We start from the raw sequence: 115,343 nt of genomic DNA, 5'->3' as shown, positions 1-115,343 counted from the left end.
GCGAGTAGTTCTGCCTGGCCTGTCAGGACGCCGGAGAGGATGGTGCGGGCCACCGTGAGGAGTTCGGCGATGTGGGGGCTGGTCAGGGAGTAGTAGACGGTCGAGCCCTCTTTGCGGGTCACGACCAGGTTGGCCCGGCGCAGCACCGCCAGTTGCTGGGAGAGGTGCGCGGGCTCGATGCCGACCTCGGGGAGCATCTCGGAGACCGCGTGCTCGCGCTCGCTCAGCAGCTCCAGGACCCGGATGCGCGCCGGGTGGCCGAGCGTCTTGAAGAACTCGGCCTTCAGTTGGTACAGCGGCGTACTCATCGTGCCGTCGCCTCACTCGTCACAGACATGGGGACCATCCTCCCCGCCCCGCAGCGCGGGCAGGAGACCGGCTCCCTCCAGGTGGCCGCGCGCGGCCAGGATCGCCTCGGGCGTGGTGGCGTACTCCCGGCCCTCGTGCCGCAGCAGCTCCAGCGCTCCCACGGAGTCCAGAACCTGGCGCTGGCCCGGCCGGATCCCGGAGGCGAGGACGAGGACGCCCCGCCGCGTCAGCTTCTCCACGGCGTCCTTGAGGACGAGCGCCCCCGTGGCGTCCATCGTCGACACCCGGGACATGCGCAGAATGATCACCCGTACGTCGGCGACCTCGGTCAGGTCCAGCAGGAAGCGGTGGGCGGCGGCGAAGAACAGCGGGCCGTCGATGCGGTACGCCACGATGTGCTCGGCCAGCAGCGCGTGCTCCTCGTCGCCGTGGTTGCCGCGGTCGAGCGGCACCTGGTCGAAGCGGACCTGCCCGGCGACGTCCCGCAGCGCGAGCGCGCCCGCCACGGCCAGTCCGATGATCACCGCGTAGACCAGGTCCAGGGCCAGGGTGGCCACGGCGGTCAGTACGAGGATCAGCGCGTCCGAGCGGGTGGCCTTCACCAGTGCCCTGAGCGAGCCGACCTCGACCATGCGGACCGCGGTGGCCAGCAGCACTCCGGCGAGCGCGGCCAGCGGGATCCTCGAGACGAGCGGCGCCGCCGCGAACACGATCACGGCGAGGACGGCGGCGTGCGCGAGGGCGGCGAGCCGCGAGCTCGCGCCGGTGCGGACGTTGACGGCGGTACGGGCGATGGCGCCGGTCGCCGGCACACCGCCGAACAGCGGCGAGGCGATGTTGGCGAGTCCTTGTCCGAACAGCTCCCGGTCCGGGTCGTGCTTCTGGCCGACCGTCATGCCGTCGGCGACGGACGCGGACAGCAGGGACTCCAGCGCGGCCAGGGCGGCGACCGCCACGGCGGGCGCGAGCAGGGAGCCCAGCGCGCCGGGTTCGAGGAAGGAGAGGGAAGGGGCGGGCAGCCCGGAGGGCAGGTCGCCGATCGGCTTCGCCCCGTCGAGCCCGGCGACCTGGACCACGACGGTCGCGGCGATCACCGCGACGATGGAGAACGGCACTGTGGGCCGCAGCCGGGCACCCACCAGCATGACCACGGCCACCGCGACCGCGAGACCGACCGCCGTCCAGTTCGGGGCCCCGGCGAACTCCGCGACCGCCCGCCAGGCGACCACGAGCACCCGTTCGCCCTCCGGCGCGGGCACACCGAGGGCGTTCGGCACCTGCTGCAGACCGATCACACAGGCGATGCCGAGCGTGAACCCCTCGACGACCGGCGCGGGCACGTACCGCATGTACTTCCCCGCCCGCAGCGCGGCGAGGGCGATCAGCATCAGGCCGGCCAGCAGACCGACCATGAGGACTCCGCCCGGCCCGTGCTGGGCGACGATTGGGACGAGTACGACGGTCATGGCGCCGGTCGGCCCGGACACCTGGAGGTTCGAGCCGCCGAAGAGCGCGGCGAGCGCGCCCGCGACCACGGCGGTCGCGAGCCCGGCCGCCGCCCCCAGCCCGGAGGACACCCCGAAGCCGAGCGCGAGCGGGAGGGCCACGATCGCCACGGTCAGCCCGGCGAGCAGGTCCCGCCGGGGAGCGCGGCCCATCTCCGCCAGGTCGGCGCGGGTGGGCAGCAGTGCCACGATCCGGGCCCCGGCCCGGCTGATCCGCGAACTCATCCCGCGACACAACCTCCGCTCGACATGACGGCTCCACCGACAGCCCGCCCCGGCGGGGGCGGGCACGCATGGCTGTGCCCGCGGCTACCGGACGGCAGGCACAGTCACTTCAGCATCTGCTCAATTGCGAAGTTTTGCAAGTCCGCAGCCGAGGGGTGTCCATGGGGTGTGCGGCGGCGCTCCGCTCCACGAACGCTCGTCGTCCGGCACGGAGTCGGCACGGTTTTGAACCCACTTGGTGGACACTTTCGAGCCCGCGACACTACGCTACGCTTCCGAGTCATAACTGGCGGCAATCCATTTCAAGTCTGGATCTCAGGTTGGCGTGTTGGCGGACTTCTCCTTGCGCATCGCCGGAAATCGATCACCGGATCGAGCAGGGGATTTCGAGTAGGTCGCGACGACAGTCCGGAACGTGCTCGCCGTGTGATGACGGGCCGCTTCCTTTACCGTCCTCGCGGCGTGCACCAGCGGGCCCTTGGCGACGTATTCCCATGGAGGCGGACGGTGCGGACGAGGGCGGCTGTTCTGACGGGATCCCACCGGGACTGGGACGTTGTCGATCTGGAGTTGGACGGCCCCGGGGAAGGTGAGGTCCTCCTTCGGCTGGAGGCGGCCGGCCTGTGCCACTCCGACGAGCACCTCAAGCACAGCGAGGACGCGCGCTTTCCCGTCGTGGGCGGTCACGAGGGCGCAGGGGTCGTCGAGCAGGTGGGGCCGGGGGTGTCCCACGTGGGCCCGGGCGATCACGTGGTGTGTTCGTTCATCCCGGTCTGCGGGCACTGCCGCTGGTGTTCGACCGGGCGCACTTTCCTCTGCGACCAGTCCCCGGACCTCGTGGGGGCGATGCGGGACGGGACCTTCCGATTCCATGGTGACGGGCTGGACTTCGGCGCGATGGACAGCCTGGGGACGTTCTCCCGGCATGCGGTGATGTCCGCGAACGGCTGTGTGCCCGTCGACAAGGATGTGCCGTTCGGCGTCGCCGCCCTGCTCGGGTGCTGTGTGCCGACGGGCTGGGGGGCGGCGGTCCGGGTTGCGGAGGTGCGTCCGGGTGATGTCGTCGTCGTCCTCGGCTGCGGGGGAGTGGGCAGCAACGCCGTTCAGGGCGCCGTCGGCGCGGGCGCCGGCCAAGTGGTGGTGATCGACCCGGTGCGGGCCAAGCGGGACTTCGCGTTGCGCATGGGGGCGACCGCCGTCCACGCCGATGTGGAGTCGGCGGCTGACGACATCGCCCTGGGCACCCGCGGAGCCGGGGCCGACGTCGCGATCGTCACGGCGGGCGTGGTCGACGCCCGGATCGTCGCTTCGGCGTTCGACGTCACCCGGAAAGGAGGCACGATCGTCTTGATCGGTGCCCACGACCGGTCCGACGAAGTGACGGTGCAACTGCCGGGAACCCTGCTCACGGTCGAGAGCAAACGAGTCGTCGGATCGCTCTACGGCGGCTGCAATCCCCGAAGCGACATTCCCCTGCTGGCGCGTATGTACAAGGAGGGAAAAATTCTGCTGGACGAACTCATATCGGCCGAGTACCGGCTTGACGACATTCGTCAGGGATATGCCGACATGCATGCGGGGAAGAACATACGCGGTGTCATAGTGCACAGCGGATAGAAATGCCCGCCGAAAAGGCCCCGGAAAAGCTTCGGCCGGCTATAGGTGAGCCATTGGCGAGCCATCGGCGATCCACCGACAAGGTGTGGCATTCCTTTTCCATTCTGCCCGCCCGGCGATTTCTGCGTCAATGATCGATTTCGGAGTGTGTTGTATGGCGTCGCGTGATCTGCTGCTCGTCTCCCTGAACCTCGGTGCGGTGAGCGAATTCGTCGGGGGTGACCCGGCGGGCAAGAGGCTGGCCTTCGTGCCCGACGCGGGGGTCCCGTACGAGGACCGCTCGTTCGTCGACCGGGACCGGTCGCTGCTGAGCCGCATGGGGTTCGACCTGCTGGACGTGACCCTCGATGGGAAGACGGCAGAGCAGCTGCGCACCGAACTGGCTGACGTGGACGTGGTGTTCGTCGCCGGAGGGAACTCGTTCTACCTACTGGAGAAGGCCCAAGCGAGCGGCTTCGGAGATGTGCTCGGCGAACTGCTTGACCACGGTGTCAAGTACATCGGGGCCAGCGCCGGCGCCATCCTGGTCGGCCCCGACCTGCGGCCTGTGTCCACCCTCGACGATCCCGCGGCGGCGCCCGGTCTGGAAAGTCTGCGCGGGCTCGGTCTGGTCGACTTCGTGGTCCTGCCGCACTACGGCAACGAGAAGTACCTGCCGGAGTACGAGGCCGTCATCCGCCGTTACGAGGGCGAACTGACTCTCGTACCGCTGCGGAACGACCAGGCGGTGTGGGTGCGGGGGGAGAAGTACGAGGTCACGGATTCCGCGGAATAGTCCCTCTCGACGGCGGCGGGCCCCCGGCCGCGGTCGCGGACGGTGTGGTCGAAGGAGTGCGCAGGTGCCGGATGCCAGTGAGACAGTGACAGTCCCCGTCCAGTCAGGGATACAGTCCCGCCTCCCCCTGCGGCGCTACCGCGCTCTGGTGGGACGGGAAGAAGTGGTCCAGCATGTGGTCGGCCTCCTGACCGAGGAGGCCCCCGCCGAGAACGTCCTGGTTTACGGGCCGGCAGGCGCGGGCAAGACGTCCGTCGCCATCGAGGCCGTCCACCGTGTTGCCGCCGCGGAGCGCCGGGGCCGGGCCCCGCACTTCGAGGAACTGGTCTGGCTCTCGGCCCGGCCGGCGATCCTGACCGTGGACGGCGTGCTGCGCTCCCCGCTGGTCTGCGGGACGCTGAGCGACTTCGTCACCAATATCTGCGCGACCCTGGGGCGGACCGATGTGATGCGGGCGCTGCCCGACGAACAGCCCGCGCTGCTGCGTGACGCACTGTCCCGGAAGCCGGTCCTGATCGTCGCCGACGACCTCGACGAGGTCGAGGACGAACGGGTGCTCTCGTTCCTGGGGTCGCTCCCCGGTTTCTGCCGCGTGCTCGCGACCGCCCGGTCGCAGCTCGACTTCGGGAGGTCCGTCCGGCTCGGCCCTCTCTCGTTCCCGGAAGTCCAGGACCTGCTGCGGCAGATCCATGAGAGAGAGGAAGTCCGGCTGTCGCACGCCGAGGCGATACGGCTGCACACGCTCTGCGGAGGCATACCCCTGGCGATCGTCTGGGCCGTGAACCTGGTGCGGCTGGGCTACGACGTCTCACACATACTCGACGACTTCGGCGGGACGACCGCGGATCTCCTCGAGTTCTGCTTCTTCAAGGCGTGGGATTCCGTTCAGGGCACACCGGCCGGCGAACTCCTCGTCGCTATCGCCCTGTTCTCCGGCGGAGCCTCGCACGAACTCGCCCGCCGGACGTCCGGCCTGACCGACCGGCCATGGGAATTCGAGCGCGCCCTGGTGAGACTGCGGCGGCTCGGAGTGCTGGAGGCCACCACCGCCCGGCTGAACCTTCTCCCTATGACAAGGACGTACATCATGGGAAGCACCCTGCCCCAGCCGTCCGGCTCCGACGAGGACGATGTCCGTACCCGCTGGGTGGACGCGCTCGCCCACCACATCGCGCGCAGCCTCGCCCAGCCGCGGTGGCAGGACTGTTTCGACTTACTCGAGGAAGAACGCGCCAACATCGAGAGCCTGTTTGAGTGGGCGCGTACGCGTCAGAACGAGACGGTGTACGCACGGGCCTCGGTGCTCTACTCGGACGTGAGCTACTTCCTCTTCTGCCGCGGCTACTGGAGCCAGTTGGTGGACCACGGCGGCTGGGCACTTCCGGCGCTCCGTGCGCAGGGCCTGGGCGAGGAGTACATGACCGTACTGCTGACCTGGGTGTCCCGGGTTCATCTGCTGCGGGGGGACGAGGCGAAGCTGCGGGCATGCTTCGACGAGGCGACGGACTTCCTCGCGGCGGCGCCGCCGGGCGCCCGGCCGCTCTACGAGGCCGTCATCGACTACAACCGGGTGACCCACCTCGGCCCGCGGGCCGTGGAGCACGACGGAGCCTCGAGTGTGTTGACGCTCCGCAGGGTTGCCGGCGTGTTCAGCGAACTCGGCCGGGACGAGTGGTTCGCACGCGTCGTCAACCGCCTGGGCAACATGCTCTCCGCGTCCCAGGACCCCGATGCCGCCATCGAGGCGTTCGACCAGGTCATCGAGGCTTCCCAGCCGTATCTGGCCACGGCCTGGGGGAAGGACATGACCGGTATCGGCAAGGGGAACCTCGGGATTCTCGCCAATCGGCAGGGCAGGTACGAGGAGGCGATCCCCCTTTTGCGTGAATCGCGGGACCTCGTGGCCCAGGCCATGGACGGCGCCGTCGCACTCATGGAACTGGCGATCGCGCACTACCACCTCGGGGACCGTGCGCAGGCTCTCGACCTGGCCGTCCGGGCGCGCTCCGCGGCCGCGGCGCTCGACCTGGCCGTCAGCATCGCGGAGTCCGACACCTCCTGGGAGAAGGAGGTGCTTCCGCGACTGCTCGCGGAGTCGGCCACAGCACCCGTCACCACAGCACCCGTCACCACAGCACCCGTCACCACCGCACCCGTTACCGGCGGCGCGGCCGCCCGCGGCCCGGCAGAGGTCGCCCCGGTCGGCGTCGACCCGGAGACGGCCGGACAGATCGAGTCACTGCTTCGGCAGGCCACCGAGGGCGGCGTGGCGGACCTGAACGCCGTGGACCTCGAGGAGCACCTGGGAATCCAGCTGGAGGAACTTGTGCTGGAGACCGCCGCGACGGCGGCGCCGCTCCCCGCATGGGCCGGTGGTGACTACGGACCGCTCAACCTGGGCCGACGCTTCATCGAGTACCACAAGGAATCCATCCGGGCCCAGGTGTGCCTGCCCGGCTGCCAGGGACTCAAGCCGGAGTACGCCCAGTCCCTGTCGTTCCGCAACGGTGAGACGGGCGGCATGATCCCGCTCGTGGTGAGCCTCCTCGCCACCTTGAACTCGGTCGAACCGGTGGTGGCGGTTCCGGTGGTGGCGGTGTTCGTCGCCCTGTGGCTGGGTCGCGTGGATCTCGACAGGTTCTGCCGGCAGTCGTGACGGAGCGGGGGGCCGTGGTGGCCGGGGTGACTGCGGATGGCTGACCATCTCGTCGACCTCGCGCGCATCGCCGCACCGGCGGTGGCCGAGTTGGCACAGCGGGCACGTCGGCTGCGCCTCGTCCCCGGCACCGGCGGCAGCCTGGGGTTCGCCCCCGCGCAAGCCCGGGCCGAACTCGCCGAGTTCGGCCGTGGGGTCTTCCGGGCGCTGTCGGAGGGTGCCGGGGGAGAACTGCCCGGGCGCGGTCGCCTCGCCGGCCTGCTGCTGCCCGCCGCGCTGCTTCCCCGGGACCGGTTGTGGCTTCCCGCGGACGGCCCCGCGAGCCGGGTACCGTGGGAGGCCGCCCGCGACGACGACGGGGACTGGCTGGGTCAGGAGCCCGCCATGTCCCTCGTCCACCGCACCCGTTGGGGCGCGCACGCGCCGGCCGAGCGCGTGGCGCCCGCCCGTCCTTCGGTGCTGGTCGTCACCGCGATGCCTCGGGGCCTGCCCAGCGCGAACGTCGAACTGCAACGGCAGCGGCTCACGGCACTGGCCGCCCGGTTCGAGTCCGCGGAGGGCATGTTCCACTGGTCGGAGAACCGGGATCTCGCCCTCGTACGGCAGGAGATGGCGGAACGCCGCTGCGACGTCCTGCACGTGATCGCACACGGCAGACCGGGCAGGATCCTCTGGGAGGACCGGCACCACGCCGTTCTCCCGTACGAGGCCGAGGAGTTCTGCGAGCGGCTGGCCGGCCCGGAACCGAGCCTGGTGGTGCTGAGCGTGTGCGACTCGGCCAGTCCGCCGCCGCGCGGACGCTCACTGGCGGCGGTGATCGCGGACCGGCTCGCGCCCGCCGCCGTCGGTATGCGGGCGACCCTCGACGAATCGGCGGCGGCGCTGTTCGTGGGCGCCTTGTACGAGGGACTGCTCGCGTCCCCCGGCACGAGCCTCGACCAGATGGTCCACCGCGGCCGTCAGGTCCTGTACCGGGCGGCGGCGGAGGGAAGCACCGACGCGATCCAATGGCTGCTGCCGACGGTGGTGTGCCGCGACGGGGCGCTGAGGTTCGACGCCGGCCGGACACGCCGGCCGCGGCCGGCGCCTCCCCGCCCGGCGGCGCTCCGCGGCGCCGCCGAACTGCGTCTGCCGGACGGATCCCGGATACCGCTGGTCCGGACCCGGACGGTGATCGGCCGCAGCAACAAGGCGGACATCACGTTCCCGTCCCCCTCGCTCAGACCGTTCCACGCGATGGTCAGGGCGACCCCGAGCGGTTACGAACTGTGGGATCTCAGCTTCGGCGGTTCATCGGTCAACGGGATCCGGGCCGACCGGATCGTCCTGTCGAACGACGACTCACTCGCCATCGGCCCGTTGCTCTGCCGGTTCGTCATGAAGGAGAACACCGACGGAGAACGCTGACGAAAAGCGCTGAAGGAGAACGCTGAAGAAGAGCGGTGAAGGAGAGCGATGAACGTCATGGTCATGAAGGAGAGCGATGACTGACCGCGGTGGCGGCCTCCTCCACGGGGACTGGTCCGGCACCTGGCCCGTCGCGCGCGGCGGCGAGGGCGTGTACCTGTACGACCGCGACGGGCGGCGGTTCCTCGACGCGGTAGGAGGCGCGCACGTCGTCACGATCGGACACGGCGTGGGCGAGATCGCCGACGCGATGGCCGCACAGGCCCGGAAACTGGCCTACGCCAGTTCACGGACCTGGGTGAACGATCCGCAGATGGAACTCGCGGAACTGATCAGGTCACGCACCCCTGAGGGGCTGGGATGGGTCTACTTCACCAGCAGCGGCTCGGAAGCGGCGGAGATGGCGATGCAACTGGCCCGCCAGTACCACCTGGAGCGGAAGGAGCCGGAGCGCCACAAGGTCATCGGCCGGTGGCACAGCTACCACGGTGGCACCCTCGGGGCGGTCGGCATGGGCGGTCACGCCGTCCACAGGGAGCGCCTCGCTCCGTACCTGCCGCCCGTTCGGCACGTGGTGGCGCCGCAGTGCGCCCACTGTGCGTTCGGGCTGAGCCGCCCCTCGTGCGCCACCAGGTGCGCGACGGATCTCGCCGACACGATCGAGCGGGCGGGCCCGGAGACGGTGGCCGCGTTCATCGCCGAACCGATCGGCGGCACGACGAGCGGCGCCGTCGAACCGCCGCCCGGCTACTACGAGACGGTCCGGTCGATCTGCGACGCGTACGGCATCCTGTTCATCGCGGACGAGGTCGTCACCGGGTTCGGGCGGACGGGAAAGGACTTCGCGATCCAGCACTGGGACGCGGCACCCGACATGATTCTCTGCTCGAAGGGGCTGACGAGCGGATACGCCCCCCTGGGCGCGGTCGTGGTACACGAGCGCGTCGCCGACGCCATCAGGGCCGGCACCGGAAACGTTTCCCTGCGGATGACGTACTCCGGACATCCGGTCAGCTGTGCGGCCGGCCTCGCGGTGCAGCGCCACATAGCGGACCACGGCCTCGTCGAGCGGTGCGCGTCGGCGGGCGAGCGCCTCAAGGAGCGACTGACCGCTATGGGCGAGGCGTCCGCGTTCGTCTCAGAGGTGCGGGGCCGCGGACTCCTGCTGGCCGTGGAGCTGGCCGCCGAACCGGACAGGGGCGTGGCCTTCCCCAGGGCCGAACGGGTCCAGGAACGGGTCGTCGCGGAGGCGTTCCGCCGCGGCATGCTGCTGATGGGCGGCAGCGGCACTGCCGATTCCCCGGACGGCGACCATCTGCTGGTCTCGCCGCCGTTCGTCCTCACCGAAGCGGAGGGCGAACTCCTGGTGGAACTGCTCGAACAGAGCATCACGGCGGCCCTGGCCGGATGAGTCCGGCGGCCGGGACCGGACTTCCCGGAGCGGGAACGCGGGCACATGTCCAAGGGGGGTGGGGATGAGCTACACGGTGGCGGGCCTCGCGATCGGTCACGACTGCGGCTGCGCCCTGATGCGCGACGGCCGGCCGGTGGTCGCGATATCCGAGGAACGACTCGACCGGCACCGCCATTCCGGCCTGTGGACCGCCTCGCTCGCCTACTGTCTCCAGTACGCGGGCATCGCACTGCGGGACGTCGACCTGTTCGTCTTCAGCAGCGGCGGCCCCGACCTCCCCGCGGGATTCGACGGGGGACTGGCGTCGCTCGGGGTCGACAAGAGCCGCGTCATGACGGTGGACCACCATCTGTCCCACGCGTTCGGGGCCTTCTGCCTGTCCGGATTCGAGGATGCCGCGGTGCTCGTCCTCGACGCGGTGGGAAACGCGGAGGACACGGAGAGCGCCTACACGGCCTCCCGGCACGGCGTGCACCGTGTCTCCGGCCGCGACCCGGCGCGCCCGCGGTACAAGGGCGTCGGCTCGACCTACGAGGCGTTCACGAACTTCCTGGGCTTCAACGACGAGGAGTCCGGCAAGACGATGGCGCTGGCCGCCTACGGCGATCCCGAACGCTTCGGCGTGCCGCTGTTCGACTTCACCGGCGGGAGGATCATGGGCCGGCTCGGCCGGACCCACCACTGGGGGGTCATGGAGTTCGCCCGCGAGAGCGGACTTGCGTTCGGTGAGCCGTTCGACGCCGGCCGGTCACAGGACAGCCGCGACGTGGCGGCGTACGTGCAGCGGGAGACCGAGGGTGCGCTGCTCGAGCTGATCGGCGATCTGCTGGCGCGCGCCGGGGCGAGTCGTCTGTGCCTCTCCGGCGGTGTGGCGCTCAATTGCGTCGCCAACGACCGGGTCCGCCGTGCGTTCCCCCAGGTCGACCTGTTCGTGCCTCCTCCGGCCTCCGACACGGGGCAGCCGCTCGGCAACGCGCTCTACGGCCACTGGTACGGCTCGGGGGAGATGCCGTCCGTGCACACGGTGTCGGCCTCGTTCGGCCGGGAGTACGACGAACGGAGCATCCGGCGCGCGCTGGCCAAGTTCCCGGACACGCTCACTTACGGCCGCCTCTACCGCCATGACTTCGAGTACTCGACGGAATCCGACCCGGCTCGCGCCGCGGCCCAGCTTCTCGCCGATGGGGCGGTCGTCGGCTGGTTCCAGGGCGGCAGTGAGCTCGGACCGCGGGCCCTGGGCCACCGCAGCATCCTGGCGGACCCGCGGGACGCCGGGATGCGCGCCCACGTGAACTCCGCCGTCAAGCACCGGGAGTGGTTCCGCCCGTTCGCGCCCAGCATTCTCGCGGAGGAGAGCCACCGCTACACGGGGGACGACGTCAGCCGGCCGTTCATGCTGGAGAGCCCGGAGATCCTTGAGTCCGCCCGAGCGGACATCGCGGGGGCGATCCACGTGGACGGCACCGCACGCGTGCAGTGCGTCATGCCTGAACAGCGGCGTTTCCACCGGCTCATCAGCGAGTTCGCCGCGCGCACCGGGGTGCCCGCGCTCCTCAACACCTCGTTCAACGTGCGGGAGCCCATCGTCGAGACCCCGGGGCAGGCCCTCGGGACCTTCCTGTCCAGCGAGCTGGACCATCTGGTGATGGAGAACTTCGTGGTGTCCAAGAAGGGTCGGCCGATGAGAGGTCGGGGCGGTCGCGATGGCGCTTGACAGGTCCCTGTCGTTATGGCGGGGGTTCCCGGACGAGTCCGCCGAGCAGGTGCGGAGCCGAGCCGTCCGCGTGCTGGCCGAGGCGGTGAGGGACGACCGCAGCACCGGACCGGGCGGCGACGTCTCCCTGCACAGGCTCCGGTCCGACAGGGAGGGGTGCGGCACCTGGCTGTATCTCCCGCCCGGTCCACGGCACGCGCTCACGAACGCCGTCGACCGGCTGCGTACGGGACGGGGGTGCCCTTACGAGATCCTCGAGGGCGCGGGGGTGCTCGTCATGGGTTCGGCCGGAGCCCGTGCGGACGCGGTCGTCCTGTCCGGCGGTTCGCACTGCGACGTCCTGCTCCGGACCCGCGGGAAGCACTCCGTGATTACCAAGGCCGTCTCCAAGAGCGGGGCGTCGCGCGGCGCCGACGGACTGCATCGCCACCGGAACGAGGCCGAGTGGCTCGCTCTGGTGGGGAGGGAGAGCGACCTGTTCCCGAGGGCACGCGTCGTGGAGGACAGCGCCGAGTCGTACGCGTTCGACACGGACTTCTTTCCCGGGTACTCGGCTGCCGAACTGGTCTTCCAGCGGCGGATGTCCGGGGAGCGGCTCGCCGGGATCCTGGTGCGGGTCTACGAGGAACTGCGCACCGGCTTCTACTGCCGTCCGCCGGTGCCGGTCGGCCGGCCGGACCCGGACGCGGGGTACGTGGCGAAGATCCGGCGGCGCTGCCGCCTGACCCGTGCCGCGCTGAAGGAGGCGGGCACACCGCTCGGCGCCCTCCTTGGGGCCCGCCGGGTCCGGGTGAACGGCAGACCGTGCCCCTCGATCCCCGATCTGCTGGCGAGGATCGAGACGGACCCCTTCTGGCAGCCGGTCGTCCGGCCCAGAGGGGCGCACGCCTGCCACGGGGACCTCATCCTCGAGGACATTCTCGTGGGCCGGGGGCCGGCGCACGAGGTCATGCTCATCGATCCGAACCCCTACAACCGGCACGGTCTCCTGGATCTGGCGAAGACGATGCTCTCGCTGTGGGTCGGGTACGAGTTCGTCTACTTCGACTTTTTCGAGGTCACCGTCAGGACCGGCCAACCGGAAGGCTGTGTCTCGGTCGACGTCGTCGTCGACGCGGACGAGTTCCGCAAGGAGTACGCCGACGCCGCAGAGCGGTTCATGGGCTATGCGAGGACCGAGCTGCCTGACGTCCTGGGCCTCCCCCGGAACGCCTTCGACCGGATGGTGCGCATGGCGGCGGCCCTGACCGCTCTCGCCCTGCCCGCGTTTCACCTCATACGGCACAACCGGCCGGACCGCGCGCTGGCGTTCGCCGCACTGGGAATCCTGCACGCCTCGTACGCCCTGGCCGACGAGACGCCCGGGTGACCGACCTCGACGGGTTCACCCCCGCGCGAGGAGCCCGGGCAGGAGCCGCATGTCGTCGAACATCTCCGCTCCGGATCTGGCGAGCCAGGACGCGGGCGTGACACCGCCCACGTAGCCGAACGCCGTCATTCCCGCGGCCCGCGCCGCTCGCACCCCCGCGGGGCTGTCCTCCACGACGGCGCAGTCGGCGGGGGCGGCCCCGAGGCGCCGGGCGACGTGCAGGAACAGATCGGGGGCCGGCTTCCCGCGCGGAACCTCGGTGGAGCTGAAGACGCGCCCCTCGAACCGGTGGTACAGGCCCGCCATGCCGAGTGTCCTGCGCAGCCGTTCGTGGGTGCTGCTGGACGCCACACACGTCGGCGTCCCGATCAGGCCAAGGGCCTGTTCGACGCCGTCCACCGCCGTCAGACGTTCCTCGAACGCCTGATTGATCGCGGCGTGGTACGCGTCCTCCCAGCCGGCGGGCAGCGGCCGGCCGAGATGCCGCTCGATCTCGTGCACCATGTGCGCGTGCGAGCGGCCCAGGAAGCGCTCGAGGATGTCCGACTCGGTGAGCAGCCAGCCCACTTGGGCCAGCATGGTCCGATCCACCTCGATCGAGATCCGCTCACTGTCGACCAGAACGCCGTCGCAGTCGAAGATCACGAGCTTGAACCGCGTCATGCCCGCAACAGTACCCGCGGGGCGGCGGAGGCGTCCCGGCCCGAGGTGACCGTATCGTCAGAGGTGGCGGCCGATGTGGGCGATGCGGATCGCCTTCTCCTCGTGGACCAGGCGGAAGTAGACGCGGCCGGCGTCACGGTTGAGGTTGCCGTGGAGTTCGAAGCAGCGGGACTCGCCGTCCAGGTCGTCCCAGTAGCGGTCCCTGCGGGCCGTCTCGTGCTCCGGACGGATACGGGGCGCCTCCCAGTGGGGGCCCGTGGGGGAGGAGACGGGGTCCCAGGCCGCCGCCGTCTCCTGGAGCTGCCGCAGCAGCCTGCGCGCGCCCTTGAACCACTTCGGGTCCAGGTTCTCCAGGTCGTCCCGCACGTGCGGCAGAAACTGCAGATCAGGGAAGAAGTCCGCCCGGCCCGCCCACAGTTCCGCGCCGCACGACACCGCGTCCAGGCCCTCCGCCCGGCCCCACTCCTCGTGCTCGCCGAGGTGCGCCACCCGGGACGCGTGGCGGACCCGTTCCGTGTACTCGTCCGCGCGGACGTCCCCGGTGTCCGGGTCCTCCGTCAGCTCCTCGATCGCCAGGTCGAGCCAGCACGCGTCCCAGACGGGGTCGAGGGGCAGGCTCACCGCCAGCCCGTCCGCCATCCGCGCCGCCCCGAGCCCCTGCACGTCCGCGCCCCCGTGCCGGTGCCATACGTCGCCCCGGTCGGCCGCGGCGGAGGCGTGCAGCGCGGCCTGGAAGGTCGTACGACGGTTGCGCATCGCCTGGATGAAGAGGAACTCCTCCTTGTTGCGGGCGTCGTTGCGCCACTGCGCGAAGTAGTAGCCGCGCGCCAGTTCCGACTCCGGCAGCGGGCTCTGGGTGGCGAGGCTGATGTCGCGCCAGCGCCGTAACTCCTTCAGCACGGCCACGAACTCCCGCATGCCCGCAGCGACTTCGTCCGCCCCGCACTCCGACGCGCACGACCGTTCATTGAGGAACACCAGCAGCGGCACGTCCCCCCACCCCCTTGTCAGTCCAGCAACTGGTCCAGCGAGTTCTCCCACTCGTCGAAGAACCCCTGGGGCCACTCGGAGAGCGTCCCGTCCGGGCCGACGACCGGGCTGACGACCTCCGTCGTCTGTCCCTTGCGGCGGAAGTAGTGCACGGCCGTCTGCCCGCCGGCCAGCCGTCCGTTCTTCACCTGGAGCCGCAGGCCGTTGAGCACATGGTCGCTGTGCGTCTCCATGACGATCTGCGCCCCGCTCGCCGCCGCCGCGCATGCCAGGTACGCCATCCAGGTCTGCCCCTGCGGATGCAGGTGCGCCTCGGGGTTCTCCAGCAGGATCAGGGCCCCGGGCCGCACCGAGAGGCACGCCACGACGACCGGCAGTACATAGGTCAGCCCGAACCCGACGTTCGTGGGCCGGTACCGGTTGGACTCCGAGAAGCCGCTGCCGAAGTGGTAGCCGAGCCGTACGGCGTCCGTGCCGTCGATGTCCTCCGCGACCAGCCGCACCCCCGGGCACAGCCGCTGCATCCACGCCTCGGTCTGGGCGAGGAGGGTGGGGGAAGCGGCGTCGGGGAGGCGCAGGGCCTTGCCGGACACCGGCTCGTCCTGGTGGGTGCGCAGGTAGTTCACGGTGTGCTCGCCGTGCGCCCCGAGGAAACCGCGGGTGGTCACCGCGTGGTGGGAGCGGGGGTAACTGACCTGGGGGGAGACGCGGTCGGCCTTCAGGTATTGGAAGCCCGGGGCGAACAGGGTGGGTACTTTCGCCTGGGGCGCCACGTGGAAGGTCCGTCCGTGGCTTCTGATCAGCTTGAGGTGGTCGGCCTCGCGTTCGTAGGCGGCGGTCCACTCCGCCTCCAGACCGTCTTCCCGCACGGCGAGCGAGATGTGGGGGCCTGTGGCGTCGTCGTATGCCTCGTGGCGGACGTCCTGGCCCGTGCCGAGCTGTACCAACTCGTCGTTGAGCAGCAGTCCGCCCGTCGGGGTGAGGTCGCCGGCGTTGTCCGACTGCCGCAGCAGGGCCAGGGCCTGTAACACGGTGCTCTTGCCCGAGGAGTTCAGGCCCGTGAGCAGGGTGAAGGGGGCCAGTCTGATCTCCTGGCGGGCGAACGCCTTGAAGTTGGTCAGGGTCAGTGACTCAAGCATGCAGCACCTCGCGGAACAGGTCCTTCATGGACTGGAAGCGGTAGTTGACCTTGTCGGCGTCGCCGGTGCTGGAGGAGATCGCGTCGAAGAAGGGCGGATCGTCCATCAGTTCCTTGAACATCGCCTCGAGGGTCCCCGTCCTGTCCAGCAGCGTCTGGAGGTCGTCGGGCGCGCACCTGGCCACGGTCACCGCCTGGACCTCGAAGAGTGCCTTGTTGATCGGGTAGCGGCGGGTGACCCCCCGGAACTGCTTGCGGAACGCCTGGTCTCCGAAGAGGAGGTCGCTGCCCACCATCGCAACGCGGAAGTGCCGTGCCAGTGTGTCCAGTTCGGGCTCGGAGAGGGCGTTGACCGCGTGCATCGTCCGGCGCAGGAAACCGTCGAAGTCCTGAGTGACGTAGCGTTCCGGCGGGGTCATCCAGAACGCCAGGAAACGCAGGCAGAGTTCGCGTTCCGCCATGCGCGAGGGGGAGACGCTGTACGCCGTCGCCTCCAGGAACTCCTCGCTCTCCGCCAGTTCGGCCAGGAACGTGCGGGCCCGCCCGGGGATCAGGGCGTGCCGTAGTTCCTGCTGGGAGAGGGGGAGTCCGCCCGTGTTGATGCGGGCGAAGATGTTGAACCTCGCCTCTTCCGGAGTCCCCTTGCGGATCAGCAGCACCGACAGTTCGGTCTCCAGGATGCGGGTCTGCATCCTGCCGGGCAGGTCCTCGAAACCCGCGTCGTCGTACTGGGTCAGGTACTCCAGGTTCTGAAGCCGCAGCGGCTTCAGGCCCGCCGCCTCCGGTTTCACGAACCGCACGATGCTGGTGAGCCGCTGCACGCCGTCGACCACCGACCAGGACTCGTCCGGCTCCTCCGCCACGTAGAGCGTGGGCAGCGCGATGCGCAGTAGCAGTGACTCGATCAGCCTGCTCTGCGCCGTGTCGTTCCAGATGCCCGAGCGCCGCTGGAAGTCCGGTTGCAGGTCGATCAGTCCGCGCTTCAGCCGTTGCAGCACGAGGTCGATCGTGGGGCTGCGCGGGGTCACGTCGATGAGTTCCGGGTCGAACGGCATCCGGCCGGCCTCGCCGATGTCCTCCGCCTCGATGCCCGTGCTGGCACCCGTGTCCGTGAACTCGACGGCCGGTTCCGGGGGCCCCTGCGGTTCCGGTGGTGGCGCGGACGCGCTGTCGACCATGACGTACCCCCTCACGAAGACGGCCGATCACGGGCCGAACGCCCTCGTACAGTAGTCGATTCGTGACACATCGCACGTGCGCCCGTGCGCCCGTCGTGTGCGTCGTGCACGCTTGGGCGGGGGACGGCCCGGCGTCGTACGCTGCCTGCGGGGGGGGCCGGGCTTGCGTAGCAGGCGCGGACGCGAGCCGCACAGGGGTGCGTGGTGCAGTGGACCGACACAACGGAGGCGCTGGCCGCGGTGGTCGCGAGTGGGGCCGCGGTCGTGGGGCTGGCCGTGGTGATCGTGAAATTGCGGCACCTCGCGGAGGGGATGAAGTCGGCCGCCCGACGCGCGACCTACGACATCGGCGTTCAGATCAAACTGGTCCTCATCGAGCATCCGCAGCTCCGGCCGTTCTTCTTCGACGACGTCCCGGCTCCGCATGATCACCCCGACCGCAGCCGGATCGCCTCCCTCACCGAGCTCTACTGCATCTACTTCCAGGAGCTCGTGGAGCAGTCCCACCATCTGACTCCCGGGAACCGGGCCGCCTGGCGGGCGCTGGTGCGGTCCATGTACCGGTCGAGTCCTTCTATTCGCGGCCAGTTGGAACCTGCACTCTTCCTGGTATTCGGAAGAGTTGCAGGACATCGTCCGGACTCTCCGGAGCGAATGAGTCAGGCGGGCCCTTACTCGATCAGGTGAACTGTCGTCGTTCACCGGTTCCCTTGTGTGTCGGCTTCTAGCGTTGGTCGTGGGTGACCGACCGGGGGCTTTGTACGCGTACCGGCGGCGCGTGTACACGCGGCGAGCCGTTCCCTCCGGTGAGGCGGGGGAGTTGAGCGGATCGGCCGGAGCTGGGCGGCGGAGGTGAGCGGACGATGAGCGAGGCAGTGGCGGAGGCGGCCGGGGAGGCGGGTTCCCCGGAGCCGGGAGCGGGGTCGGGGATCCTGCGGGTGTTCGGCAGGCAGATGAAGTTGTGCCGGATCCGGGCGGGGATGGAACGGGCGGAGGTCGGAGCGCGGACGGGGTACTCGCCGTCCACCATCACCTCGTACGAGCTGGGGCGGCGGATTCCTCCGTCGAGGTTCATCGACGCGGTGGATGATCTGCTCGACGCGGGCGGCTTGTTGAAGGAGATGAAGGGGGAGGTCGCGCGGGCGCAGTATCCGCCCTTCTTCCGGGATGCGGCACAACTGGAAGCGGAGGCCGTTGAGCTGCATGTGTACGACACCCACGTCGTGAACGGACTGTTGCAGACGGAGGAGTACGCCCGCGCGGTGTTCACGATGCGGCGCCCTCTGCTGGACGAGGAAACCATCGAGCAGCGCGTGAGCGCCCGGATGCTGAGGCAGGAGATCCTTGCTCGCTGGCCTGCGCCCCTCGTGAGCTTCGTGATCGAGGAGGCGGTGCTTCGGCGGCCAGTCGGTGGAGCCGAAGTTCACCGAGGGCAGTTGAAACAGATCTTGCTCGTCGGGCAGAAGCGCAACGTGGAAATCCAGGTCATGCCCTTGCGGCGAGAGGACCACGCGGGCCTCGCAGGACCGTTCACCTTGATCGAGACCAAGGCGGGGGGACGCATCGCCTACGCGGAGGTGCAGAAGAGCAGCCATCTCTACACGGATCGGCCGCCTGTTCGGGAGCTTGAGGCGCAGTATGGAATCATCCGAGCCCAGGCTCTCACTCCGCGAGAGTCGATGAGCTTCATCGAGGGGTTGCTGGGAGAGTCATGAAGAACGCGGCTGAACTGGCATGGTTCAAGAGCACTTACAGCAGCGGGGAGGGCGGTCAGTGCGTGGAGGTGGCGATCTGCTCGCACGCCGTGCACGTGCGGGACTCGAAGAACACTGAGCGTCCTGGCTTGGCCGTTGGTTCGGAGGCGTGGGCCACGTTCGTCGGGCTTGCCGCTGGTCAGATCGACTGAGCCGTCGCTGTACGCCTGTGCCCTGTGGCTCCGAGGAGGTCACAGGGCACAGGCACGTCCGGGGCGGTCACGAGTCCAGCCGTGCCTTGAAGTGTGCGTGGGCCGCACGCATTTCGGCCTCGCGGTCCGCCTTGTAGAAGGGGCCCTGGTAGCCGTCCGGGGGCGGGGTGCGCTCCGGGTCTTCCAGGTGGGCGAGGAGGTCGAGGTAGTCCTGCTTGGTCTGGCCGTGGCCGTACGTGTTGAAGTCGGCTGCGATCTTACGGCCGTTGACGTCGAAGTACGTCTCCGACTCGTAGGCGTAGAGCTGCGGATAGCGGGACTTGAAGATCGCGGCGAGCTGGTCTGCGGTGATGCCCAGCCATACGGCGACCAGGGCATCGAGTTCGACCTGGGCAGCGCGTCGTTCGTGCTCTGTGCGGAGGGGAGTGGCGTATTCCCACGTCGGCTTGAGTCCGGCGGCGAGGGGCTTGAGATACGGCCAGTCGGCGTTCGCCCAGTCCTCGTATCCGGCCCACTGGGGGCTGAACAGTTCCTCCCAGAGGGGGGCGTAGTGGGAGGTGAGGCTGTTCAGGCGGAGGGCACGGAGGAGAAGTGGAGCGGCAAGGGGGTGCTTAGGGTCGGGAGCGGGCATTTTGCGTGCTTCGACGACCTGGAGATCGGAGCGGCCAGTGATGCGGAGCAGATAGTCCATGGGCAGGGCTGCCCAGAAGCCGGCGTTGAGTGTGGTGAGCCGGTTGTCGGGCAAGGCCATGGATTGCACGGCGTGAATGTGAGCCGGCCCAGGCGGGATGAGAGCAGCATGCAGGCAGCGGCTGCTGTCGAAGGGAATCATTCTTCGCCAGGCCAACCGAAAATGAGCGGTGTACGGCTTTCCGCTCCAGGAGTCCTGCGCCGAGAGGTAAGTGCCCTCATCGGTCGCCCGCACGTAGTTGGACACCGGGGTGAACGCTTCGGGCAACTGTGATGTAGCGATCAGGTCCCAGTCGCGATTGCTCCGGCAGGGAATCCTCGGCTGCTTCGAGAAGGGAAGCGCAGATGCGAAGTGGGGTCCTTGGAGGATGAGATCCCTGATCTCGGAAACTGCCTGATTGCCCCAGCGGATCAGTCCGTCCCGTCTTGCACCGGCTTCGTCGTATCCCCTTGTGATCGCCGGGTGATAGTCAGCAAGACTGTGGCCGTAGGTAGCCAGCGCCTCGATTGCCCCCTGCTCACTGACCAGAACCGGATACAGCAGAGGAGCCTCAGCGGCTCCACCCGCCGAGCCCGTCAGGGCGTGCCAGCTGGCCAGCAAGGCTTCGTCCACATGCACCACGCGCTCCCTGTGCGGACGTACGTCCCAGGAGCCGTTGTGCTTGATGCCGGGTGTTTCACCTCGCCCGTCATGGGCCAGGGATTCGGGCAACACCTCGATGCCGCGCAGCTCACTGAGGTGCAGAAAATCGGGCTCCTGCGAGGTTCCGTAAATGTGCATGCCGAATTCCTGAGACCAGTTCAGGTCGTCGAATGCCCATCTGGACGAGTTCACGAAGTGCGCGTGCACCCGCAGATGCCGATACGCGGCCGCGCGAATCGCCCCCTCGCGCACACCCCCGAAGTGTGTGTCCGGATGAATGAGCCCCGCGCTGCCCCCAGGCCCCGTGTGCTCCCACACCCGGGACATGAAGCCCCGGTACAGGTCGCCCTGTGTGCCGACCAGCAGCGGATATCCCACCGGACTGCCCAGCGTCGCGACGGCCCCCGCGTGGCTGGACAACTCGCCGAGGAGGAAACTCGCGCCGTCCGCGCGAGCGGCCAGCACCTCCTCCCGCCGCAGGCGCCATTCCTCCGCGCTCGGCTTCTCCGCCAGCATGAACCACGGTTCCAGCTCCGCCAACAGCGGACCTTCCTGCCATCGTGGCCGTACCCACGGCGGATTCCCCACCTGTAGATCAAACCCACCCCGCACAAACACCTGCGCGAAGTCCAACTCCCAGTGGAAGAACCCCTGTTCCCGAGCCACATCCCGCGCCACCGAAGCCCAGGGGAACCGGGACTCCAGCTCGTAGAAGTGCTCCATGCCCATCAGCCCGGGCAGCGCGTCCTCGTACGGCTCCAGTTCCGCCAGTGACCCGAACTCCGCCACCAGCGAGTCCGCCGGCACATCCTCCGTGCCGATCAGCGCCTCCGCGAACTCCAGCCAGTCGTCCAGCCCCGCCAGCGGTACCGCAGCGCGCCGCCGCTGGGCCACGGCCTCCTTGCGACGGCCGGCCCGCTTCCGCTCGACCGCCCCAGCCGTCAGCTCGCCCGCGCCCGTGACCTCGCCGAACAGATCCTCCGTCTCCCAGGCCAGCAGCACCTGCGAGGCCTCCGCCCCGACGTCCGGCAGTGTCTCCGCCCGTGCGTACACCTCGTCGGACCCGTCCAGCAGCGCAGCGCTCCGCACCGGCCAGAACCACAGCGCGCACCACGCGTCCATCAGCGTCTTCAGCCGCCAGTACGGAGTGTCCGGCGCCGTGAGGTCGGCGACGACCTTCTCCCTGCGCACCGCCTCCTCCGGCGACCGCAGCCAGCCGTCCTCCGCCCCCCACACCGCGATCCGCCGCGAGATGTCCCGCTCGGAGATCTCCAGCCGGCGGACGACGAGGTCCCACAGGAACTCCACGCGCCGGGCGAGCGCCTGCAAGCGCTCCGACTGCTTCGCGGTGGGCGTGCGGGTGATCATCTTGCGCCAGGCGGCCAGGGTGCGGGCGGCCTCGGGGGCGAGGGCCTTCGCCTCCTTCTCGGCGGCGACCGCGCCCCACTCCTTCGCGGGCAGCAGGAAGTGGTGCACGGCGTTCTCGGTGACCCGCTGGACCGTGCCGCTGCGGGTGGTGCGCTCGGTCACCGTGACCGGGAGGCCGCCACCCGCCTCCGTCAGCGGGAACCGCTCCGGGGTGGTGCCGAGCCAGGCCCCCTTCTTCAGCCGCTCCGGCGGGTACACCTCACGCCGGCCGCCGATCAGGGAGTTGCCGCGCCGCAGGTGCAGCCCGAACCACGGTGCCTCCATGCCGGGGTGCATGGTGTTGAGCCAGAGGGACACCTCCGCCAGTTCCACGGCGGTGTCGTTGAGGTCGACGCCGTAGGAGTTGTGCAGGGCGACGTACGCCTTCGCCTTCTGGAGTTCGACGGCGTACTGCTCGGTGTCGATGGCGAGGCCCAACTCGTCCTGCCGCCGCCGCAGATACTCGGCGGCGACCTGGTTGATCGCCTCGTTGAGGAACGCGCCGGAGCCGAGCGCCGGTTCGCAGATCCTCCAGTCCAGCAGCTCACGGGCCTGAGTCACCGTGTCGTCCTGGTCGAGCCGGTGCCGCAGCGCGAGCTGGACGGTCACCCGGGTCAGCGACTCGGGCGTGTAGTACGAGGCCGAGGTCTGCCGGTCACGCCCGGACAGCCGGTACACGAAGGAGCCCGGTACATGCCGCACCCGCCGCTGCTCGCCCGTATCGGCGTCCGTGTGCCGTACGAAGACGGCGTCGGGATACTCGTCGGCCTTCGCCGCCGGTACGAGCCATGAACCGTCCGCCGGATCCCCGTGCTTGGCGACCTCGTACAGCTCCTCGCCCGCCACGAAACCGGAGTACGACATCAGCCCCTCGTACACGGCCCCGAGCTGGTTGATCCCGAGCTGCGCGTACGAGATGAAGCCCCCGCGCTCCCGCTTCCTGCCGCGCGTGAGCATGAGCCGCCGCAGCACCTGGTACAGGGTCTCGTTGCGCAGCCGGGTGTCCAGGTGGCGGGGGCCGCCCTCCCGGTCGGGGTCGACGCGGGGGTCCGGTACCGCGTGCCGCCCGATCAGCTCGATCGACTCGGGCTCGAACAGCTTGGAGTGCAGCGGTTCGAAGCGCAGGCCCGTGTCCTCGGACGTCTTCGCGTCCACCACCCCGTGGGTGCGGCGGGGGCGGTGGCCCTCCTGGACCTTGCGGAACAGCAGGTCCAGGGACTCGTACAGGTAAAAGCCCCGGCGGGACTTCTCGTCGACGAGATCGCGCTCGGCGACCAGTTCGCCCAGGCGGCCGAGGCCATAACCCTGCTGATACTCGGGATAGTCGGCGGGCAGGATGCCCAGCTCCGGGCGGGCCTCCGCGTACAACAGGAACAGGATCCGGTACAGATAGCGCAGTGACTCGCGGGTCAACTGGCGACCCAGCTCGGGCAGTTCACCGACGTCCTCGGGGCGGACGCCCTGTTCGCGCAGCCGTTCCAGGACCTCGTTGGCGATGAGTTCGACGCTCACGCGCAGGCCGTCGCGGAGTTCGCCGGAGACGCCCACCGCGTGTTTGGCGGACGTGGCGACCAGTTCGGCGAGCGGGTTGCCGCCGCCCTCCTCGGGGGTGCGCAGCGAGTCCGCGCCGAACAGGGCGGCGATCGTGTCGAGTTCGCCGCCGGCCTTGGTGTCGTTGCGCTGGAGGGCGGTGTCGAGAGAGACGGCGAGATAGCGGCCCTCGCCCCAGGCCGCCCGGTCGGCGAGGACGACGACCCCGCCGACGAGCAGCAGGACGTAGCGCGGGGCGTCGTCGCAGGCGAAGAGGAAGCTCGCGAGCTTGGAGCCGGTCGGGAGCGTGTCGCGGCCGTCGAGCGGGACGGGATCGAGGAGACGGCCGGGGCCCCTCGGGTCGAGGGCGGCGTCGGGTTCGGCGGCCCAGCCGCAGTCCACCGCGACCAGGTCCTTCTCCGCGTGCGCGACCCGGACGTCGTACTGCCGGTCGGCGCGGGTGACCGTCAGCGTGCGGGGCTTGGCGTCGTAGCCGAGGGCGCGCAGGACGTCCCCGTTGAGCGCGCGGACCCGGTCCCGCCAGGCGGGCGAGGCGTAGGTCGCGGTGTCGTCCTCGGTGTCCGGGTCGGCGGCGGTGCCGTCCTCGTCCTCGGGGAGGGCGAAGGAGGAGCGGGCGCGGAAGTAGCGGCGGCGCAGGTCCCGCAGGCCGGCGCGGGGGGTGACGGGCAGCGGCTCCGGACCGGTGTCGCCCCCGGCCTCGTCCTCGCGCTGTTTCCAGGTGTGCAGCAGCCCCGCCTTGAGATCCTTGGGCAGCACCTCGGCGAGGTAGTGCGCCGAGAAGTAGTCTCCGCGGTTGACCAGGGAGTCGTACGTCATGGTCCCGTCTCTTCTCAGGGCCGGCAGGGCTTTCAGGCGGGAGGCGACCGGAGCCGAGGACGGCCGCTCCCGTCGGCCCGCCGACCGTCGTGCGCGCCGCCGCTGTGTGTACCGCTCCACTTTGCCTTACGGGCAGCCCACGCGTGCGAGCCCCTTCACCGGCACATGCACACCAGGTACCCCGTCTCGGGGGCGGTGATCGGGGCGAAACTGGTGGACAGGTCCCGGCGTACAGCCCGGCTCGTCCGCCGCTGTCACATGGCGGCGTCGCCGTCGTCGGATCCGGACTCCAGGCGTTTGAGCCAGGTGTCGAGGTGCGGGCATGCGGCGCGCAAGGCGTCCAGGCCGAGAAATTCGATCGCGTCCGGGCCGTCGACGACCTTGCGGTAGGCAGGGTGAGCCTTCAGGAGCCGTTTCGACGGCGCCGTATCGGGTCCGTCGTTGACGAGTTCGGGTCCGCCCGCATCGGCCACATGGGAACGCAGCACTTCGGCCAGCCTGGGTACGGCGGTCAGCTCGGCGAGTTCGTCCGCGGCGGCCAGCACCCAAGCCTCCGTCTCATGCAGAACGAGGAAGGGCAGAAACCGCTGGTCACTGATGGCCTGTGCCATCGCCTGCTCCACATGCCCGACCCGCGCGTACGCGTCGTTGGCCGGGGCATCGGAAAGCCCGGGAGTGTCGGAGGGCAGTCCGTACAGGTCGAGCATCGTGGTCACCGTGTCGACGGCGGAATTGCGCAACAGCGCCCGGATGTCATGCTCGATCTTGGACCACTTGCTGACACCACCTTTGTCGTGCGGCCGTCCAGCGGCTCGCCGGGTCTTGAGCGTGACCGGCGTGAGCCAGATACCGCGCGGCACGAGTTCCTGCTGGAGGACCTGCTGGACCAAGCGTTCCTCGGTTACGCCCTCCACCAGCACATGAACCTGACGCATGGTCTCGTTCTCACCGCTTCCGCTCGGGCCGGGGGCGACCACCCAGCAAGTTCTTCAGCCACAGGTCACCGAGCGAGTAGTCGCCGAGCCAGGCTCCGAGAGCCTCGCGGTCGGGCCGGTCCAGCCGAGTGGAGCCGTTGACGCGTTCTGCGACGACGAGTTCATCGAGCTCGAACTGGTCGACCAGGGTGACGGACTGAGTGGCCGCGAGGATCTGGCTGTGGGCGGACGCCGACCGGAACAGCTCCGCCAGAACGGTGATGGCGAAGGGGTGCAGGCCCAATTCCGGCTCGTCGAGCACGAGCAGCGCCGGTGGGCGCGGCTGAAGCAGGAGGACAGCCAGGCAAATGAAGCGCAGGGAGCCGTCGGACAACGCGTCAGCGGGAAACACGGTGTCGCTCCCCGACTGCTTCCACCGCAACAGCACACGACCTGCCGCATCCTCGGTGAGGACGAAGTCACGGAAGAAGGGCGCTACGGAGCGCACCGTACGCACGATCTGCTGATAGTCCGCCGGATGTTCCTCGCGCAGGCGCATCAGGAACGCTGCCAGATTGCGGGCGTCCGGGTGCAAGTTCTCCGTATCCGTGGCGTAGCCCGGCTGCTTCACCGGGGCGCCCGGTGTGGTGTCGTGGAAGTGGTAGACGCGGCAGCCCCGCAGTATTTCCAGCGTGTGACGGGCAACCCCGACGATGCTCTCGAACGGGGTCCTTTCCGCGGTCTCGGCGAGCCGCGACTCGCGGTGCCCCCGGCCGATCTCCTCCCTCATCGGTTTCTCAAAGCGTCCGGTGTCGTGAAACTCGACCACCTCGCGGCTGAAGACCAGCTCACCCCGATGCGAGGGCACCAACTTGGCCTCGTAGGCGTTCACGAGGGCGCCGTCGTCGGCCTCGACCCGCAGCCCGATCCCCGCGGCCCCTTTGGCCACGTCATGCAGGAGCGCCGCAGCCCCCCCGAGCCTGCCGACCGCCTCACCCAGATCACCGTCGGCGATGAACCCGAGCAGTTCCACGGCCCCGATGAAGTTGCTCTTGCCCGCGCCGTTGGGGCCGACGAGCATGGTGACCGGGCCCAGAGCCAGCTCGACCTGATCGATCGACTTGTAGCCGCTGACAGTGATGCGTCGAAGCCTGCGTGACATGGGCATCAATGTATCGAGATGCCGGTGGCCGGCCATCGTCGGCGTCACCGGAGTGGCGCGGCGGGTCCCGGCAGGGGCTCAGCCGCGCGACCGGTCCCGGGGCGTTCACCGTGCGTACTCCACTCCCCCCGGACCGCCCCCGGTGCTGCGGAGCGGCCAGGGGTACGGGAGGGGCCGGGTGACACGGGTTCGAAGAGGCGAGCGCGGAAAATCCGCGCGACGGGCCCGGTGCGGTGTCGATAAGGTCCTGGTGTTCGAAGGGGGGCCTGACATGGCGAAGTTGAACCAGATCATCGCGGTCGAGAAGGGTGTCAAGAGCAAGTCGCTCCAGGACATCACCGCCGCGCACCACAAGGTGCAGAAGCCGGCGCTGCTGGCCGGGATCTCGCGCACGTACCAGCCGAAGGACGAGGAGGGCGAGCAGCTGCCGCCCGAGTCCACGCGGGTGCAGGTGCAGGGCGAGGACGTGCTGCGGGAGATGGGCGCGTCGCTGACCCGGCTGTTCGACGTGACCGCGACGAAGGACTGGGCGAACTGCCGGGCCCGCGCGGACGTCACCGTCGACGGGCGGACGATCGTCGCCGACGTGCCGGTCAGCTATCTGCTCTTCCTGGAGAAGCAGCTCACCGACCTGCACACCTTCGTCAAGAAGCTGCCCACCCTCGACGCCGCCGAGTCCTGGTCCCACGACCCGTCCACGGACTGGTGGAAGACCGACCCGGTGCGCACGATCCGTACGAAGAAGGTCCCCCGCAACCACGTCAAGGCGGAGGCGACCGAGAAGCACCCGGCGCAGGTCGAGGTGTACTACGAGGACGTACCGATCGGATACTGGACGACCGTGAAGTTCTCCGGCGCGCTGCCCGCGCGACGGGTGAACGAGCTGGTGGAGCGGGTGGAGAAGCTCCAGCAGGCCGTGAAGTTCGCCCGTGAGGAGGCCAACGGGGCCGAGGTCACCGACCAGCGGGTCGGCGACGCGGTCTTCGGCTACCTGCTCGGCTGACGCCGGGTACGGTGACCCCATGATCGCCCCCGCGTGCGAGCGCGGGGGTGCGCGACCAGCGCGGGCCGGGTGAGGACCGGTCGCGCGTCAGGAGCGCAAGCTGACACTGAAGTTCAGCCTGAAGAAGCGGTGACAGTGAAGGTTCGAGTCCTTCCCCCGGCACAACAGCCCGACAGCGGGCCGGGGTAGCCCAACATGGCAGAGGCAGCCGCGAACCGCGGTCAATCTCAGACTCTCGCTCCAGTCTCAGCATTCGCCGCCGATCGCCGGATCGACCGGGGACGGACACACGCCATCGGATGCGAGTTCGAATCTCGTCTGCACCTCTCACCTGGTGCGGTAGTTCAAAGGAAGAACACGACGGCTTCATGACTGATCCGTCCTCTTAAACGCCACCGGCGTGCGCAAATGGGTGGCATCCCCAGGGGCCCGGGAGCTGGATACGACTCCCGGGCTCCGCCACGTCCGGAGCCGTGTCGCGGCACGACCGCGGCATCGCCGCCGGATCGCCGCCGCACGCGCGCCGGTAACCCGTACAGCCCAGGGTGCGGGAAACCGTATTCCTTCGAAGTTAACCCGCATACCGTCCCTGAGCTGTGGTTTCTAGCGTGGTGGGCAGATCGCGGCGCCCTGTGCGCGGCGAGCGCTTCGTATCCCCTTCCCACCGGGAGACCCCGACATGGACCACCTCACCCTGGCCCTGCCCCAGGAACCCGCGGACGGAATCGCGGGGTGGGCGGCCGACCTCGTGGACGCCATGGGCGCACCCGGCGCCGGGCTCGCCGTCGCCCTGGAAAACCTCTTCCCGCCGCTGCCCAGCGAGATCATCCTGCCGCTGACCGGGTTCGCCGCCGGGCAGGGCGTCATCAGCCTCTTCTCCGCCCTGTTCTGGACCACGCTCGGCTCCGTGGCCGGCGCCACCGCCCTGTACGGGATCGGCGCGCTGTTCGGCCGCGAGCGCATGCACGCCCTCTGGGCGCGACTGCCGCTGGTCAAGGCGTCCGACCTGGTGCGGACGGAGGAATGGTTCGCCCGGCACGGGACGAAGGCCGTCCTCCTCGGCCGTATGGTGCCGATCTTCCGCAGTCTGATCTCCGTACCGGCCGGTCTCGAGCGCATGCCGCTGCCGGTCTTCCTCACCCTGACCGCCGCGGGCAGCCTGATGTGGAACTCCGTGCTCGTGCTGTCCGGCTACTGGCTGGGGGAGCGGTGGGACATGGTCGAGGGCTATGTGGGGGTGCTCAGCAAGGGCGTCCTGGTCGCGGTGGCCGCCGCGCTGGCCTGCTACGTCGTCGTACGGCTGCGTTCCCGCGGCGACGCCCGCCACCGCCGTACGTCATGAACGGCCTCCCGGCCGCCCAGGCGGAACGATCTTGCCCCGGCTGCGCCGCCCGGCTAGGGTCGGCGACCGTGCACGGGGAGCAGCCGGAGACGACCGCCCAGCCCCTCCCCACGCTGCCCCGGCGGGCCGCCGGCGTGCTCCTCGGCTGCCTCACCGCGCCGCTCGGACTGCTGTACTTCGCCGTCGTCGGCGCCCTCCTCGGACCGCTGCTGCTGTGGCCGCGCACCCGGCGCCGCGCCCTCGCCGTCCTGACCGCCGGCGCCCGCCGGCTCACGGAGGTCGAACGCCGGCGCCGGTCCGTCTTCTTCCACGACCGCTTCCCCGGCCCGCCCGAGCCCCCGTCCGGCCGGCGCGTGCTGCGCTACCTCGCCGCCCGTACGTACGCCGGACTGCTCACCGCGTTCGTGGTCGGGCTGCTCGCCTTCGGCGCGGTCCTCGCGGGACTGCTCGTCGCGAGCCTGGTGCGGGGCACCCTCCACTGGGAGGAACTGCCCGCGCAGATCGTGCTCGGCGGGGTGCTGCTCTTCCTCGACGTACAGGGGCTGTTCTCGCTGGAGGCGCTCGACGCGCGGCTGGCCCGCGCGTGCTTCGGCCCCTCGGAGCACGAGCTGATGCGGCGGCGCATCGCCGAACTAGCCAGCAGCCGGGCGGCGGTGCTCCAGGCCGTCGACGCCGAGCGCCGGCGCATCGAACGGGACCTGCACGACGGCGTGCAGCAGCGGCTGGTGGCGCTGGCCATGCTCCTCGGACGGGTCCGGCGCGGCGGCCGGACGCCCGAACAGGCGCGCAGCCTGCTGGAACAGGCCCACAAGGAGTCGCAGGACGTCCTGACCGAACTGCGTGAGGTGGCCTGGCGGGTGTATCCCGCGGCGCTGGACAACCTGGGCCTCGAGGAGGCGCTGGCCGGGGTGTCCGAGCGCAGCTCCCTCCCCGTACGGACCGACGTCGCGCTCACCGGGCCGCTGCCCCCCTCCGTGGAGACCGCCGCGTACTTCGTGGTGTCGGAGGCGGTGACCAACGCCGTCAAGCACGCGTCCGCCACGGAGATCCGGGTCAGCGTCCGGTCGTACGGGCCCGTCCTGGTTGTCCGCGTCGAGGACGACGGCGTCGGCGGCGCGCGGCCGGAGGGCGGCGGGCTGACCGGGCTGCTCGGCCGCGTCGGCGCCCTGGACGGCAGACTGCACGTCCACAGCCCCTCCGGGGGGCCCACCACGATCACCGCGGAGCTGCCGTGCGCGTAATGCTGGCCGAGGACTCGACCCTGCTGCGGGAGGGGCTGGTGCGGCTGCTCGTCGAGGAGGGACACGACGTCGTCGCCGCGGTGGGGGACGGCGCCGCCCTGCTGCGGGAGGTCGAGGCGCGGCCGCCGGACCTGGTCGTGGCCGACATCCGGATGCCGCCCACCCACACGGACGAGGGGCTGCGGGCCGCGCTGGAGATCCGTGAACGATGGCCCGGCGTAGGGGTGTTGGTTCTCTCCCAGCATATGGAACGCAACTACGCGGCCCAGCTGCTGACGTCGAACGCGGAACGGGTCGGCTATCTCCTCAAGGACCGGGTAGCCCAGGTGGAGGAGTTCCTCGACGCGCTGGAACGCATCCACGCGGGCGGCGCGGCCATCGACCCCGAGGTCGTACGGCAGTTGGTGATCCGTACGACGCACAGCGACCCGCTGGCCCGGCTGACCCCGCGCGAGCGCAGCGTGCTGGAGACGCTGGCGCAGGGGTACACCAACGCGGCGATCTCGGAGAAGCTGCACATCTCGCTGAGCACGGTGGAGAAGAACCTCAACGCGATCTTCGAGAAGTTCCGGCTGCCGCACACCACCGGCTACAACCGGCGGATCCTGGCGGTGCTGCGGTATCTGGAGTCCTGACGCGCGGGCGGCGGGGCGGTGGGGGCGTCCCGTCGGAGCCCCGCCCCCACCGCCCGGCCGGTGCGGGTCAGGGGGTGCCGGGGAGCGCCTCGGCCGGTGCTTGCGGCAGCGCCTCGGTCAGTGCTTCGCTCAGGCAGTCCACCGGGTTCTCCTCCTCCGTCACGCAGGTGACGAGGGGTTCCAGCACTGCCGTGATCATGGCGACGGGGATCTCCTGGAGGAAGTCGGCGCCCTCCAGGAGCCGGGGAGCCTGGTTCAGCAACCCGGGTGCCTGCTCGAGGAGTTGAGGGGCCTGATCCAGCAGGCTCATGACGCAGGCGCCGAGGTCTTCGGGGGCCCGTAGGCCGGGGCAGAACGCCGTCGTGCCCGCGCGTAGTCGCGGGTGCCGGGTCAGGACATGGTCGAGGGCCTCGCGGAAGGACTTCTCATGGGCCTCCACCATCTCCGGTGCGGGGACCGCCAGTTCCTCACCGGGGTAGATCCAGTGGCCGAGGTCGCTGCCCTTGAGCCCGTGGGCCCGCGCGGACTTCTCGATCGCCTTGGCGTTGGCCGCGAAGACGGCCCACCACTTCATGCCGTCGCCGTACCGCTCGTCGGCGATCTCCCACAAGGTGGTGCCGCGCACCACGGTGCGGGTCTCGTGGCTCGGCGCTTCCTCGGCGACGTGATGCGGCCGGTCCGTGCTCTCCGCGGCCGCTGCCGGACCCGTTCCCATGAACATCGAGCCGGCTGCCAGGCCGCTGACCATGGCCAGAGCCAGGCCCCGGCGGCGTATGTGCCCCATGTCCCACCTCCTGCGATTGCGTACGGTGATTGACCCTTACGCTAAGTCGCGGCATGTCGGGGGGCGCGGCCACTGGGCCGATCAGCTCATCGGGCGCACCGTGAGGATCTGTTCGGCCCGGCCGACGGGGCCGTCCACGTCATGGAGGACCGTGCTGGTGAGGCCCTGGCCCGTGGGGCCGAAGACGACCGTGGTGTCCAGGCCGGTCCAGGTGCCGCGCGGCCGGCGGTGGAGGTGGACGGTCAGGTCGACGTTGGGGAACATCCACTCCGTGGGCGGCTGCCGTACGGCGATGCCGTTCGCGGTGTCGACGAGGGCCAGGTACGAGGCGAGCGGGCCGGCGGTCTCACCGGCGACCAGGGCGAGCGGCGTCGAGATCCAGGCCGTCGTACGGCCGGGCCGCGGAGCGCCGACCGGGCGGACGTCCAGGTCGGCGATGTAGCCGCCGGGCCACAGGTCGTCCATCGGCCACGGGTCGAGCGACTCGGGGCGGGGGAGGCGGTCCCCGGCCCCGCCCGCGACCCCGGTGGTGTCCAGGGCGGCGAGGAGCCAGGCGCGGGCCCGTACGACCGGGCGGCCCGCGATCCGTACGACCGCTTCCACGAGCTCGATGGTGCGGCCGGGGCGGACCGTCTCGACCTGTATCTCGCACTCGTCGAGGGCGAGCCGGCCGAGGATGTCGTAGCTGATCCGGGAGAGGAGCAGGCCGCTCTCGTCCGGCGCGGCGGGCCGGTGGCGGTCGATGGCGTGCGCGATCAGGCCGCCCAGCGGGCTGAAGTGCTGCTCGTCCGGGTCCCAGGCGCCGCCCGCGTGAGGGGTCGGCTTGTAGCGGTGGTCGTCGATACGCTCGAAGTAGCTGCCCCGGGGGGTGGCGGTGGACATGGGGACGTCACTCCTTCGGCGTCGCGGCAATCACGTGCACACTACATTCAGGGCCGCGGCGTGGTGCCGGCACGGCGGCCGACCTTCGCCAGGTGCTCGGCGAAGACCTCGCGGGCGTCGGGGGTGAGGGTGCGCAGCGCCATCAGCGCGGTGACCGCCACGTCGCACAGCTCCGACCGGACGTCGTCCCAGGTGTGCGTGGTGCCCTTGCGCGGGTTCTGGCCGGTCACCCCGATCACGGCCTCGGCGACCTCGCCGACCTCCTCGGACAGCTTGAGGATCCGCAGCAGCAGGCCCTCCCGGCCGTCGACCGGACGGTTCGCGTCCAGCCACTCGTACAGGCCCTCGATGGAGTCCCACGGATCGGTGGACGGGTGCTCGTCGCTCATGACGTACGACCCTGGCACACGGCACTGACAGTCGCGGCGGCCCGTGTCGGTGCGGCAGCCGTTCCACCCACCGGTGTGTACCCGCGGTCCCGCGCGGGTCCACCCCCACCCGGTGTGGTGGAACGGCTGCCGCCTCCCCCCTGGAGATGGCCTGCGGAAGCCGCCCGCTCCAACTGTGAAGCTTTGGTGTGGAAGATTTGAGCATAGGCCTACTACCGGCCGCAATGGTGCGGACGTTCACATTCCGTTTGTGCAGGCTCGGATGGTGGTCCTGCTCAGCCCCGGCCGATGTACGGCATCGCGGTCGCCAGTACGGTCGCGAACTGCATGTTCGCCTCCAGCGGCAGCTCCGCCATGTGCCGGACGGTGCGGGCCACGTCCGCGACGTCCATCACCGGTTCCGGGGCGGTCTCCCCGTTCGCCTGGAGGGCGCCCGTGCCCATCCGCCGCGTCATGTCGGTCGCCGCGTTGCCGATGTCGATCTGGCCCACCGCGATCCGGTACGGGCGTCCGTCCAGGGAGAGCGACTTGGTGAGGCCGGTCAGCGCGTGCTTGGTCGCCGTGTAGGCGACCGAGAGGGGACGCGGGGTGTGCGCGGAGACCGAGCCGTTGTTGATGATCCGGCCGCCTTGAGGGTCCTGCTCCTTCATCAGCCGGTACGCCGCCTGCGCGCAGAGGAACGCCCCGTTGAGGTTGGTGTCCACCACGTGCCGCCAGGCCTCGTAGGGCAGTTCCTCCACCGGCACCCCGCCGGGGCCGAACGTCCCCGCGTTGTTGAACAGCAGGTCGACCCGCCCGAAGCGGCCGACGGTGGCGGCGAACAGCGCGTCGACGTCGCGGGGTCGTGACACGTCCGTCGGCACGACGAGCGCCTCACCGCGGGGCGCGCCCGCGTTCACCCCGCCGGCCTCCCGCGCGGCCGTCCCTTCCGCCTCCCACGCGGCCGGCGCCGCCGTCTCCTCCAGCGTCTCCGCGCGCCGCCCCGCCAGCGCCACCGACCAGCCCGCGCGCAGCAGTTCCCGCGTCACCGCGCGTCCTACACCGGAGCCCGCCCCGGTGATCACCGCGATCCTCGTCCGTCCGTCCGTTCGCTCGGCATTCATGGGCCCGCAGCGTACGGGAGGGGACGGCACCCGGATCTCATGTGGGCGTCGCTTCGATGCTGTGTACGCGTCAATGGTTGGTCGTTCCCGGGCACTGCAATTCCTCCCGTGTCCATACGTCAGGGGAGGATCGGATGACTTCCGAGTTCCGTCAGTCAGAGCACGCCCCCGAACTGCGCGCGGCCGCCCGGCACATCGGGCGCCGCCGCTTCGTGACCGTCACCGGTGCCGCCGCCGCGCTCGCCTTCGCCGTCGACCTGCCCGGCACGGGCACCGCGGCCGCCGCCGAACTCGACGCCGCGCGGATCGCCGACGACCCCTTCACCCTCGGCGTCGCCTCCGGCGACCCGCACGCCGACTCCGTCCTGCTGTGGACGCGCCTGGCCCCCGTCCCGTACCAGGCCGACAGCGGGCTGCCCGCGAAACGCGTCACCGTCGCATGGGAACTCGCCCTCGACGAACGGTTCCGCCGGATCGTCAAACGGGGCAAGGCCACCGCCCACCCCGAGTTCCACCACACCGTGCACGTCGAGGTCCCCCACCTCGCGCCCGGCCACGTCTACTACTACCGGTTCCGCGCCGGCCGCTTCGTCAGCCCCGTCGGCCGTACCCGTACCGCGCCCGCCGACCGCGACAGGGCCGCCGCACTCACCTTCGGTGTCGTCTCCTGCCAGCGCTACGACCAGGGCTACTACACCGCGTACCGGCACCTCGCCGACGAGGACCTGGACGTCGTCTTCCACCTCGGCGACTACCTCTACGAGTACGCCGTCAACGACGTCGCGGGCTCCCGCGCCTACCCCGCCGGCACCCTGCCCGACCTGTTCAAGCGGGAGACGGTGACGCTCGAGGACTACCGCCTGCGGTACGCCCTCTACAAGTCCGACCCCGACCTGCTGGCCGCGCACGCCGCGCACCCCTTCGTCGTCACCTGGGACGACCACGAGACCGAGAACAACTACTCCGACGACACCCCGGAGAACAGCGTCCCGCCGGAGGAGTTCCTGCTGCGCCGGGCCGCCGCCTACCGTGCCTACTGGGAGAACATGCCGCTGCGCCGGCCCCAGCTCCCCGACGGCCCCGACCTCAGGCTTTACCGCCGCCTGCACTGGGGCCGGCTCGCCCAGTTCGACGTGCTCGACACCCGCCAGTACCGCTCCGACCAGGCCTACGGCGACGGCTGGCAGTACCCCGGCCCGCAGTCCGAGGACCCGTCGCGCACCCTCACCGGCGACGCCCAGGAACGCTGGCTGATCAACGGCTGGCACCGGTCGGACGCCGTGTGGAACGTCGTACCCCAGCAGGTCACCTTCTCGCAGCGGCACGACACGACCACCCCGCCGTCCAAGGTCTCCATGGACTCCTGGGACGGCTACCCGGCCTCCCGCGAGCGGGTACTGGCCGGCGCGCAGGCCGCCGGTGTCGACAACCTGATGATCCTCACCGGCGACGTGCACGTGCACTACGGCTTCGACGTCAAGCGCGACTTCTCCGACCCGGACTCCCGGACCGTGGGCACGGAGATCGTCACGTCCTCCATCACCAGCGGCGGCAACGGCTCCGCCAAGCCCGCCAACTGGAACACCCTCACGGCCGCCAACCCGCACATGCGGTTCTACAACGGGCTGCGCGGCTACGCGACGGTGTCGCTCGGCCGTGAGCTGGCGCGCACCGACTTCAAGACGGTGTCCCACGTGACCACGCAGGGCGCGCCGCTCACGACCGCCGCCTCCTTCGTCACGGAGGCGGGGGAGCCGGGGCTCAAGCCGGCGTGACCTCCGGGGCGACCTCCGGGGTGCCGGGGGTGTCCGCCCGCTCGCCCGGGTAGCGGACGCCGACGCGGTCCCGGATCGCGTCGAGCGTCCGCATCACGGCGAGGGTGCCGTCGAGGGGGACCAGCGGGGACTCCGTCTCACCGGCGCGCAGGGCCCGCATCACCTCGGCGGCCTCGTGCTTGAGGCTGGCGCGGGGGCCGTGCGCGGGGTCGGCCGTGAACTCCTCGGGGTCGCGGCCGGTCCGGTGCAGGACGAAGCGGTCGGGGAAGAAGAAGCCGTCCGGGACGTCGATACGGCCCCGCGAGCCGGTGATCGAGGCGGCGGTCGCCGTACCGCCCACGATGGAGCAGTGCACCGAAGCGAGAGCACCGCTCTCCCAGGAGAGCACCGCACCCGTCTGGAGATCGACGCTCTCCTCCGAGAGCACTGCTCGCGCCGCGATGTCCGACGGCTCCCCGAGCAGCAGCTGTGTGAACGACACCGGATACACGCCCAGGTCCAGCAGCGCGCCCCCGCCCAGCGCCGGGTCCCGCAGCCGGTGCGACGCCGGGAACGGACCCTCCAGCCCGAAGTCCGCCCGCACATGCCGCACCTCGCCGATCGCGCCGTCGTCGACCAGCGCCTTCAGCCGCCGCACCATGGGGTGGCAGTACATCCACATGGCCTCCATCAGGAAGCGCCCATTGCCCCGCGCCAGCGCGACCAGCTCCGCCGCCTCCCGCGCGTTCAGCGTGAAGGGCTTCTCGCACAGCACGTGCCGCCCGCCCTCCAGCATCAGCCCGGCCGCCGCCCGGTGCGCCGAGTGCGGGGTGGCGACGTAGACGACGTCGATCCCGTCGTCGTACGCCAGCGACTCCCAGTCGCCGTACGCGCGCGGTATCCCGAACCGTTCGGCGAACGCCTTCGCCGGCTCCGCGGACCGCGACGCCACCGCGACGACCTCCGCGTCCGGCATGTCCACCAGATCCGCGGTGAACGTCGCGGCGATCCCGCCGGTCGCCAGGACGCCCCAGCGCACCTTCTGCTCCGTCATGCGTGTCCCACCTGCTCGTGTCGTTCGTCACATCGTGAAGGGATGTCGTTGGAAGCGCTCCCATGACATCGCCGTTGACGCCGAGCACTCCGTACGAGCTGAGAGCATAGGGAGCCGATGGCGTGAAAAGGGAGGGGTCACATGCCCGAGGGTGGGGCGTCCATATCGAACTCCGTATCGAATACGGCGGCGAACCCGACGGACGGCAGGGCGGCACGGGGTCCGGCCGCGCTCGATCTGAAGGCGGCCGAGGCGGCGATCCGCGCGACGTCGGCCCGCCGCACGAGCCTGCTGGTCACACTCGTCCTCGGCGGACTGACCGCCACGCCACCCCTGGCGATGGACATGTACCTCCCCGCGCTCCCGGAGGTCACCCAGGCGCTGCACGCGCCCGCCGCCACCGTCCAGCTCACCCTCACCGCCTGCATGGCCGGTATGGCTCTCGGACAGCTGGTGGTCGGCCCGATGAGCGACCGCTGGGGCCGCCGGCGCCCGCTCCTCGCCGGCCTCGCGGTCTACATCGTCGCCACCGCGCTGTGCGCGATCGCCCCCACCGTCGAACTCCTCATCGCCTTCCGGCTGTTGCAGGGTCTCGCGGGCGCGGCCGGGATCGTCATCGCGCGGGCGGTCGCCCGTGACCTGTACGACGGCGTGGCCATGGCCCGCTTCTTCTCCACCCTCATGCTGATCTCCGGCGTCGCGCCGATCATCGCTCCGCTCATCGGCGGGCAGATCCTGCGGATCACGGACTGGCGGGGCGTGTTCGTCGTCCTCACCGGCGTCGGGCTGCTGCTGACGGCCGTCGTCTGGGCGAAGCTCCCGGAGACCCTGGCGCCCGCCGACCGGCACGGCGGGGGCGTCGGCGAGACGCTCACCTCGATGCGCCGGCTGCTCGCCGACCGCGCCTTCACCGGGTACACGCTCACCGGAGGCTTCGCCTTCGCGGCCCTCTTCGCCTACGTCGCCGCCTCCCCGTTCGTCGTCCAGGAGATCTACGGCGCCTCGCCGCAGACGTTCAGCCTGCTGTTCGGGCTCAACTCCATCGGCCTCGTGATCATGGGACAGATCAACGGCAAGGTGCTGGTCGGGAGGGTCCGGCTGGACAAGGTGCTCGGACTCGGGCTCACCGTCGTGGTCGCCGCGGCGGTCGCGCTGCTGCTGATGTCGCTCGGCGTCTTCGGCGAGGTCGGGCTCGTCCCCATGGCGGCCGCGCTGTTCGTGCTGATGTCCGCGATGGGCATCACCCTGCCCAACACCCAGACCCTCGCCCTGATGCGCACCCGGCACGCCGCCGGTTCCGCGTCCGCCCTGCTCGGTACGACGTCCTTCCTCATCGGCGCGATCGCCTCCCCGCTGGTCGGGATCGCCGGCGAGGACACCGCCGTCCCGATGGCCGTCGTCCAACTGGCCGCCGCCCTGGTGGCACTCGTCTGCTTCCTGGGCATGTGCCGACCGTGGAACGGACGGACGGGCCTGAAGGGCGGGGGCATCTGAGCGCCCCGCGACTGCGCGACGGCACCCCGGAACGGGCGGGGCTCGACGCGGGCGAACTCCGGCTCCTGGTACGGGAGATCCACGCCCGGGTGAGCGGCGAGCGGCCATGGGCGGCGGGGGCCGTCGTGGTCGTCGGGCGCGGGCCCGTCGTCGCCGTGGAGGAGGCGGCAGGGTGGGCGGTGCGGTACGCCCGGTACGACGAGAAGGCGGACGCGCCGGTCGAACTGCCGGCGCGTGAACGGGTCCCGATGACCGTGGACACGCCGTTCGACCTGGCGTCGCTGACGAAGCTGTTCACCTCGGTGGCGGCGGTGCAGCAGATCGAGCGGCGCACGCTGGGGATCGACGCGCGCGTGGGGGCGTATCTGCCGGAGTTCACGGGGGTGGTGCGGCACGGGGTCACCGTGCGGCAACTGCTCACCCATACATCCGGGCTGCGGCCCGAACTCCCGCTGTACGACTGCGCGGACGACGCGGAGCGGCTCGCGCTGCTGCGGGCGGAGCGGCCGGTGGGGGCGCCGGGTGCCTACTGCTACTCCGACCTCAACATGCTGCTGCTCCAGCACGTCCTGGAGCGCGTCACCGGGCGGGGGCTCGATGTGCTGGTGCGGGACGGGATCACCCGGCCGCTGGGGATGACGGCGACGTCCTTCGGGCCGTGCGCGGCGGCGGCGGCGACCGAGGACCAGCGGCGGCCGTGGGGGAAGGCGGAGCGGGGGATGCTGCGGGGGGTCGTGCACGACGAGAACGCGTGGGCGCTGGGGGGTGTGGCGGGGCACGCGGGGCTGTTCTCGACGGGGCGGGATCTGGCGGTGTTCTGCCGGACGTTACTGGCGGGCGGGGCGTACGGGCCCGCGCGGATTCTGGGGCCGGACTTCGTGGATCTGCTCTTCACCCCGCCGGGGCTGGGGTTCGCGCTGGACCAGCCGTGGTTCATGGGCGGGCTGGCGGAGGGCGGTGCGGGCCACACGGGCTTCACGGGAACGTCGCTGGTGCTGAACCGGCGGTCGGACACGTACGTGGTCCTCCTGGCGAACACGGTCCACCCCCGCCGCCCGCCCCGCCCGGACAGCACACCTCGGGCGTCCGCGGGGACCCGGGTGGCCCGGTCGGTCCGGGGCAAGTAAAACGCCCCCCGCTCCCGCGGTCGACGGCGCCGCACCCCACTGCTCCCGCGGTGGACCGCGCCGCACCCCTCCGCCCTCCGCGGGCAGTCGTGCCGCTGGGGCGGCACGGGTGGGCGCGACGGCACCCCGCGAGCGCCGGGCTGCGCAACCCGCCCCCGCCGAGCCCCCAGCACCGGGCGACTGCCCAATCCCGCCGCACGGGTGGGCGCGACGGCACCCCGCAGGCGCCGGGCCGCGCAACCCACCCCCGCCCAGCCCCCAGCCCCCAGCACCGGGCCACCGCCCAACCCCACCGCACGGTGAGACGGCACCGGGGCCTCGTAGAATTGCCGGGTGAATGGTGTTGCTTCGCTGCACAGCGCGCTCGCTGGATTGCTCGACGGGATTCCGGCCCGGCAGGTCGGGTCGGCCGTGGAGCGGCTGATCGCCAACTACCGGGGGACCACCCCCACCGAGGCGCCGATCCTCCGCGACCGCGCCGATGTCGCCGCCTACGCCGCCTACCGGATGCCCGCCACCTTCGAGGCCGTACGCTCCGCGCTCGAGGCGTTCGCGGATGCCGTGCCCGGCTGGGCGCCCCGTGATCACACCGATGTCGGCGGGGGAACCGGCGCCGCCGCCTGGGCGGTCGGTGACGTGTGGGGCGGGGAGCGCCCCGTGACCGTGCTGGACTGGGCCGAGCCCGCGCTCGCCCTCGGCCGGGAGCTCGCCGCCGCCAACCCCGCGCTGCGCGACACCCGCTGGCAGCGCTCTCGTATCGGAGCGGCGCTCACCATCGAGAGCACTGATCTCGTCACCGTCTCCTACGTCCTCAACGAGCTCACCGCCCCCGACCGCACCGCCCTCGTCGACGCCGCCGCCGGCGCCGCGCAGTCCGTCGTGATCGTCGAACCCGGCACCCCCGACGGCTACACCCGCCTCATCGAGGCACGCGACCGCCTGATCTCCGCCGGCTTCCACATCGCCGCCCCCTGCCCGCACAGCGACGCCTGCCCCATCGCGCCCGGCACGGACTGGTGCCACTTCTCCGCACGGGTCAGCCGTTCCTCACTGCACCGGCAGATCAAGGGCGGCTCCCTCGCCTACGAGGACGAGAAGTTCGCCTACGTCGCCGCCACCCGCCTGCCCGTCGCCCCGGCCCCCGCCCGCGTCGTCCGCAGACCGCAGATCCGCAAGGGCCAGGTCCTCCTCGACCTGTGCGAGAAGGACTCGGCCCTGCACCGCGCCACGGTCACCAAACGCCACGGCGACCTCTACCGCGCGGCCCGCGACACCGACTGGGGCGACCCCTGGCCGCCGCCCTCCGCCGAAGGCTGATCCGCCTCCCGCCGCTCCCGCAGCGTGCGCAGCAGCTCCCGCTTCCGCGCCCGCGCGTCGGGGCCGCCCCCGACGCGCGGCCCTCCGCGGCCGCCGCCGCGCAGGGCCTCGCGCCCCATGTGCTGCCGGGCGCCGCCGACCCCCAGCATGTTTCCGGCTCCACCTCGGGTCATGGTCATCATCCCTTCGTCCCGAGCTCTCAATACGAGACGTTCCGTCTCGCCTCCGACCTCCACCACTCTCCGGCGAGACGCACCGTCTTGTCAACTGCTAAATTCGACCCATGTCCACGAACCAGTCAGCAGCCCCGGACGTCACCCGCCGCAGCGAGCGCTCCCGACGGGCCATCTACGAAGCCGCCCTCGCCCTCGTCGTCGAGGTCGGTTACCCGAGGACCACCATCGAGGGCATCGCCTCCCGCGCCGGCGTCGGCAAGCAGACGATCTACCGCTGGTGGCCGTCGAAGGCGGACGTCCTCCTCGAGGCGTTCCTCGACATGGGCGAGCAGGCCGCGCAGGCCGCCGGCCAGGTCCCGTACACCATCCCGGACACCGGCGACCTCGCCGCCGACCTCAGGCTCGTCCTGCGTGCCACGGTCGACGAACTGCGCGACCCCGCCTTCGAGGCCCCGTCCCGCGCCCTGGCCGCCGAGGGCGTCGTCAACGAGGAGCTCGGCCGCAGGTTCGTCGCCCGGCTCCTGGAACCCCAGCTCCAGCTCTACGTCGACCGTCTGCGCGCCGCCCAGGACACCGGCGACATCCGCCCCGAGGTCGACCCCCGTATCGCCCTGGAACTCTTCGTCTCCCCCCTCGCCCAGCGCTGGCTCCAGTACACGGGCCCGATCACCTACGACTACACCGACACCCTCGTCGACTACGCCCTCAACGGCCTCGCACCCCGCTGACCCGCCCCGGCGCGTCCGTGATGACGCCGTTGCAGCCCAGGGCCAGGGCCCGGTCGCGCTGGGCCGGGGTGACGATCGTGTGGGCCCAGACGCGCGGGATGCCGGAGCGGACCGCGCGGCGCAGATCGGCGTCCCGGGCCCTGATGTCCACGTCGAGCAGGTCGACGTAGGGGCGCCAGCGCTCCGGGCGGTCGGTGCGGAGCTGGCGGGCCGAGCGCCAGAGCTGGGTCAGCAGGCCCAGGGCGTGGACGCGGCGGGCCACCTCCGGGTCGTTGGTGTTCACGAACACCGAGCGGGTCAGGCCCCGCCCGCGGATCAGCGCCGCCAGCCGGCCGAGCCCGCGCGGGTCCTTCGCCTCCAGCATCAGCACGGTCCGCCCGCCGAACCGGTCCAGCACCTCCGCCACCGTCGGCGGCCGCTCCGCACGCCAGCTCCCCGGCAGCGCGTCGCGCGGCCGCAGCCGTACGCCCCGCCACTCCCCGGCGTTCAGACCGCTCACCGCGCCGCCCAGGAACGTGGTGCGGTTCAGCGTCGCGTCGTGGAAGACGACCGGCGTGCCGTCCCGCAGCACCCGTGTGTCGAAGTCCAGCACCTGCGCCGTACCGCGCCGGTACGCCGCCGCCAGCCCCGACATGCTGTTCTCCGGGACCTCCCGCGCCCCGCCGCGATGGGCGACGTACGGGACACGGGGCAGCGCGTCCACCGTCAGCGGCCCGGAACCCCACTCCAGCGGGCGGGCGGCGCCGTGGCCGGTGAGGGACAGTGAGATCACGGAGGCCACGACCGCGAGGCCCGTCGACGCGATTCTTGTGACCATATGATCACGGTAGGTGCGCATATGCGGGCAAAGTGTGCAATGACACCCCATCCGTCTCGCGACGCGCACGAACGTGGGACGATAGGGCATGTTGAGGCGTACGACGGCGAGGCGAGGGGATAGATGAGCGCGGAGTTCGGCGGCCGAAGCGGCCGGCAGGGCAGGCTCTCCCAGTGGCTGCGCGGACGCCGCCCGAAACCGCCCGCCGACGAGGGCGGCCGTGAGGCCCTGCTGCTCGCCGCCGCCGACGCGGGACTGCCGCTCGCGCCCGCCGCCCACCCCGCCGCCCGGTACGGCTGTTCCTGTGACCGCGTGGGCTGTCCGACCCCCGCCCGGCACCCGGTGTCGTTCGCCTGGCAGACGCAGTCCACCACCGACCACGGCCAGATCGAGCGCTGGGCCCGCCACCAGCCGCAGGCCAACTTCATCACCGCCACCGGCATGGTGCACGACGTCCTCGACGTCCCCCTCGACGCCGGCCGCCAGGCACTCACCCGCCTGCTCGCCACCGGCATCGAGGTCGGCCCGGTCGCCGAGAGCGACGACGACCGCATGCTGTTCTTCACCCTCACCCGCGGCACCCCCGAGGACGAGGACGAGTGGTGGCCCTGCGAGCTGGACTGCCACCCGGAGACCATGGACGAGCACCCCGGCCTGCGCTGGCACTGCCGCGGCTCCTACGTCCTGGTACCGCCCGCCCGCCTCCCCGGCGACGACGGCCGCTCGGTGCGCTGGGTGCGCGGACCGGAGCATCCGCTCCCGGACCCGCTGAGCCTGCTGGAGCTCCTCACCGACTCCTGCGCCCGCTACGCCGAAGAGCGCCCCGACCACGCGAGCGCGGCCTGGCCCTCACGGCACTGACGCCCGCGCCGGCCTACTCGCCCTGTGCCGACGTCAGCCCCTGGATCCGCCCCAGGATCTCCACCGGGCCGTCGGCCGGGTCCAGCGCCACCTCGTTGGAGACGAACTCCATCGTCAGCGACTGCCGTATCTCCCCGTCCGTCAGCGCCAGCACGTCCTTGTTCGGCGCCGGCACCGACGCCCCCGCCGCCGCCGTCTGCTTCTCGAAGTGGCGCGTCGTGAAGAACACCAGCGCCCCGCCGTCCTTCGTACGCAGCGCCAGCGGCGCGTAGTCGCCGTTCGTCAGCGGCTCGTCGATGTACTGCGTGGCCAGCCCCGGCCGCGACGACTTCTTCTCCCGCTGCGCCCGCCACCCGCTGGTGTGCGGACCCTGCGCGAACGCGGTCCCGCCGTCCTTCAGATAGGCGGCGAAGTCCTTGCTCAACTCGCCCGGCGCGACGGCCGGTTCGGTCGAGTTCGCGGGCACGGCCTCGGCCCACCCGTCCGCGTCCGTCTTGAACTCCGGTACGTCGCCCGGGGCGACGAGCGTCAGATACGCCGCCTCCCACGTCTCGTCGACACCGTCGCGCGTGAACACCAGCAGCCAGCGCGAGCCGGCGCCCTTGCTGCCGGCCGCGTCGGCGAGGAACCAGCGCGGCCAGCCGGCCTTCTTTGGGATGGTGAACTTCGCGTCCGTCAGCTTCAGCGGCGTGTGCCGGGTGTTGCCCTCCGGGCTGTTGACCCGCCCCGCCTCCAGCCGCGCCCCGTCGATGTCGGCGAGGGCACCGGTGGTGTGATCGGCGTCCAGGGAACCGTCGTACGCCTTGTCGGCGGCGTTGTACGCGGCCGTGAACTCCTCCAGCGCCTTCGCCGCCTCGGCGCGGGTCGTGGCCGGGAGCACCTCGCGCTCACCGTGCACCACCACACAGCCGCTCGCCGTCACCGACAGAGCGGCCATGAGCACGCCCACGTCAGTCCTGCGGCGCCTGCGGAGCCCTCGAAGGCCGTGATCCCTGCTCATCCGGTTCCTTCACCTTCCCCTTCCCGGAGGCGAACCCTACCGGGGCGAGGAACAGCGCGAGTGCCGGGACCAGGTACAGCAGCCACACCGTGACCTGGAGGACGGTCGGATCGGGCTGGAAGTTGAACACGCCCTTCAGCAGCGTGCCGTACCAACTGTCCGGCGGGATCGCGCCGCTGACGTCGAAGGCCAGATCCGTCAGCCCCGGCAGCCAGTCGGCCTCCTGGAGATCGTGGAAGCCGTACGCCAGCACCCCCGCCGCCACGACGACCAGCATGCCGCCGGTCCAGGTGAAGAACCTGGCCAGGTTGATCCTGAGCGCGCCCCGGTAGAACAGCCAGCCGAGCAGCACCGCCGTGGCCAGCCCCAGCGCCACCCCGATCAGCGGGCGCGGACTGCCGTCACCGGCCGCGTGCACCGACGCCCACACGAACAGGGCCGTCTCCAGCCCCTCCCGGCCCACCGCGAGGAACGCGGTCACGACCAGCGCGCCCGTGCCCATCGCGAGCGCCGCGTCCAGCTTGCCGTGCAGCTCCGCCTTCAGGTGCCGGGCGGTGCGCCGCATCCAGAACACCATCCACGTCACCAGGCACACCGCGAGCAGCGACAGTGAACCGCCGAGCGCCTCCTGCGCCTCGAACGTCAGCTCCTGCGAACCGAATTCGAGCGCGCAGCCGAAGCCCAGCGCCAGGACGACCGCGACCCCGACGCCCGTCCACACCGGCTTCAGCGCGTCCCGCCGCCCGGTCTTCACCAGGTAGGCGATCAGGATGCAGACGACGAGACTGGCCTCCAGGCCCTCCCGCAGACCGATCAGATAGTTGGAGAACACGCCTTACGCCTCCTCGGAGAACAGCGCCCGGCCCCACCAGTCGTCCTGGTCGCGGACGCCCGGCGGGACGGCGAAGACGGCCGAACCCACATGCTGGATGTATTCGTTGAGCGCGTCCTTCGCCAGGTTCCGCTGGACGCGGATGAACCCGGTGCGCGGATCGCGCTGATAGGCGAGGAAGAACAGGCCCGCGTCCAGCCGGCCGAGTCCGTCGGTGCCGTCGGTGAAGGAGTAGCCCCGGCGCAGAAGGGTCGCCCCCGCGTTGGCGTCGGGGTGCGCCAGCCGGACGTGCGCGTCGGGCTTCATCGCCTTCAGGAACGGCTCGTCCCGCTCCTTCGCCCTGCCGACCGGCGCTCCCTCGCCCTTGTCCCGGCCGAAGATGTCCTCCTGCTCCCGCAGCGGGGTCCGGTCCCAGGTCTCGATGTGCATCCGGATGCGCCGGGCGACGAGATAGGACCCGCCCGCCATCCACCGCGGCCCGTCCTTCTCCCCGACCCAGACGAACTTCTCCAGCCGGTCCTTCTCGGTCCCCGAGATGTTGCGGGTGCCGTCCTTGAAACCGAAGAGATTGCGGGGCGTCTGCGCGTCGGGTGTCGTGGACGACGTCTTGCCGAAGCCGAGCTGCGACCAGCGCACCACGACCCGGCCGAACCCGATCCGGGCGAGATTGCGGATCGCGTGCACCGCGACCTGCGGATCGTCCGCGCACGCCTGCACACACAGATCCCCGCCGCTGCGGTCGCGGTCCAGATTGTCCCCGGCGAACCTCGGCAGCTCCACCAGCGCCTCGGGACGCCGCCCCGCCAGGTCCAGCTTTCCGAACAGGGACGGCCCGAAGCCGATCGTCAGCGTCAGCCGGGACGGTTTCAGGCCCAGCGCCTCACCGGTGTCGTCCGGCGGGGCCTCGTCCGGACCGCCGTACGCGCCCTCCCCGACCGCCCGCCCCGCCGTCATACGGCGTGCGGCCCTGGTCCACTCCTTCAACAGCTCCTCGAACTCGGCGCGGTCGTCGGTCGTCACGTCGAACGCGGCGAAGTGCAGCCGGTCCTGCACGGGCGTCGCGATGCCCGCCTGATGCGCCCCGTGGAACTCCACGGCCGCGCCCGTGTCCGCGTCGGGTCCGTCATCGCTCCGGGCCACCGCCACGGCCCCGCCGGCCGCGGCGGCACCGAGCGCGAGCCCGGCACCGCCCCAGCCGAGCAGCGAACGCCGCGACGGCGTGGGTGTGTTGCCGCTGTCCGTCATCGCCGGGCTCCTACTTGACCACGGCCGCGGCGAGCCGCGACAGCGGCTCCGCGAGCGCGTTGACCGCGTCCGACAGTTCCTTGCGATCGGCCTTGCCGACCTTGTCGTACGAGGTGAAGTCGTACGACGTCGCGTCGGGCCGGTACTGGTCGAGCAGCGTGTTCAGCGCCGTGAACCGCTTGTCGAGGTCCTTCACCAGCGCCGGGTCGTTCTGCCCGGCGACCGGCTTCAGCAGCGCGTACGACTTCTCGGCGCCCTCGACGTTGGCCTTGAAGTCGACCAGGTCCGTGTGCGAGTAGCGCTCCTCCTCGCCGGTGACCTTGCCGGTGGCGACCTCGTCGAGGAGTTCCTTGGCACCGTTGGCCATGGAGGTCGGGGTGATCTCGGCCGAGCCGACCCGCTTGCGCCAGTCCTCCAGGTCGGTGATCAGCCGGCCGGCGAGTTCCTTCTCCCGCCCGCCGATCTTCCCGTCCTGCCAGAGGGCCTTCTCCAGGCGGTGCCAGCCCGTCCAGTCGGTGGCCGGGTCCTGGCCGTCCTCCAGACCGTCCTCGCGGACGTCGACCTTCGGGTCGATGTCGCCGAACGACTCGGCGACCGGCTCGGTGCGCTCCCAGCCGATACGGGAGGGCGCGTACGCCTTCTTGGCGGCCTCGACGTCCCCGGCCTCGACGGCCTTCGCGAACGCCTTTGCCTTCGGCAGCGTCTCGTCGGCCTGTGCCTGTACGTACGCGCGGTAGGCGGCCACGGCCCCGTCCAGCTTCGGGTCGCGCGCGACGGTCTTTCCGCCGGTGGCCTTGACGTCCTGGCGTATGCCCTTGCCGTGCATGCCCGGCTTGCAGGCGATCCGGTAGTCGCCGGCCTTCACCTCGGCGGTGACGCGCTGCTTGGTGCCGGGGCCGATGTTCTCCCGCTCGGTGACCACTCGGTCGTCGGGGAAGAGGAGGTAGACCTCGGTGACCTTGGAGCCCTTGTTCTCGATGGCGAGCTCGACGTGCCCGGCCGGGAACTCCTTCTTCGACACCTCGCACCTGTCGTCCGTGGCCGTCACGTCGACGACCCGGTCGCCGTCCGAGCCGCCGCCCTTCTCCGTGCAGCCGGTGACGGCGGCGAGGGCCGCCACGGTGGCGACGGCGGTGGCGAGGGAGAGTCTGGCGGGTCGCATGAGGACTCCAGGATGGCCGGAATGATGCGTGATCGGCCTCACTCCAGGTAGGTGAGGCTGGCCTAACTTACCGCTGGATTTCCTGTGGGAAACCTGTGCATCCGGTGATTCAGCTCTCATGGACGGTGTATGAGCACGGCCCGATCACGATGGCTAAAAACAAACGCCATGGTCAGGTCAAGAAGGTGTCAGGGCGGGTCAAGCGGAGGTCAATCGAAGGGTGCTGCTTCGCGCTCCGGAAGCACCAGGACAGCCCCCGTCCGCGGGTGCGGGAACACCTCGACGGGCTGCTCGTACACCTCCGACAGCAGGGCCCGCGAGAAGACCTCCTGCGGCGGCCCGTCGGCCGCGACCCGGCCGGCGCGCAGGACCGCCACCCGGTGCGCGTAGGCGGCCGCGAGCCCCAGGTCGTGCAGGACGACGACCACCGCGTCACCGGCGTGCGCCCGCGCCCGGCACAGCCGCAGCACGAGTTCCTGATGGCGCAGGTCGAGGGCGGCCGTCGGCTCGTCCAGCAGGAGCAGGGAAGTGCTCTGGGCCAGCACCCGGGCGAGCGCGACCCGGGCCCGCTCCCCGCCGCTCAGCGCGGAGAAGGGTCGGGCGGCGAAGCGGGTGACCTCGGTGGCGGCCATCGCCCCGGCCACGGCCGCCTCGTCGTCCTCGGGCCGGGCGGCGGCCCAGGGCGCCCTGCCCATACGGACCACCTCCTCCACCGTGAACGGGAAGGACAGCGACGCCGACTGGGGCAGGACGGCCCGGCGCAGGGCGAGTTCGGGCGCGGACCAGGCGGACGCGGGGCGCCCGTGGATCCGTACGGCCCCGGCGGTGGGCGGCAGATCGGCGGCCAGCGCGCTCAACAGGGTGGACTTACCCGCCCCGTTGGGTCCGACGAGCGCCAGCACCTCACCGGCACGGACCCGTACGTCGACACCGGCGAGCACCTCGCGGGCACCGAGCCGTACGGTGAGCTCCTCGGCCTCGGCGAGCACGTCGCCGAGCTCGGGGGCGGCCGGGGGAACAGGACGGTTGCGCAGCCGCAGCACACGCGGGGTCGTACGCGGGCTTGTACGAGGGTTCACGCCCAGCCTCCCTGCCTGCGCCGGGTGCGGCGCAGCAGCCAGAAGAAGAACGGGCTGCCGAGCAGCGCCGTGAGGACACCGAGGGGAAGTTCGGCGGGCTCGGCGACCGTACGCGCGGTCAGGTCCGCCGCCAGCAGCACCAGCGCCCCGAGCAGCGCGCTGCCCGGCAGCAGGAACCGGTGCCCGGGACCGGCGGCCATCCGCAGCAGATGCGGTACGACCAGCCCGACGAACCCGATGATCCCCGACACGCTCACGGCCGCCGCCGTCAGCAGCGCGATCACCAGCACCAGCACGATCCGCAGCCGCTCCACGTCCACGCCCAGATGCCGCGCCGGCCGCTCACCGAGCGACAGCAGGTCGAGCCGGCGGGCGTACAGCGGCGCCACGGCCAGCCCGAGCACCGCGCACGGCAGTACGGCCAGCACCTTCGGCCAGGTGGCCTGGGCGAGTGAGCCCAGTTGCCAGAAGGTGATCTGGTTGACGGCGGCGGCGTCCGCGAAGAACAGGAACAGCCCGATGAGGGCGCCCGCGAACGCGTTCACGGCGATCCCGGTGAGGATCAGCGTCACCACTTCCGTACGGCCGCCCGAGCGGGACATCGCGTACACCAGCAGGACGGTGACGAGACCGGCGGCGAACGCCAGCACGGACACGGTCCAGTTGCCCAGGAAGTCCAGCCCGAGCGCGATCGAGGCCACCGCCCCGACCGCCGCGCCGGACGAGACGCCGATGACGCCGGGTTCGGCGAGCGGATTGCCGAACACGCCCTGCATCAGCGCGCCCGCGCACCCCAGCGAGGCCCCGACCAGCAGCGCGAGCACGATCCGCGGAAACCGCACGTTCCACAGCACCGACTCGGCGACCCGGTCCAGCTCGGCGCCCCCGACCCCGATCCGGTGCTGCACGGAGGCGAGCACGTCCCCCACGGGCACGGGATAGGCCCCGACACCGGCGGCCACGGGGACGAGGACGAGGAGCGCGACGACGAGCGAGGCGGTCAACAGCCAAGCCGTGGTGCGCCGTTGCCCGGTGGCGGGAGGCGCAGACTCCCGCACGTCCTTCTCCATCACGGTCACGCGCCACCGCCGTACGCGGCCGTGTTCCTCGCGGCCGGCGGTGCTCCCGCCGGTCGAATGAGCGAGCGTCGCACGGTCCCGTCCGTTCCTTCCGTCCGTGATGATTGCCGAGGTGATTACCGAGGTGAAGCTTAGGTTAGCCTTACCTATATTCGCTACCGGTACTGATCCCTCGCCCGTGCAACCCACCTCCGCGTCCCGGCGTCCAACTTCACGACGGACGACCGCAGATCACCCGGGAGAGCGCGTGGCGAAGAAGGACGAGACGTCGGACGCGGCGCAGGAGAAGGACCGAGAGAAGTGGATGGCGCGTTTCCAGGTGCGCCTGGCCATGCAGCCGGGCGTGGACCGGGCGGTCGTGCTCCAGGCGGTCAAGGAGGTCACCGCGCACTGCGCGGAGACGGGAGAACACCCGCGGACCGCCTTCGGCGCCCCGGACGCCTACGCCGTGCAGGCCGCCGAGCGGCTGGTGCCGGCGGACCGGGCGGCGCGTGCGAGGCGACGCGACGCCGTGGGGGACAGGATCACCTCCGTGCTCAAGAGGGTCGGGGACGTCGCCGGTCCGTGACCGGCCGAGGCGGCGCCCGGTGCCGATCGTCACCGCTGGTCGCGCGGTGCTTGAATGCCCCCGTGACTGATTACGACGTGGTGCGCGTCTTCTGCGGGCCCCGTGGCGGGTACGGCAACGAACTGGGTGTCGTGCGCAACGGTGCCGTGATGCCCGAGCGGGAGGAGCGGCAGGAGTTCGCCGCGAAGCTGGGGTTCAGCGAGACCGTGTTCGTCGACGACCCCGAGCGCGGGGTGATCGACATCTACACGCCCACCCTGCGCCTGCCCTTCGCCGGGCACCCCTGTGTCGGCACGGCCTGGCTGCTCGACGTACCCGAACTGGTCGTGCCGGCCGGCGTGGTGGGCGCCCGGCAGGACGGGGAGTTCTGCTGGATCGAGGCGCGGGCGGAGTGGGTCCCGCCGCGCACCCTGCGCCAGTACGCGAGCCCCGCCGAGGTCGACGCGCTGCCCGTGCCGCCGAAGGGGGAATGGATCTACGCCTGGGCCTGGCTGGACGAGGCGGCCGGCCGCATCCGCGCCCGCGCCTTCCCCGGCCGCGACGACGGCATCGACGAGGACGAGGCGACCGGCGCCGCGGCCCTCCTCCTCACCGACCACCTGGGCCGAGCCCTGAACATCACCCAGGGCACGGGCTCCCAGCTCCTCACGGCCCCCCAGCCGGAGGGCTGGACGGAGGTCGGCGGCCGGGTCTACCTGGAGCGCTGACCGTTCCACTGCGCGAGGGGGACGCCTCCCCCCAAAGAGGACGACCAGGTCGGCGGGATCTTTGCTGCCCAGGCCGAAACGTGATCTCGAGAGGGCCGCACGCGAGCTCCCGATATACGGAACGGTGCACCTCACCTTTTGGACAGTGCACGCTGAGCTCACCACTACTGTCGGCCAACTCCTCCCCCCACTCTGCGATTTGACTTGTGCGCTCCGCTACACAGTTTGATCACAGCTGCTTCAGATGTGACCGGCGGGGTGGGAGTTCAGTATGCGTGTGCGGTGGCTCAGCGCTGCCTTGGTGTCGGTACTGGTCGCTGGTTCCGGGCTGACCGGCTCGGTTGCTCCAGCGGCCGCGGCGGCGGCGTGCCCGTCGGGGGTGGAGTCGGATTTCAATGGCGACGGCGTTAGGGACACGGCGATCGCCGACCCGGAGGCGACAGCGGGCGGCCATGAGCGGGCCGGGGAGGTCCACATCGGCTACGGCGGTGACAAGGGTGTCCTGAGTCTCAGTCAGGAGTCACCCGGTGCTCCCGGTGCCGCCGAGCGGGGGGACCAGTTCGGTTCCGCGTTGGCGGTCTACGACGCGAACCTTGACGGGTGCAGTGACCTGGTGGTCGGTATTCCGTATGAGGATCTGTCGGTGACTGCGACGTCGGGTGAAGCGGTGAACTACCGCGACGCCGGACTGGTGCAGATCTACTACGGCGCTCCCGCCGGCCTGGGAACCGGCCCTGCCGTGAAGCAGATCAGCCAGGGCGAGGGCAATCACCTGAGCGGGGCTGTCGAGCACGAGGACTGGATCGGCTACTCGCTTGCGGCGGGCAAATCTTTAAGCGGGGTCCCGTTCCTGGCCGTAGGCGCTCCTGGCGAGGATATCGGCACGATCGTGGACGCCGGCGCGGTCTACTACATGTCGGGTACCGCCTTGACGGAGGTGGCGGTGCACCAGGACACCGAGACGGCTGGGGCAGTGCCAGGAGTAGCGGAGCAGGACGACCGCTTCGGATTGTCGCTCGCGGCGACACCGACACATCTTGCGGTGGGGGTCCCGGGGGAGGCACTGGGCGCGGTGACCTTCGCAGGCGCTGTGACGGTGTTCAGCCACACGCTGGTGTCCAACTCACCCAAACCGATTGCCGGTCTGGCGCAGGACCAAGAAGCGATTGGTGGCGAGGGCGAAACGGCCGACCGTTTCGGTACTGCCCTGGCGATGGTTCCCTATCGACCGTCCGGTGCCACCAGCACTACGGAATCTCTGTTGGCAGTAGGGGTGCCGGGTGAGGACCTGCTGACCACCGTCGATGCCGGGGCGGTGCACTTCTTCCGGCTTACTTCGACTACGGCGACGCAGACGGCGTGGGTCGACCAGAACGCCGACGGCATGGAGGGGGAAGCCGAGGTCGGCGACTTCTTCGGCCAGCAGCTCGCAGCTGTCAACTCCTCTCCGAACACGACGAGTACAGCGACCACTACGCGGGTGGCGATCGGCGCTCCAGGAGAGGAGTGGCAGCAAGAGGATCTGGAGAAGGGCGGGGTGCAGATCACCCCGTTCGTCGGTCCACCCGGGGCGGATGACCACTGGGTCGACCCCGGGTACGGCGTGGGTGATGTCGCGGGTCCGCACATGTACACCGGATTGAGCCTGGGATCCACAGCGAGCCTGCTCTATGTCGGAGTGCCTTATGGCGAGCCGGGTGCTCGCGCGGTCCACGGATTTTCGTGGCATGTTGCCAACGGTGGTGCTCCTGAGGTCAGTTACAAGCCCGGCACTGGTGGCATCCCTGCTGGCGGCAAGGCGTTCGGCGCGGTGGTGAAGTGATGGCGAACCAGCGCGTACCCATTGAACCCTTCGAAGCCGCCCAGCAGTCCAGAGAGAGTGAAATGATGCCCAGGCATGCAGGCCGTGCAGTGACACTGCGTGCTGTTATGGCAGCCACACTGGTCGGAGCTGTGGTGGCCACCGGTCTGGCTTTCAACGCCGTGCCGGACGTTGAGAAGGACGAGCAGGCTCCGGTGGCGGCCTCGGGACCAGCCCAGACCGAGCCGGTGGCGCTCGCTGCGGCTGACAAGAGTGGCGAGCCGGTCGAGGTGGTGGGACTGCGCTCGGAGCGCCGGGAGATCTTCGCCCAGCCGGACGGAACGTTCGAGGCGAGGGAGTACACCGAACCGGTCCGCACCATCCATGCCGGTAAGTGGGTGGACATCGACGAGACACTGGTGAAGCGGGAGGACGGGCGGTGGGAGCCCAAGGCCGCGACTGTAGATCTGTCCTTCGCGGGTGGGGCGAAGAGCGAGCCGTTCGTCACGCTGCGCAGGGCCGGCCGGGAAATGTCGTTGATCTGGCCAGAGGGTGTGCTTCCCGCGCCGGAGGTACAGGGGAACACCGCGACGTACGCGGAAGTCCATCCCGGGGTCGACCTGGTGGTGCGAGCCGAGGCCGATGGTTTCGGGCACTTGTTGGTGATCAAGACGCCAGAGGCGGCGGCCAGTCCCGAGATCGCGGCGATCGACCTTGGGCTGAAGACGTCCGGGCTGGAGGTCGTAGAGGACGCCTCGGGTGCGATTGTGGCGAAGGACGTGGCAGTGGACGGCACGGTCTTCGAGGCGGGTCGCCCCAAGATGTGGGACTCGGCTGCGACCATTGAGAGTGGTGCGCGCGCGATCGGTCCATCGGCCGTGAGACGGTCGCTGGAGGAGGCCGCGCAGGACGGTGAATTGCAGGCCGATCCGGCCTTGGACGGACCCGGCGGGGGCGGGCGTACCGCACCGCTGGAGGTCGAGCTCAGCAACGACAAGCTGACCCTCACACCGGACCAGGCGCTGTTCAAGAACACGAACACGGTCTGGCCGGTGGTGATCGATCCGATCCAGCGGACCACCCCGCGTACATCGTGGACGGGTGTGATGTCGGGGATGCCGTCAGAGCAGGATTGGAAGTACTCGGGCAGCGCAGGGGTGGGCAAGTGCCCCACCGACTACAACCCGGTGTCCTGCAACGGCGTAGGGGTGCGCCGGGTGCTGTTCACGATGCCGATGTCGTTCTACAAGGGCAAGCAGATCCTGGGCACGAAGTTTTCCGCGCGAGTCGCCCACATCTACAGCGCGGACCCGACAGCCGAGCCGATCCGGCTCTATCGGATCGGTGGCAAGAATCGCGCCTTGTCGTCCTCCAGCGACTGGAACAACACCAAGGACGAGTGGGTCGACCACCTCGAAACGGTCGACAAGGCCATCTCGCCGACTTCGTGCGGCAGTCAGGCGAATCTGCACTTCGAGAGCGGCGCGTCGGGGGAGCTGACCGGTGCGGTCAAGGCTGCTGCTGCGGGCGGCTGGTCGTCGATGACGTTGGGGCTGCGGGCTGCGGGCGGCGGACGAGTCGCGGTTCGCGGAATGGAAGCGGATCTGCGGAAACGCCTACCTCTCGATCAGCTACAACAACCTGCCTCGACAGATGTCCACCTCCAAGATGTCGTCCGACTCGGGTGGTTCCTGCAAATGGGGCGCGGCTCGCCCGTATGCGGAGGAGCCTCCGAAGCTGACCGCCTACGCCTCGGACCCCGACCACGGCGGCGGTAAGACGGACAAGGTGAAGGTGCAGTTCAAGGTGGCCTGGACACCCAAGGGCGCCACCACCGAAACCTCGTACACCTACGACACCCTGTACCTTTCCCCGACCTCCACCACGAAGTATCAGCACCATGTGAAGACGTCCATCCCGGAAGGCGTGGTCATCTATTGGAGCGCGCGGGCTTACGACGGTGACGGCTGGGGTCCGTGGAGCACGGAGGGTGATCCGCAGCGTTGTGAATTCATCCTGGACACGACCAAACCGGGCAAGCCACTGGTGAACTCGCTGGAATACCCCTCGGATTCGGTCGAGCACGACGGAGTGGGTACGGCGGGCACCTTCACCTTCGCGCCCAACCCGAACGACTCCATCCCGGACAGCGACGTGGTGTCCTACCGGTACGGCTTCAACAGCGACGCCGACCCGACGACGTCAGCCACGCCGTCCAAGGCCGGAGGTTCGGTCTCGGTGCCGTGGGCGCCGCCGCGGTGGGGCCGAAACTGGGTGGAGGTGATCTCCATGGACAAGGCGGGCAACTCCAGCACCAAGGCCCGCTACGAATTCTTGGTGACCGAGGGCAAGCCGGCCGCCGCACAGTGGAACCTCGCGGATGCGGCGGGCAGTGCGTCGGCGCACGACGAGCGTGGTGAGTTCGCGGCCGACAAGGGTTCCGGAGTCACCTTCGGTGCCATCGGCCCGGGAGGTAACGCGGATGCCGCAGCGTCGTTCGACGGTACGGAGGATGCCTATCTCGACTCAATCAACACCGTGCTGGACACCGCCAGGAGTTTCAGCGTCAGCGCCTGGGTGCGGCCTACCGATCTGAGCCGTGACATGACTGTGGTCAGCCAGGACGGCACCGGGGTACCCGGCTTCACGCTCGGCTACGACAACTCGGTCGGCACGTGGGCGTTCGGTACGTCGGTGACGGACGTGGACACACTGGGCGAGTGGAAGGCCGTCGCCAAGGGAGCGGACGGCAAGGCGATCGTTCCGGTCAAGGACGCGTGGGTGTTGCTGACCGGTGTGTATGACGCACATGCTTCCGGCGTTCCGGAGCTGCGCCTTTATGTGAACAAGACGTCCGTGGGCGCAGCGCAGCGCCGCTCAGCCTGGAAGACCTACGGTTCCCTCCAGATCGGCCGTTCCATGGCAAAGAGCGGCTACCGGGACCATTTCAAGGGGGATCTCGCCGAGGTACGGGTGTTCGACAGGGTTCTCCCGGCCGACCAGATCGCGGAACTGATGACGATCAAGCCGACACGTAAGGGCTATTGGCAGCTCGATGCCGCCGGCGGTTCCACGTCGGCGGAGACCGGTGGCGGGCAGGCACTGACGCTGGCAGGCGACGCGCGAATCTACCGACCTACGCCGCCCGACCCTGACGACCCGTTCGCCTCGCCCGATCCGCCGGCCCTGGTCGGCGATGGTCACCTGCTTCTGGACGGTTCGGGGGACTATGCGGCCACCGCGACTGCTCCCTCCACTGGAGCGAGCAGTTTCACCGTCACCGCCCGTGCCCAGCTGACCGCCATCGACGGTACGGTCTCGCAGACGGTGCTCTCTTTGCCGGGCCTGGCGGCCAATCGTGTCCAGGTGCGCTTCCGTCCCGATCCTGAAGGCGGCCTCGATTCGCGCTGGGAGCTGGCGGTCGCCGATACGGACTCCGCGTCATCGACGGTCAAGGTGTTTCAGGACGACCGTGAACTGCCTGACACCGGAGGCTCGGGCCAGCACCTGGCGGTGGCCTACGACGCCTTCGCCAACGAGATCCGTCTCTATGTGGAAGGTCAACTGGCCAGTACCGCATACGGCATGGACGACACACTGTGGTCCACCACCAAGGGACTGCAGGTTGGCCGTTCGGCGCTCGGCCCGGCGGAGTATTTCGCCGGGGCGATCGACGAAGTCCGCGCGTACGACGGTGCCGTCGACCCCGAGGTGGTCAAGCAGATGTCGCTGCTGACCGCCGTCCCGGACATGTAGCCCGAAGTGAGGGGCGGGCGGACCGTCCTGCCCCTCACCTCTCCCGCGTCTCCTTCCTCTTGCTTGGGGCATGCGCTCGGCCGACGGGCCCGCGAGCCCATTGCGCCGCTATCGATGTGTGGAGTTCTGATGCTGTTCCGTGGCCGGTTGGTCGACCAGCTCATACCCAGACGGGTGATGGGCTCGCTTGTGCTCACCTTGACCCTCGCGCTCGGCGGTGGGCTCATACAGCCGGTGGCGTTCGCCGCCGATACATCGACGGAACTGGAACGGGCGGAGGACCCGGTTCCTGTCGTCCAGGGAAAGACAGCCGATGCGGCTAAGCGGCCGTCGGGCGCGATGGAGAAGACCGCCGACCCGCGCTTGGACAAGCCGTCCTGGCCCGGCAAGGCCACCGCGGAGATCACGGTCGGTGACACAGGAACGAAGACACTTCGTGAGGTGAAGGTCGGCTCCCTGCCAGTCGCGGCCTTTGCAGCCAGGGGCAGTAAGACGACGGCTGCTCCGGACAAGATTACCGTGGACGTCCTCGGGGCGGCCGACGCCAAGAGACTGGGCGCGAGTGCCGTCCTCAAGGTAGAGCGCGCTGACAACACGAAGCGCCCCGCACCTGTGCGCCTCAACGTCGACTATTCCTCCTTCGCCGAGGGGTACGGCGGTTCCTACGGTTCACGTCTGCGCCTGATCGAGCTGCCCTCGTGTGCGGTCGTAGCCACCCCGGGCAGCAAGGCATGCCCGGCTCAGCCCAAGGCTCTGCCGACCACCAACGACCCGCGGACCCGGACTATCTCCGCCGAGGTGACCGCCGCACCACAAGCCACCGACACTACGGGCACACCCGCCAGTGCACCGAGTCTGTTCGCGGTCGCGGCAGGCCCGTCCTCGGCGCAGGGCACCTACAAGGCGACCGCGCTCGCGCCGGCGTCGAGCTGGAGCGTGGCGGCCTCCTCGGGAGGCTTCTCCTGGAATTATCCGCTGAAGGCCGTTCCCACGCCCGGTGGTCTGGTGCCGACGGTAGGGCTCGGCTACTCCTCACAGGCCGCCGACGGTCGAACCTCGGTCACCAACAACCAGGGCTCGTGGGTCGGCGACGGCTTCTCGTACGACCCCGGCTACATCGAGCGCCGCTACAAGCCGTGTTCGGAGGACGGGCACTCTGGTTCCGGTGAGCAGTGCTGGGCGTTCGAGAACGCCACCATTTTGCTGGACGGGCAGTCCAGCGAGCTGGTGCAGGACGACACCACCAAGAAGTGGCACTTGTCCAGCGACGACGGTGCCAAGGTCGAGAAGCGCACCGGCGCGACGAACGGCGACAACGACGGAGAGTACTGGGTCGTCACCACCAGCGAGGGCACCGAGTACTACTTCGGCCTCAACCGTCTGCCCGGCTGGGCCTCCGGCAATGAGGAGACCAAGTCCGCCTGGACCACCCCGGTCTTCGGTGACGACAGTGGCGAGCCCTGTTACAACGCGACGTTCTCCTCCGCCCACTGCAAGCAGGCCTGGCGCTGGAGTCTGGACCACGTCAAGGACACCCACGGCAACGTGATGTCCTACTTCTACGAGCCGGAGACCAACTACTACGCCCTGAACGGCAAGACGGACGTCGACGGCACGGCCTCCACCGCGGCGGCTACCTCAAGCGGATCGACTACGGCCAGCGCGACGGTCAGTCCTACGCCGCCAAGGCCCCGGCCCGCATCAACTTCATGGTGGCCGAGCGCTGCCTGCCCACCGACACCTTTGACTGCGCGACGTCCAAGCGGACCAAGGTCAACGCCGCGAACTGGCCCGACGTTCCTGTCGACCAGGAGTGCGCAGCGGGCACCAAGTGCACGGTGGGCCAGACCTTCTTCACCACCAAGCGGCTGACCGGTATCACCTCTCAGATCCGCGAGGACGCCACCACCTACCGGGACGTGGACCACTGGGCGTTCACTCATCAGTTTCACGACAACGGCGACGACTCCAAGGCCCTGTGGCTGCACAAGATCCAGCACGAGGGACGGGACGGCGCGGCCGTCAAGATGCCGGCCATCGAGCTGTTCGGCGAGCAGCTGGCCAACCGGGTGGACGCGGACGGCGACAACATCGCCCCCTTCCACCGCTACCGACTGTCCATGGTCCTGAGCGAGACCGGGTCCCAACTGGACGTCAACTACGCGGCCACTGAATGCACCAAGTCCGCCCTGCCGAAGCCGGGCGAGTCGACCAAGCGCTGCTACCCGGTGAAGTGGGCACCCCCGGGCCATGTGGAGCCCATCACCGACTGGTTCCACAAGTATGTCGTCGCCGAGATCATCGAGACCGACCGCACCGGCGGCAGCGAATCCGTCGTCACCCGCTACGACTACCGGGGTGACGCGGCCTGGCGGAAGGCGAAGCCCGACGGCATCACCGAGGACAACTTCCTGACCTGGGGCAGCTGGCAGGGATACGGCAAGGTGTCGGTTACCAGCGGGACCGCGGACAAGCAGTCCACCCGCGTCGACTACACCTATCTGCAGGGCATGGACGGCGACAAGGACGCCGACGGTGGCACCCGCAGCGTCAAGGTGAAGGACTCCCAGGGCACCGAGCACACGGACGCCGAGGAGTACATCGGCCACGAGCTGGAAGCGGTTACGTACGACGGCAGCAAGATCGTCTCCCGGACGGTCAGCGAGCCGTGGAAGCACAACACCGCGACTCAGACGCGTAGCTGGGGCATCCGGCACGCGGTGATCTCCAAGCCGCGTGTTCAGCGGGGCTTCACCCCGCTGTCGGCCGGTGGCTGGCGTGAGACGAAGAGCGTCACCACCTACGACACCGCCACCCGCACCGGCCGGGTCACCCAGCTCGAGGACCTCGGGGACGTCTCGACGGCCACCGACGACACCTGCACCCGCACGGAATACGCCGACAACGTCGACATGAACATCCTCTCGTTGCCCTCCCGCAGCGAGGTCGTGACCGTCAAGTGCGCCACTACGCCCGACCGTTCCAGGCAGGTCCTGGCCGACGAGCGCACTTCGTACGACAACGGCGCGTTCGGCGCGGCCCCCACCATGGGCGACGCGACCAGGACCGAGCGGATGACCGCCCACAACGGTGCCACCGCCACGTACCAGACCACCGGCACCACCGGGTATGACGCATTCGGACGTCCGGTGTGGCAGAAGGACGCCAAGAACAACGAGACCAAGAGCCGGTACACCCAGACCAACGGCCTGCTGACGCAGACCACCCTCACCAACGCGGCCGGTCACGTCACCACCACCGACTACAACCCCGCCCGTGGCGCGTCCACTGGTCAGACCGATCCCAACGGCAAGCGCACCGACCTCGCCCACGACGCGATCGGCCGTCTCACCTCCGTGTGGCTGCCCGACCAGATCAAGGCGCAGACACCCAGCATCAAGTACTCCTACGTGGTCCGCACCGACAAGCCCACGGTCATCAAGACCGAGAAGATCGAGATCGACGGCTCGTACGGCACCGAGTACGAACTCTTCGACAGCTTCCTGCGCGGCCGTCAGAAGCAGACCGAAGGCCCCGACGGCACCCGTATGGTCGCCGACGTCTGGTACGACGGCACGGGCAAGGTCACCAAGACCAACGCCACGTACCGGGCCTCGGGACCCCCCAGTGACGAACTGCTGACCGTCGGCAACGGCGCAGTCGGCGCGCAGACCCGCACCGAGCACGACGGTCTCGGCCGGCCCACGGCCGCGATCACTCTTCACGCCGGTACCGAGCAGTGGCGCAGCACCACCCGCTACGACGGCGAGCTCGTGCACTTCGACCCGCCCACCGGCGGTGTCGCCACCACCGCCGTCACCGACGCCGAGGGCCGCACCACGTCCCTGCGTCATTACCACGGCGACCGCCCCGATCCGCTGCTCGGCTACGACGAGACCAGGTACACCTACACCCCCAACGGTCAGCTCAAGACGGTCACCGACGACAAGAACAACGTCTGGACCTATGAGTACGACCAGCTCGGCCGTAAGACCAAGTCGACCGACCCCGACGCCGGCACCTCCGAGACGCACTACGACGAACTCGACCGCGTGGATTGGACGATCGACGGCAACGGCAAAAGGGTCTCCACCCAGTACGACTCCCTGTCACGGCCCACGTTCACGTGGGAAGGCGAGCCGACGACCGGCACCAAGCTCACCGAGACCCGGTACGACAAAGCCGGCTGGCTCGGCCACGCCTGGGCCTCCATGCGCTATGTGAACGCGACCAAGTACATCGGCTCCATGGTCACCTCGATGGACGATTTCTACCGTCCGTTGAAGACCACCTACGCCGTGCCGACCACCGAGGAGGCGCTGGCCGGGACGTACGAGTTCACCACTTCCTACAACCGCGACGGCACCGTCCGCGGCACCGGACTGCCCGCCGTCGGGGGCCTGCCCGCCGAAGCCCTCTCCTACGGCTACGACGAACTCCAGCGCCCCACAACTCTCAAGGGAACCACCCCTTACGTCACCGGCACCACCTACTCCGGCATCAGCCAGGTCATGGGCATGGAGCTCTACACCGGCAGCGGGAAGAAGGTCGGCCAGACCTTCGACTACGAGGCTGGCACCGGCCGACTGCGCACCGCGACGGTCGACATAGCCGGTGCCACTGCTCCCGCCAAGCAGTCCTCCTACTCCTACGACCAGGCCGGCAACGTTCTGTCGATCTCCGACACTGCCGACACCGGCTCCACGGCGACCACCGATGTCCAGTGCTTCGCCTACGACACCGGCGCCCGCCTCAAGGACGCCTGGACCCCCGCCGCCACCGCCACCACGGCCCAAGGTGCGGGCACCGTCGGTAGCAACGGCCTCGACGCCTCCAGGCCCTCCGCCTGCGACGCCGCACCCGGCACGCACGCGTTGGGTGGACCCGCCCCGTATTGGAAGACTTACACCGTTGACTCGATCGGCAACCGCACCCAGGAAGTCATCCACGACGTCGGCAGGGATGCGACCAAGGACATCACCCGCACCTACACTTACGGCGGCGCGAGCGCCGCGGGCGACGGTCCGCACCAGGTCACCAAGGTCGCGGAGAAGACTCCGACCGGCGAAAGCCAGGCCACCTATACCTACGACGACGCCGGCAACACCACGACCCGTGTAATCGGCGGCAACACCCAGACCCTCGACTGGAACGCCACCGGCCAGCCCGCCAAGGTCAAGACCTCGGAGGGCGACACCACCTTCATCTACGGTCCTGATGGCTCACGCATGATCCGTAAGGATCCCAAGGCCACGACTGTCTACCTGCCCGGCATGGAGCTCTCCCTCGCCGCCGGCTCCAGCACCGTCAAGGCCACCCGCTACTACAGCCACGCGGGCCAGACCATCGCCATCCGCACCGACGACAACAAGCTGTCCTTCAGCGCCGCTCCGACCCGTACGGCGTCGACCGGGGCAAGGCGAGCGGGACATGGCCGGGCGAGAAGGGCTTCGTCGGCGGCACCATCGACGCCTCCACCGGCCTCACCCACATCGGCGCCCGCTCCTACGACGCCCAACTCGGCAAATTCATCTCCGTCGACCCGGTCATCGACTACACCCGCCCACAGCAGATCAACGGCTACGCCTACGCCGACAACACCCCCGTCACCCTTTCCGATCCCACCGGCTTGGAGCCCTGCGCCACCACCCGTTCAGCCAAGGGCATCTGTGGCGGCGGCACTTACCACGATCCAGGCAAAGTCCGCAAGGCTCAGAGGGCCAGTGACCAAGCCGGGGCCCAGAAGAAAGCAGCCGAACGGGAATTCTCCTCCGCTCAAAAGCGCACCGTCCAGGCGACCAGGGTCCTTGTCAAGATTCTCAAGGACGAGCTCGGCATCAACGCTGCCCTCGACTGCTTCTCCAGCGGAGACATTGCCGCCTGCGGCGAAACCCTCCTCAACATCGCCGGAAGCTTTGCCGGAGGCATCGCCGGGAAACTCCTCGCGAAATACGGCGCACGCTGGGAGTGGGCCAAGGGAGCCAAGCTCGTCAAACGGGTCGTCGGCCTTGTCGACGACATCGTGGGCGGCGCGATGGACATGCTCAGCGCCTCCAAGAAGATTACCAAAGCGAAGGAGGCGATGGCCCGAGCGAAATCAGCTCTTGCCGCAGCGAAGAAACGCGCAGCGGAAGCCGACTCCGGATCCGGAATAACGTGCGACAAGCACAGCTTCCTACCCAAGACGAAGGTCTTGGCCGCGAACGGCAAGACCAAATCGATCAAGGACGTCAAGCTCGGCGACAAGATCATCGCCACTGACCCCAAAACCGGCAAGACCACCGTCCGCCAAGTCGTCCGTACCATCACCACTGAGGACGACAAGCACTTCGTCGACCTCACCATCACGGCAAAGCAGGAAAGTCCGGGCGGCAAGGCGGGAGAGAAGGCCGCAGGCGAGGCGGACGGCAACTCCTCGACGGCCACCCTCACCTCAACCGTCAACCATCCCTTCTGGTCCCCTTCGGCGAATCGCTGGATCGAAGCCGGCGATCTCAAGCCCGGCATGACCCTCCGCACCGCCGACGGAGGCACAGCCACCCTCAGCGACACCCGTGCCTTCGAGCAGCGCCAGCGCACACACGACCTCACCATCCGTGATGTCCACACGTACTATGTGCTGGCGGGGGCCACGCCGGTACTCGTCCACAACTGCAACGGAAAGCTCGCTGACCTCCCGGTCCATGAAAGGCCGACGCGTTTTTATGCAAAGGCGAGTGAGATGTTGGACCGCATCCAGGGGAACCCTGCGACTCGCGAGCAGATGTACGGCAGCGCCGATGCAGGGCATGGCGGTGTGACTTCGCTGAGTAATGACGACCTCATCCGATTCGGCGGGCCGAATGGGCGTGAACCCATTACCGGGTTCAGGGATTTCGCTCCTGGGGATGATATAAATCTTCCCGGATCCCGGCTGCATATCGCTGACGGGAATAACAGAACTGAGGAAATAAGGAACCGCGTTCTGGATGGGCGGATGCACCCGGATACACTCATTGAAATGATGATTGGAGGGAACTAGTGGAGGCATGGGCTGTCCGACTGGAGTCCTCCGTACACTTCACGGCGTACGTGCTGCGTGGGGATGGTGAGCTTCCCGAGAGGATCTGGGTATGCCTGCGGTCCCCTGAATCACTGCCGCCGGTGTCCTGGCTCGGCTGTTGGAGCACTCAGGAGAGGGTCGATGCTGGCCAGGTGGGACAAGTGCTGGATGCCATCCAGCAATCGATTGAGGAGCCCGTGACTGTTGGTCCTTATGGGCCAATAGTCAGAGCTTCGATCTACTTCGATTCTTGGGATTCTTGGGGAGGTGGATCTCCGCGTCCGATTGTTGGGTTCCGGCCGTGGGAATCCAATCCGAGAGGGATCAAAGAAATAGGAATTAAATCTCTCGACTTCTCGCACGGAGGCGTGCGGGTCGAGGTTTGAGATGCCTTGCTGGGACGATTCCCTGTAGGGATGTCTGAGGAATTAAACTGCTGCCCCCACCGGAGAATCCGGTGGGGGCAGCAGTGGTCTGGGAGGGGGTTTGACGCTGAGGTTGAAAGGGTGGGGTGACGGCGGGCGTTGGCGGTGCTACATCCTGGTCATGAGGTACGCGGATGGCGGCGGTCTGACCGCTGCGGGGCGGGCGAAGCGCGAAGCGGTGCGCTTTGAGGCCGCGGAGATGTTCGGGCAGGGGCTGCGGCCGCCGGAGGTTGCTCGCAGGTTACGGGTGTCGAGGAAGGCGGCGTACGCCTGGCACGCCGCCTGGCGTGGTGGCGGCAAGTCGGCCCTGGCCTCCAAGGGGGCCGACGGCTTTCCGTGCCGACTGGACCATGTCCAGGCCGAGCGGCTGCAGGCCGAGCTGGAGGCCGGCCCGGCGGCGCACGGCTGGACGGAGGACCAGCGGTGGACCCTGGCGAGGGTCGCGGAGCTGATCCACCGCCTGTTCCGGCACCGGTACACCCCACGTGGGGTGTCGTATCTGCTGCACCGACTGGGCTGGTCGCCGCAGGTCCCCGCACATCGGGCCGTCGAACGGGACGAGCAGGCCGTCGCCGCGTGGCGGACGGAGCAGTGGTCACGGGTAAGAGGTCGGCCCAGCTCCTGGGCGCGTGGATAGTTTTCGAGGACGAGGCCGGGCAGGACCTGAAGCCCGGCAAGGGTCGGACATGGTCGCGACGGGGCAGGACGCCGCTGATCGAGGTGACGGGCAAGGGATCCGGCCGGGTTCTGATAGCCGGGATGATCTGCGTCAGACCGGGCCGCGAGACCCGTCTGATCTACCGGACGCAGACCTACCGGGGCCGTACGGGCGAGAAGAAGGGCTTCCGGGCACGCGAGTTCGTGGACCTGCTTACCTCCGCCCGTCGGCAGCTTGGCGATGCCCCGCTGATCGTGGTGTGGGACAACGCCAGCACCCATCACGCCAAGCCCTTACGGGAGTTCTGCGGCCGCAACAGCGACTGGCTCACCATCGTCAAGCTCCCGCCCTACACACCCGACCTCAACCCTGTCGAAGGCGTCTGGGCCCATCTGAAGAAGTCGCTGGCCAACCTCGCACCCCACACGATCGACGACCTCACCCCACTCGTGAAGAACCGCCTACGCGACATCCAACGCCGATCCGAGATCCTCGACGGCTTCATAGCCGAGATCGGGCTGGGGCTGGAGCCCCCGTAGCCCTGTCACCCCACCTTTTCAACCTCAGCGGACGAAGGCCGCGGACGGCTGCCGTGGCAGACGAGGCGTCGGGGGTTGCCCATCGGGCTGAGGACGTTGGCGAGGACGTCGAGATATCAAGGGCGGAGCGGCCTGGCGTGTTGGCGAATGACGCCCGATAAGCGTCAACTCAGGTGCGCGACGAAGACACCCCAGGCGTCCCGGCCGAAGGGGAGCACCGGGCCGGCCGGGTCCTTGCTGTCGCGTACTGGGGCGAGGGCGGGGATGTTGTGGGCGAGTTCCAGGCAGTCGCCCTGTCCGCCGCTGTGACTGCTCTTGCGCCATATCGCCGTGTCGGTGGCCGCGTGGTTGAGGGCTTCATGGCTCATGACCTGTACTCCTTGGCGACGCGCTGGATCAGCGCGAGTGATTCGGGCGGGGGCAATGCTGCCATTCGGGCGTGGTCGAAGAGCGCTCGGTAACACGCCACTTCGGTCTCCCGCTCCATCCAGATGTTGCCTGCGGGCGTCTCCGTGAGGACCAGGTCGAGTGAGGCCAGCTGGGGAAAGGTGAGCAGCAGGTACGGGCCGTACATGCTGGAGTGCGCACCGCGCGAGAACGGGAGTACCTGGATCGTGACGTTGGGCCGCTGCGCCATGGCCAAGAGGTGGTGCAGCTGTGCCCTCATCACGTCGGCACCGCCCACCTGCTGGTGCAGTGCGCCTTCCGCCAACACCGCCCAGTACTCGATGGGGCTCTCACCAGCGAGCCGTTCTTGACGGGTGAGGCGCACCCGTACGAACTGGTCGATCTCCTCAGGGGTCTGCCAGGCCCGTGAGGCGACAGTCACCGCCCGTCCGTACTCCTCCGTCTGCAAGAGTCCGGGAACCAGCTGCACCTGGTACGTCCGGATACCGGCGCAGATGGCCTCCATCTCGATCTGATCGACGTAGGTGTCGCTGAGTACAGACGCGTACGGGTGCCACCAGCCTTCCCTGCGCCGTCGGTTGGCTCTGCGGGCGAGCGCCATGAGGCGGTCCCGCGATTCGGGCTCTTCCACCTGGTACGCCTGCATGAGTGCGATCAGGTCGGGGCTGCGCACGGGGACATGCCCGTTCTCGATGCGGCTGATCTTCCCCTTCGTGCAGTCGAGTGCCTCGGCGGCCTGAGCCATGGAGACGCCTGCTGCTTCGCGGAACCTCTTCAGCTCGTCACCGAGTTGACGGCCCAGCACGGTGGACGGTTTGACAGTGGGCATGGGCAACTCCCTATCAGAGGAGTACTCCTCTGCGGTCTGCTTCTTACTCGAAAGAGTGAGGCGAGCTTCATCTCGTCATGCAACGTTGCGCCAGTTCATATGCTGCGGATCGCCTTGCTGGTAACAACCCCATGGGGGTGCCATGGCACACCGTGCCGCTACGAACGACATCACCTTCCGACTGCCCCGCAGTCACCGCAGCGTCCCCCGCGCCCGGGCGCTGCTGCACGCCGTGCTCGGCGACTGGGGCGTAGGTCAGGAGACGCTGGACAACGCCGAGTTGGTGCTCTCGGAACTCGTCACCAACGCGCTGCGTGCCCCGGCGCCGGGGGATCGGCAGGTGGGCGTGCGGATCAGCCGGTCCCTCGCGGACGGGCTGCTGCGGCTGGAGGTGAGCGACGCCGGGGGCGGTCGGCCTGAGGTGCGGGAGCCCGGGGTGGACGAGACCGGCGGGCGGGGGCTGCTGCTCGTCGCGGCGCTCGCCCATCGGTGGGGCTACGAGACGCGCCCCGCCGGGATCGGGAAGACGGTGTTCGCCGAGCTGAAGGCTCCGGACATCGTGGCCGAACCCGAGGCGCGCGAGGTGGCGGCGGTCATGGTCAGGGAGGGGCAGAAGGTGCGGGTGTGGGGGGAGTGGCGCACCGTGCGGTCCGTGCGTGGTGGTCAGCACGCGGCCGGTGGTCCCGCCGTGGTGCTGGAGTTCGGCGACGGCACCGCGCTGCTGGTGCAGGCGGCGGAACCGTTGACCGTACGGGTGGGAGATCCCTGCGGATAATGTGGCGCAGTGCACATGCGGCCGTGTGGAGAGGAGGTGGGCAGGGTGATCACGCGGATCGAGATCGACGGGTACAAGTCGTTCGACGACTTCGCCCTCGACCTGTCGCCGTTCACCGTCCTGGTGGGAGCCAACGCCTCGGGCAAGTCCAACCTGCTGGAGGCCGTCGACCTGCTGGGCCGGCTGATCCGGGAGCCGACCGGCCAGACCTTGGTCGACCACGCCCGCCGGGACGGCCCAAAGGAACTGTTCCGGCGCGGGCCGGACGGCACGCCGGTCGGGGTCATGCGGATCGCCGCCCATGTGCTGGTGCACGGTGACCTCGGGTACTGCCACCTCCGGGTCGAGGCCCGGGTGACGTACGTGGATCCGCCGGACCCTCTGCGCGTCGACACCGAGGTGCTCAACGTCCATGACCACTACGTGGGCGATCCGGACTGGACCTCGCCCGCCCTGCCGTACTTGAACCTCGACGAAACCGGCCAGCTGCACTGCACGGAGGTCCCCGTACGGGACGCCGCGTACAGCAGGGAGCTGGCCGGGGCCACCAGCAACTGGCGGATCCTCGAACCCTCGCCGAAGGCGATGCGCGTCGTCTCCTCCACCTACGACGCCGCGCCCCTCGCGGAGGACGGCAAGAACCTCGGGGCCGTCCTGGGCCGGATCGCCCGGGACCCGGAGCGCTGGTACGACTTCCGCGCCGACACCGTGGCGCTGCTCCCCGACCTCGTGGACATCACGGTGGAGGCGAACGCCGAGTGGGGACAGTGGGACGTCTGGCTCCAGCACCGGTACGAGCACCGCGTGACCCCTGGCGCGGCGTCGGCGGGCACTCTGCGCGTTCTGGCGCTGCTCGCCGCGGCCCACGATCCCGCACATGAAGGCGTCCTCCTGATCGAGGAACCCGAGAACGGCCTCCACCCCACCCGCGTCCCGCAGTTGCTGTTCCGGCTCAAGGGCAGAACCAGTGACCCGACGACGCTCACCGCCGGTGACGGAAGGCAGATTCTGATCACCACCCACTCACCGGTCGCGCTCGCCGCCGCGCTGGAGGACGCCCCGGACTCGGTGGTGTTCCTGGACACCGTGACCCGGTTCGGCGACGGTCATCCGCCCCGTCGGCTGAGCCGGGCGCGGACGGTGGCGGAGAGCGGCGAGCGCGGGACGTTCGTCACCCCCCCCTCGAAGTGCGGAAGTACCTCGATCCCCTGGGGCGGTACGCGCGTGGGGCGTAGGTATCTCAGTCTCGCCCTCCTGACGGAGGGGGCCGGCGATCAGTGGTTCCTCGTTCCCCTTGTCGACCGGCTGATCGCCGAACTCGCCCTTGAGGCGCCGGTCGGTTTCGACTACTCGGGAGTGGTCGTCGGCGAGTGCTTCACCGTGGCGCACCGGGACCTGGTGGCGCGTGAAGTGACCGACCTGCTCCGCTACTTCGACATCGTGATGGTCCACCACGACCACAACGAGCGGGGCAAGGTCGATGCCGTCCGTGAGCGGTTCCCCGACGACGCGCACCGCATCGTGGCCCTGGTGCCCGTGCGGGAGACCGAGGCGTGGATGCTGGCGGACCCCGAAGCGGTCAGAGAGGCAGCTCCCACCCGTGACGCCGCGTGGGAGCTGCCGTACGACGTGGAGAAGGTGGCGGACCCGAAGTCCCTGCTGAAGGCGGCACTGGGCGGGCGACGTGACGCGGAACGGGACTTCGGCCGGCTGGGGCAGACGGTCGCGCTCGACGCGCTGGGCAAGGTGCCCGCGTACCGGCGTTGGACCACTGAGCTGCGCGGGGCCATGGAGCGACTGCGGTTGCTGTGACCCCGGCCGCCGACGTCACGCCGACAGCGGGAACTCCTCGCCCAGTGCCCGGAAGACCGCCGTGTTCAGGGTGAACGCGTGCTTGCACTCGCCGACCACGCGCTGCTTCTCCAGGTCGTCCGCCGGGACCGCGTCCAGGAGTTGGCGGTAACTCCGCTTGAAGGCCGCCGGGTTGGTGATGTCCTCGAAGACGTAGAAGCGGACTCCGTCGCCCTTGCGGGCGAAGCCCCAGGTCTGTTCCGCCTTGCCGCGGATGATCTGGCCGCCGGAGAGGTCGCCCAGGTAGCGGGTGTAGTGGTGGGCGACATAGCCGGACGGCCAGGTGCGGGCGCACTCCGTCACACGGGCCGCGTACGCCCGCGTGGCGGGAAGGGCGGTCAGCGAGGAGCGCCAGCCGGGGCCGCGCAGATGGGCCAGGTCGCGCTCCAGGGACGGGAGGCGGAAGAGCTCCGGCTGGATGAACGGGCCCGCCACCGGGTCCGGCGCGAGGCTTCGTGCCTCGGACTCCAGGGCCTCGTACACGAACCACAGCTGCTCCGTGTAGCGCGCGTACGCTTCCACGCCCAGCCGGCCGCCCAGCAGATCGCTCATGAACGTCGACGTCTCCGCCTCCATGTGCTGCTCGTGGGAGGCGGTGCGGATGAGGGTCGCGAAGGAGTCCATGAGTCCAGATCTTCTATGGTTAGGCTTACCTAAGTCAAGAGCTTGCCGACGGGTTGTCGGTAAGTCTCCCCCCAGCCTGCCACGGCATGCCGAAGCCCGCCCTCCAAGGAAGGAAGGGCGGGCTTCACGGGTCATCTCTACGGCAGCGTCAGGATGTCCGCTCCCGTGTCCGTCACCACCAGCGTGTGCTCGAACTGGGCCGTGCGCCTGCGGTCCTTCGTCACGACCGTCCAGCCGTCGTCCCACATGTCGTACTCGTGGGTGCCCAGCGTCAGCATCGGCTCGATGGTGAAGGTCATCCCCGGCTGCATCACCGTCGTCGCGTGCGGACTGTCGTAGTGCGGGACGATCAGGCCCGAGTGGAACGACGTGTTGATGCCGTGGCCCGTGAAGTCGCGGACGACTCCGTACCCGAAGCGCTTGGCGTACGACTCGATCACCCGGCCGATGATGTTGATCTGCCGGCCCGGCCTGACCGCCTTGATCGCGCGGGCCAGGGACTCCCGGGTCCGCTCCACCAGCAGGCGGCTCTCCTCGTCCACGTCACCGACCAGGTACGTGGCGTTGTTGTCGCCGTGCACCCCGCCGATGTACGCCGTCACGTCCAGGTTGACGATGTCGCCGTCGCGCAGCACCGTCGTGTCCGGGATGCCGTGACAGATGACCTCGTTGACCGATGTGCACAGCGACTTGGGGAAACCGCGGTAGCCGAGCGTCGACGGATAGGCGCCGTGGTCGCACATGTACGCGTGCGCCACCCGGTCCAGTTCGTCCGTCGTCACGCCGGGCGCGATCAGCTTCGCGGCCTCCTCCATCGCCCGCGCCGCGATCCGGCCCGCGGTGCGCATCGCCTCGACCGTCTCGGGCGTCTGCACCTCCGGACCGGTGTACGGCGTGGGGGCGGGCTTGCCGACGTACTCGGGTCGGCGGATGTTCCCGGGCACGGGGCGGGTGGGGGAGAGCTCCCCAGGGACGAGCAGCGACTGGCCAGACATGCCGGCGAGTCTAATTCAGCGACGATGGGGGACCATCTCCGTGGCGAGAAGGTGAGAGGAGAACCGGTCATGCCCCTGTTCAAGAAGCGGACGGTCGGAAAGCCGGGCGAGTGGTACTACTGCCTGGAGCACAAGAAGGTCGAGGAGGGTCCCGACTGCCCCGGCAAGGACCGCTTCGGCCCGTACGCGAGCCGCGCCGAGGCCGAGCACGCCATGGAGACGGCCCGCGAGCGCAACCTTCAGTGGGAGAACGACTCCCGCTGGCACGACGCCCCCGCGGGCGGGCGGGACGAGGACTGACCCGGCGCCTACCAGCGGGTCGGGGGCGGTGCCGTCAGCAGGTCGGCCATGCGTGACAGGCGGTCGCGGAAGCGGAGGGGGCCCCGGTGGGCCGGCCGGGCGTTCTCCCCGGCCGCCGCGCTGACCAGGTGCTGCACGGTGTCCAGGTCCAGCTCCGAACCGTCGGGGACGGACAGGTTCTCGTGCGCCATCGCCGGGAGCTCACCCGCGGCGGGGCCGAGCGACAGCACCGTCGCCCCGGCCCGGCGGGCGTCGCACACCCGCTCCAGGAGCGGGGCGGAGGGCTCCCCGGGCGCCACCACCAGCACCGTCTCACCCCGCCGCGCCGCCTCCAGCCGCCCCAGGCCCACCGCCAGCTGCGCGGGATCACCGGGCCGCGGGGCATGCCGTACGAGCGTGGGGGACAGCTCCGGAGTGCCCGACCAGGCGGCCTCGTCCACCAGATGGGCCGCCAGATGCCACGGCTCGTACTCCGGTGTCCCCACCAGCAGCAGCCCCCCGCCGTGCGACACCACCGACCCGCGCAGCGTCCCCGCGAAGTGCCGGGTGTCACCCAGCCACCGCGTCCCGGCGAGCACTTCCCGCAGCAGCGCGACCCGTACGGCGTCCATGCGGCCGCACACTGCCCCAACCGCTCGCCCGCGTCCCGGTGTTCGGACCGGATTCCCACGAACGGGGGACACGCCCCCGGCTCCGTGACACCGCTCACGCGGTCCGGACGCGGCACCGTCACGGACATAGAGTCGGGCCATGACCTCCAGTGACAGTGACAGCGCACAGCGGCCCGCGAAGGCCCCCGCCAAGGACCCCTGGGACCTGCCCGACGTCTCCGGGCTCGTCGTCGGCGTACTCGGCGGCACCGGCCCCCAGGGCAAGGGCCTCGCCTACCGGCTCGCCAAGGCCGGGCAGAAGGTGATCATCGGCTCCCGCGCCGCCGACCGCGCGCAGGCCGCGGCCGAGGAACTCGGACACGGCGTCGAGGGCGCCGACAACGCCGAGACGGCCCGCCGCAGCGACATCGTGATCGTCGCCGTGCCCTGGGACGGCCACGGCAAGACCCTGGAATCCCTGCGCGGGGAACTGGCCGGCAAGCTCGTCGTCGACTGCGTCAACCCGCTCGGCTTCGACAAGCAGGGCGCCTACGCGCTGAAGCCCGAGGAGGGCAGCGCCGCCCAGCAGGCCGCCGCGCTGCTGCCGGACTCCCGCGTCACCGCCGCCTTCCACCACCTGTCGGCCGTACTGCTCCAGGACCCGGAGATCGACGAGATCGACACCGATGTGATGGTGCTCGGCGAGGACCGCGCCGACGTCGAGATCGTGCAGGCCCTGGCCGGGCGCATCCCGGGCATGCGGGGCATCTTCGCCGGGCGGCTGCGCAATGCCCACCAGGTGGAGTCGCTGGTCGCCAACCTGATCTCCGTCAACCGCCGCTACAAGGCGCACGCGGGGCTCCGCGTCACGGACGTATGAGGCGATGGGGGACACTGGACGCCGCAGCGGTGCCGTGACGGTGCCGCGGCGGTACGTCAGCAGTGTCCCCCGACAGGAGCCCCCGTCATGCCCCGCCTGGCCCTCTACGCCCTCGCCGTCTGCCTCCTCGCCGTCGCCGCGGCGGTCGTCTCCTTCGTGCGGGGCAGCGTGCTCATCGGCATCGTCTGGGTGCTGCTGGCGGGCCTGTCGTCCAACATGACCTGGTACTACGTGAAGCGCGGACGGGCGGCGCGCGACAGCGGGCCGGTCACGGGCTGACCGAGCAGTACTCGTTCGCCTCCCGCCAGAAGCGGAACAGGTCGTAACCGCAGTACGTGTCGACCTCGTGGATGCCCAGCGCGCCCAGCAGCGAGTCGATCACGTCGAAGAACGCCCCGTTCACCGACGGCACCCACAGCAGCGCGAACACGAACAGCAGACCGAACGGGGCGAACGGCTCCACCTGCCGCCGCACACCGTAGGACAGCCACGGCTCGATCACGCCGTACCCGTCCAGGCCCGGCACCGGCAGGAAGTTCAGGATCGCCGCCGTCACCTGCAGCAGCGCGAGGAACGCCAGCGCGAACCGGAAGTCCGCCGGTACGCCGTCCAGCGCGTCCAGCCAGAACGGCGCCGTGCACACGACCGCGAACAGCACGTTCGTCAGCGGGCCCGCCGCCGAGATCAGACTGTGCCGCCAGCGCCCCCGGATCCGGCCCCGCTCGATGAACACCGCACCGCCCGGCAGACCGATCCCGCCCATGATGACGAAGACGACCGGGAGCACGATGCTCAGCAGCGCGTGCGTGTACTTCATCGGGTTCAGCGTGAGATAGCCCTTCGCGCCGACCGATATGTCACCGCTGTGCAGGGCCGTGCGCGCGTGCGCGTACTCGTGCAGACACAGGGAGACGATCCAGGCGGCCGTCACGAACAGGAACACGGCCACGCCCGGCTGCGAGGCGAACCCGGACCAGGTGGCCCACCCGGTGACCGCCGTCACGGCGAGGATGCCCAGGAAGACCGGGCTGATCCTCCGGTCGCTGTGACGGGTGGTGGCGGTACTCATGGGGCTCCTCGGGCGGCGGGCGGCGGGGTGGCGGGTGACGGTCGGGCCCGGCGGGCGCGGACTGCCCGACGGTACCGGGCGCACCGGGAAAACGTCTCGCGCCCGCGCCCGGTTCCACGCAGGGTGGGGGGCGACACACCCCCGTCGTGGGCCCCGTGACCCGGGTGTCCGTCACCGGAGAGAATGGACCCCGTGCGCTACCGCATCCTCGGCACCACCCAGGCACTCCGTCCCGACGGCACCGCCGTCCCGGTCGGCGGGGCGCGGCTGCGTGCCCTGCTGACCGTGCTCGCCCTGCGGCCCGGACGTACGGTGCCCGTCGGGCTGCTGGTCGACGAGGTCTGGGACGGTGATCCGCCGGCCGACGCCACGGGAGCGCTCCAGGCACTGGTGGGACGGCTGCGCCGCACCCTCGGCGCCGACCGGATCGCCTCCGTCGACGGCGGCTACCGGCTCACCGCCGCGCCCGACGACATCGACCTGCACCGTTTCGAGCGGCTGACCGGCGAGGGCCTGCGCGCCCTGACCGACGGCGACCCCGCGAAGGCCGCCGCCGTCCTCGACGACGCCCTCGCCCTGTGGCGGGGCCCCGGCCTCGCCGGACTGCCCGACCGCACCGCCGAGGCGGCCCGTGTCGAGGCACGGCACCTGGACGCGCTGCGCGGCCGGCACACCGCAGCCCTCGCCCTCGGCGACGCCGAGCAGTCCCTGCCCGAACTGACGGCGCTGTGCGACGGCCACCCCCTCGACGAACCCCTCCAGGCGCTCCGGCTGCGCGCCCTGCGCGACACCGGCCGCGCCGCCGAGGCACTGGCCGCCTACGAGGACGTACGGCGGCTGCTCGCGGACCGCCTCGGCTCCGACCCCGGTGCCGAACTGCGCGCCCTGCACGCCGAGTTGCTGCGGCCCGAGCCGGCTCCCGCACCCCGGGCGGTGGCGCCGCCCGGCAACCTCCGGGCCCGGCTCACCTCGTTCGTCGGCCGGGAGGCCGACATCGAGACCATCCGCGCGGACCTCACCGCCGCCCGGCTCGTCACCCTGCTCGGACCCGGCGGGGCGGGTAAGACCCGGCTGTCCCAGGAGGCCGCCGAGACCGTACGGCAGACCGTGCCCGACGGGGTGTGGCTGGCCGAACTCGCCCCGGTCGACGACCCGGACGCCGTCACCGAGGCCGTCCTCACCGCCGTCGGCGCCCGCGAGACCGTGCTGTACGGCGCCGGCGCCGAGAGCATGCGGGCCGTCACCGACCGGCACGCCGACCCCGTGGAACGCCTCGCCGAACACTGCGGCCCGCGCCGCATGCTGCTGATCCTGGACAACTGCGAGCACGTCGTCGAGGCCGCCGCCCACCTCGTGGAGGCGCTGCTGGAACGCTGCCCCCGGCTCACCGTCCTCGCCACCAGCCGCGAACCGCTCGGTGTGCGCGGCGAGCTGCTGCGCCCGGTGGAGCCGCTGCCCGAACCGGTCGCGCTGCGCCTGTTCGCCGACCGGGGGGCCGCCGCCCGACCCGGCTTCCGCACCGACGCCGACGACGACACCGCGGCGGCCTGCGCGGAGATCTGCCGCCGCCTCGACGGACTGCCGCTCGCCATCGAACTCGCCGCCGCCCGGCTGCGGATGCTCACCCCGCGCCAGATCGCCGACCGGCTCGACGACCGCTTCCGCCTGCTCACCTCCGGCAGCCGCACCGTGCTGCCCCGGCAGCAGACCCTGCGGGCCGTCGTCGACTGGTCCTGGGACCTGCTCGACGCCGGCGAACGCGACGTACTGGGACGGCTGTCGGTGTTCGCCGGCGGCTGCGGCCTCGGCGCCGCCGAGGCCGTCTGCGGACCCGCCGCACTCGACGCGCTCGGCTCCCTCGTCGACAAGTCCCTCGTGGTGGCCGCCCCTTCGGGCGGGGACGAGATGCGCTACCGGCTCCTGGAGACCGTCGCCGAGTACGCCGGTGAACGCCTCGACGAGTCCGGCCGGCGCGCCGAGGCGGAACGGGCGCATCTGACGTACTTCCGCGAACTCGCCCGCACCACCGAGCCGTTGCTGCGCGGCCCGCGCCAGGTGGACGCGATCGCCCTGCTGGAACGGGAGTACGAGAACGTGCGCACGGCCCTGCGCCACGCCCTCGCCCTGCGCGACGAGCAGGAGGCCCTCCTCATCACCCTGTCGCTCGTCTGGTACTGGCAGATGCGCGACCTGCGCATCGAGGCCCGCAACTGGTGCTCCGAGGTGATGGCGCTCGCCCCCGACCCGTTCAGCGAACCGGTACGGCCCGCCGTACCGCTGTGGGAGCGCTGCACCGACTCCCCGCCCCCGCTGACCGGGGAACTCCTCACCGAGGCCCGGCGCGGGGTGCACCTCGCCCATCTCGCCCACATGGACACCGAGCTGGACGACTGGCAGACCCCCGAGGCACAGCACAAGCTGCGCCTCGTCGCCGCGACGTACGAACCGGGCATACCGCAGGCCTGCCGCCCGCCCGGCCTGCTCTGGGTGTTCGCCGTGATGCTCACCGGCGACATGGACCGGCTGCACCGGATCGTCGACGCGGCGATCCGCACCTGCCGGGAGAACCCCGGCTTCGAATGGGAGCTGGCCTCCAACCTGCAGCTGCGCGCCAACTTCCTCGCCAACCGCAGCGACTGGGCCGGCGACGCCCGTCGCGACGCCGACGAGGCCCTGGAGATCTACGGGCGGCTCGGCGACACCTGGGGCATCGCCGAGGCCCTCTCCGCACGCGGCGAGGCCCGCGAGATGGCCGGCGGGTACCAGGAGGCCGCCGCCGACTACGAGGCCGCGATCGAGCACGCCAGGCGGCTCGGCGCCCGCGCCCACACCTCCGTGCTCACCGCCCGGCTGGGCAACGCCCTGCTGGAGGCGGGGGAGGCCGAGCGCGGTGAGCGGCTGCTGCGCGAGGTCATCGACGACACCCGGGGCCGGCACCTCGAGGCCCTGCCCGCCGCCCGGCTCTTCCTCACCGGCTGGCTCTGCCTGACCGGCCGTACGGACGAGGCACGGCAGCATCTGCGGGAACTGCGCGAGGAGTTCCGTATCGCGCACTACGTCGTCTTCGACGCGTTCATCCTCGGCGCCGAGGGCTGGCTCGAGGTCGCCGACGGCAAGGACGACCAGGCCCTCGTCGTCCTGCGCGAGGCGATCCGGCAGGCCGGCGACCCGCTCTCCTCCGCCATGGCACCCCATATGCGCTCCGCGTACGTCACCATGGGCGCCACCGCCCTCGCCGGGGTCGACGGCGGGCGGCACGCCGCGGACGCGGCCCGCTGCCTCGGCGCCGCCGACTCCTGGCTCCCGCCCGAGCACCTCCCCCCGCGCATGGAACGCGAGGCCCGCGCACAGGCCGAGGCACGCGTCCGGACGGCGATCGGGGACACGGGGTACGAGACCGCGTACGCCGAGGGCGAAGGTCTCTCCCCGGCACAGACCCTCGCCCTCCTCGACCCGGCGTGATCAGCTCTTCGTACGGAACTTGTGGATCGCGACCGGCGCCATCACCGCCGTGATCCCCACCGACCAGGCCAGCGTCATCCACAGGTCGTGGGCGACCGGGCCGCCCACCATCAGCCCGCGTGCGGCGTCCGCCAGCGCCGACAGCGGGTTGACCTGGGTGAACGACTCCAGCCAGCCCGGCATCGACTGCGTCGGCGCGAAGATCGACGAACCGAACTGCAGCGGCATCAGCACCAGGAAGCCCATCGCCTGCACCGACTGCGCGTTCTTCATCACCACACCCAGTGTGAGGAAGATCCACATCAGGGCCGAGCCGAAGACGGCGGACAGTCCCACGGCGGCGAACAGCCCCGGCCAGTTGTTGATGTCGAAGCCCACGAGCACACCGACGACCATCAGGATCGCGGTGGCGATCAGCATCCGCACCATCTCGACCGAGATCTTCGCGAACAGCACCGAGCCGCGCCCGATGGGCAGCGAACGGAAGCGGTCCATGACCCCGGTGTTGAAGTCCTGGTTGAACCCCGTGCCCACCCCCTGGGCCATGTTCATGCCCATCATGGCCATCAGGCCGGGCACGATGTACTGCACATAGGCGTCCTGCCCGCCGCCCAGCGACTGCCCGATCGAGCCGCCGAAGACGTACACGAACAGCAGGGTGAAGACGATCGGGAACAGCACGGCGTCGAACATCGACTCCGGGTCCTGCCGGATCCACAGCAGATTGCGGCGTACGAGCGCCCCGGTGTGCCGCAGATGGGCCCGCAACGGGATGCGCGCGTCGGCGCGCGGATCGGTGGTCATGGTGGTGGCGCTCATACGGCGACGACCTCCTCGTGGGTCTCGGCGGGCACGACGTCCTGCGGGGCACTGGCACGGTGGCCGGTGAGGGACAGGAACACCTCGTCCAGGCTGGGCAGTTCGGTGGAGATGGAGCTGAGCGTGATCCCACGCGCGGTGACCGCGCCGACCACGGCCGTCAGCTGCTCGTCGCTCAGCACCGGTACGAGCACGGCACCCCGCTCGGTGTCCACGGTCGTCGTGGCGAGCCCGGTGATGCCGAGCGTGTCGAGGGCGGCCGCCAGCGGGCGCAACTGCAGCGGGTCGGCGGGGCGGACCCGCAGCGTACGGCCGCCCACCTTGGCCTTCAGCTCCTCGATGCCGCCGCTCGCGATGACCTTGCCCCGGTCCACGACGGTCAGCTCCCCGGCGAGCTGCTCGGCCTCCTCCATGTACTGGGTGGTGAGCAGGACGGTCACACCGTCGCCGACCAGCCGCTTGACCTCGTCCCACACCTCGTTGCGGGTACGGGGGTCCAGTCCCGTGGTCGGCTCGTCCAGGAACAGCACGGACGGCCGGCCGATCATCGAGGCGGCGAGGTCGAGGCGGCGCCGCATACCGCCGGAGTAGGTGGCCGCGGGGCGGCGGGCCGCGTCGGTGAGCGAGAAGCGCTCCAGGAGTTCGTCGGCGCGGGCCCTCGCCTCCTTGCGGGGCAGGTCGAGGAGGCGGCCGATCAGATACAGGTTCTCCCAGCCGGGGAGCTTCTCGTCCACGGAGGCGTACTGGCCGGTCAGGCCGATCACCCGGCGCAGCTGGCGGGGCTGGCGGATCACGTCGTAGCCGGCGACGGTGGCGTGGCCGGCGGTCGGGGTGAGCAGCGTGGACAGGATCCGTACGAGGGTCGTCTTGCCGGCGCCGTTCGGGCCGAGCACGCCCATCACGGTGCCCTGGCGTACGTCCAGGTCGACGCCGTCCAGCGCCTTGGTGTCCCCGTAGTGCTTGACGAGCCCCCGCACGCTCACCGCGCCGGCCGCGACCCCCGGGTCTTTGTCGTTTCGCGTCATGAGGGAGAGCGTGCCGATGTCTGCCGACAAAGCCCCGACATCCTGCCGACAACCTGCCTGCGCATGTGTCGGCCGGGTGTCCGGTTGCCCGGGGTGGGGGCCGGCCGGGGGGTGTTTGCGCAGCCCGGCGCCGGCGGGGTGCCGTCGCGCCCACCCGTGCCGCCCTGCGGCACGATTGCCCGCGGAGGGCGGAGGGCGGAGGGCGGAGGGCGGAGGGCGGAGGGCGGAGGGCGGACGGGCGGACGGGCGGACGGGCGGACGGGCGGAGGGCGGAGGGCGGGGTGCGGACGGGCGCCGGCCCCGTCGACGGGGGAAGATCGACGGGGCCGGCGGGTGGTGCTGCAGTGGTTCAGTGGACGGAGTGGGATTCCTCCGGGAAGGTGCCGGATACGACGTCCTCCGCGAACGCCTCCGCGGCGCCCCGCATCACCGCGCGGAGGTCCGCGTACTGCTTCACGAACTTCGGCACGCGCCCGCCCGTGAGACCCAGCATGTCGGTCCAGACCAGTACCTGCGCGTCCGTGGCGGCGCCCGCCCCGATCCCCACGGTGGGGATCTGCAACACCCGGGTCACCTCACCCGCCAGCTCCGCCGGCACCAGCTCCAGCACCACCGCGAACGCCCCCGCGTCCTGCACGGCCTTCGCGTCCCGCAGCAGCTGCTGGGCCGCCTCCTCGCCGCGCCCCTGCACCCGGTACCCCATCGCGTTCACCGACTGCGGCGTCAGCCCGATGTGGGCCATCACGGGAATTCCGGACTCCACCAGCAGCTCGATCTGCCGGTGCGACCGCTCGCCGCCCTCCAGCTTCACGGCGCCCACGCCCGCCTCCTTGACCAGCCGGGTCGCCGAGCGCAGCGCCTGCACGGGACCCTCCTGGTAGGAGCCGAACGGCAGATCGGCCACGATCAGCGCACGCGACGTACCGCGTACGACCGCCGCCGACAGCATGGTCATCTCGTCGAGGGTGACGGGCACGGTCGTCTCGTACCCGAGGTGGCAGTTGCCCGCGGAGTCGCCGACGAGCATCACCGGGATGCCGGCCTCGTCGAACACGGACGCGGTCGTCGCGTCGTACGCGGTGAGCATGGGCCACTTCTCGCCGCGCTCCTTGGCGGCGGCGATGTCGCGGACCGTGATACGGCGGGTTCCCTTGCCCCCGTACAGCGTCTTGCCGCCGCCGGAGGGACCGGACGTCGACCCGGACGCCCCGTTCTGGGCAGCCGAAAGCTGCGTCATGGAAGTCTCCCAACACGTCATCTCGAGGCGCCCTGACGGCGTCCCCGGACCACTTCCATGGTGGCACCTCACCCGAACGAGGGCCAGAGGTCCCCCTGTGAGTTCCGCCGGGCAATATCCGGGCAAGATCTGGGCAAAGCCCTTCCGATACGAGACGGTCTCGTATCGTAATTGACTAACCTGGACCGCATGACTTCTCCTGCCGTCCCTGCCCGCCGGGTCCCGGAAGCGGTGCACCGGCGCCGCTGGGCGATCCTCGGCGTGCTGATGCTGAGCCTGCTGATCGTCGTACTCGACAACTCGATCCTGAACGTCGCCATCAAGACGATCTCCACCCCCGCGCCCACCGGTCTGGGCGCCACCCAGAGCGAGCTGGAGTGGGCGATCAACGCCTACACGCTCGTCTTCGCCGGGCTGCTCTTCAGCGCGGGACTGCTCGGCGACCGGCTCGGCCGCAAGAAGGTGCTGATCGGCGGCCTCGTCGTGTTCGGCATCGGCTCGCTGCTCGCCTCGTTCTCCGGTTCGCCGGCCGAACTGATCGGCTTCCGCGCGGTGATGGGCCTGGGTGCCGCGTTCGTGATGCCGGCCACCCTGGCCGTCCTGATGAACGTCTTCGAGCGTGACGAGCAGCCCAAGGCCATCGGCATCTGGGCGGGCGGTGTGGGCCTGGCCATCGCCATCGGCCCGATCACCGGCGGAGTGCTGCTCGACCACTTCTGGTGGGGATCGGTGTTCCTGATCAACGTGCCCATCGTGGTCCTCGCCGTGGGCCTGATGCTGTGGCTGGTGCCCGACTCCCGCGACCCGAACCCGGGCCGTATCGACCCCGTCGGTGTCGTCCTGTCCGTGACCGGACTGGTCCTGCTGGTCTACGGCATCATCAAGGGCGGCCAGCTCGCCGACTTCACGGACGCGACGGTGCTCGTGACGATCGCGGCCGGTCTCGCCGTACTCGCCGCGTTCGTCGTGTTCGAGAAGCGCAGCGACCACCCCTCCATCGACATCACCTACTTCAAGAACAAGGTGTTCTCCGCCGCGATCGCCGCGATCGCGCTGGTCTTCTTCGCGCTGATGGGCGTGACGTTCTTCGCGGTGTTCTACACCCAGAGCGTGCGCGGCTACTCGCCGCTGGAGACCGGGCTGCTGATGATCCCGCTGGCCGCCGCACAGATGATCTTCGCGCCGAGGGCGCGCCTCCTGGTCGACCGCTTCGGCGACAAGGCCACCACGACCGCCGGCCTGGTGGTGCTCGCCGCGACGCTGGCCGCGTTCGCCACCCTGGACGCGGACACGCCCATCTGGATCCTGGAGGTCGTCTTCTTCCTCATGGGCGCCGGCATGGCACACGTCATGACCCCGGTCAGCGTCGTCATCATGCAGGCCCTGCCGCGCGAGAAGGCCGGTTCCGCCTCCGCCCTCAGCAACACCTTCCGGCAGGTCGGCGGCGCCCTCGGCATCGCCATCCTCGGCTCGGTGCTCTCCACCGCCTACCGCGACGGCATCGAGGACAAGCTCGGCCTGCTGCCGCCCGGCGCACGGCACGCCGCCGGCGAGTCCATCGAGGCCACGCTGGCCGTGGCGGACCGGCTGGGCCCGCGCGGAGAAGCCCTGGCCGGCGCCGCCGACGACGCGTTCCTGCACGCCATGCACGTCACCGCGCTGTGGGGAGCCGGCGTGGCGATGGTGGGCGCGATCGTCGTCGCCGTCTTCCTGCCGGGGCGTACGCCGTCGCCCGAGGGGGACAACGAGGAACAGGAGCTGGTCCCGGCGGCGGAGTGACGTCCCCCGGGCGGTGGACCGGCCCCACCGCCCACCGGGGAGAATCGTCCCCAGCCCAGCGAAAGGACCCGACGACGTGAGCCTGGCCGACACCGGTCCCCGGCAGGACGGTCCCGCGCGGGGCCGCCCCCGCAGCGAGGCGGTCGAGCGCGCCATCATCGAGGGAGTGATGAAGCTCCTGGAGGACGGCGTGCCCCTCGCGGAGCTCTCCATCGAGCGCATCGCCCGCACCGCCGGCGTCGGCAAGGCCACCATCTACCGCCGCTGGAGCGGCAAGGAACAACTCCTCGTCGACGTCATGCGCACCGCCGAACCCCCGGACCCCGAACTCCCCGGCACCTCCATGCGCGACGACCTCGTCATCCTGCTGGAGTCCCTGCGTCAAAGGGGCCTCGCCGGCCGCACCTCGGCGATCCTGCACAACGTACGCGCCCAGATGAAGAGCAGCCCCAACCTGTGGGCCGCCTACCACGACACGGTCATCCAGCCGCGCCGGCTGCTCGGCCTGGAGGTGCTGCGCCGGGGCCGGGAGAACGGCGAACTGCGCGCCGACGTCGACATCGACCTCCTCAACGACATCGTCGTGGGCCCCGTCCTCGTACGTACGGTGCTGCGGCCCGACTCCGACCTTCCGGGCGACCTCGCCGAACAGATCGTCGACACGCTGCTCCAGGGCCTACGGCCCGTCAGGGAGTAGGCCCGAAGCGCGATGTGCGCGTTTCGTCACAGAGGGCGCTTTCCCCGCTGTGGTCCGGAACTCCCCGGGCGTCCCGTCACGTCCTCGCCCCCGTACGGCCGCCGAGGGGCGGCGGGAACGGCACCGATCATCCCCTAGGGTCATACGGACACGGGGTGACGGTGTGCACGGCGGGTTGTGAGGCGAGACGGTATGGCGCAGCAGGCGTACATCACGGAGACGGACGACGGCGGTTCGGGGAGCGAGCCCCGGTCGACCCGCCTCCGGCGCCTGCGCGACCGGGTCACCAGGGGGTGGGGCGGCCGCGGCGTCTGGCGGCGCGGCATCGTCCTGGCCCTCTGCTCGGTCCTGACGGCACTGGTGATGCTGGCCCACGGGCACATCCCGAACGCGATCGGCAACCTGGGCAGTCTGGTGGACACGTTCCTGCCGTGGGTGGGTGTGCTGATTCCCTTCCTGATCGTCCTCGGACTGATCCGCAAGTCCGCCACGGCGCTGATCGCGGCGGTGCTGCCGGTGGCCGTCTGGCTGAACCTCTTCGGTGGCCTGCTCACCGACAAGACCGCCGCCACGGGCGGGGATCTCACGGTGGCGACGCACAACGTCAACGCGGACAACCCCGACCCGTCGGCGACCGCGCGTGATGTGGCGGCCTCCGGGGCGGACGTGCTGGCCCTCGAGGAGCTGAAGGCGTCGGAGGTGCCCACGTACGAGCGGGCGCTGTCGGCCACGTACAGGCACCACGCGGTGGTCGGCACGGTCGGGCTGTGGAGCAAGTATCCGCTGAGCGAGGTCAGGGCGGTCGACATCCGGCTCGGCTGGAAGCGGGCGATGCGGGCGACGGTGGCGGCGCCGACCGGGCGGGTCGCGGTGTACGTCGCTCATCTGCCGTCGGTGCGGGTGAAGCTGGAGGCGGGGTTCACGGCTCGGCAGCGGGACAAGAGCGCGGACGCGCTGGGGGAGGCGATCGCGGGGGAGCGGCTGGCGAACGTGGTGCTGCTGGGGGATCTGAACGGGACGATGAACGACCGGGCGCTGCGGGCGGTGACGTCGCAGATGCGGTCGACGCAGGGGGCTGTGGGGAGCGGGTTCGGGTTCAGCTGGCCGGCGTCGTTCCCGATGGCGCGGATCGACCAGATCATGGTGAAGGGGGCGGAGCCGGAGAGCTCCTGGACGTTGCCGGCGACGGCCAGTGACCACTTGCCGATCGCGGCGCGGGTGAGGGTTGCGGAGGACTGAGGGTTCGGCTGCCCGGGGTGGCGGCTGAGCGGGGGGATGTCGCGCGGCCCGGCGCCGGCGGGGTGCCGTCGCGCCCACCCGTGCCGCCCTGCGGCACGATTGCCCGCGGCAACGCGGGGGCGCAAGCAACGCGGGAACGTGCGGGGGCGCGGGAACGCGGGGGCGCGAGGCAACGCGGGAACGTGCGGGGACGCGGGAACGAGGGGACGCGGGACCGCGAGGCAACGACAATGCGGGGGCGCGAGGGGGCCGGGGCGGAAACGTCCCCGGCCCCCTCGGGGGTGGGTCAGGGCTGGGTGCCCTCCTGCCAGCCGTTCGTGATCGGGAGGCGGCGGTCCTTGCCGAAGCCCTTGGGGGAGATCTTCGTGCCCGGCGGGTACTGGCGGCGCTTGTATTCCGCCCGGTCGACCATGCGCAGGGTCTTGGTGACCAGCGCCGCGTCGAAGCCCGCCGCGACGATCTCGTCCGCGCCCCGGTCCCGGTCCACGTACAGGGCCAGGATCGCGTCCAGGACCGGATAGTCCGGCAGCGAGTCCGTGTCCACCTGCCCCGGCCGCAGCTCCGCGCTCGGCGGCTTGGTGATCGAGTTCTCCGGGATCGGCGGCGTCTGCCCCCGCTCGACCGCAGCCCGGTTGCGCCACTCGGCCAGCCGGAACACCGACGTCTTGTACACGTCCTTGATCGGCCCGTAGGCGCCCACGGAGTCCCCGTACAGCGTCGAGTACCCCACCGCCAGCTCCGACTTGTTGCCCGGCGCCAGCACGATGTGCCCCTCCTGGTTGGAGATCGCCATCAGCATCGTCCCCCGCAGCCGCGACTGCAGGTTCTCCTCGGCCAGCCCCGTCAGCCCCAGCGACCCCATGTACGCGTCGAACATCGGCTCGATGGGAACCGTCCGGTAGTTCAGCCCGGTCCGCCGCGCCAGCTCCGCCGCGTCACCCTTGGAGTGGTCGGAGGAGTACTTCGACGGCATCGACACGCCGTACACGTTCTCCGCGCCCACCGCGTCGCACGCGATCGCGGCGACCAGCGCCGAGTCGATCCCCCCGGACAGCCCGATCAGCACCGACCGGAACCCGTTCTTCTCCGCGTACGCCCGCAGTCCCACGACCAGCGCGGAGTACACCTCCTCGTCGTCGTCGAGCCGCGAGGCGTACCCGCCGGGCGACGACGCCTCGTACGCCGGCACGGTGTCCTCCGACAGCACGACCCGGTCGATCCGCAGCCCGTCGTCCACGACCCCCGTCGGCGCGTCCGTCCGCGCCGCCGGCAGGTCCAGGTCGACCACGACGCACGCCTCGGCGAACTGCGGCGCGCGCGCCACGACACCGCCGTCACGGTCCACGACGATCGAGTCCCCGTCGAAGACGAGTTCGTCCTGCCCGCCCATCATGGCGAGGTACGCGGTCGTGCACCCGGCCTCCTGCGCGCGCTTGCGCACCAGCTCGAGCCGGGTGTCGTCCTTGTCCCGCTCGTACGGTGAGGCGTTGACCGACAGGAGCAGCCCGGCGCCCGCCGAGCGCGCCGCGGGCACCCGCCCGCCGTCCTGCCACAGGTCCTCGCAGATGGCGAGGGCGACATCGACACCCCGCACCCGTACGACCGGCATCGTGTCGCCGGGCACGAAGTAGCGGTACTCGTCGAAGACGCCGTAGTTCGGCAGATGGTGCTTGGCGAAGGTCAGCGCCACCTCACCCCCGTACAGCACGGCGCCCGCGTTCCGCGGTGCGCCCGCGGGCTGGCCGTACTTCGGCTGGGCGGCGGCGCTGCGGTCGAGGTAGCCGACGACCACCGGCAGCTCCCCGAAGCCCTCCTCGGCGAGGCGCACGGCGAGGGCGCGCAGCCCGGCCCGCGAGGCCTCCACGAAGGACGACCGCAGGGCGAGGTCCTCGACGGGGTACCCGGTCAGCGCCATCTCGGGGAACGCCACGAGGTGCGCCCCCTGTTCGGCGGAGTGCCGGGTCCAGCGGACAATCGTTTCGGCGTTGCCGGCGAGGTCGCCGACGCGCGAGTCGATCTGATTCAGGGCGAGACGTAGTTGAGGCACGGGCCCAGTGTAATCGTCAGAGCGACACGATGTCCTGGAGCCCCGTCCCCTACGGCCTCGCCGCCGCCCCTCGCTCCTTCAGCATCCCCGCCATCAGCGCGATCTCCGACTCCTGGCCCGCCACCATGCCCCGGGACAGCCGCTTCTCGACCCCGACCTCGCAGGAACGGACACACGCCTGAGCCATGTGCACGCCGCCCTTGTGGTGGTCCGTCATCAGCTGCAGATAGAAGACCTCGGCCGGTTTCCCGCTCAGCTTCCCCAGCCGTTCCATCTCGCTGTTGGTCGCCATGCCGGGCATCAGCGCCCCGTCCTCGCCGGAGGCCGTGTCGCCCATGCCCATCCAGGTCATCGGCGGATCGGCGGACACCTTGGGCAGCTCCCACATGTCGAGCCAGCCCAGCAGCATGCCCCGCTGGTTGGCCTGCGTCTGGGCGATGTCGTAGGCGAGCCGGCGGACCTCCTCGTCGTCCGTGCGGTCGCGCACGATGTACGACATCTCGACGGCCTGCTGATGGTGCACGGCCATGTCGCGGGCGAACCCGGCGTCGGCGGAGTCCGCGGCCGGGACGGCGTCCGAGGACCCCTCGTCGCCGGCCACGGCGTAGGTGATCGCGCCGGTCGCGATCAGCGCCGTGACCACGGCGCCCGCGACCAGCCCGATCTGCCTCACTTGGAGAGTCCGTTGGTGCAGGCGGCCCCCGGCTCCGGCGTCTGCTCCCCCTGGACGAACTTCGCGAGGAACGCGTCCACGTCCGGGTCGTCCGCCCCGGTCACCGTGCGCTGGTGCCCCCACGCGGACAGCATGATCGGGTCCTTCTGCCCGTCCACGGGGCTCATCAGCGTGTACGGCGTCTTCTTCACCTTCGCCGCGAGCGCCTCGACGTCCGCCTCGCCGGCGGAGGCGTTGTACGTCACCCACACCGCGCCGTGCTCCAGCGAGTGCACGGCGTTGGCGTTGTTGAGCTCGTCGGTGTAGACGTCCCCGTTGCAGTTCATCCATACGGGGTTGTGGTCACCGCCGACCGGGGGCGTGACGGGGTAGTCCACGGCCTTGGTCACGTGGTTGCGGCCCAGTTCGCCCTTCCAGGCGCGTACACCGTCCTTGCCGGTGACGAACTCGCCCGCGTTCTTCCCGTCCGACGCCGTGCTGCCGCCGCCGTCGTCGGACTGCGACTGGACGAGCACCACGGTGCCGGCGACGAGCCCGGCGACGACCACCACACTGGCGGCGATGACGAGGATCCGGGTACGGCGCTCACGGGCCTGCTCGGCGCGCCGCATCTCCTCTATACGCGCCGAACGTGCCGCACTGCTCTTCTTGGCGGAGCCCATGGAAAGTGCCCTTCGAGGGGAGTCTGACGAACGGGTGAGCTGATCGTAATAGGAGTCGGGGGCTCAGCCCCAGAACCCCGAAGGGCGCGTGCGGAAACGCGTACGCGAAACGCACACGGAAAAACCGCACGCAGGAAAGTTGAACCCCGGATGCGTATTACCTACGCTGCCTGATATGCGGCTCCTCCGCTCCACCGACCTGGCCCTTCGCGTCCTCATGCGCCTCGCCGTGGCGGGCGACTCCACCCCCACCACACGTGAGGTCGCGGAGGTGATGGACGTGCCGTACACGCACGCCGCGAAGGTCGTCGCCGAACTCCAGCACATGGGCCTGCTCACGGCCCGCCGCGGCCGGGGCGGCGGTCTGGGCGTCACCGAGGACGGCCGTACCGCCTCCGTCGGCGCGGTGATCCGCGCCTTCGAGGGCGAGGGGGACGTCGTCGACTGCGACGGCGGCACCGCCGTGTCCCCCTGCCCGCTGCGCTCGGCCTGCCGGCTGCGCGGCGCCCTGCGCACGGCCCAGGAGGCCTTCTTCGCCTCCCTGGACCCCCTCACGGTCGAGGACATCGTCACCTCCCCCACGGGCCCCCTCCTCCTGGGCCTCACCCCGAAACAATGACCCCCGACTCGCCCCTGCCCCGAGGGCGCCGCGGGCGGAAGGGGCTGTCCGTGGGGGCCGGGTCCGCGCGCGAGCAGTCCGGGGCCGGCCCGGCCCCCCGGCTCCGGCCAGGCGTCGGGTCCGCGCGCGAGCGGGCCGGGGGTTACCGGCAGAGGCCGGTGCGGCCCGTAAGGGCGGCCGCCCGTGAGTGGCCCCGGAGTCGCCCGCCGGCGGAGGCTGGATTTCTCATGGGCGGAGGGGGCTGCCTGTAGGGGGCGGGTGCGGCCGTAGGGGCGGGTCCGCGCGGAGAGGTCCGGGGTCGCCCGCATGCGGCGCCCGGAGTCGCCGGCAGGCGGAGAGGGACCCCCTCTGCGGGTGACCTCTGCGGCCCGTAGGGGGGCGGGGCCGTCCGCGAGTGGCCCGGAATTGCCCGTAAGGGACCCCGTATCGGCGCAGGCGCCACCCGTTTCGCGCAGGCGCCACCCCTACGCGCAGGCGCCCCCGTTACGCGCTGCCGTGTGAGCGGGCAAGATGGGAGGCGAGCGGTACACCTGGCGTGTGCGCGGCGTTCAGGTCACGGCCAGTCGGCCGATCAAGGTCGGCAACGCGTATGAAACGCTGGTGTGGTGGGATGCCCGTGTGCCCGCTCGGCAGCCCGCCCGCCATCCATGGCGGGGGCGCGGACAGGCGGCCCGACCGGCAAGGATGGGGAATCGGAAGATGGACAAGCAGCAGGAGTTCGTGCTCCGGACCTTGGAGGAGCGCGACATCCGGTTCGTGCGCCTGTGGTTCACCGACGTGCTGGGCTTCCTGAAGTCCGTGGCCGTCGCCCCCGCCGAGCTGGAGCAGGCGTTCGACGAGGGGATCGGCTTCGACGGCTCCGCCATCGAGGGCTTCGCCCGGGTGTACGAGTCCGACATGATCGCCAAGCCGGACCCGTCGACGTTCCAGATCCTCCCCTGGCGCGCCGAGGCCCCCGGCACGGCCCGGATGTTCTGCGACATCCTGATGCCGGACGGCTCCCCGTCCTTCGCGGACCCGCGCTACGTCCTCAAGCGTGCCCTGGCCCGCACCTCCGACCTGGGCTTCACCTTCTACACCCACCCGGAGATCGAGTTCTTCCTGCTGAAGAACAAGCCACTGGACGGCAGCCGCCCGACCCCGGCCGACAACTCCGGCTACTTCGACCACACCCCGCAGAACGTCGGCATGGACTTCCGCCGCCAGGCGATCACCATGCTGGAGTCGATGGGCATCTCGGTGGAGTTCTCCCACCACGAGGGTGCCCCCGGCCAGCAGGAGATCGACCTCCGCTACGCGGACGCGCTCTCCACGGCGGACAACATCATGACGTTCCGCCTGGTCATGAAGCAGGTGGCCCTCGAACAGGGGGTCCAGGCGACCTTCATGCCCAAGCCCTTCTCAGAGCACCCCGGCTCCGGCATGCACACCCATCTCTCCCTCTTCGAGGGCGACCGGAACGCGTTCTACGAATCGGGCGCCGAGTACCAGCTCTCCAAGGTCGGCCGCTCCTTCATCGCGGGCCTGCTGCGGCACGCGGCGGAGATCTCCGCGGTCACCAACCAGTGGGTCAACTCGTACAAGCGCATCTGGGGCGGTACGGAGCGCACGGCCGGCGCCGGCGGCGAGGCACCGTCCTACATCTGCTGGGGCCACAACAACCGCTCGGCCCTGGTCCGCGTGCCCATGTACAAGCCCGGCAAGACCGGCTCCGCGCGCGTGGAGGTCCGCTCCATCGACTCCGGCGCCAACCCGTACCTCACCTACGCCGTCCTGCTGGCCGCCGGCCTGAAGGGCATCGAGGAGGGCTACGAGCTTCCGCCGGGCGCCGAGGACGACGTCTGGGCCCTCTCCGACGCGGAACGCCGCGCGCTCGGCATCGAGCCCCTGCCGCAGAACCTGGGCGAGGCCCTGACCCTGATGGAGCGCAGCGACCTCGTCGCCGAGACGCTCGGCGAGCACGTCTTCGACTTCTTCCTGCGCAACAAGAAGCAGGAGTGGGAGGAGTACCGCTCCGAGGTCACGGCGTTCGAGCTGCGCAAGAACCTGCCGGTGCTGTAGGCGCGGACGCGAGCGGGCCCACGGGCCGTGTGCCCGGGGGCGACGGCCGCGGGCCGCCACCGCGGGGCGAGCGCCCGGTGGGCCCGCGGCCTTGCGCGGACGCGAGCGGCCGCTGGGCTCGCCACCTCGCACAGGGTGGATCGCCGCGGTTTTGCGACCTCGCACAGGGCGGACGGCTCGTGGGCTCGCCACCTCGCTCGGGACGAGCGGCCGTGGGCTGGGCGAACGCTCGTGGGCCCGCCACCTTCACGGGGCGAACGGTCGTGGGCCCGGGGCCCCGCGCGGGGCGGACGGCCATGGGCCCGCCCCTTGCATGCGCCGAGCGGCCGTGGGTTCAAGATCCCGCGCGGTACGAGCGGCCATGGGCCCGCCACGGCGGGACGGGGCGGACGGCCGCGGCCTCGCACGGGGCGGATTGCCGCGGGCCCACGACTCCCCTGGACGTCCACCCGCCCCGGCGGACCAACGGGCGTCAGCCCATGCTCTTCGCGCCGTCCAGGGACTCCCGGATGATGTCCGCGTGGCCGGCGTGCTGAGCCGTCTCGGCGATGACATGCAGCAGCACCCTGCGGACCGACCACTGTGCGTCCGCCTCGAACCACGGGGCCTTCGGCAGCGGCCACTTCGCGTCCAGGTCGGGAAGAGCGGCGACCAGGTCCTCGGTCCGGCGGGCCACGTCGGCGTACTCGGCCAGCACACCGGCCAGCGTCTCGCCGGGCAGCATCCGGAACTCGTCGGCCCGCCGGGCCCAGTCGGCCTCGGTCATGGCGGTGAAGTCCCCCATCGACGAGGGGCCGTTCAGGATGAAGTCCACCCAGTTCCGCTCGACCGACGTGACGTGCTTGACCAGGCCGCCCAGACAGAGCTCGCTGCTCGTGGTCCGCAGCCCGGCCTGTTCGTCGGTGAGATCGCGGGTGGTGAAGCGCAGGAAGTGCCGGTGCTTGGCCAGTGTCTCCAGCAGATCGGCGCGCTCGCCGGTGACGGCCGGGGTTGCGCTCGTGTCGTCGGTGGTCAGCTCGTTCACGGTCATGGTGATACGCCTTCCGTTGTTCTGCTCCGTCGGACAAGAACCACGTTAGAAGTGATCGAGGTCAGGTCCTGTCCTAGATCCGGCGGAGACGGGGAGCGGATCGCGGCACCACGGCAAGTGGAAGTCCCCCTTCCGTAACTGCGCGGACTCTTGCAAGTCCCCGGGCGTGGCCCTACTGTCACGGCAGACCAGTAGAAAGCGCTTTCTCGTCGATGGGTCCGGCCCACCCCGCCCACCCTCATCGATGCCCCTGTCATGCCCATGACACGAACCTGAACGGCACCGGCACCAGCCCCCGACTCAGAGGACGAAAGGCGAGACGAGAATGAAACGATCAGTCGCCGTGCGGCTCTCCGCCGTACTGGCCACGGGAGCCCTCGCGGCAGCGACCGGCCTGGCCATGTCCACGACCACGGCCTCCGCCGCCACCGGCGGTGTCACCGGCTACGCGACGCAGAACGGCGGAACCACCGGCGGCGCGGGCGGCCAGACGGTCCGCGCCACCACCGGCACCGCGATCCACCAGGCCCTCTGCAACCGGGCCAGCAGCTCCACCCCGATCACCATCCAGGTCGAGGGCACGATCAACCACGGCAACACCACCAAGGTCTCGGGCGGCAGCTGCAGCACCGCGGCCGACAAGATCGAGCTCAAGCAGATCAGCAACGTCTCGATCATCGGTGTCGGCAACGGCGCCGTCTTCGACCAGCTGGGCATCCACATCCGCGAGTCCAGCAACATCATCATCCAGAACGTGACGGTGAAGAACGTCAAGAAGTCGGGCTCGCCCACGTCGAACGGCGGAGACGCCATCGGCATGGAAAGCGATGTCCGCAACGTGTGGGTCGACCACACCACCCTGGAGGCGTCCGGCGGCGAGTCCGAGGGCTACGACGGTCTGTTCGACATGAAGGACAACACCCAGTACGTCACGCTGTCCTACAGCACCCTGCGCAACTCCGGCCGCGGCGGACTCATCGGCTCCAGCGAGAGCGACACGTCCAACGGCTACGTCACCTTCCACCACAACCTGTACGAGAACCTCGACTCCCGTACGCCCCTGCTGCGCGGCGGCATCGCGCACATCTACAACAACCACTACAAGAACCTGAACGAGTCCGGGATCAACTCCCGGGCCGGTGCCCGCGCGAAGGTGGACAACAACTACTTCGAGGACTCGAAGGACGTCCTGGGCACCTTCTACACCGACCAGGCCGGCTACTGGCAGGTCAGCGGCAACATCTTCGACAACATCACCTGGTCCTCGCGGTCGGGCGACAACCAGCCCGCCGGCCCGAACCCGACGTCGAACACCTCGGTGAGCATCCCCTACTCCTACAGCCTCGACGCGGCCAACTGCGTGCCGAGCGTGGTGAGCCAGACGGCGGGCGCCAACAAGGGCCTGAAGGTCTCGGACGGCAGCTGCACCCCGCAGAACCCGGACCCGACCGACCCCGACCCCACGGACCCGGACCCGACCGACCCCGACCCCACCGACCCGCCCACCGGCACCAACCTCAGCATCGGCGCGGGCGCGGACGGCTCCTCCAAGGCCTCCGGGACGAGCTACGGCAACGTCGTCGACGGCAGCACGAGCACCTACTGGTCGCCCTCCGGCTCGACCGGGTCCGTCTCGGTGAAGTGGGGCTCCGCCACCACGGTCTCCAAGATCAACATCCGGCTCGCCTCGGGCTCCGGGACCATCGGCTCGTACCGTGTCCTGAACCACGACACGGGCGCCGTCCTGGCCTCCGGCAGCGGGTCGGGCGCCATCGGCTTCTCGGCGACCTCCCTGAAGAAGATCACCTTTGAGATCACCGGCGCCTCGGGCACCCCGAGGATCGCCGAGTTCGAGACGTACGCGAGCTGACCGCGAGCCGGGGGCCGTTCTGACGACGGCCCCCGGCCTGCGCGGCCGACGGAGGCGCACCATAGCCGTGGTACACGTCCTGTACCATGGCGGTATGGCTCTGAAGCGCACCAACGTCTACGCGGAAGACAGTGATCTGCTCCTGATCAAGGAGGCGGCTGCCCGTCTGGGGGTCCCGGAGGCGGAGATAATCCGCGAGGGCATCCACCGCATCGCCTTGGCACATCGTGTGTGGGACGAGCCGTTCGTCTCCGACGAGGAGACGTTCGACCTCGGCGGTCCCGTGGACAAGGAAGAGATCCGGACGGCGGTGACGCGGGGGCACGCGGAGCGGGAGCGCCGGAACCGGGGCGACGCCGCGTGATCGCCATTGCCGACACCTCCGGCATTCTCACCCTCTTCAACCGGTCCGACCCCGATCATCACGCGGCCAGGAAGGCTGCGGACCAGTGCGGCTTTCTCGTCGCCAGCCCGCTCGCCCTGACCGAGGTGCACCAGGTGGCGACCAGCCGTGCCGGGCGCGGGACGGCTGACGCACTCGTCCGTTCCCTCACCGAACGCGTACGGCAGATGCGGCTGATCCTGGCCCCGCCGACGCCGGAGATCATGGACGCCGCGCTGGCCGTCCGGGCACGCTACGCGTCACTGGACCTGGATCTGGTGGACGCGGTCAACGTCGCTCTCGCCGCCGAGTACGGCACCGACGCCATCCTCACCAAGGACCTACGAGACTTCCGGGCGCTGCGGCCGACGGGCGGCAAGTTCTCCTGCTTCCGGATCCTTCCCGACGATCTCTGACCGGCGACGCCGGGGGCTACGCCCCCGCCGCGTCCCCCAGCACCTTGTGCAGCGGCTCCTTCGCGCGGCGCCGGTACTCCTGGACCGCCCAGCCGTTGCCGTCCGGGTCGGTGAAGTACATGAAGGTGGCGCCGTCGGACTCGGCGTAGCGCACCGGTTCGGAGACCTCCAGGCCCCGCGCGGTCAGCTCCGCGTGGGCCGCCTCGATGTCGGCGACACAGAGCTGCAGCCCCTGGTAGGAGCCGGGAGCGGGAGTGTTCGCCGGGCTCAGCTTCCAGATGCCGTCGCCCAGGGCGATCGAACAGCCCGAGCCGGGCGGCGTCAGCTGCACGATGCGCAGACCCGGCATGACCTCCTGGTCGATGTCGACGTGGAAGCCGACCTTGTCACGGTAGAAGTCCCTGGCCCGGTCGATGTCGCTCACGGGCAGCGGGATCACTTCGAGGGTCATGTCCACGGAAAGCGGCTCCTTGGTCGGCAGCCGTACGCGTCGCGCGCACGGCTCCCCCTCACCGAAGCCGAAAACAGCCCCCGCCGCCACCGAAAACACGCCACCGTGCCCCCGGCACCCGCCCCGGGCCACCCCAGCGCCGTACGCACCCACTGCGGATAGGCTCGAGCCGTACGACCCAGAGTCCGAGGCACGAGGTACGAGGAGGCCGGGGATGACGTCGGCGCCGGGGCGCAGGAGCAGTATCTTCACGCGGCTGCTGCGGCACGGCTTCACCGATCCCTCCGCCGCCGAGCGGCTGCTCGACAGCCCCGAACTGGCGGCCGTGCGCGACGACCCCGTCCTGCTGGACGCCCTCGGCAGGGCCGCCGACCCCGATCTCGCGCTGCTCGGCCTCGTACGGCTGCTGGAGGCGCAGGACGGGCACACCGCCCGCCAGGAACTGCTGGACACGCTGATAGCGGCCAAGCCGCTGCGGGACCGGCTGCTCGGGGTGCTCGGCGCGTCCGCCGCGCTCGCCGACCACCTCGCCCGGCACCCGACCGACTGGCAGGCCCTCGTCACCTACGAGCCGCGCGACCTGCACCCGGGCGTCGAGGAGTTCGAGCGGGGCCTCGCCGAGGCCGACGACCCGGTCTCGCTGCGCGTCGCCTACCGCCGCTGTCTGCTGTCCATCGCCGCCCGCGACGTCTGCGGCACCATCGAGATCGCCCAGACCGCCGCCGAACTCGCCGACCTCGCCACCGCCACCCTGCGCGCCGCCCTCGCCCTCGCCGCGACCGCCGCCCCCGAGGACGCCGCCCTGTGCCGGCTCGCGGTGATCGCGATGGGCAAGTGCGGCGGCCACGAACTGAACTACGTCTCCGACGTCGACGTCATCTTCGTCGGCGAGGCCGTGAACGGCGCCGACGAGGACAAGGCACTGCGCGCCGCGACCCGGCTCGCCTCGCACCTGATGCGGATCTGCTCCGAGACCACCGTCGAGGGTTCCATCTGGCCCGTCGACGCCAACCTGCGCCCCGAGGGCCGCAACGGGCCCCTGGTGCGCACCCTCGCCTCCCACCTCGCCTACTACCAGCGCTGGGCCAAGACCTGGGAGTTCCAGGCGCTGCTCAAGGCCCGCCCGGTCGCCGGCGACCTCACGCTCGGCGCGGAGTACGTCGCCGCGCTCCAGCCGCTCGTATGGGGGGCCGCCGAGCGGGAGAACTTCGTCGCCGACGTGCAGAAGATGCGCCGCCGGGTGGTGGAGACCATCCCCGCCACCGAGATCGACCGCCAGCTGAAGCTCGGCCCCGGCGGCCTGCGGGACGTCGAGTTCGCGGTGCAACTGCTCCAGCTGGTGCACGGCCGCGCCGACGCCTCCCTGCGCAGCGGCACCACCCTCGACGCGCTGAAGGCGCTCGCCGCCGGCGGCTACGTCGGCCGGGTGGACGCCGCCCAGCTCGACGACGCCTACCGCTTCCTGCGCTCCATGGAGCACCGCATCCAGCTCTACCGGCTGCGCCGCACCCACCTCGTCCCCGAGGACGAGACCGACCTGCGCCGCCTCGCCCGCTCCCTCGAACTGCGCACCGACCCGGTCGCCACCCTGACCCGCGAGTGGAAACGGCACGCCTCCGTCGTACGGCGGCTGCACGAGAAGCTGTTCTACCGGCCGCTCCTCGACGCCGTGGCCGCGCTCGCCACCGGCGAGGCCCGGCTCAGCGCCGAGGCCGCCCGCGAACGCATGGTCGCCCTCGGCTACGCAGACCCGGCCGCCGCCCTGCGCCATCTGGAGGCGCTGGCGTCCGGAGTCACCCGCAAGGCCGCCATCCAGCGCACCCTGCTGCCCGTGCTGCTCGGCTGGTTCGCGGACTCCGCCGACCCGGACGCGGGCCTGCTCAACTTCCGCAAGGTGTCCGACGCGCTCGGCAAGACCCCCTGGTATCTGCGGCTGCTGCGCGACGAGGGCGCCGCCGCCGAGAACCTGGCCCGGGTGCTCTCCGCCGGCCGGCTCGCCCCCGACCTGCTGATGCGCGCCCCCGAGGCGGTGGCGCTGCTCGGCGACGGCGACGGCGGACTCCGGCCGCGCAGCCGCGCCGCCCTGGAGCAGGAGATGCTCGCCGCCGTCCGCCGCGCCGACAACGCGGTCCAGGGCGTCACCGCCGCCCGCGGTGTGCGCCGCCGCGAACTGTTCCGTACGTCGGCGGCCGACATCGTCGGCTCCTACGGCACCGAGTCCCAGCCCGCCGAGGCCGACCAGGGCGCCCTGGTGGACCTGGTCGGCGGCGCGGTCTCCGACCTGACCGCCGCCACCCTCGCCGGCACACTGCGCGCGGTGGTGCGGGAGGGCTGGGGGGACACGCTGCCCACCCGGTTCGCCGTCATCGGCATGGGCCGCTTCGGCGGGCACGAGCTGGGCTACGGCTCCGACGCGGACGTCCTCTTCGTCCACGAACCGCGCGACGGCGTGGACGAACGGGAGGCCGCCGAGGCGGCGAACAAGGTGGTCTCGGAGATGCGCCGCCTGCTCCAGATCCCCAGCGCCGACCCGCCCCTGCTGATCGACGCCGACCTGCGCCCGGAGGGCAAGTCCGGCCCGCTGGTCCGCACCCTCAAGTCGTACGAGGCGTACTACCGGCGCTGGTCCCTGGTGTGGGAGCGGCACGCGCTGCTGCGCGCCGAGCATGTCGCCGGGGACGAGGAGCTGGGGCGCCGCTTCACCGAGCTGGTCGACCCGCTGCGCTATCCGGCGAACGGCCTCGACGACGAGGCCGCGCGGGAGATCCGGCGGCTGAAGGCGCGTATGGAGTCCGAGCGGCTGCCGCGGGGGGCCGATCCCAAACTGCACGCCAAGCTGGGGCCGGGCGGGCTGTCCGATGTGGAGTGGACCGTGCAGCTGACGCAGCTGCGGCATGCCGCCCGGGAGCCGGGGCTGCGGACCACGCGGACGCGTGAGGCGTTGTCGGCGGCCTGTGCGGCGGGGCTGATCTCCTCGGACGATGCCGCGATTCTGGACGAGGCGTGGGTGCTTGCGACTCGGGTGCGTAACGCGGTGATGCTGGTCAGGGGGCGGGCGGGGGACACGTTTCCGACGGCGCCTCGGGAGCTCGGGGCCGTGGGGCGGTATCTGGGGTACGGGCCCGGGCATGCGGGGGACATGCTCGACGCGTATCGGCGTACGGCGCGGCGGGCTCGGGGTGTGGTGGAGGAGTTGTTCTACGGCGGGGCGTGAGGTGTGGTTCCGGGTCACTGTGCGGGGTTTTCGCCCCCGCCGCCCCTTCCCGTCCCGTCCCCGGGGGCGCTGCCCCCGGACCCCCGCTCCTCAAACGCCGGAGGGGCTGGATGGTGCACCGGAAGGGCTGGATGGTGCGCCGGAAGGGCTGATCTCGCCGGGTTTCGGGATGTGTTTCGGCAGAGTGTGCGGCCAGTGGCCGTACCAGAGGAGGGCGATGCCGTAGCCGACCGACAGGCAGATCAGGCCGCCCACCGCGTCCAGCCAGAAGTGGTTGGCCGTGGCCACGATGACCACCAGGGTCGCCGCCGGGTAGAGCAGTCCCAGGACCCGGGCCCAGGGGACCGAGGCCAGCGCGAAAATGGTCAGTCCGCACCACATCGACCAGCCGATGTGCATCGACGGCATCGCCGCGTACTGGTTCGACATGTGCTTCAGATCGCCGGACGCCATCGACCCCCACGTCTGGTGGACCAGGACGGTGTCGACGAAGTCCTGCCCGCGCATCAGCCGGGGCGGGGCGAGCGGATACAGGTAGTAGCCGGCCAGGGCGATGCCCGTGGTGCTGAACAGGACCAGCCGGGACGCCGCGTAGCGGCCGGGATGACTACGGTAGAGCCACACGAGGACACTCAGCGTCACCACGAAGTGCAGGGTGGCGTAGTAGTAGTTCATGCCGACGACGAGCCAAGTCACCCCGTTCACGGCATGGTTGACGGACTCCTCGAAGGCGAGCCCGAGTTGCCCCTCGAGACGCCAGATCCAGTCGGCGTTGCGCAGCGCCTCCGCCCGCTGTTCGGGCACGGCGTTGCGTACGAGGGAGTACGTCCAGTAACTCACCCCGATCAGCAGGATCTCGAACCACAGCCGGGGCCGGCGGGGAGTGCGCAGACGGCGCATGCGACCCGGCCCCGTCCGCTCCGCGACGGGGTTCGCTGCGGCCTGTTCGCGGCCTTCCAGCGTTGTCACGGTCGTGTCACCCATAGGCACAGAGTCTGCCAGAAAAGACCCACCCCCCAGATCATCCCCCGGTGGGGCCCGGCCCGCATCTTCTCCCCCCTACGGACGATTCCGGTCCCCGGGGGCCGAGGCGGTCGAGCCGCGCACCACCAGTTCCGGCATGAACACGAACTCGCTGTGCGGGGCGGGCGTTCCGCCGATCTCCTCCAGCAGCGTGCGCACCGCGGCCTGGCCCATCGCCGGAACCGGCTTGCGCACCGTGGTCAGCGGCGGATCGGTGAACGCGATCAGCGGGGAGTCGTCGAAGCCGACCACCGAGATGTCCTTCGGCACGTCCAGGCCGCGCTGCCGCGCCGCCCGTATCGCGCCCAGCGCCATCATGTCGCTCGCGCACACCACCGCCGTGCAGTCGCGGTCCATCAGCGCGGTCGCGGCGGCCTGCCCGCCCTCCAGCGTGTACAGCGAGTGCTGCACCAGCTCCTTCTCGACCGCCTCGGCGCTCAGCCCCAATTGCTCCTGCACGGTGCGCACGAAGCCCTCGATCTTGCGCTGTACCGGCACGAACCGCTTCGGCCCGAGCGCCAGCCCGATCCGGGTGTGGCCGAGGGAGGCGAGATGGGTGACGGCGAGCGCCATCGCGGCCCGGTCGTCGGGGGAGATGAACGGCGCCTGCACCTTCGGCGAGAAACCGTCCACCAGCACGAACGGAACGCCCTGCGCCCGCAGTCGCTCGTAGCGCTGCATGTCGGCGGTGGTGTCCGCGTGCAGTCCGGAGACATAGATGATCCCGGCCACCCCGCGGTCCACGAGCATCTCGGTCAGCTCGTCCTCCGTCGACCCGCCCGGGGTCTGGGTGGCGAGCACCGGGGTGTAGCCCTGCCGGGTCAGCGCCTGCCCGATGACCTGGGCCAGCGCCGGGAAGATCGGATTCTCCAGCTCCGGGGTGATCAGCCCGACCAGGCCCTCGCTGCGCTGCCGCAGCCGCACCGGTCGCTCGTAGCCGAGAACGTCGAGGGCGGCGAGCACGGACTGGCGGGTGGTGGCGGCGACGCCCGGCTTGCCGTTGAGGACGCGGCTGACGGTTGCCTCGCTCACCCCCGCCTGAGCAGCGATATCGGCAAGGCGTGTGGTCACAGGACTGGACTGTAGCCGCCGCTTCGCCCCTTGCACACCGATCGGACGCCTGGTGCGCGCCGTCGAACGGCCCGCTGCGGGCTGCTGGGTCATCGCGATCCCTCACGTCGTGGTCGGCGTCCGTCCGCAAGGGATGATTCCCCCCGCCGGCAACGGATGGCAAGTGCTTGCAGAGTCTTGCACAACAGTGCGATCCCCTGTCGTACGGGCGGAAACCCTGGTCGCGGGACGGTCGAGTTCAGGTCACGGCGGCGTAACTCTCGACGACGCTTGCAAAACTTTTCTGCAAGGTCTTTCGAAAAGGTTCCGGCGCTGTTACGTTCACGTCGCCCGGCGGCGGCAACGGCGCCCTCGGCAAGACAGCAGGACGGCAGACGGGGCCGCACTGCACTCACGGGCTCAAACCCTCAAGGAGAACCTCATGCGGCGTGGCATAGCGGCCACCGCGCTGGTGGCGTCCCTCGCCCTCGCGGCGACGGCCTGCGGCGGAGACAGCGACAGCGGCGACAAGGCCGACGGCCCGGTCACCATCACCTGGTGGGACACCTCCAACGCGACCAACGAGGCGCCGACCTACCAGGCCCTGGTCAAGGAGTTCGAGGCCGCCAACAAGGACATCAAGGTCAAGTACGTCAACGTCCCCTTCGACCAGGCGCAGAACAAGTTCGACACCGCCGCCGGTTCCAAGGGCGCCCCCGACGTGCTGCGCGCCGAGGTCGGCTGGACCCCCGCCTTCGCCAAGAAGAGCTTCCTCCTGCCGCTGGACGGCACCGAGGCCCTCGCCGAGCAGGACAAGATCAAGCCCAACCTGATCGAGCAGGCCAAGTACGAGGGCAAGACCTACGGCGTCCCCTTCACCACGGACACCCTCGCCTTCGTATACAACAAGGAACTGTTCGAGAAGGCCGGCGTCGAGGCGCCCAAGACCTGGGACGACCTGAAGAAGGCCGCCGCCACCGTCAAGGCCAAGACCGGCGTCGACGGCTACTGGGGCTCCACGGCCGGCTACTACGCCCAGCCGTTCCTGTACGGCGAGGGCACCGACATGGTCGACGCCGACGCCAAGAAGGTCACCGTCAACTCGGCCGAGGCCCAGAAGGCGTACGGCACCTGGCAGAGCCTCTTCGACGGCAAGGGCCTGCACAAGGCCGACGTGACCGCCGACGCCTACGCCCACATCCAGGACGCGTTCGTCAACGGCAAGGTCGCCTCGATCATCCAGGGCCCGTGGGAGATCACCAACTTCTACAAGGGCTCCGCGTTCAAGGACAAGAACAACCTCGGCATCGCCACCGTCCCGGCCGGCACCGCCGGTACGGCCGGCGCCCCGACCGGCGGCCACAACCTCTCCGTCTACGCCGGCTCCGACGAGGCGCACCAGAAGGCCTCGCTGAAGTTCGTCAAGTTCATGACCTCGGCCAAGGCGCAGGAGACCATCGCGCTGAAGAACTCCACGCTCCCGACCCGCGACGACGCCTACACCGACCAGGTCAAGGCCGACCCGGGCATCGCCGGCTACCAGACGGTCCTCGCCGCCGCCCAGCCGCGCCCCGCCCTGCCCGAGTACAGCTCGCTGTGGGGTCCGCTGGACGACGAGCTGCCGCAGATCGCGAGCGGCAAGAAGTCCCTGGACAAGGGTCTCGGTGACGCGGAGACCTCGGTCGCCAAGCTGGTGCCGGACTTCAGCAAGTAATGCCCGTGTGGCCGCCGGACCCGCTTCCAGGAGGGGAGGGTCCGGCGGCCGCCGGCCTGTGTGCCGTACCCGTTGATCATCCAGAAGGTGCCGAACCATGACAGCCACCATCGACCGCGCGACCGGCAAGCGCCGCGGTGACCGCGCGCCCCGCCCCGGTCCGGCCGGCCGCCTGAAGCGCGGATACCAGAAGTACTGGTACGCCTACGCCATGATCGCGCCGGTGGTCCTGGTGCTCGGCGTCATCGTGCTGTACCCCCTGGCGTACGGCTTCTACCTCACGCTCACCGACGCGGACAGCCTGAACTCGGCCCGCACCATCGGCGTCAACGAGATCGAGGCCACCTACCGGTTCATCGGCATCGACAACTACGCCGACATCCTGTGGGGCGAGACGGCCTACGACCGCTTCTGGTCCAAGTTCGTCTGGACGATCGTGTGGACGGCCGCCTGCGTCGTCCTGCACTACACCATCGGCCTGGGCCTCGCCCTGCTGCTCAACCAGAAGATCCGCGGCCGCACCTTCTACCGGCTGGTCCTGATCCTGCCGTGGGCCGTGCCCACCTTCGTCACCGTCTTCGGCTGGCGCTTCATGCTCGCCGACGCCGGCATCATCAACACCGCCCTGGACTCGCTCGGCCTGCCCTCGCCGGCCTGGCTCGAGGACACCTTCTGGCAGCGCTTCGCCGCGATCATGGTCAACACCTGGTGCGGTGTGCCGTTCATGATGATCTCCCTGCTCGGCGGGCTGCAGTCGATCGACGCCAGCCTGTACGAGGCCGCCGAGATGGACGGCGCCAACGCCTGGCAGCGGTTCCGCAACGTCACCCTGCCCGGACTGCGCGCGGTCAGCTCCACCGTGGTCCTGCTCGGCATCATCTGGACCTTCAACCAGTTCGCGATCATCTTCCTGCTGTTCGGCAACACCGCGCCGGACGCCCAGATCCTGGTCACCTGGTCCTACCAGCTCGGCTTCGGACAGCAGCCGCGCGAATTCGCCGAGTCCGCGGCCTACGGCATGCTGCTGCTGGCCATCCTCGTCGTCTTCACCTCCTTCTACCGCCGCTGGCTGAACCGCAATGAGCAGCAGCTCGCGAACTGAGGCAGGAGTCCCCATGAGCACCACATCCGTCACCACCACTGCTCCGGCGGACCGGCCTGCCGACGACACCACCCCGCCCCGCAAGGTGCGCCGGCGCGGCGAGAGCAGCCCCCTGGGGCGCCTCACCACGCACGGCATCCTCACCGTGGCCGGCCTGATCGCGCTGTTCCCGGTCGCCTGGCTGGTCTTCCTGTCCCTCGGCCCCGACAAGGACGACTATCTGCGTCCCGGCGGCATCTGGGGCAAGATGACGCTGGACAACTACGCGTTCGTCCTGCAGCACACGAACTTCTTCGACTGGCTGAAGAGCTCGCTGATCGTCTCGCTCGGCACCACGGTCATCGGCGTCCTCGTCGCCGCCACCACCGGCTACGCGGTCTCCCGCATGCGCTTCCCCGGCTACAAGAAGTTCATGTGGGTCCTGCTGCTCACCCAGATGTTCCCGGTCGCCGTCCTGATGGTGCCGATGTACCAGATCATGTCGGACCTGCGGCTCATCGACAGCTATCTCGGACTCGTCCTGGTCTACTGCTCGACGGCGGTGCCGTACTGCGCCTGGCTGATGAAGGGCTACTTCGACACCATCCCGTTCGAGATCGACGAGGCCGGACGGGTCGACGGACTGACCCCCTTCGGCACGTTCGCGCGGCTGATCCTGCCCCTGTCCAAGCCGGGTCTCGCGGTCGCCGCGTTCTACAGCTTCATCACCGCGTTCGGCGAGGTCGCCTTCGCCACGACGTTCATGCTCGACGACGAGAAGTACACCCTCGCCGTCGGTCTGCAGAGCTTCATCAGCGAGCACGACGCACAGCGCAACCTCATGGCCGCCACCGCGGTCCTGATCGCGATACCCGTGTCCGCGTTCTTCTACCTCGTGCAGAAGAACCTGGTGGCCGGACTCACCGCCGGCGGCACCAAGGGGTAAGAGCCGCCAGGGGTGCGCACTGTTCTGTGTCCGGCTGCCGCGCCGTCGTGGCTGGTCGCGCAGTTCCCCGCGCCCCTGGAGGGCGTCGCCCTTCCCGAGCTCGAGACGGTCGCGGTGGCCATCCGACCCCGCTGTCACCGCGGCCGCCTCGTTTCCTTCATCCGCCCCCACTCGCTTCCCAGCCCGCACTCGTATCAAGGACGACATGAGCCAGCCTCACTCCGCCGCCCCGGCCCCGACCCCCACGACCGACGCGTCCGTCGCCACCGTCGCCCGGCGCCGCGACTGGTGGCGGGACGCGGTGATCTACCAGGTGTACCCGCGCAGCTTCGCCGACAGCAACGGCGACGGCATGGGAGACCTGGAAGGCATCCGCTCCCGCCTGCCGTATCTGCGTGACCTCGGTGTGGACGCCGTGTGGCTCAGCCCCTTCTACGCCTCCCCGCAGGCCGACGCCGGCTACGACGTCGCCGACTACCGCGCCGTCGACCCCATGTTCGGCAACCTCCTGGACGCCGACGCGCTGATCCGTGACGCCCACGCGCTGGGCCTGCGGATCATCGTCGACCTGGTGCCGAACCACTCCTCCGACCAGCACGAGTGGTTCAAGCGCGCCCTCGCCGAGGGCCCCGGATCGCCCTCCCGCGACCGCTACCACTTCCGCCCCGGCAAGGGGAAGAACGGCGAACTGCCGCCCAACGACTGGGAGTCCATCTTCGGCGGCCCGGCCTGGACCCGTGTCACCGAGCCCGACGGCACCCCCGGCGAGTGGTACCTGCACCTCTTCGCGCCCGAGCAGCCCGACTTCGACTGGGAACACCCCGCCGTCGGCGACGAGTTCCGCTCCATCCTGCGGTTCTGGCTCGACATGGGCGTGGACGGCTTCCGTATCGACGTCGCGCACGGCATGGTGAAGGCCGAGGGCCTGCCCGACCTCGGCGACCACGACCAGCTGAAGCTGCTGGGCAACGATGTCATGCCGTTCTTCGACCAGGACGGCGTCCACGACATCTACCGCCAGTGGCGGCTCATCCTCGACGAGTACTCCGGCGAGCGCATCTTCGTCGCCGAGGCGTGGACCCCCACCGTCGAGCGCACCGCCAACTACGTGCGCCCCGACGAGCTGCACCAGGCGTTCAACTTCCAGTACCTGGGCACCCACTGGGACGCCGAGGAACTGCGCACCGTCATCAACCGGACCCTGGACGCCATGCGCCCGGTCGGCGCCCCCGCCACCTGGGTGCTGTCCAACCACGACGTCACCCGGCACGCCACCCGCTTCGCCAACCCGGCCGGCCTCGGCACCCAGATCCGCCTCGCGGGCGACCGCGAACTCGGCCTGCGCCGGGCCCGCGCGGCGACGCTGCTGATGCTGGCGCTGCCCGGTTCGGCCTACGTCTACCAGGGCGAGGAGCTCGGCCTGCCGGACGTCGTCGACCTGCCCGACGAGGTGCGCCAGGACCCGGCGTACTTCCGGGGCGCCGGCCAGGACGGCTTCCGCGACGGCTGCCGGGTGCCGATCCCGTGGACCCGCGAGGGCTCCTCGTACGGCTTCGGCGACGGCGGCAGCTGGCTGCCGCAGCCCGCGGAGTGGGGCGAGCTGAGCATCGAGGCGCAGACCGGCACGCCCGGCTCGACCCTGGAGCTGTACCGCTCCGCACTGGCCCTGCGCCGGGAGCGGCCCGACCTGGGCGCGGGCGACGCGGTGGAGTGGCTGCGGGCGCCCGAGGGCGTCCTCGCCTTCCGGCGCGGCGAGTTCGTGTGCGTCGCCAACACCACGGCGGAACCGGTGACCACCCCGGCGTACGGGCGTGTCCTGATCGCCAACGGCGAGGTGGCGAAGACGGCCGGCGAGGCGACGGTGCCCGCCGACACCACCGTGTGGTGGACCAGGGACTGACCTCCCGGTCCCTCGGGCCGACCGGCCGCCCGTCGTTCGTCCCGCAACTTTTTTCGTTCAAGTTGGTACGGCCCGCTGCCCTTTCGGGTGGCGGGCCTCTAACATCTGCGGTGCCGCAAGGTTGCTGAAGCTTTCTGCAAGAAGCTTCAAGCCGCCTCGGCGGTTTCCCCACACCCTTCGATGAAGAAGGAACCCCACATGGCACGCAGAACCCTCTCCGGGGTGGTCGCCCTCGCGGCCGCCTCGATTGTCATGGCCCCGACCGGGGCGGAGGCGTCCCCGCCCGGCACCAAGGACGTCACCGCCGTCCTGTTCGAGTGGAACTTCGCCTCGGTCGCCCGTGAGTGCACCACCACCCTCGGCCCCGCGGGGTACGGCTACGTCCAGGTCTCCCCGCCCGCCGAGCACATACAGGGCGCGCAGTGGTGGACCTCGTACCAGCCGGTCAGCTACAAGATCGCCGGCCGGCTCGGTGACCGGACCGCGTTCAGGAACATGGTCGACACGTGTCACGCGGCCGGTGTGAAGGTCGTCGCCGACACGGTCATCAACCACATGTCCGCGGGCAGCGGCACCGGTACGGGCGGTTCGTCGTACACGAAGTACAACTACCCCGGTCTGTACTCCTCGTACGACTTCGACAACTGCACCTCGCAGATCAACAACTACGGCGACCGCTGGAACGTCCAGAACTGCGAACTCGTCGGCCTCGCCGACCTGGACACCGGCGAGGACTACGTCCGCGGGGCCATCGCCGGCTATATGAACGACCTGCTGTCGCTGGGCGTCGACGGCTTCCGTATCGACGCCGCCAAGCACATGCCGGCCGCCGACCTCGCCAACATCAAGTCCCGGCTGAGCAATCCGGGCGTGTACTGGAAGCAGGAGGTCATCTACGGCGCGGGCGAGGCCGTCCAGCCCACCGAGTACACGGGCGTCGGCGACGTCCAGGAGTTCCGCTACGCCTACGACCTCAAGCGGGTCTTCAACAACGAGAACCTCGCCTATCTGAAGAACTACGGCGAGGGCTGGGGCTATATGAACGGCTCCGTCTCCGGCGTCTTCGTCGACAACCACGACACCGAACGCAACGGCAGTACCCTGTCCTACAAGGACAACGCCACCTACACCCTGGCCAACGTCTTCATGCTGGCCTGGCCCTACGGCGCCCCGGACATCAACTCCGGTTACGAGTTCTCCGACCACGACGCCGGGCCGCCCAATGGCGGCCGGGTCGACGCCTGCTGGCAGAGCGGCTGGAAGTGCCAGCACGCCTGGCCGGAGATCAAGTCCATGGTCGCGTTCCGCAACGCGACCCGGGGCCAGTCGGTGACGAACTGGTGGGACAACGGCAACGACGCGATCGCGTTCGGCCGGGGCAGCAAGGGCTTCGTGGCCGTCAACCACGAGTCCGGCTCGCTGACCCGCACCTACCAGACCTCCCTCGCCGCGGGCACGTACTGCAACGTCCAGAACAACACCACGGTCACCGTGAACGGTTCCGGACAGCTGACCGCCACCCTGGGCTCCCGGACAGCCCTCGCGGTGTACGCCGGCAAGTCGTCCTGCTGAACACCCGCGGACCGTGCCGCCGTTCACGGGGCGGCGGCGCGGCCCGCGTCGTGCTGCAAGTCCTTACCGTTACTTTCACAACCCTTGCTGTAAAGCTTTCAACGGCGATACGGTCACGCGGACGCTCCGGTGACGTGGCCGAAACAGGCCGTGCCGTGGCGTGGGGTCGGACCCGAATGAGCCGTACACGCAAGGAGTTCACTGCCTTGAATGCCAGCTGGCCCGCGCCCCCGGGGCGCCGCACCGCTTGGGGCGGGCGCGTCGCCGCCGTCACCGTGGCCGCGCTCGCCGCGGCCCTCGTGCAGCCGGTCGCCGCACGCGCCGCCACACCGCCCGCGCCGCCCTCGGACGCGAAGCTCGCCTCGTCGCCCGCACGGCACGATCTGACCCGCGAGCAGTTCTACTTCGTCCTGCCGGACCGCTTCGCCAACGGCGACACGAAGAACGACCGCGGCGGACTGACCGGTTCACGCCTCGCCACCGGGTACGACCCCACCGACAAGGGCTTCTACCAGGGCGGCGACCTCAAGGGCCTGACGAAGAGGCTCGACTACATCAAGGGGCTCGGCACCACCGCCATCTGGATGGCGCCCATCTTCAAGAACCAGCCCGTGCAGGGCACGGGGGAGAACGCGAGCGCCGGCTACCACGGCTACTGGATCACCGACTTCACCCAGGTCGACCCGCACTTCGGCACCAACGACGACCTCGAGAAGCTCATCGACAAGGCCCACGACAAGGGCATGAAGGTCTTCTTCGACGTCATCACCAACCACACCGCCGACGTCGTCGACTACGAGGAGAAGTCCTACGGCTACCTCTCCAAGGGCGCCTTCCCGTATCTGACGAAGGACGGCGAGCCCTTCGACGACGCCGACCACGCCGACGGCTCCCGCCCGTTCCCGCGTGTGGACGGCGGTTCCTTCCCGCGCACCCCGGTCGTGCCGGACGCGAAGAAGCGGGTCAAGGTCCCGTCCTGGCTCAACGACCCGGACATGTACCACAACCGGGGCGACTCCACCTTCGCCGGCGAGTCCTCCGAGTACGGAGACTTCTCCGGCCTCGACGACCTGTGGACCGAGCGTCCCGAGGTCGTCGACGGCATGGAGAAGATCTACCAGCGGTGGGTCAGGGACTTCGACATCGACGGCTTCCGGATCGACACCGTGAAGCACGTCAACATGGAGTTCTGGACCCAGTGGGCCACCGCCCTGGACGCCTACGCGGCCAAGAGGGGCCGGGACGACTTCTTCATGTTCGGCGAGGTCTACTCCGCCGACACGGACATCACCGCCCCGTACGTCACCCGGGGCCGCCTCGACGCCACGCTCGACTTCCCGTTCCAGGAGGCGGCACGGCAGTACGCCTCCCAGGGCGGCAGCGCGCAGAAGCTGGCCTCGGTCTTCGGGGACGACTACAAGTACGCCACCGACAAGGCCAACGCCTATGAGCAGGTCACCTTCCTCGGCAACCACGACATGGGCCGCATCGGCACGTTCCTCACCCAGGACAACCCGGAGGCGTCCGACGCGGAGCTGCTGAAGAAGGACATGCTCGCCAACGAGCTGATGTTCCTCAGCCGCGGCAACCCGGTCGTCTACTACGGCGACGAGCAGGGCTTCACCGGCGCCGGCGGCGACAAGGACTCCCGCCAGACCCTGTTCGCCTCCCGCACCGCCGACTACCTCGACGACGATCTGATCGGCACCGACCGCACCCACGCCGAGGACGGCTACGACACGCGAGCACCGCTCTACCGGCAGATCAGTGCTCTCGCGAAGCTCCGCAAGGCCCACCCGGCCCTCACCGACGGCATCCAGCAGGAGCGGTACGCCGCCGACGGGGCGGGCGTCTACGCCTTCTCCCGCACCGGCACCGGCAAGGACACCACCGAGTACGTCGTCGCCTTCAACAACTCCGGCGAGGCGCGGAAGGCCACCTTCGCGACCGGCTCCGCCCGGATGACGTTCAAGGGCCTCTACGGCACCGACGCCTCCGTGACCAGCGACGCCGACCAGAAGATCACCGTCACCGTCCCGGCGGGCTCCGCGATCGTCCTCAGGGCATCCGGCCCGCTCGCCAAGCCGGCCGCCAAGCCCACGATCACCCTCCAGGCCCCCGAGGCGGGCGCCACCGGCACCGTCGAGGTCACCGCGGGCGTCGACGGCGGCCGGCTCAACCGGGTCGTCTTCGCCGCCCAGACCGGCAACGGCGCATGGCACACCCTCGGCTCCGCCGACCACGCCCCCTACCAGGTCACCCACACCATCGGCGAGGACGTCCCCGCCGGTACCGCCCTGCGCTACAAGGCCGTCGTGATCGACTCGGCCGGGCGTACCGCGAGCGCCCTCGCCGCCTCCACCACCGGCACCCCGCCGGCCGAGGAGCCGCCCACCGCCGCCTCCCGCGACTACGCGATCGTCCACTACAAGCGCACGGACGGCGACTACGACGACTGGGGCCTGTACGCCTGGGGCGACCTCGCCGACGGCGAGGCCACCGAGTGGCCGGCCAGCCACCCCTTCACCGGCCGCGACGCCTACGGCGCCTTCGCCTACGTCAAGCTGAAGCCGGGCGCCTCCGACGTCGCCTTCCTCGTCATCGACAAGGACGGGAACAAGGACGTCTCCACCGACCGCACGATCGACCTCACCCGGACCGGTGAGGTCTGGATCGAGCAGGGCAAGGAGACGGTCACCACCGAGCGGCCCGACCACCCGGCCCAGGACACCACCAAGGCCGTACTCCACTACCACCGCGCCGACGGGAACTACGACGGCTGGGGCCTGCACACCTGGACCGGTGCCGCGAACCCCACCGACTGGTCGAACCCCCTGAAGCCGGTGCGGACCGACGCCTACGGCGCCGTCTTCGAGGTGCCGCTCACCGAGGGTGCCACCAGCCTCAGCTACATCCTCCACAACGGCGACGAGAAGGACCTCCCCACCGACCAGTCGCTCGACCTCAAGGCGAACGGCCACGAGGTGTGGCTGGTGAACGGCCAGGAGAAGTACCTGCTGCCGCAGCCCGCCGGCTCGGCGGCCGCCCTCGACCTCACCACCTCCAAGGCCGTCTGGATCGACCGGGACACCCTCGTCTGGGACGGCTCCGAAGCCGCCGCCTCCACCCAGCTCCTCGCCTCCCGCACCGGTTCCGTCAAGGTGCAGGACGGGACACTGACCAGCGGGGACGCGCGCTGGATCCGGCTGAACGGCGCGACCCTCACCGACGCCCAGAAGGCGAGGTTCCCGCATCTGAAGGACGGCACCGCCTGGTCCGTCGACCCGCGCGACCGGGACCGGGTGCGCGGGGCCCTGCGCGGGCAGGTCGTCGCCACCCAGCACGCCGCCAACGGCGCCGTGCTCGCCGCGACCGGCGTGCAGATCGCGGGCGTACTCGACGACCTCTACGCCGCTGCCGCCACAGCGGACCTCGGCCCCGTGTTCCGCCACGGCCGGCCCACCCTCTCCGTGTGGGCGCCGACCGCGCGCGACGTCTCCCTGGAGATCGGCGGCCGCAGCGTCCGCATGCACCGCGACGACGCCACCGGCGTCTGGTCCGTCACCGGACCGGCCTCCTGGAAGGGCGAGGAGTACCGGTACCAGGTGACGGTGTGGGCGCCCGGCACCCGCGAGATCGTCACCAACGAGGTCACCGACCCCTACTCGGTCGCCCTCACCACCGACTCCGAGCGCAGCCTCGTCGTCGACCTCGCCGACCGCTCCCTGAAGCCGCGCGACTGGACGACGTACGACAAGCCCAGGGCCGTACCGCTCAGGGACGCCCAGATCCAGGAGCTGCACATCCGCGACTTCTCCATCGCGGACCGCACGGCGCGGCACCCCGGCACCTACCTCGCCTTCACCGACAAGGACAGCGACGGCAGCAAGCACCTGCGGGAGCTGGCCGAGGCCGGCACCTCGTACGTGCATCTGCTGCCCGCGTTCGACATCGCCACCATCCCCGAGAAGAAGTCCGGGCGGACGACCGTCGACTGCGACCTCGCCTCCTACCCGGCCGACTCGGACAAACAGCAGGAGTGCGTGGCGAAGGCCGCCGCCAAGGACGCCTTCAACTGGGGCTACGACCCCTACCACTACACGGTCCCCGAGGGCTCCTACGCCACCGACCCCGACGGCACCGAACGCACCGTCGAGTTCCGGAAGATGGTCAAGGCGCTCAACGAGGACGGCCTGCGCGTCGTCATGGACGTCGTCTACAACCACACCGCCGCGAGCGGCCAGGCCAAGACCTCCGTCCTCGACCGCATCGTGCCCGGCTACTACCAGCGGCTCCTCGCCGACGGCTCGGTCGCCAACAGCACCTGCTGTGCGGGCACGGCCACCGAGAACGCCATGATGGGCAAGCTGGTCGTCGACTCGATCGTCACCTGGGCCAAGGAGTACAAGGTCGACGGGTTCCGCTTCGACCTCATGGGTCACCACCCGAAGGCCAACATCCTCGCCGTCAGGAAGGCGCTGGACGAGCTGACCCCCGCCAAGGACGGCGTCGACGGCAAGAAGATCATCCTGTACGGGGAGGGCTGGAACTTCGGCGAGATCGCCGACGACGCCCGCTTCGAACAGGCCACGCAGCAGAACATGGCCGGCACCGGCATCGCCACCTTCTCCGACCGGGCCCGTGACGCCGTGCGCGGCGGCGGCCCCTTCGACGAGGACCCCGGCGTGCAGGGCTTCGCCTCCGGCCTCTACACCGACCCCAACTCCTCGCGGAACAACGGCACCGAGGCCGAGCAGAAGGCCCGCCTGCTGCACTACCAGGACCTGATCAAGGTGGGCCTGAGCGGCAACCTGGCCGGCTACACCTTCACCGACACCAGCGGCAAGGAGGTCAAGGGCTCCCAGGTCGACTACAACAGCGCCCCCGCCGGCTACGCGGCCGCCCCCGGCGACGCCCTCGCCTACGCGGACGCGCACGACAACGAGTCCCTGTTCGACGCGCTCGCCTTCAAGCTGCCGAAGGACACGTCCGCCGGCGACCGGGCCCGTATGCAGGTCCTCGCCATGGCGACGGCCGCCCTCTCGCAGGGCCCGGCCCTCTCCCAGGCGGGCACCGACCTGCTGCGTTCCAAGTCCCTGGACCGCAACTCCTACGACAGCGGCGACTGGTTCAACGCCATCCACTGGAACTGCGCGGACGGCAACGGCTTCGGCCGGGGTCTGCCGCCGGCCGCCGACAACGAGGACAAGTGGCCCTACGCCAAGCCGCTGCTCGGCTCGGTCCAGGTCGGCTGCCCGCAGATCGAGGGCACCTCGGCCGCGTACCAGGACCTGCTGTCCATTCGTACGACGGAGAAGGCGTTCTCCCTCGGCACGGCCGCCCAGGTGCAGTCCCGGCTCTCCTTCCCGCTCTCCGGGACGGACGAGACGCCCGGCGTGATCACCATGAGGCTCGGCGATCTGGTCGTGGTCTTCAACGCCACGCCGCAGAGGCAGGAGCAGCGCGTCGCCGCGCTCGCCGGGACGGGCTACCGCCTGCACCCGGTACAGGCGGCGGGCAAGGACGCGGTCGTGAAGACGTCGTCGTACGCGAAGGGGTCCGGCACGTTCACCGTCGCGGCCCGCACGGTCGCGGTGTTCACCACCGGCGGCTGATCCCGTAGGAGGCTGCGGCTAGTGTGAGCCCTCCTGACCGAGAACAGGAGGGCTCATGCCGCAGATCACCGTCGACTACTCCGGGCGACTGGCGGACGGCTTCGACCGGCCCGCGTTCGCGCGGGACCTGCACACCGCCGTCGTGGAGATCGCGGCCGCCAAGCAGCCGGCGTGCAAGACCCGGTTCCGGCGGACCGAGGACATCGTCGTCGGCCAGGACACCGACGGACACGCCCATGTGCATGTCCACATCGCCATGCTGCCCGGCCGCACCGACGACACCAAGGCCCGGCTCACCGAGACCGTGCTCGAACTGCTGCGGACGTATGTGAGGCCGGCCGGGGGTCTGACCCTGCACGCCTCCGCCGAGGTACGCGAACTCGACGCGTCCTACCGGAAGTCCGAGGGCGAGTAGGCCTCACGACAGGTCGCGGCGCCCCAGCCACGACGGCAGCACCGGCACCCCGTCCTCGTCCCGCTCGGCCGGCTGCTCCGCCGAAGGGCGAGGAGAGGCGGGCGGCACTGCCTCGGCGACGGGTTCCGGCTCGGACGGCGTCCGGCCGACGGGTTCCGGTGCGGCGGGCGCCGCGGAGTCCTCCAGCAGTTCCGCCACCGTGAACCGGGTGAGGAACGAGCGCCACGCCCCGTCGACGACCAGGAGGAACCCGTCGCCGTCCCTGAGGAGGCGACGGCGCCGGTGGCTCAGCGGATGGGCGGGCACATGGGCGCGCGCCCGCCGCTCCAGCTCCGCGAGCGCCTCCTCCCGCGTCCCCTCGACGTGCGCCACCACCTGGGCCTCCGTGTGCTTGCGCTCGCCGGTGCCCACGGTCGACTCGACGACCAGACCCCACGTCGTCACGGCGCTCACGGCGACGCCAGCGCGATGAGCCGGGTGGCGAGGTCGGTGAACGGTCCGTCGCCCGGCTCGCCCTTGACGAGATCGCGGAGCAGCGCGGCCAGTTCCTCGTCGCGGGCGGCGGCCACGGCGGCCAGCGCGGCGAAGTCCTGCACCAGCTGCGCCTCCAGTTCGGCGCGCGGGATGCGCCGCCCGTCCAGCCAGATCAGCGCCGTCGACTCGACGAGCGAGATCCAGGACCGTACGACCAGTTCGAGGCGCACCGGAGCGGGACCGACCACGCCCATGTGCGACAACATCTGGTCACAGGCGACCTGCCGTACGGAGTCGATCAGCGCGTGGGTGGTGGACACCGCGCTCATCGAGCGGGCGCCGCCCGCGGACACCGCCGGACCACCCCGCATCAGCGCGGCGAAACCCGGCCCGTGCTCGTCGACGAAGTCGAAGAAGCGGGCCATCACCCGGCGCAGCCGCGACCCCAGCGGGCCCTCCTGCGGCTCCGTGAACCGGGACGCCAGATCATCGGCCGCACGCCGCAACGCGGCCTCGTACAGGCTGAGTTTGCCGGGGAAGTAGTGATAGACCAGCGGGCGGGAGATGCCCGCGCGCGCCGCTATCTCGTCGATGGAGACCTCGTCGGGGGAGCGCCGGCTGAACAGTTCGAGGGCCACGCCGATCAACTGCTGCCGCCGTTCCTCCACTCCCATTCTGCGCCGTTCCCCGCTCGTCATACGAACACCTTACCGATCGATTCCGGCCGTGAACGGTCCGGACCGGGCGGCGGTGTTCACGCGGCTCAGCGCAGTCCGGTGATCGTCCGCCCGTTCTCCCGCGTGCCCTTGAGATCCGCCTGGACGCCGTTCCTCGCGCGGACGGTCAGCAGCGGGCCCTTCGAGGACCCCTCGACACCGCCGGCCGCCCGGATGGACCTGGTGTCGGGGCTGCCCGCGGCCAGCAGATACCAGTGGCCGTTCTCGGACTTCCACAGCACCCCGGCGAGCACGCGCGGCTCCCGCTCCCCGCACGCCGGTACGTCCTGGGCCTTCGCCGCCACCGCCCCGAACCGCCCGCCCGGTGTGTGGAACTGCGCCAGCACCCGCGCGCCGCCGCCCCGCCAGGTCTCGGCCCGGGTGCACACCCAGGCCGCCTCACCGCCACCCTCGGGCAGCGGCTGCCCGGCGAACTCCCAGGCGTTCACACTCCGCACGCCGGCCGAACGCAACGCGCTCAGCGAGCAGGCGTACGGCGCCCAGGTGCGCAGGGCCTTCGCCCCGGACGCCTCCCGTGTCCCGCCGGGGCGTCCGGCGGTCAGACGGGCCGGGACCAGTTCGCCGAGGTCGGTCACCAGGCGGGTGCCGGTGCCGTCGGTCAGCTCCAGCACGTTCCACGACGTGCACGGTCCCGGCTTCGGGGCGGGACCGGCCAGGGGAGAGGTCACGCCGTCCGTGAGCGGCAGCGCCATCGCGCCCGAGCCGGGCTCCCGCAGATCCCGCTCGCCCGCCTCCCGCACCCAGGGGGCCAGCAGATAGCGGACGTTGCCGTCGGCCCGGCTCAGCACCACCGCACCGGAGCCCGCCCGGCCGGCGCCGTCGACGCGGGCGAAGTCGAGCGCTGCGCCCCGGGTGCCGCCCCTCGGTTCGGCGTACCGGGCGATGCGCAGACCGTCGTACAGGACCACCACGTGTGCCGTGTCGACCGTTCCCGCGTAGAGGAGCTGTGGCGGTCCGGCGGGGCCGCCCCGCGCGGTGCCCGGGGTCGCCGACACCCGGACGCCGTCCCCGGGGCGGGCCCAGACGGTGAGGGCGCGGCGCAGCAGGGCACGGTCGCCGGTGCGGTCGCCGCGGGCCGGCCACACGGAGAAGTCGGTGCGGGCCGAGGTCTTCCACGCCGTGGGGGAGACCCGGGTCAGCTTCCCCGGGTCCAGCGCGGCCTGTGCGGCCGGGTTCCGCGCGTACGGGGGCGCTGCCGCGCCGTCGGGGCCCCAGCCGTCGCCGGGCAGTGCGAGCAGGGCCCCGCACACGGTCAGGGCCGCCGCGCCGACCAGCGCGGCCTTCAGATGACGGCGGCGGCGCAGCAGGTCGGTCGGGCGGGCCTGCAGGGAGCAGGGGTCGAACTCGGGGGAGTCGAGCAGGCGGTACGGGTCCGGGAGCCGGTCGGCCTCCGCCAGCGCGGCGTCCACGTCGGTGACGCCGGCGGCGGTGAGGACCTCGCGTACGTCACCGTCCGGCAGGCGTTCCAGACCGCGCAGGGCATGGGCGGCGCGGGCCGGGCCGGTCAGGGCGGACAGGCGCTGGTCCAGCGCGAGTTCGTCGGCGCCGCCCGAGCGGGGGAACAGCTTCAGGCCCCATACCTGGGGGAGCGGCGGGGGCAGGCGCCTGCCGCTCCTCAGTGCCGCACGGAGCACCTGGAGGCGGACCAGTGTGTAGCCGGGGCCCCCGTCACGGACCGCCGACTGCGCGGGGATCAGCGGGGCGGGGACACGGCCGCGGGGCAGCGCCCGCTGGACCAGGGCGTGCGCGGTGAGCACCCGCCTGCTCCGGCCCCTGCCGGGCGGCAGCACCAGGTAGGCGAGCCGGACGAGCCGCGGGTAGTGCTCGACGAGCGCGGCCTCGGCCTGCTCGACGTCCACGGCAGAGGAGGGCGGGACGACATCCTGTGACTGCACGCCCATAGAACGACCAGTCAGCCGGTTGGTCACCCCCACCCCGCCGCGGCTGCGGCCGGCCGCACGGCTGCACGCCATTTCCGCCGCCGCCAGCCGCTCTGCTTCCGTCGCCGCAGCTGCGGGCAGTCGTGCCGCTGGGGCGGCACGGGTGGGCGCAGCGGCACCCGGCAAACGCCGGCGAGTGAACCCACCCCCGCTGTGCACTGGTGGGCGGTGTGGGTGCGTGCCGGGGGGATGTCGCGCAGCCCCGGCGCTTACGGGGTGCCGT

Annotated in this window: 91 protein-coding genes and 1 pseudogene (1 of these 92 running past the window's edge); 51 read left to right on the top strand and 41 right to left on the bottom strand. The window is 70.4% G+C overall.

Annotated elements, in window-relative coordinates; all coding sequences use genetic code 11:
- Window positions 1–308, bottom strand: partial view of an ArsR/SmtB family transcription factor gene (locus tag IF28_RS0120850; protein WP_030222551.1) — the 5' portion only. It extends 55 nt beyond the left edge of the window; only the first 308 of its 363 coding nucleotides appear in the window; the start codon lies at window positions 306–308; the stop codon falls past the left edge of the window.
- Window positions 309–320: 12 nt separating this feature from the next.
- Window positions 321–2,039: a SulP family inorganic anion transporter gene (locus IF28_RS0120845; protein WP_051713812.1), complete on the bottom strand. Its 1,719-nt coding sequence runs from the start codon at window positions 2,037–2,039 to the stop codon at window positions 321–323.
- Window positions 2,040–2,501: 462 nt separating this feature from the next.
- Between IF28_RS0120845 and IF28_RS0120840 the strand changes: the two genes are divergently transcribed.
- The 7 genes from IF28_RS0120840 to IF28_RS0120810 all read left to right on the top strand — a co-directional run bounded on the left by IF28_RS0120840 (window position 2,502) and on the right by IF28_RS0120810 (window position 12,991).
- Entirely contained in the window at window positions 2,502–3,656 is a 1,155-nt protein-coding gene (locus tag IF28_RS0120840; protein ID WP_234325289.1) for an NDMA-dependent alcohol dehydrogenase, read from the top strand.
- Between the two features lie 154 nt (window positions 3,657–3,810).
- The gene (locus IF28_RS0120835) at window positions 3,811–4,431 is read left to right on the top strand and encodes a Type 1 glutamine amidotransferase-like domain-containing protein (protein ID WP_030222541.1); all 621 of its coding nucleotides are present in this window, start codon (window positions 3,811–3,813) and stop codon (window positions 4,429–4,431) included.
- A gap of 148 nt (window positions 4,432–4,579) precedes the next feature.
- Window positions 4,580–7,087 (top strand): tetratricopeptide repeat protein, encoded by a 2,508-nt coding sequence (locus IF28_RS0120830; RefSeq protein WP_158713705.1) that lies wholly within the window; start codon window positions 4,580–4,582, stop codon window positions 7,085–7,087.
- A gap of 36 nt (window positions 7,088–7,123) precedes the next feature.
- Window positions 7,124–8,494, top strand: a complete 1,371-nt coding sequence (locus IF28_RS0120825) for a CHAT domain-containing protein (RefSeq protein WP_030222534.1) — start codon at window positions 7,124–7,126, stop codon at window positions 8,492–8,494.
- Window positions 8,495–8,570: 76 nt separating this feature from the next.
- Window positions 8,571–9,905, top strand: a complete 1,335-nt coding sequence (locus IF28_RS0120820; RefSeq protein WP_030222531.1) for an aspartate aminotransferase family protein — start codon at window positions 8,571–8,573, stop codon at window positions 9,903–9,905.
- Window positions 9,906–9,969: 64 nt separating this feature from the next.
- The gene (locus IF28_RS0120815) at window positions 9,970–11,622 is read left to right on the top strand and encodes a carbamoyltransferase (RefSeq protein WP_030222528.1); all 1,653 of its coding nucleotides are present in this window, start codon (window positions 9,970–9,972) and stop codon (window positions 11,620–11,622) included.
- Window positions 11,612–12,991: a hypothetical protein gene (locus tag IF28_RS0120810; protein ID WP_158713704.1), complete on the top strand. Its 1,380-nt coding sequence runs from the start codon at window positions 11,612–11,614 to the stop codon at window positions 12,989–12,991. Before IF28_RS0120815 ends, IF28_RS0120810 begins: the two co-directional genes overlap by 11 nt.
- 15 nt (window positions 12,992–13,006) lie before the next feature.
- Here IF28_RS0120810 and IF28_RS0120805 read toward each other — a convergent pair whose 3' ends face one another.
- The 4 genes from IF28_RS0120805 to IF28_RS0120790 form a co-directional block, all read right to left on the bottom strand.
- Entirely contained in the window at window positions 13,007–13,654 is a 648-nt protein-coding gene (locus tag IF28_RS0120805; protein ID WP_030222523.1) for an HAD family hydrolase, read from the bottom strand.
- A 57-nt stretch (window positions 13,655–13,711) separates the two neighbouring features.
- Window positions 13,712–14,572, bottom strand: coding sequence for a hypothetical protein (locus IF28_RS0120800; protein WP_030222522.1), 861 nt, complete (start codon window positions 14,570–14,572; stop codon window positions 13,712–13,714).
- Between the two features lie 89 nt (window positions 14,573–14,661).
- Complete coding sequence (locus IF28_RS0120795) at window positions 14,662–15,783, bottom strand: AAA family ATPase (RefSeq protein ID WP_030222521.1); 1,122 nt, start codon at window positions 15,781–15,783, stop codon at window positions 14,662–14,664.
- The gene (locus tag IF28_RS0120790) at window positions 15,776–16,960 is read right to left on the bottom strand and encodes a DUF262 domain-containing protein (RefSeq protein WP_051713811.1); all 1,185 of its coding nucleotides are present in this window, start codon (window positions 16,958–16,960) and stop codon (window positions 15,776–15,778) included. The genes IF28_RS0120795 and IF28_RS0120790 overlap by 8 nt, the downstream gene beginning before the upstream one ends.
- A 204-nt stretch (window positions 16,961–17,164) precedes the next feature.
- Here IF28_RS0120790 and IF28_RS0120785 point away from each other — a divergent pair, with 204 nt between their 5' ends.
- The 3 genes from IF28_RS0120785 to IF28_RS0120775 all read left to right on the top strand — a co-directional run bounded on the left by IF28_RS0120785 (window position 17,165) and on the right by IF28_RS0120775 (window position 18,866).
- Window positions 17,165–17,647, top strand: a complete 483-nt coding sequence (locus tag IF28_RS0120785) for a hypothetical protein (RefSeq protein ID WP_158713703.1) — start codon at window positions 17,165–17,167, stop codon at window positions 17,645–17,647.
- Window positions 17,648–17,823: 176 nt separating this feature from the next.
- Window positions 17,824–18,675 (top strand): helix-turn-helix domain-containing protein, encoded by an 852-nt coding sequence (locus IF28_RS0120780; RefSeq protein WP_051713810.1) that lies wholly within the window; start codon window positions 17,824–17,826, stop codon window positions 18,673–18,675.
- Window positions 18,672–18,866 carry a DUF397 domain-containing protein gene (locus IF28_RS0120775; RefSeq protein WP_030222511.1) on the top strand — a complete coding sequence of 65 codons (195 nt, stop codon included), beginning with the start codon at window positions 18,672–18,674 and terminating at the stop codon, window positions 18,864–18,866. Before IF28_RS0120780 ends, IF28_RS0120775 begins: the two co-directional genes overlap by 4 nt.
- 67 nt (window positions 18,867–18,933) lie before the next feature.
- Here the strand turns inward: IF28_RS0120775 and IF28_RS0120770 are convergent, their stop codons facing one another.
- The 3 genes from IF28_RS0120770 to IF28_RS0120760 all read right to left on the bottom strand — a co-directional run bounded on the left by IF28_RS0120770 (window position 18,934) and on the right by IF28_RS0120760 (window position 26,049).
- Complete coding sequence (locus tag IF28_RS0120770; protein WP_030222508.1) at window positions 18,934–23,973, bottom strand: hypothetical protein; 5,040 nt, start codon at window positions 23,971–23,973, stop codon at window positions 18,934–18,936.
- 254 nt (window positions 23,974–24,227) lie between these two features.
- Entirely contained in the window at window positions 24,228–24,908 is a 681-nt protein-coding gene (locus tag IF28_RS0120765) for a DUF4276 family protein (RefSeq protein ID WP_030222505.1), read from the bottom strand.
- Between the two features lie 10 nt (window positions 24,909–24,918).
- Window positions 24,919–26,049 (bottom strand): AAA family ATPase, encoded by a 1,131-nt coding sequence (locus IF28_RS0120760; protein WP_199809017.1) that lies wholly within the window; start codon window positions 26,047–26,049, stop codon window positions 24,919–24,921.
- 271 nt (window positions 26,050–26,320) lie between these two features.
- Between IF28_RS0120760 and IF28_RS0120755 the strand changes: the two genes are divergently transcribed.
- The 4 genes from IF28_RS0120755 (at window position 26,321) to IF28_RS0120740 (ending at window position 30,270) form a co-directional block, all read left to right on the top strand.
- Window positions 26,321–27,052, top strand: coding sequence for a hypothetical protein (locus tag IF28_RS0120755; RefSeq protein ID WP_030222499.1), 732 nt, complete (start codon window positions 26,321–26,323; stop codon window positions 27,050–27,052).
- Between the two features lie 679 nt (window positions 27,053–27,731).
- Window positions 27,732–28,394 (top strand): DedA family protein, encoded by a 663-nt coding sequence (locus IF28_RS0120750; RefSeq protein WP_030222496.1) that lies wholly within the window; start codon window positions 27,732–27,734, stop codon window positions 28,392–28,394.
- 68 nt (window positions 28,395–28,462) lie between these two features.
- On the top strand, window positions 28,463–29,635 hold the full coding sequence (locus tag IF28_RS0120745; protein WP_051713809.1) for a sensor histidine kinase: 1,173 nt from the start codon (window positions 28,463–28,465) through the stop codon (window positions 29,633–29,635).
- The gene (locus IF28_RS0120740; RefSeq protein WP_037893660.1) at window positions 29,635–30,270 is read left to right on the top strand and encodes a response regulator transcription factor; all 636 of its coding nucleotides are present in this window, start codon (window positions 29,635–29,637) and stop codon (window positions 30,268–30,270) included. The genes IF28_RS0120745 and IF28_RS0120740 overlap by 1 nt, the downstream gene beginning before the upstream one ends.
- 67 nt (window positions 30,271–30,337) lie before the next feature.
- Here IF28_RS0120740 and IF28_RS37125 read toward each other — a convergent pair whose 3' ends face one another.
- From IF28_RS37125 to IF28_RS0120720, 4 genes are all read right to left on the bottom strand, one after another.
- On the bottom strand, window positions 30,338–31,054 hold the full coding sequence (locus IF28_RS37125) for a LysM peptidoglycan-binding domain-containing protein (protein WP_030222487.1): 717 nt from the start codon (window positions 31,052–31,054) through the stop codon (window positions 30,338–30,340).
- An 81-nt stretch (window positions 31,055–31,135) separates the two neighbouring features.
- The gene (locus IF28_RS0120730; protein WP_030222485.1) at window positions 31,136–31,936 is read right to left on the bottom strand and encodes a thioesterase family protein; all 801 of its coding nucleotides are present in this window, start codon (window positions 31,934–31,936) and stop codon (window positions 31,136–31,138) included.
- Window positions 31,937–31,983: 47 nt separating this feature from the next.
- A complete protein-coding gene (locus IF28_RS0120725; RefSeq protein ID WP_030222482.1) occupies window positions 31,984–32,325 on the bottom strand; it encodes a MazG-like family protein in 342 nt (113 codons plus the stop codon).
- Between the two features lie 275 nt (window positions 32,326–32,600).
- Complete coding sequence (locus tag IF28_RS0120720) at window positions 32,601–33,428, bottom strand: SDR family oxidoreductase (protein ID WP_030222478.1); 828 nt, start codon at window positions 33,426–33,428, stop codon at window positions 32,601–32,603.
- Window positions 33,429–33,562: 134 nt separating this feature from the next.
- On the opposite strand from IF28_RS0120720, the gene IF28_RS0120715 reads away from it, so the two are divergent.
- Window positions 33,563–35,203, top strand: a complete 1,641-nt coding sequence (locus IF28_RS0120715; RefSeq protein ID WP_030222474.1) for an alkaline phosphatase D family protein — start codon at window positions 33,563–33,565, stop codon at window positions 35,201–35,203.
- On the opposite strand, the gene IF28_RS0120710 is transcribed toward IF28_RS0120715, so the two are convergent.
- The gene (locus IF28_RS0120710; protein WP_030222471.1) at window positions 35,190–36,236 is read right to left on the bottom strand and encodes a Gfo/Idh/MocA family protein; all 1,047 of its coding nucleotides are present in this window, start codon (window positions 36,234–36,236) and stop codon (window positions 35,190–35,192) included. The two genes, IF28_RS0120715 and IF28_RS0120710, sit on opposite strands and share 14 nt — an antisense overlap.
- A 141-nt stretch (window positions 36,237–36,377) precedes the next feature.
- Here IF28_RS0120710 and IF28_RS0120705 point away from each other — a divergent pair, with 141 nt between their 5' ends.
- From IF28_RS0120705 to IF28_RS0120695, 3 genes are all read left to right on the top strand, one after another.
- On the top strand, window positions 36,378–37,730 hold the full coding sequence (locus IF28_RS0120705) for a multidrug effflux MFS transporter (RefSeq protein ID WP_030222468.1): 1,353 nt from the start codon (window positions 36,378–36,380) through the stop codon (window positions 37,728–37,730).
- Window positions 37,682–38,857: a serine hydrolase domain-containing protein gene (locus IF28_RS0120700; protein ID WP_030222465.1), complete on the top strand. Its 1,176-nt coding sequence runs from the start codon at window positions 37,682–37,684 to the stop codon at window positions 38,855–38,857. The genes IF28_RS0120705 and IF28_RS0120700 overlap by 49 nt, the downstream gene beginning before the upstream one ends.
- Before the next feature lie 333 nt (window positions 38,858–39,190).
- Window positions 39,191–40,174, top strand: coding sequence for a small ribosomal subunit Rsm22 family protein (locus IF28_RS0120695; protein WP_030222462.1), 984 nt, complete (start codon window positions 39,191–39,193; stop codon window positions 40,172–40,174).
- Here IF28_RS0120695 and IF28_RS36460 read toward each other — a convergent pair.
- A complete protein-coding gene (locus IF28_RS36460; RefSeq protein ID WP_037893676.1) occupies window positions 40,111–40,347 on the bottom strand; it encodes a DUF6243 family protein in 237 nt (78 codons plus the stop codon). The two genes, IF28_RS0120695 and IF28_RS36460, sit on opposite strands and share 64 nt — an antisense overlap.
- Window positions 40,348–40,457: 110 nt before the next feature.
- Between IF28_RS36460 and IF28_RS0120685 the strand changes: the two genes are divergently transcribed.
- The gene (locus IF28_RS0120685) at window positions 40,458–41,078 is read left to right on the top strand and encodes a TetR/AcrR family transcriptional regulator (RefSeq protein WP_030222459.1); all 621 of its coding nucleotides are present in this window, start codon (window positions 40,458–40,460) and stop codon (window positions 41,076–41,078) included.
- Here IF28_RS0120685 and IF28_RS0120680 read toward each other — a convergent pair.
- The gene (locus IF28_RS0120680; RefSeq protein WP_030222456.1) at window positions 41,056–41,895 is read right to left on the bottom strand and encodes a glycerophosphodiester phosphodiesterase; all 840 of its coding nucleotides are present in this window, start codon (window positions 41,893–41,895) and stop codon (window positions 41,056–41,058) included. The genes IF28_RS0120685 and IF28_RS0120680 overlap by 23 nt on opposite strands.
- 123 nt (window positions 41,896–42,018) lie before the next feature.
- Here IF28_RS0120680 and IF28_RS0120675 point away from each other — a divergent pair, with 123 nt between their 5' ends.
- Window positions 42,019–42,756, top strand: coding sequence for a bifunctional DNA primase/polymerase (locus tag IF28_RS0120675; RefSeq protein ID WP_030222453.1), 738 nt, complete (start codon window positions 42,019–42,021; stop codon window positions 42,754–42,756).
- A gap of 13 nt (window positions 42,757–42,769) precedes the next feature.
- Here the strand turns inward: IF28_RS0120675 and IF28_RS0120670 are convergent, their stop codons facing one another.
- From IF28_RS0120670 to IF28_RS0120645, 6 genes are all read right to left on the bottom strand, one after another.
- A complete protein-coding gene (locus IF28_RS0120670) occupies window positions 42,770–43,756 on the bottom strand; it encodes a hypothetical protein (protein WP_030222450.1) in 987 nt (328 codons plus the stop codon).
- A complete protein-coding gene (gene efeU, locus IF28_RS0120665; protein WP_030222448.1) occupies window positions 43,707–44,588 on the bottom strand; it encodes an iron uptake transporter permease EfeU in 882 nt (293 codons plus the stop codon). The genes IF28_RS0120670 and efeU overlap by 50 nt, the downstream gene beginning before the upstream one ends.
- Before the next feature lie 3 nt (window positions 44,589–44,591).
- Entirely contained in the window at window positions 44,592–45,833 is a 1,242-nt protein-coding gene (gene efeB / locus IF28_RS0120660) for an iron uptake transporter deferrochelatase/peroxidase subunit (protein WP_030222444.1), read from the bottom strand.
- A 10-nt stretch (window positions 45,834–45,843) separates the two neighbouring features.
- Window positions 45,844–46,995, bottom strand: coding sequence for an iron uptake system protein EfeO (gene efeO, locus IF28_RS0120655; protein ID WP_030222442.1), 1,152 nt, complete (start codon window positions 46,993–46,995; stop codon window positions 45,844–45,846).
- A gap of 209 nt (window positions 46,996–47,204) precedes the next feature.
- Window positions 47,205–48,074 (bottom strand): heme ABC transporter ATP-binding protein, encoded by an 870-nt coding sequence (locus tag IF28_RS0120650; RefSeq protein ID WP_051713808.1) that lies wholly within the window; start codon window positions 48,072–48,074, stop codon window positions 47,205–47,207.
- The gene (locus IF28_RS0120645) at window positions 48,071–49,144 is read right to left on the bottom strand and encodes a FecCD family ABC transporter permease (RefSeq protein WP_420713789.1); all 1,074 of its coding nucleotides are present in this window, start codon (window positions 49,142–49,144) and stop codon (window positions 48,071–48,073) included. The genes IF28_RS0120650 and IF28_RS0120645 overlap by 4 nt, the downstream gene beginning before the upstream one ends.
- Window positions 49,145–49,400: 256 nt before the next feature.
- Between IF28_RS0120645 and IF28_RS0120640 the strand changes: the two genes are divergently transcribed.
- From IF28_RS0120640 to IF28_RS40385, 9 genes and pseudogenes are all read left to right on the top strand, one after another.
- A complete protein-coding gene (locus IF28_RS0120640) occupies window positions 49,401–49,721 on the top strand; it encodes a hypothetical protein (protein WP_030222435.1) in 321 nt (106 codons plus the stop codon).
- Between the two features lie 62 nt (window positions 49,722–49,783).
- Entirely contained in the window at window positions 49,784–50,428 is a 645-nt protein-coding gene (locus IF28_RS0120635) for a PhzF family phenazine biosynthesis protein (protein WP_030222433.1), read from the top strand.
- Window positions 50,429–50,705: 277 nt separating this feature from the next.
- Window positions 50,706–52,250 (top strand): VCBS repeat-containing protein, encoded by a 1,545-nt coding sequence (locus tag IF28_RS0120630; protein WP_234325279.1) that lies wholly within the window; start codon window positions 50,706–50,708, stop codon window positions 52,248–52,250.
- A gap of 107 nt (window positions 52,251–52,357) precedes the next feature.
- On the top strand, window positions 52,358–54,007 hold the full coding sequence (locus tag IF28_RS39905) for a hypothetical protein (RefSeq protein WP_234325276.1): 1,650 nt from the start codon (window positions 52,358–52,360) through the stop codon (window positions 54,005–54,007).
- A complete protein-coding gene (locus tag IF28_RS37115) occupies window positions 53,898–55,985 on the top strand; it encodes a LamG domain-containing protein (protein ID WP_030222424.1) in 2,088 nt (695 codons plus the stop codon). Before IF28_RS39905 ends, IF28_RS37115 begins: the two co-directional genes overlap by 110 nt.
- Before the next feature lie 129 nt (window positions 55,986–56,114).
- Window positions 56,115–57,857, top strand: a complete 1,743-nt coding sequence (locus IF28_RS39900) for a hypothetical protein (protein ID WP_051713806.1) — start codon at window positions 56,115–56,117, stop codon at window positions 57,855–57,857.
- 3,580 nt (window positions 57,858–61,437) lie between these two features.
- Window positions 61,438–61,557 (top strand): annotated as a pseudogene (locus tag IF28_RS39895) (hypothetical protein); the annotation flags it as partial.
- A gap of 462 nt (window positions 61,558–62,019) precedes the next feature.
- The gene (locus IF28_RS39890) at window positions 62,020–63,006 is read left to right on the top strand and encodes a polymorphic toxin-type HINT domain-containing protein (RefSeq protein ID WP_234325274.1); all 987 of its coding nucleotides are present in this window, start codon (window positions 62,020–62,022) and stop codon (window positions 63,004–63,006) included.
- A gap of 567 nt (window positions 63,007–63,573) precedes the next feature.
- Window positions 63,574–64,649, top strand: a protein-coding gene (locus tag IF28_RS40385) for an IS630 family transposase (protein WP_420713788.1) whose coding sequence is annotated in 2 segments (ribosomal slippage) — window positions 63,574–64,033 and window positions 64,033–64,649 — 1,077 coding nt in all. Because the reading frame shifts where the segments join, the coding sequence is not laid out codon by codon here.
- Window positions 64,650–64,813: 164 nt separating this feature from the next.
- Here IF28_RS40385 and IF28_RS0120600 read toward each other — a convergent pair.
- Both IF28_RS0120600 and IF28_RS0120595 read right to left on the bottom strand, forming a co-directional pair.
- Window positions 64,814–65,017, bottom strand: a complete 204-nt coding sequence (locus tag IF28_RS0120600; protein WP_030222416.1) for a DUF397 domain-containing protein — start codon at window positions 65,015–65,017, stop codon at window positions 64,814–64,816.
- Window positions 65,014–65,886: a helix-turn-helix domain-containing protein gene (locus IF28_RS0120595; protein WP_030222413.1), complete on the bottom strand. Its 873-nt coding sequence runs from the start codon at window positions 65,884–65,886 to the stop codon at window positions 65,014–65,016. The genes IF28_RS0120600 and IF28_RS0120595 overlap by 4 nt, the downstream gene beginning before the upstream one ends.
- Window positions 65,887–66,028: 142 nt before the next feature.
- Between IF28_RS0120595 and IF28_RS0120590 the strand changes: the two genes are divergently transcribed.
- Together IF28_RS0120590 and IF28_RS37920 are read left to right on the top strand one after the other, a co-directional pair.
- A complete protein-coding gene (locus tag IF28_RS0120590; protein ID WP_030222410.1) occupies window positions 66,029–66,661 on the top strand; it encodes an ATP-binding protein in 633 nt (210 codons plus the stop codon).
- Between the two features lie 45 nt (window positions 66,662–66,706).
- Window positions 66,707–68,473 carry an AAA family ATPase gene (locus IF28_RS37920; RefSeq protein ID WP_234325270.1) on the top strand — a complete coding sequence of 589 codons (1,767 nt, stop codon included), beginning with the start codon at window positions 66,707–66,709 and terminating at the stop codon, window positions 68,471–68,473.
- 15 nt (window positions 68,474–68,488) lie between these two features.
- Here IF28_RS37920 and IF28_RS0120580 read toward each other — a convergent pair whose 3' ends face one another.
- Both IF28_RS0120580 and map read right to left on the bottom strand, forming a co-directional pair.
- Entirely contained in the window at window positions 68,489–69,136 is a 648-nt protein-coding gene (locus IF28_RS0120580) for a heme oxygenase (biliverdin-producing) (protein WP_030222404.1), read from the bottom strand.
- Between the two features lie 137 nt (window positions 69,137–69,273).
- On the bottom strand, window positions 69,274–70,131 hold the full coding sequence (gene map, locus IF28_RS0120575) for a type I methionyl aminopeptidase (protein WP_030222403.1): 858 nt from the start codon (window positions 70,129–70,131) through the stop codon (window positions 69,274–69,276).
- Between the two features lie 69 nt (window positions 70,132–70,200).
- Between map and IF28_RS0120570 the strand changes: the two genes are divergently transcribed.
- On the top strand, window positions 70,201–70,431 hold the full coding sequence (locus tag IF28_RS0120570) for a hypothetical protein (protein ID WP_030222400.1): 231 nt from the start codon (window positions 70,201–70,203) through the stop codon (window positions 70,429–70,431).
- An 8-nt stretch (window positions 70,432–70,439) separates the two neighbouring features.
- Here IF28_RS0120570 and IF28_RS0120565 read toward each other — a convergent pair whose 3' ends face one another.
- On the bottom strand, window positions 70,440–71,042 hold the full coding sequence (locus IF28_RS0120565; protein ID WP_030222397.1) for a hypothetical protein: 603 nt from the start codon (window positions 71,040–71,042) through the stop codon (window positions 70,440–70,442).
- A gap of 139 nt (window positions 71,043–71,181) precedes the next feature.
- On the opposite strand from IF28_RS0120565, the gene npdG reads away from it, so the two are divergent.
- Window positions 71,182–71,901 (top strand): NADPH-dependent F420 reductase, encoded by a 720-nt coding sequence (npdG, locus tag IF28_RS0120560; protein WP_030222394.1) that lies wholly within the window; start codon window positions 71,182–71,184, stop codon window positions 71,899–71,901.
- Window positions 71,902–71,988: 87 nt separating this feature from the next.
- Window positions 71,989–72,180, top strand: coding sequence for a hypothetical protein (locus IF28_RS0120555; RefSeq protein ID WP_030222391.1), 192 nt, complete (start codon window positions 71,989–71,991; stop codon window positions 72,178–72,180).
- On the opposite strand, the gene IF28_RS0120550 is transcribed toward IF28_RS0120555, so the two are convergent.
- Window positions 72,170–72,970, bottom strand: coding sequence for a site-2 protease family protein (locus IF28_RS0120550; RefSeq protein ID WP_030222390.1), 801 nt, complete (start codon window positions 72,968–72,970; stop codon window positions 72,170–72,172). The two genes, IF28_RS0120555 and IF28_RS0120550, sit on opposite strands and share 11 nt — an antisense overlap.
- 183 nt (window positions 72,971–73,153) lie before the next feature.
- On the opposite strand from IF28_RS0120550, the gene IF28_RS0120545 reads away from it, so the two are divergent.
- Window positions 73,154–76,432 (top strand): BTAD domain-containing putative transcriptional regulator, encoded by a 3,279-nt coding sequence (locus IF28_RS0120545; protein WP_030222389.1) that lies wholly within the window; start codon window positions 73,154–73,156, stop codon window positions 76,430–76,432.
- Here the strand turns inward: IF28_RS0120545 and IF28_RS0120540 are convergent, their stop codons facing one another.
- The 3 genes from IF28_RS0120540 to panB all read right to left on the bottom strand — a co-directional run bounded on the left by IF28_RS0120540 (window position 76,433) and on the right by panB (window position 79,513).
- Complete coding sequence (locus IF28_RS0120540; protein WP_030222384.1) at window positions 76,433–77,251, bottom strand: ABC transporter permease; 819 nt, start codon at window positions 77,249–77,251, stop codon at window positions 76,433–76,435. It lies immediately after the preceding gene.
- A complete protein-coding gene (locus tag IF28_RS0120535; protein ID WP_030222380.1) occupies window positions 77,248–78,276 on the bottom strand; it encodes an ATP-binding cassette domain-containing protein in 1,029 nt (342 codons plus the stop codon). Before IF28_RS0120535 ends, IF28_RS0120540 begins: the two co-directional genes overlap by 4 nt.
- Before the next feature lie 349 nt (window positions 78,277–78,625).
- On the bottom strand, window positions 78,626–79,513 hold the full coding sequence (gene panB / locus IF28_RS0120530) for a 3-methyl-2-oxobutanoate hydroxymethyltransferase (RefSeq protein WP_030222378.1): 888 nt from the start codon (window positions 79,511–79,513) through the stop codon (window positions 78,626–78,628).
- 189 nt (window positions 79,514–79,702) lie between these two features.
- Between panB and IF28_RS0120525 the strand changes: the two genes are divergently transcribed.
- From IF28_RS0120525 to IF28_RS0120515, 3 genes are all read left to right on the top strand, one after another.
- Window positions 79,703–81,292, top strand: coding sequence for an MFS transporter (locus IF28_RS0120525; RefSeq protein WP_030222376.1), 1,590 nt, complete (start codon window positions 79,703–79,705; stop codon window positions 81,290–81,292).
- A gap of 76 nt (window positions 81,293–81,368) precedes the next feature.
- Window positions 81,369–81,989, top strand: coding sequence for a TetR/AcrR family transcriptional regulator (locus tag IF28_RS0120520; RefSeq protein ID WP_030222373.1), 621 nt, complete (start codon window positions 81,369–81,371; stop codon window positions 81,987–81,989).
- A 192-nt stretch (window positions 81,990–82,181) separates the two neighbouring features.
- A complete protein-coding gene (locus tag IF28_RS0120515; RefSeq protein WP_030222370.1) occupies window positions 82,182–83,228 on the top strand; it encodes an endonuclease/exonuclease/phosphatase family protein in 1,047 nt (348 codons plus the stop codon).
- A gap of 286 nt (window positions 83,229–83,514) precedes the next feature.
- On the opposite strand, the gene IF28_RS0120510 is transcribed toward IF28_RS0120515, so the two are convergent.
- Genes IF28_RS0120510 through IF28_RS0120500 form a run of 3 tightly spaced genes read right to left on the bottom strand, consistent with a single transcriptional unit; the run spans window position 83,515 to window position 86,610 of the window.
- Complete coding sequence (locus IF28_RS0120510) at window positions 83,515–85,275, bottom strand: NAD+ synthase (RefSeq protein ID WP_030222367.1); 1,761 nt, start codon at window positions 85,273–85,275, stop codon at window positions 83,515–83,517.
- 49 nt (window positions 85,276–85,324) lie between these two features.
- A complete protein-coding gene (locus IF28_RS0120505; RefSeq protein ID WP_030222364.1) occupies window positions 85,325–85,948 on the bottom strand; it encodes a DUF305 domain-containing protein in 624 nt (207 codons plus the stop codon).
- The gene (locus IF28_RS0120500; RefSeq protein WP_030222362.1) at window positions 85,945–86,610 is read right to left on the bottom strand and encodes a DUF3105 domain-containing protein; all 666 of its coding nucleotides are present in this window, start codon (window positions 86,608–86,610) and stop codon (window positions 85,945–85,947) included. Before IF28_RS0120500 ends, IF28_RS0120505 begins: the two co-directional genes overlap by 4 nt.
- Window positions 86,611–86,785: 175 nt before the next feature.
- Between IF28_RS0120500 and IF28_RS0120495 the strand changes: the two genes are divergently transcribed.
- Together IF28_RS0120495 and glnA are read left to right on the top strand one after the other, a co-directional pair.
- Window positions 86,786–87,229, top strand: coding sequence for an Rrf2 family transcriptional regulator (locus tag IF28_RS0120495; protein WP_030222360.1), 444 nt, complete (start codon window positions 86,786–86,788; stop codon window positions 87,227–87,229).
- Between the two features lie 699 nt (window positions 87,230–87,928).
- Window positions 87,929–89,290 carry a type I glutamate--ammonia ligase gene (glnA, locus tag IF28_RS0120490; protein WP_030222356.1) on the top strand — a complete coding sequence of 454 codons (1,362 nt, stop codon included), beginning with the start codon at window positions 87,929–87,931 and terminating at the stop codon, window positions 89,288–89,290.
- A 472-nt stretch (window positions 89,291–89,762) separates the two neighbouring features.
- Here the strand turns inward: glnA and IF28_RS0120485 are convergent, their stop codons facing one another.
- Window positions 89,763–90,320 (bottom strand): DinB family protein, encoded by a 558-nt coding sequence (locus tag IF28_RS0120485; protein ID WP_030222354.1) that lies wholly within the window; start codon window positions 90,318–90,320, stop codon window positions 89,763–89,765.
- Window positions 90,321–90,645: 325 nt separating this feature from the next.
- Between IF28_RS0120485 and IF28_RS0120480 the strand changes: the two genes are divergently transcribed.
- The 3 genes from IF28_RS0120480 to IF28_RS0120470 all read left to right on the top strand — a co-directional run bounded on the left by IF28_RS0120480 (window position 90,646) and on the right by IF28_RS0120470 (window position 92,988).
- Entirely contained in the window at window positions 90,646–92,190 is a 1,545-nt protein-coding gene (locus tag IF28_RS0120480) for a pectate lyase family protein (RefSeq protein WP_030222351.1), read from the top strand.
- Window positions 92,191–92,284: 94 nt separating this feature from the next.
- Window positions 92,285–92,554, top strand: coding sequence for a hypothetical protein (locus IF28_RS0120475; RefSeq protein ID WP_030222348.1), 270 nt, complete (start codon window positions 92,285–92,287; stop codon window positions 92,552–92,554).
- Window positions 92,551–92,988, top strand: coding sequence for a type II toxin-antitoxin system VapC family toxin (locus IF28_RS0120470; protein ID WP_030222345.1), 438 nt, complete (start codon window positions 92,551–92,553; stop codon window positions 92,986–92,988). The genes IF28_RS0120475 and IF28_RS0120470 overlap by 4 nt, the downstream gene beginning before the upstream one ends.
- 16 nt (window positions 92,989–93,004) lie before the next feature.
- On the opposite strand, the gene IF28_RS0120465 is transcribed toward IF28_RS0120470, so the two are convergent.
- The gene (locus tag IF28_RS0120465; RefSeq protein ID WP_030222342.1) at window positions 93,005–93,445 is read right to left on the bottom strand and encodes a VOC family protein; all 441 of its coding nucleotides are present in this window, start codon (window positions 93,443–93,445) and stop codon (window positions 93,005–93,007) included.
- A gap of 208 nt (window positions 93,446–93,653) precedes the next feature.
- On the opposite strand from IF28_RS0120465, the gene IF28_RS0120460 reads away from it, so the two are divergent.
- The gene (locus IF28_RS0120460) at window positions 93,654–96,653 is read left to right on the top strand and encodes a bifunctional [glutamine synthetase] adenylyltransferase/[glutamine synthetase]-adenylyl-L-tyrosine phosphorylase (RefSeq protein WP_030222338.1); all 3,000 of its coding nucleotides are present in this window, start codon (window positions 93,654–93,656) and stop codon (window positions 96,651–96,653) included.
- Between the two features lie 90 nt (window positions 96,654–96,743).
- On the opposite strand, the gene IF28_RS0120455 is transcribed toward IF28_RS0120460, so the two are convergent.
- Window positions 96,744–97,637, bottom strand: coding sequence for a phosphatase PAP2 family protein (locus tag IF28_RS0120455; RefSeq protein ID WP_037893650.1), 894 nt, complete (start codon window positions 97,635–97,637; stop codon window positions 96,744–96,746).
- Window positions 97,638–97,712: 75 nt separating this feature from the next.
- Window positions 97,713–98,747 (bottom strand): LacI family DNA-binding transcriptional regulator, encoded by a 1,035-nt coding sequence (locus tag IF28_RS0120450; protein WP_030222331.1) that lies wholly within the window; start codon window positions 98,745–98,747, stop codon window positions 97,713–97,715.
- 421 nt (window positions 98,748–99,168) lie between these two features.
- Here IF28_RS0120450 and IF28_RS0120445 point away from each other — a divergent pair, with 421 nt between their 5' ends.
- The 7 genes from IF28_RS0120445 (at window position 99,169) to IF28_RS0120415 (ending at window position 111,969) form a co-directional block, all read left to right on the top strand.
- Entirely contained in the window at window positions 99,169–100,440 is a 1,272-nt protein-coding gene (locus tag IF28_RS0120445) for an extracellular solute-binding protein (protein WP_030222327.1), read from the top strand.
- Between the two features lie 97 nt (window positions 100,441–100,537).
- Entirely contained in the window at window positions 100,538–101,542 is a 1,005-nt protein-coding gene (locus IF28_RS0120440; RefSeq protein WP_030222324.1) for a carbohydrate ABC transporter permease, read from the top strand.
- A gap of 13 nt (window positions 101,543–101,555) precedes the next feature.
- Window positions 101,556–102,467 (top strand): sugar ABC transporter permease, encoded by a 912-nt coding sequence (locus IF28_RS0120435; RefSeq protein WP_030222320.1) that lies wholly within the window; start codon window positions 101,556–101,558, stop codon window positions 102,465–102,467.
- Window positions 102,468–102,672: 205 nt separating this feature from the next.
- Complete coding sequence (locus tag IF28_RS0120430) at window positions 102,673–104,367, top strand: glycoside hydrolase family 13 protein (RefSeq protein WP_030222317.1); 1,695 nt, start codon at window positions 102,673–102,675, stop codon at window positions 104,365–104,367.
- Between the two features lie 198 nt (window positions 104,368–104,565).
- Entirely contained in the window at window positions 104,566–105,939 is a 1,374-nt protein-coding gene (locus tag IF28_RS0120425; protein WP_030222314.1) for an alpha-amylase, read from the top strand.
- Window positions 105,940–106,115: 176 nt separating this feature from the next.
- On the top strand, window positions 106,116–111,554 hold the full coding sequence (gene pulA / locus IF28_RS0120420) for a pullulanase-type alpha-1,6-glucosidase (RefSeq protein ID WP_051713803.1): 5,439 nt from the start codon (window positions 106,116–106,118) through the stop codon (window positions 111,552–111,554).
- A gap of 55 nt (window positions 111,555–111,609) precedes the next feature.
- On the top strand, window positions 111,610–111,969 hold the full coding sequence (locus IF28_RS0120415) for a 5-carboxymethyl-2-hydroxymuconate Delta-isomerase (protein WP_030222308.1): 360 nt from the start codon (window positions 111,610–111,612) through the stop codon (window positions 111,967–111,969).
- Between the two features lie 3 nt (window positions 111,970–111,972).
- Here the strand turns inward: IF28_RS0120415 and IF28_RS0120410 are convergent, their stop codons facing one another.
- The 3 genes from IF28_RS0120410 to IF28_RS0120400 form a co-directional block, all read right to left on the bottom strand.
- Complete coding sequence (locus IF28_RS0120410) at window positions 111,973–112,422, bottom strand: hypothetical protein (RefSeq protein ID WP_030222306.1); 450 nt, start codon at window positions 112,420–112,422, stop codon at window positions 111,973–111,975.
- Complete coding sequence (locus tag IF28_RS0120405) at window positions 112,419–113,141, bottom strand: TetR/AcrR family transcriptional regulator (protein WP_030222304.1); 723 nt, start codon at window positions 113,139–113,141, stop codon at window positions 112,419–112,421. Before IF28_RS0120405 ends, IF28_RS0120410 begins: the two co-directional genes overlap by 4 nt.
- A gap of 65 nt (window positions 113,142–113,206) precedes the next feature.
- Window positions 113,207–115,081 (bottom strand): hypothetical protein, encoded by a 1,875-nt coding sequence (locus IF28_RS0120400; protein ID WP_234325269.1) that lies wholly within the window; start codon window positions 115,079–115,081, stop codon window positions 113,207–113,209.
- Window positions 115,082–115,343: the final 262 nt, after the last annotated feature.

The sequence above is a fragment of the Streptomyces sp. NRRL WC-3626 genome (genome assembly GCF_000718785.1).
GTDB lineage: Bacteria > Actinomycetota > Actinomycetes > Streptomycetales > Streptomycetaceae > Streptomyces > Streptomyces edwardsiae.
This window is presented reverse-complemented; position numbering and strand designations above follow the sequence as displayed.

Coding starts and splice junctions, on each gene's coding strand:
- IF28_RS0120845 (WP_051713812.1), bottom strand. CDS start 2,039: ATGAGTTCGCGGATCAGCCGGGCCGGGGCCCGGATCGTGGCACTGCTG.
- IF28_RS0120835 (WP_030222541.1), top strand. CDS start 3,811: ATGGCGTCGCGTGATCTGCTGCTCGTCTCCCTGAACCTCGGTGCGGTG.
- IF28_RS0120825 (WP_030222534.1), top strand. CDS start 7,124: ATGGCTGACCATCTCGTCGACCTCGCGCGCATCGCCGCACCGGCGGTG.
- IF28_RS0120820 (WP_030222531.1), top strand. CDS start 8,571: ATGACTGACCGCGGTGGCGGCCTCCTCCACGGGGACTGGTCCGGCACC.
- IF28_RS0120815 (WP_030222528.1), top strand. CDS start 9,970: ATGAGCTACACGGTGGCGGGCCTCGCGATCGGTCACGACTGCGGCTGC.
- IF28_RS0120810 (WP_158713704.1), top strand. CDS start 11,612: ATGGCGCTTGACAGGTCCCTGTCGTTATGGCGGGGGTTCCCGGACGAG.
- IF28_RS0120805 (WP_030222523.1), bottom strand. CDS start 13,654: ATGACGCGGTTCAAGCTCGTGATCTTCGACTGCGACGGCGTTCTGGTC.
- IF28_RS0120800 (WP_030222522.1), bottom strand. CDS start 14,572: ATGCGGGAGTTCGTGGCCGTGCTGAAGGAGTTACGGCGCTGGCGCGAC.
- IF28_RS0120795 (WP_030222521.1), bottom strand. CDS start 15,783: ATGCTTGAGTCACTGACCCTGACCAACTTCAAGGCGTTCGCCCGCCAG.
- IF28_RS0120790 (WP_051713811.1), bottom strand. CDS start 16,960: ATGGTCGACAGCGCGTCCGCGCCACCACCGGAACCGCAGGGGCCCCCG.
- IF28_RS0120780 (WP_051713810.1), top strand. CDS start 17,824: ATGAGCGAGGCAGTGGCGGAGGCGGCCGGGGAGGCGGGTTCCCCGGAG.
- IF28_RS0120775 (WP_030222511.1), top strand. CDS start 18,672: ATGAAGAACGCGGCTGAACTGGCATGGTTCAAGAGCACTTACAGCAGC.
- IF28_RS0120770 (WP_030222508.1), bottom strand. CDS start 23,973: ATGACGTACGACTCCCTGGTCAACCGCGGAGACTACTTCTCGGCGCAC.
- IF28_RS0120765 (WP_030222505.1), bottom strand. CDS start 24,908: ATGCGTCAGGTTCATGTGCTGGTGGAGGGCGTAACCGAGGAACGCTTG.
- IF28_RS0120760 (WP_199809017.1), bottom strand. CDS start 26,049: ATGTCACGCAGGCTTCGACGCATCACTGTCAGCGGCTACAAGTCGATC.
- IF28_RS0120755 (WP_030222499.1), top strand. CDS start 26,321: ATGGCGAAGTTGAACCAGATCATCGCGGTCGAGAAGGGTGTCAAGAGC.
- IF28_RS0120750 (WP_030222496.1), top strand. CDS start 27,732: ATGGACCACCTCACCCTGGCCCTGCCCCAGGAACCCGCGGACGGAATC.
- IF28_RS0120740 (WP_037893660.1), top strand. CDS start 29,635: ATGCTGGCCGAGGACTCGACCCTGCTGCGGGAGGGGCTGGTGCGGCTG.
- IF28_RS37125 (WP_030222487.1), bottom strand. CDS start 31,054: ATGGGGCACATACGCCGCCGGGGCCTGGCTCTGGCCATGGTCAGCGGC.
- IF28_RS0120730 (WP_030222485.1), bottom strand. CDS start 31,936: ATGTCCACCGCCACCCCCCGGGGCAGCTACTTCGAGCGTATCGACGAC.
- IF28_RS0120725 (WP_030222482.1), bottom strand. CDS start 32,325: ATGAGCGACGAGCACCCGTCCACCGATCCGTGGGACTCCATCGAGGGC.
- IF28_RS0120720 (WP_030222478.1), bottom strand. CDS start 33,428: ATGAATGCCGAGCGAACGGACGGACGGACGAGGATCGCGGTGATCACC.
- IF28_RS0120715 (WP_030222474.1), top strand. CDS start 33,563: ATGACTTCCGAGTTCCGTCAGTCAGAGCACGCCCCCGAACTGCGCGCG.
- IF28_RS0120710 (WP_030222471.1), bottom strand. CDS start 36,236: ATGACGGAGCAGAAGGTGCGCTGGGGCGTCCTGGCGACCGGCGGGATC.
- IF28_RS0120705 (WP_030222468.1), top strand. CDS start 36,378: ATGCCCGAGGGTGGGGCGTCCATATCGAACTCCGTATCGAATACGGCG.
- IF28_RS36460 (WP_037893676.1), bottom strand. CDS start 40,347: ATGACCCGAGGTGGAGCCGGAAACATGCTGGGGGTCGGCGGCGCCCGG.
- IF28_RS0120685 (WP_030222459.1), top strand. CDS start 40,458: ATGTCCACGAACCAGTCAGCAGCCCCGGACGTCACCCGCCGCAGCGAG.
- IF28_RS0120680 (WP_030222456.1), bottom strand. CDS start 41,895: ATGGTCACAAGAATCGCGTCGACGGGCCTCGCGGTCGTGGCCTCCGTG.
- IF28_RS0120675 (WP_030222453.1), top strand. CDS start 42,019: ATGAGCGCGGAGTTCGGCGGCCGAAGCGGCCGGCAGGGCAGGCTCTCC.
- IF28_RS0120670 (WP_030222450.1), bottom strand. CDS start 43,756: ATGAGCAGGGATCACGGCCTTCGAGGGCTCCGCAGGCGCCGCAGGACT.
- efeB (WP_030222444.1), bottom strand. CDS start 45,833: ATGACGGACAGCGGCAACACACCCACGCCGTCGCGGCGTTCGCTGCTC.
- efeO (WP_030222442.1), bottom strand. CDS start 46,995: ATGCGACCCGCCAGACTCTCCCTCGCCACCGCCGTCGCCACCGTGGCG.
- IF28_RS0120645 (WP_420713789.1), bottom strand. CDS start 49,144: ATGGAGAAGGACGTGCGGGAGTCTGCGCCTCCCGCCACCGGGCAACGG.
- IF28_RS39905 (WP_234325276.1), top strand. CDS start 52,358: ATGGCAGCCACACTGGTCGGAGCTGTGGTGGCCACCGGTCTGGCTTTC.
- IF28_RS37115 (WP_030222424.1), top strand. CDS start 53,898: ATGTCGTCCGACTCGGGTGGTTCCTGCAAATGGGGCGCGGCTCGCCCG.
- IF28_RS39900 (WP_051713806.1), top strand. CDS start 56,115: ATGCTGTTCCGTGGCCGGTTGGTCGACCAGCTCATACCCAGACGGGTG.
- IF28_RS39890 (WP_234325274.1), top strand. CDS start 62,020: ATGGACATGCTCAGCGCCTCCAAGAAGATTACCAAAGCGAAGGAGGCG.
- IF28_RS0120600 (WP_030222416.1), bottom strand. CDS start 65,017: ATGAGCCATGAAGCCCTCAACCACGCGGCCACCGACACGGCGATATGG.
- IF28_RS0120595 (WP_030222413.1), bottom strand. CDS start 65,886: ATGCCCACTGTCAAACCGTCCACCGTGCTGGGCCGTCAACTCGGTGAC.
- IF28_RS0120590 (WP_030222410.1), top strand. CDS start 66,029: ATGGCACACCGTGCCGCTACGAACGACATCACCTTCCGACTGCCCCGC.
- IF28_RS0120580 (WP_030222404.1), bottom strand. CDS start 69,136: ATGGACTCCTTCGCGACCCTCATCCGCACCGCCTCCCACGAGCAGCAC.
- map (WP_030222403.1), bottom strand. CDS start 70,131: ATGTCTGGCCAGTCGCTGCTCGTCCCTGGGGAGCTCTCCCCCACCCGC.
- IF28_RS0120570 (WP_030222400.1), top strand. CDS start 70,201: ATGCCCCTGTTCAAGAAGCGGACGGTCGGAAAGCCGGGCGAGTGGTAC.
- IF28_RS0120565 (WP_030222397.1), bottom strand. CDS start 71,042: ATGGACGCCGTACGGGTCGCGCTGCTGCGGGAAGTGCTCGCCGGGACG.
- npdG (WP_030222394.1), top strand. CDS start 71,182: ATGACCTCCAGTGACAGTGACAGCGCACAGCGGCCCGCGAAGGCCCCC.
- IF28_RS0120555 (WP_030222391.1), top strand. CDS start 71,989: ATGCCCCGCCTGGCCCTCTACGCCCTCGCCGTCTGCCTCCTCGCCGTC.
- IF28_RS0120550 (WP_030222390.1), bottom strand. CDS start 72,970: ATGAGTACCGCCACCACCCGTCACAGCGACCGGAGGATCAGCCCGGTC.
- IF28_RS0120545 (WP_030222389.1), top strand. CDS start 73,154: ATGGACCCCGTGCGCTACCGCATCCTCGGCACCACCCAGGCACTCCGT.
- IF28_RS0120540 (WP_030222384.1), bottom strand. CDS start 77,251: ATGAGCGCCACCACCATGACCACCGATCCGCGCGCCGACGCGCGCATC.
- IF28_RS0120535 (WP_030222380.1), bottom strand. CDS start 78,276: ATGACGCGAAACGACAAAGACCCGGGGGTCGCGGCCGGCGCGGTGAGC.
- panB (WP_030222378.1), bottom strand. CDS start 79,513: ATGACGCAGCTTTCGGCTGCCCAGAACGGGGCGTCCGGGTCGACGTCC.
- IF28_RS0120525 (WP_030222376.1), top strand. CDS start 79,703: ATGACTTCTCCTGCCGTCCCTGCCCGCCGGGTCCCGGAAGCGGTGCAC.
- IF28_RS0120515 (WP_030222370.1), top strand. CDS start 82,182: ATGGCGCAGCAGGCGTACATCACGGAGACGGACGACGGCGGTTCGGGG.
- IF28_RS0120500 (WP_030222362.1), bottom strand. CDS start 86,610: ATGGGCTCCGCCAAGAAGAGCAGTGCGGCACGTTCGGCGCGTATAGAG.
- IF28_RS0120495 (WP_030222360.1), top strand. CDS start 86,786: ATGCGGCTCCTCCGCTCCACCGACCTGGCCCTTCGCGTCCTCATGCGC.
- glnA (WP_030222356.1), top strand. CDS start 87,929: ATGGACAAGCAGCAGGAGTTCGTGCTCCGGACCTTGGAGGAGCGCGAC.
- IF28_RS0120485 (WP_030222354.1), bottom strand. CDS start 90,320: ATGACCGTGAACGAGCTGACCACCGACGACACGAGCGCAACCCCGGCC.
- IF28_RS0120480 (WP_030222351.1), top strand. CDS start 90,646: ATGAAACGATCAGTCGCCGTGCGGCTCTCCGCCGTACTGGCCACGGGA.
- IF28_RS0120475 (WP_030222348.1), top strand. CDS start 92,285: ATGGCTCTGAAGCGCACCAACGTCTACGCGGAAGACAGTGATCTGCTC.
- IF28_RS0120460 (WP_030222338.1), top strand. CDS start 93,654: ATGACGTCGGCGCCGGGGCGCAGGAGCAGTATCTTCACGCGGCTGCTG.
- IF28_RS0120455 (WP_037893650.1), bottom strand. CDS start 97,637: ATGGGTGACACGACCGTGACAACGCTGGAAGGCCGCGAACAGGCCGCA.
- IF28_RS0120445 (WP_030222327.1), top strand. CDS start 99,169: ATGCGGCGTGGCATAGCGGCCACCGCGCTGGTGGCGTCCCTCGCCCTC.
- IF28_RS0120440 (WP_030222324.1), top strand. CDS start 100,538: ATGACAGCCACCATCGACCGCGCGACCGGCAAGCGCCGCGGTGACCGC.
- IF28_RS0120435 (WP_030222320.1), top strand. CDS start 101,556: ATGAGCACCACATCCGTCACCACCACTGCTCCGGCGGACCGGCCTGCC.
- IF28_RS0120430 (WP_030222317.1), top strand. CDS start 102,673: ATGAGCCAGCCTCACTCCGCCGCCCCGGCCCCGACCCCCACGACCGAC.
- IF28_RS0120425 (WP_030222314.1), top strand. CDS start 104,566: ATGGCACGCAGAACCCTCTCCGGGGTGGTCGCCCTCGCGGCCGCCTCG.
- pulA (WP_051713803.1), top strand. CDS start 106,116: ATGAGCCGTACACGCAAGGAGTTCACTGCCTTGAATGCCAGCTGGCCC.
- IF28_RS0120415 (WP_030222308.1), top strand. CDS start 111,610: ATGCCGCAGATCACCGTCGACTACTCCGGGCGACTGGCGGACGGCTTC.
- IF28_RS0120405 (WP_030222304.1), bottom strand. CDS start 113,141: ATGACGAGCGGGGAACGGCGCAGAATGGGAGTGGAGGAACGGCGGCAG.
- IF28_RS0120400 (WP_234325269.1), bottom strand. CDS start 115,081: ATGGGCGTGCAGTCACAGGATGTCGTCCCGCCCTCCTCTGCCGTGGAC.